This is a genomic window from Janthinobacterium sp. SUN211 (genome assembly GCF_030587315.1).
In the GTDB taxonomy this organism is placed as follows: domain Bacteria; phylum Pseudomonadota; class Gammaproteobacteria; order Burkholderiales; family Burkholderiaceae_D; genus Janthinobacterium; species Janthinobacterium kumbetense.
Genome location: NZ_JAPWIC010000003.1, coordinates 285,385 through 398,098, shown reverse-complemented (window position 1 = coordinate 398,098; position 112,714 = coordinate 285,385). Strand labels below are relative to the sequence as shown.

Here is a 112,714-nt window from a genome sequence, read left to right as displayed (position 1 = left end):
TTCAGCCGATAATAGTCGACATACGAGGGAATCTGGTAATTCGTCAGGCGCCCCGCATAAAAATCGGCTTTTTCGACGTCATCCTTGCGCGCGGCGTCGCGCAGCAGCAGGAAGGCATCGTCCTCGCTGCGCGTATCGGGCGCGGCAGGCGTTACGGTGGCGGACACCTGGGCCAGGGCGGCCAGGGGAGACAAGACCGATGCAACACACAGCATCGTGCCGGCAATCCATTTCAGTGGGGAAATCAATGTACGACTCTCAATCTTAACTTGATGGTGATATGAATAGCGACCCTAGAATAACATGCGATCCGGCTGCACGGCCACCCATTGCGCCACAGGAAAAAGCCGGCTTGCGCAAAGCCTTGCTGGCGGCCCGGCGCGCCCTGCCCGACGCCACGCGCGCGCAGTGGGATGCGGCCATCGCGCAGCGCCTGCTGGACTGGTGCGCGCAGGAAAACGTCGAGGAACTGGGCGTGTACTGGCCCCTGCATGGCGAGCCGGACTTGCACGGCGCGTATGCGCAGCTGGCCGCGCGCGGCGTGCAATTAAGCTTGCCGGTGGTGCTGGAAAAGCATGCACCGCTGGCGTTTTCCAGCTGGACGCCGGGAGAAGCGATGGTCAAGGATGGCATGGGCGTGGCCGTGCCCGCCGAATTGCGCCTGCGCCCGGCGCCCGCCACCCTGCTGGTGCCTTGCCTGGGTTTTAATGGGGAACGGTACCGGCTCGGCTATGGCGGCGGGTATTACGACCGCACCCTGGCGCAACTGCCCCGTCCGCGCACCGTGGGCATCGCCTATGCCTGCCTGGCGGCAAGCTTTCCCAACGGCGAATACGACATCGCCCTCGATCACATCGTGACCGAGGGCGATCTGCTCTGAAAGCACCTAACATAACCTACTGCGCGTCGCGATTTGCGGCCTCCGATGCTCACTGCCTCGGCGGCCCCGTGCTTAGCACAGCTCCGCTTCTCGGCCGCAACTCGCTGCCGCTCGCGACGGTTTTGTTAGGCGCTATAACTGCAAAGAATTACTTGACCAGACGCTGCCACAGTGCGGTCGTGGGCGCCGCCTGGTTCATGCTATAGAAATGCAAGCCTGGCGCGCCGCCTTCCAGCAGGCGTTCGCACAAGCCCGTCACCACGTCCAGGCCAAAAGCCTTGATGGACGCGCTGTCGTCGCCGAAGCTGGCCAGTTTCAGACGCACCCAGCGTGGAATTTCCGCGCCGCACATGTCCGAAAAGCGCATCAGCTGCGTGTAATTCGTGATCGGCATGATACCGGCCACGATGGGCACGTTGATGCCCATCTTCTGCGTCTGCTCGACAAACTGGAAATACGCGTCGGCATTGTAGAAGTACTGGGTGATGGCGGCATCGGCGCCGGCCTGCACCTTGCGCGCGAACGCGTTCAGGTCGTCCTGCGGCGAACGGGCTTGCGGGTGCACTTCCGGATAGGCAGCCACTTCGATATGGAAATGGTCGCCCGTCTCGGCGCGGATGAATTCCACCAGCTCGTTGGCGTAGCGGAACTCGCCCGAGGCACCATAGCCGCTCGGCAAGTCGCCGCGCAAGGCCACGATGCGGTTCACGCCGGCCGCCTTGAAGTCGGCCAACACGGCGCGGATCGATTCGCGCGAACCGCCCACGCAAGACAGATGGGGCGCGGCCTGTTCGCCGGCCGCCAGGATCTCGCGCACGGTGTCCAAGGTACCCTGCTGCGTCGTGCCGCCGGCGCCAAAGGTCACCGAGAAATACTTCGGATGCAATTCAGACAACTTGACGCGCGTGGCGCGCAGCTTTTCCGCCCCTTCCGGGGTTTTTGGCGGGAAAAACTCAATACTGAAGTTATGCTTTTCCATCGTCGTTGCTCAAAAGTAAGGTCGACAAGGCCCAGGAAATGATGCTGTACAGAATGGCACCGCCCACGGCAGACCAGAAACTGGCGACATGGAAACCAGCGATCATCTGCGCCACCAGCCAGAACATGAAGCCGTTGATGATCAAAATGAACAGGCCCAGCGACAAGAACGTCACGGGCAGGGTCAGCAGGATCAGCAAAGGACGGATCAGCGCATTGACCAGCCCCAGCACGGCAGCGGCCAGCAGCGCGGTCCAGCCGCTGCTCATCGTCACCGAGTGCATCAGATAAGGGACGGCAAACAGGGCCGCCGCATTGATAAACCAAATCAGTAGCAAGCGCATTTCTCTAGCCTGTCAAAAAAGAGGGCAAGCCGGCATAGCCGGCCTTTTCAAAGTACACCGATCAGTATTGTTGCCTCAGGAACCGTAGCGAGCGGATGCGCGGCGTGGCCGAGAAGCGCAACTGTGCTGTAGCACAGTGAGCATCGCCGGCCGCGCCCCGCGCCGCGCAGTAGGTTCATGAGGCAACCATCTTAGTAACGGTAGTGCTCTGGCTTGTATGGGCCTTCCGTGCGCACGCCGATGTAGTCGGCTTGCTCTTGCGTCAGTTCCGTCAGCTGCGCATTCAACTTTTTGAGTTGCAAACGAGCGACTTTTTCATCGAGGTGTTTCGGCAAGGTGTACACGCCGACCGGGTAGTTGGCCGTGTTCGCGTACAGCTCGATCTGGGCGATCGTCTGGTTGGCGAACGACGAGCTCATCACGTACGACGGGTGGCCCGTGCCGCAACCGAGGTTGACCAGGCGGCCTTCGGCCAGCAGGATGATGCGGCGGCCCGACGGGAAGATGATGTGGTCGACTTGCGGCTTGATGTTTTCCCACTCATATTGTTTCAACGAAGCAACGTCGATTTCATTGTCGAAGTGACCAATGTTGCAGACGATGGCCTGGTCTTTCATGCGCGTCAGGTGATCGTGCGTGAGGATATGATAGTTGCCGGTGCAGGTGACGAAAATGTCGCCGTGTTCGCAGGCGTAATCCATGGTCACGACGCGGTAGCCTTCCATCGCCGCCTGCAGTGCGCAGATCGGATCGACTTCCGTCACCCACACTTGCGCCGACAGGGCCCGCATGGCCTGGGCCGAACCTTTACCCACATCACCGTAACCGGCGATGACGGCCACTTTACCGGCGATCATCACGTCGGTGGCGCGCTTGATGCCGTCGACCAGCGATTCGCGGCAGCCATACAGATTGTCGAATTTCGATTTCGTGACGGAATCGTTCACGTTGATCGCAGGGAAAGCCAGCTTGCCTTCCTTGTGCATCTGGTACAAACGGTGCACGCCGGTGGTGGTTTCTTCCGTCACGCCGAGGATTTCCGGCAGGCGCTTCGAGTACCAGGTCGGGTCGGCCAGCAAGTGCTTCTTGATCGAGTTGAACAGGCAGATTTCTTCTTCCGAGCCTGGATTGGCCAGCACCGACAGGTCGGTTTCCGCGCGCACGCCCAGGTGCAGCAGCAGGGTCGCATCGCCGCCATCGTCGAGGATCATGTTCGAGTAGACGGCCTTGCCGTCCACGTTCGGCCATTCGAAGATGCGGTGCGTGTATTCCCAGTAATCGTCCAGCGACTCGCCCTTGACGGCGAACACAGGCGTGCCGGCAGCGGCGATGGCGGCGGCGGCATGATCTTGCGTGGAGTAAATGTTGCACGATGCCCAACGCACTTGCGCGCCCAGTGCTTCCAGGGTCTGGATCAGCACGGCGGTCTGGATGGTCATGTGGATGGAACCGGTGATGCGCGCGCCTTTCAGAGGCTGCGCTGCCGCGAATTCTTCGCGGATGGCCATCAGGCCAGGCATTTCCGTTTCAGCAATCTTGATTTCTTTGTCGCCCCATGCGGCCAAGGTGATATCGGCGATGGTGTAGTCGTGTTGCGATTTGAGTACGGCGTTCATCACGCCCTCCTTTCAGTTGTTGAAAAAGGTACGTGAGCGCAGTTGCAGGATATTCCGAGCCTGGCGAATTTCTTCGTCGCAACGCTCCTCGGACACGGGATTTTATCATTGTCAAGGCCGCCGCGCCAGCCTGTTTGCACGGCATTGCCACGTAACAACACATAAAAAAAGCGCCCGCGGCCAGCAGGCCGGGGCGCTTTTCTTGCAAGTCTGACTAGATTATTACTTCAGGCCGGCAGCGTCGCGCAGCAGGGCGACCTTGTCCGTGCGTTCCCACGTGAATTCCGGCTCTTCACGGCCGAAGTGGCCGTAGGCGGCGCTCTTCTGGTAGATCGGGCGCAACAGGTCGAGCATTTGCACGATGCCTTTTGGACGCAGATCAAAGTGCGCCAGCACCAGCTTGGCGATTTCCGCGTCGGGAATCACGCCCGTGCCTTCCGTGTACACGGTGATGTTGATCGGCTTGGCCACGCCGATGGCGTAGCTGACCTGCACCTGGCATTGGCGCGCCAGGCCGGCCGCGACGATGTTTTTCGCCACGTAGCGGGCCGCGTAGGCTGCCGAACGGTCGACTTTCGACGGGTCCTTGCCCGAGAATGCGCCGCCGCCGTGCGGGGCTGCGCCGCCGTAGGTGTCGACGATGATCTTGCGGCCGGTCAAGCCGCAATCGCCTTGCGGACCGCCGATGACGAAACGGCCCGTCGGGTTGACGAGGAATTTGGTCTCCGTCAGCCATTCGCGCGGCAGGATCGGCTTGATGATTTCTTCGATGACGGCTTCTTCGATCTGCTTGTGCGAGATTTCCGGCGCATGCTGGGTCGACAGCACGACCGTGTGCACGCCGACCGGGCGGCCATCGACGTAGCGCAGCGTGACTTGCGATTTCGCATCCGGGCGCAGCCATGGCAAACGGCCATCCTTGCGCAGCTGCGACTGGCGCTCGACCAGACGGTGCGCGTAGTGGATGGCGGCAGGCATCAGCTCGGCCGTTTCATCGCAGGCGTAACCGAACATCAAGCCCTGATCGCCAGCGCCTTGATCCAGGTCAATACCCGCACCTTCATCGACGCCTTGCGCGATGTCCGGCGATTGCTTGTCGTAGGCCACCAGCACGGCGCAACCCTTGTAGTCGATGCCGTATTCGGTGTTGTCGTAGCCGATGCGTTTGATGGTTTCGCGCGCAACTTGAATATAATCCACATTGGCGTGCGTGGTAATCTCGCCAGCCAGCACCACCAGACCGGTGTTGCACAGGGTTTCGGCAGCCACGCGGGCGGCTGGATCCTGGGTCAGGATGGCGTCAAGGATGGCGTCGGAAATTTGATCGGCAACCTTGTCGGGATGGCCTTCCGAAACGGATTCGGAAGTGAAGAGATAGTCGTTTGACATTGCAAGCTCCTGTTTACTATGTGAATGTTCTGTCGCAGTAAAGAGGATTTTGCCTGCGACGCTTTAGCGAGATTTATATTCCGCATCGCAAGTTGTCTATTAACTCAGCGGTTACTGCATACGTGGTATTTTACGCTTCTTAAAAAATTTTGGCACGGCAACACGCCATTCCTGGAAACAGCTTATACATGTTAGTCCCAATTTTCCGCTTCTTATCGATCTTTCCCCTGCCCGTCCTGCATGGCCTGGGCGCTGCGCTCGGCTGGGTAATTTACGCCATTTCCCCGTCCTACCGCCGCCGCATGCGCGAGAACATGCAAGGTGCGGGGTTTTCGCAACACTTGCACACGGCCGTGGCCGAAGCGGGCAAGAGCGTGCTGGAACTGCCCTTCATCTGGTGCGCGCCAGCCGAACGCGTGGCGCGCCATGCGACGGTGGAAAACTGGGAACTGGTGGAAAAAGCGCTGCAGCATGGCCGCGGCATCGTCTTCCTGACGCCGCACCTGGGCTGCTTTGAGATCGTCGCCCAGCAAATCGCGCTGCGCACGCCGCTCACCGTGATGTACCGCCCACCCAAGCGCGCCGCATTGAAGCCGCTGATCGAAGGCGCGCGCGCGCGCGAAAACCTGATGCTGGCGCCGGCCAATATGTCGGGCGTGCGCATCTTCGCCAAATGCCTGAAAAAAGGCCAACCCATCGGCCTGCTGCCCGACCAGGTGCCGCAGGAAGGCGAAGGCGTGTGGGCCGATTTCTTCGGCCGCCCCGCCTACACCATGACCCTGCCCGCCAAGCTGGCGCAGATGGGCGGTGCCGAAGTCATCATCACCTACGCGGAACGCCTGCCGGGCGGGCGCGGCTATGTCGTGCATTTCGTGCCCTTCACCGAGTCCCTCGACAGCACCTCGGCGGAACAGGCGCGCACCATCAATGCGGCCATGGAACAATTGATCGCGCGCAGCCCGTCGCAATACCTGTGGAGCTACAATCGCTATAAAGTGCCGCGCGGCGCGCCGCCGCCCACGCCCGCCGCGCCGGATGCCGCCGGGGAGCAGGCATGAGACTGCTGATCGCCTTCATGTGGCTGCTGCACTGGCTGCCCTTGCCCATCCTCGGCCGCTTCGGCGTGGCCGTCGGCAGCCTGCTGTTCATCGCCATGCCCACGCGGCGCAAGATTGCCCTGACGAATCTGCGCCTGTGCATGCCGGAATTGACGGAAGCCCAGCGCGTGGCGCTGGCGCGCCAGCATTTCCAGGCGTATTCGCGCAGCGTGTGGGAACGCAGCATCCTGTGGTGGTCGTCGGAAGCGCGCCTGAACCGCCTGATCAAAAAGGTGCCCGCCTTCCCCGGCCAGCAGATCGCGGCCAAGCCGACCATCCTGCTGTGCCCGCACTTTGTCTGCCTCGACGTGGCCGGCGCCGCCACGGCCATGGAAATTTCCGCCTCGTCGATGTATGTGCAGCAAAAGAACGCCGCCTTCGACCAGGCCTTGCGCAACGGCCGTTCGCGCTTCAAGCCGCCCAAGCTGTTTACACGCCAGGACGGCATCAAGACGATCCTGCGCGCGCTGCGCGACGGCTTGCCGTATTTCATGCTGCCGGACATGGATTTCGGCGAAAAGGATGCGGAATTCGTGCCCTTCTTCGGCGTGCCCGCCGCCACCCTGACGGCCACGGCGCGCCTGGCGCTGGCCGCCAAGGCGCAAGTCATTCCCGTCATCGCCACCTTCCTGCCCAATTACCAGGGCTGGCAAGTGACGTATTACCCGGCGTGGGACGATTATCCGGGCGACGACATCACTGCCGCCACGCGCCGCATGAACGAATTCATCGAAGAGCGCGTGCGCGAAGCGCCGGCCGAGTATTTCTGGACGCATAAACGCTTCAAGACGCGTCCGGAAGGCGAAGCGTCGTTCTATAACCAGTACAAGTGATACGGCAGACCATGAAACTCCAATTTACCAAAATGCATGGCGCCGGCAATGACTTCATCGTCATCGACGCCATCCATCAAGAGATCGACTTCACGCCGGCCCAGTGGCAGCGCCTGGCCGACCGCCGTTTCGGCATCGGCGCCGATCAGATCCTCGTGGTGGAAAAGCCGCGCCTGCCCGGCTGCGACTTCCGCTACCGCATCTATAACAACGACGGGGGCGAAGTCGAGCAATGCGGCAATGGCGCACGCGCCTTCGTCAAGTTCGTCAGCGAAAAAGGCTTGTCCGACAAGACCAGCATCCGCGTGGAAACCATGGCCGGCATCATCGCGCCGCGCCTGGAGATCGACGGCAGCATCACGGTCGACATGGGCGCGCCCGTGCTGGAGCCAAAGCTGGTGCCGTTCGATGCCAGCGGCCTGGACGGCATAGCGCAAGGCAAGGACACCGTGTGGCCGCTGGACCTGGCGCTGCCGGGCCAAACGTCGCCCGTGCTGCTGTCCGTCGTCTCGATGGGCAATCCGCACGCCGTGCAAGTGGTCGACGATGTCGATGCGCAAGACCTGGACACGACGGGCCCGCGCATCGAGCACCACCCGCGCTTTCCCCGCAGGGTCAACGCCGGCTACATGCAGATCGTCGACCGCCAGCACGTGAAACTGCGCGTGTTTGAACGGGGCGCGGGTGAAACCCTGGCGTGCGGCACGGGCGCCTGCGCCGCCGCCGTGGCCGGCATCTTGCGCGGCTTGCTCGATTCCCCCGTACGCATCAGCGCGCGCGGCGGCGAACTGTCGATCGCGTGGCAAGGCCCCGGCCATCCCGTCCTGATGACAGGCCCGGCCGTGACCGTGTTCGAAGGCACGATCGAGCTGTAAGCCAGTAAAAGTCAGGCCGCCAGGAACTGCTGTTCCTGCGCAACATCGAGTTCGGCCAGGTAGCACTTCAGGCGGTACAGGCGCTGCCGGTAATTGCCTTCCGGACCCGCCACGCCGCAATCGACGCGCTCGAACAGGCGCACCGCCTGGTCCAGCAGCTGGCGCTCCTGCGCCGTGCGGATCAATGCCAGGCGTCGCTTGCCGCGTCCATGCGTGGCGCTGATATCGATCAACAGACAATGCCCCTGGTCGGCCGCGTGTATATCGAGCAGCAATGCCTCGGCACGCGACAGATGAAAGCAGCGCGCCAGGGCCAGCCGCATCGCCAGCAAGGGGTGGCTCTGGCCCAATTGCCGTAAATGCCCATCGGCGTGCATGGCGGCGCACTGGCCCCATTCGCCGGGTTCGCCTTGCGGCGCGATCTTCGCCAGCGCCGCCTCCGCCTCACGGCTGCCTTGCGCCTGCGCCTGCAGCAGCCAGTACGCGGCCCGCACATCGTTGTTGACGCCGTCGCGGCGATTACGCCAGGCATGCATGCCGCACTCGAGCTGGGCCGGGCCATGCCCCAGGTCGGCGGCACGCTCCAGGCAGGAATGGGCTTCGACCACATTGCGCTGGGAAAATTCCGGTTTCGTATAGATGCGCGACAGCACGAACCAGGCTTCGGCCAATCCCTGCTCGCCAGCCTGCGTCAGCCAGCGCACGGCCCGCTTGAAATTGGCCGCGCCGTTGCGCGTGGCCAGCCGCTGGCCATGCGCATCCATGCGCGCATAGCCGAGCCCAAGCTCCAGCTGCGCCGTGCGGTCGCCGCCATGCGCGGCCAGCTCGCAACACTGCCAGCCCTCGGCATCGCCGCCTGGCGCCAGGGCTTGGGCGCAACGCGACAGCAGCAACACCTGCTGCGCATCGAGGGCGATCGTGCGCGCCCCGGCGGCCGCCTGGCGCTGCAGCAGCTCGCGCGCCAGCGGCAAGCCTTGCGACAAAAAGCCCGCATGGTTGCCCTGGCTCCAGGCCTGCTCCAGCCACGAGTACAGCGGCGCGTCGCCATCGAGAACTTGCTCGCCAGCAAGACTGCTGTTCGCCCCGGCAGCGGCAAGCGATCCTTCTTGCATGGACAGCAACCATTGCGCATCGGGCAAGCCGGCCCGCACGGCCGCGTCCAGCGCCACGCGCGCCTTGGCGCGCAAGGCTTCACAGTGGCTGGCGGCATTGCCCAACACCAGTTGCGCCAGCACCAGGCCCGCCTGCACCAGGCCCGCATCGAACGCCTGCGCGTAATAGGGAATCAGCGCCTTGGCTGCCGGCTGCGCCACTTCGAACGGCACATGCGTGCCAATCAGCAAGCACGCTTCCTCGCTATCTTCCTGGGCCGCCCGCGCCAGCCAGTGCAAGGCCGTGGGCAAGCTTTGCGGCACGCCCTGTCCAAACAGATACACCCGTCCCAACGCCAGCTGGCAAGCGACATCGCCCGCACGTGCGCCCTTGATCAATCCTAATGTTTCGCGATTTGCCATCGATTCTCGATATTGAGTCAATGATTCTAATAATAGTGAGCCGTCTCCAGGCCCATCAACGCAGGCCTTCCCTTAGTGTACCGTCCTTGTGTCACAAATCCGCCAAAGCGGCCTCAAGAACTTGATTCAACGCAACAATGTCCTGGCGCGGACATGCCAATATAGCAAGGCGCCGCTAGCGTGGCGGTGGGAGAACGCTGGCCCTCGGCGCGGGCTCGGCAGAAACCGCGCGTTACAAAAATACAACAGGGGCATGCAGATATGCCGCTTTTCACCAATCTTTTCACGCACATTTGACCAATCCCGCACGTCTTGCGCGCCGACGAATTAAGGTTCATTCATCGAAACGCGACAGTTAGCGCATTTCAATCTGCTCGGATCTCGGACGGAACTCACTTTTAATAGGGAATAAGACATGAAAAAATCACTCGTTGCCCTCGCACTCTTCGGCGCCTTTGCCGCAACCGCACAAGCGCAGTCGTCCGTCCAAATCTACGGCACGATCGATGCAGGCCTGGGCAAAGCGACGGGTTCGACCACCGCCGTCACCAAGCGCGACAACAACAAACTGGGCTTCAAGGGCACGGAAGATCTGGGCAATGGCTTGAAAGCTATTTTCCAACTGGAAATTCGCTATGAATCCGACACGGGCACGCTGGAAAGCAACTCCCGTCCGCTGTTCCAGGGTCAAAGCCGCGTCGGCCTGCAAGGCGACTTCGGTACCGTACGCCTGGGCCGTGGCCTGACCGCCTTCCAGGAATCGAGCACCGCGTTCGAACCATGGTCGGGCATGCCGACGCAAGCCGGTTTCCAGACCGACCTGACCGTGGCCGCCTACACCAGCGATCCACTGAGCGCGGATGGCAACTCGCGTAACCGCTTCTCGAACGCCGTATTCTACAACTCGCCAGTCATCAGCGGCTTCCAGTTCAACGCCACCGTGGCCGCCAAGGAAGCGAATAACAATACCGCCGTCCCAGCGCGTCCGCCGGTCAACCCAATAACGTTTGCCTCGGGTAACTATGCATTGCTGGGCAACGCGGTACCAGCATCGAATCCATACTCGATCTCGGCGACCTATACCAACGAGCAATTCGCCGCCATGGCCGCTTACGAACGCAATGGCGTGCAAGCCAAACTGTGGTCGGTTGCAGCATCGTTCAATCCGATCAAGGAATTGAAACTGATGGCGTCGTACCAGCATCAGGATGATGGCAACTTCAAGATCATCAACACCGATACCAAATCGTGGGTGCTGGGCGCCAACTATGACGTCGGCCCAGGCAAGATCCGCGCCGGTTACGGTCAAAAAACGCCAGATGGCGTCGTCAAGACCAAGCAAGCATCGCTGGGCTATGACTACAATCTGTCGAAACGCACCTACCTGTACGCGGATATTTCGAACAAGAAAGCAGCAGCTCCTAATAGCCTCAACTACACCGTTGCGAAAACCGTCAACTACATCGGCATCGGCGTACACCACAACTTCTAATGTTCGGCCGGTCACCCTTCACGGGTGATTGCTGAGCTAAGAATGCAAGGCGGCATGGGCAACCATGCCGCTTTTTTCATGCGCGCGCGGAAAATGCATAGCCGCCATCCCCTTTGCGCCTATGCCGCCGCACTCTCGGTTAGAATGAAGTGTTCAACTTTCACTGACAGATATTCTCAATGACCGCCACACTCGATTCCAGCACCGTCGCCCAGTACCTGAGCGAGCACCCGAATTTCTTCGAAGAGCATACCGCCCTGCTCGGTGAGGTCAAGCTGAGCAGCCCGCTGACGGGACGCACCATCTCGCTGCAGGAGCGGCAGATGGAAGTGATGCGCGACAAGTACAAGGCGCTGGAACTGCGCATGTCCAAGCTGCGCCGCCTGGCCGAGGAAAATGGCGACATCGCCAGCAAATTCCACGGCTGGAACCAGGCCATGCTGCAAGTGCGCAACGATGCGGACATGCCGCGCGTGCTGGTCGACGCCTTGCAAAGCAATTTCGACGTGCCCTGCGTCAGCCTGCGCCTGTGGCAAGTGTTGCCGGAACACGCCAACGGCTGGTTCACGGAAGATGTGACGGCCGACGTGCGCATGTTCGCCAACAGCCTGCAAGCGCCGTACTGCGGCAGCAACCGCGATTTCGAAGCCGTGCACTGGTTGCAGGCCGATAAGATCGAATCGACCGTCATGATCGCCCTGCGCGCGCCGAACACCACGGGCACCTTCGGCTTGCTGGTGCTCGGTTCGCCCGACAGCGAACGCTTTACCTCGAGCATGGGCACGGACTTCCTCGTGCATATCGGCGCCACGGCCAGCGCCGCCCTGGCCGCGCTGCGCGCCGGCACGCCTGCCTGAGCACGCCATGGAGGCACGCGGCAAGGCTGACTGGCTCGACGCCTATCTGGCGCAGCTGGCCACGCAGCGCAAGCTGTCGCCGCATACGCTGGACGCCTACGGGCGCGACTTGCGCACCTTGCTGGAACTGAGCGGCAATACGCCCTGGACGGCGCTGGCGCACAATGAAGTGCGCCGCTACACGGCCAAGCTGCATGCCGGCGGCCTCGACCCGCGTTCGATCGCCCGCAAGCTGTCGTCGTGGCGGGGCTTTTTCAACTGGCTCAGCGGGGAAACCCCGCTCGACGCCAATCCCGTCGACGGCATCCGCGCCCCCAAGCGGGCCAAGACCTTGCCAAAAGCCCTGTCGGTGGACGATGCCGTGCGCCTCGTGGCGCCCGCGCAACACCAGCAAGGCGCCGCGGAACCGGAACAGCTGTGCAACCGCGCCATGTTCGAACTGCTGTACTCGAGCGGCTTGCGCGTGTCCGAACTGACCAGCCTGGACACCCACTATTGCAAGGCCGACGGCGGCCAGCCCGCCTCGCTGGGCTGGCTCGACATGGCCAGCTTCGAAGTCATCGTCACGGGCAAGGGCAACAAGATGCGCAAGGTGCCCGTCGGCAAGGCGGCCCTCGTGGCCCTGACCGCCTGGCTGGGCGTGCGCCCGCCAGCCAAGGATGGCAGCGCTGCCTTGTTTTTAAGCACGCGCGGCACGCGCATCTCGCCCCGCGTGCTGCAGCTGCGCCTGAAGGCGCACGCGCTGGCGACGGACATTCCCGCCAACGTGCACCCGCACGTGCTGCGCCACTCGTTCGCTTCGCACGTGCTGCAATCGTCGGGCGACTTGCGCGCCGTGCAGGAAATGCTGGGCCATTCCAGCATCACCTCGACCCAGGTCTACACGGCCCTCGACTTCCAGCACCTGGCGCACGTGTACGACCAGGCGCACCCGCGCGCCAAGCTCAAGTAGGCAGCGGCGCCGGTGGGGCAGCCTGATCCATATCAAGCGGATGGGCGCGCATTTGCAAGCTTTTGCAAAATTCCGGCATAATCGTCCGCATTCTTCCGCTTGCGCGGCGGCACCACCGATTACAAGGCATCTCTCATGGCACTGATTCCAACCACCATCCTCACCGGTTTCCTGGGCGCAGGCAAAACCACCTTGCTCAACCGCATACTGCAGGAAGAGCACGGCATGCGCATCGCCGTGATCGAAAACGAGTTTGGCCAGGAAAACATCGATAACGAGATCCTGGTGCAGGATAGCAACGAACACATCATCGAGATGAACAACGGCTGCATCTGCTGCACCGTGCGGGGCGACCTGATCGTGGGCCTCACGGAACTGGCGCGCAAGCGCGACGCCGGTTTGCTGGCGTTCGACCGCGTCGTCATCGAAACGACGGGCCTGGCCAATCCCGGCCCCGTGGCGCAAACCTTCTTTGTCGACGAAGAAGTGGGCAGCCATTACATGCTCGACGCTATTATCACGGTAGTCGATGCCCGTCATGCCATGAAGCAACTGGATGAGTACGAGGAAGCCCAGCGGCAAGTGGGCTTTGCCGACAAGCTGCTGCTGTCGAAAACCGACCTCGTCAGTGAAGACGACGTGGCCATCCTGACGCGCCGCCTGAAACGCATCAACCCGCGCGCGCCCATCGCCAAGGTCGATTTCGGCCGCGCGCCGCTGGCCGAGGTGCTCGACATCCGCGGCTTCAACCTGAATGAAAAGCTGGAACTGGACCCGGATTTCCTGGCAACCGAAACGGCGCACGTCCACGACCACGACCATGCGCATGCGGAGGAGCACGGCCACGAGCACAAACACGAACACAGCGACGCCTGCGCCACCGATTGCGGCCATGCCGACCATCACCATGCGCAGCACAGCGACGATATCGCCGCCTTTGTTTTCAAGAGCACGCAACCGTTCGACAGCGCCAAGCTCGACGAGTTCCTCGGCGGCCTGGTGCAAGTGTATGGTCCGCGCATGCTGCGCTACAAGGGCGTGCTGCTGATGCAGGGCGCCGAGCGCAAGGTGGTCTTCCAGGGCGTGCACCAGCTGATGGGCAGCGACCTGGGCGCCAAATGGGGCGAAAATGAAGTGCGCGGCAGCAAAATGGTGTTTATTGGCAAGAATCTACCAAAAGACATTTTTATTCGCGGACTCGAACAATGTTTGGTATAAACTAGCCGGGTTTTGCAAAGTATCCGTTGCAAAGCAGAAACAAAAGGGAAAGTTAAGCACGCTTTCCCGCTGTCTGACACCCGTCTTGCTGGCATAAACCAACAAGTAGCCGTTTCTGATCGGCTAGTCAACAAATCGGGATGGCAATATAAAGCAAAGCGTGCCAAAATCAGCGACGAAAACGGCCCATGTCGTTCGCCTGTCATGAAATGCTGGCAAACTGCCGCTGGCCGCATGCCAGGTATGCAACCGATCCACCCAACACGCCTGTTGACGCGCGCATAGCGCGACTGGCATAGAGCGGTAAAAAGTTATCAACATGGCACCTTAGCCGGCCGGTAGTCCTGGCTTTCGCCGGCAAGCCAAGGTCGCACGCAGTACAGCGGGACAGCAATGCCAAGCGGAACCTGTACAGTTGCTCGGTATCGCCGCATCAACTGATCAATTTGAAAACTCTGTCGTATCGAAGGTAAGCGAAGTTATGACCAAAACTAATAAATCGACCCCGGCCGCCAACCAAGACATCCCTCTCATCAGCGAAGACCAAATTCGCGCCATGAGCGAAGATGACTACATGAATCCGGCACAACTGGCATTCTTCAAGGCGCGCCTGCAGCAGCTCGAAAAAGACTTGCTGAAAAACGCCGGCGAAACCACGGAACACTTGCGTGAAACCGTGCTCGTACCGGACCCTGCCGACCGCGCCACCATCGAGGAAGAGCATGCGCTGGAACTGCGCACGCGCGACCGCGAACGCAAATTGCTGAAGAAAGTGCAGCAATCGATCGCCAGCATCGACGCCGGCGACTATGGCTGGTGCGAAGAAACGGGCGAGCCTATCGGCATCCCGCGCCTGATCGCCCGTCCGACCGCCACCCTGTCGCTGGAAGCCCAGCAACGGCGCGAACTGAAGCAAAAGCTGTACGGCGACTGATCGCCCTCCCCTTGCGCGGCCGCCCCGGCGGCCCGCAATGGCGAATAAAAAAGCACACGACCTCCGGTTGCGTGCTTTTTTTTCGTCCCGCGCCGACTACACTGAAGCAAGCACGGCAGTGGAAAGTGCCGCTTGCAATTGCCTTTTCCATCCCCACTTTTGAGCCATGGGCGCGCAATCGCATGGCCTTGCACGCATCGGCACGAATCTTTTGAGGTCACTATGGAACAATTTCACGGCACCACCATCCTCTGCGTCCGGCGCGGCAAGCAAGTCGCCCTGGGCGGCGACGGCCAGGTAACGCTGGGCAACATCGTCATGAAGGGCACAGCCCGCAAAGTGCGTAAGTTGTATCAGGGCAAGGTCCTGGTCGGCTTTGCCGGCGGCACCGCCGACGCGTTCACCTTGCTCGACCGCTTCGAAGGCAAGCTGGAAAAACACCAGGGCAATCTGCTGCGCGCCTCCGTCGAACTGGCCAAGGACTGGCGCACCGACCGCGTGCTGCGCCGCCTGGAAGCGATGCTGCTGGTGGCCGACAGCGAATCGACGCTGGTCATCACGGGCAATGGCGACGTGCTGGAACCGGAAGACGGCATCGGCGCCATCGGCTCGGGCGGCACCTACGCCCAGTCCGCCGCCAAGGCCCTGCAGGAAAACACGGACCTCTCGCCGGCCGAGGTGGTCAAGAAATCGCTGACCATCGCCGCCGAGCTGTGCATTTACACGAATATGTCCCACATCATCGAGACCTTAGACTAAACCTAAGCGCGCCTGAGCAAAGAATAGAAAGCCAACTATGATCATGAACATGACCCCGTCGGAAATCGTCACCGAACTCGACAAGCACGTGGTGGGCCAGGCCAAGGCCAAACGCGCCGTCGCCATCGCCCTGCGTAACCGCTGGCGCCGCCAGCAGGTGGCCGAGCCCCTGCGCCATGAAATCACGCCCAAGAACATCCTCATGATCGGCCCCACGGGCGTCGGCAAGACGGAAATCGCGCGCCGCCTGGCCAAGCTGGCCGAGGCGCCGTTCATCAAGATCGAAGCGACCAAGTTCACGGAAGTGGGCTATGTGGGGCGCGACGTCGACACCATCATCCGCGACCTGATCGACATCGGCATCAAGCAGACGCGCGCGCTGGAAATGAAGAAGGTGCGCGCGCGCGCCGAAGATGCGGCCGAAGACCGCGTGATCGACATCCTCGTGCCGCCGGCGCGCGACTTCGGCTTTACGCCGAATACGGCGGCGGCCGTGGACACGGGCAGCGGCGACAGCACGCGCCAGACCTTCCGCAAGCGCTTGCGCCAGGGCGAGCTCGATGACAAGGAAATCGAGATCGAACTGGCCGAGGCGGGCCCGCAGATGGAAATCATGGCGCCGCCGGGCATGGAAGAAATGACGGAGCAGATCAAATCCATGTTCTCGGGCGTGGGCGGACAGCGCAAGAAGGCGCGCAAGGTCAAGATCCGCGAAGCGTTGAAACTGCTGGTCGAGGAAGAAGCGGCGAAGCTGCTCAACGAAGATGAGCTGAAACAGAAGGCCATCCAGAACGTCGAGCAGAACGGCATCGTCTTCCTCGATGAAATCGACAAGATCGCCTCGCGCTCGGAGTCCGGCGGCGCCGACGTCTCGCGCGCGGGCGTGCAGCGCGACCTGCTGCCGCTGGTCGAGGGCACCACCGTCAACACCAAGTACGGCATGATCCGCACGGACCACATCCTGTTCATCGCCTCGGGCGCGTTCCACCTGTCGAAACCGTCGGACCTGATCCCGGAACTGCAGGGGCGCTTCCCCATCCGCGTGGAACTGGAATCGCTGTCGATCTCGGACTTCGAACGCATCCTGACGAGTACGGACGCCTGCCTGACGATGCAGTACGAAGCCTTGCTGGCGACGGAAAACCTGAAGCTGCAATTTGCGCCGGAAGGCATCACGCGCCTGGCGGAAATCGCCTACTCGGTAAACGAGCGCACGGAAAACATCGGTGCGCGCCGCCTGCACACGGTGATGGAAAAACTGCTGGAAGAAGTGTCGTTTACAGCCAGCGAAGGCAGCAGCAGCACGGAAAACCTGCTGGTGATCGATGCCGCGTATGTCAACGAACGCCTGGAAGCGCTGTCGGTCAACGAAGACCTGTCGCGCTACGTGCTGTAATCAGGGAGGGGACCGATGGCAAACAAGGCATTGGCGACGCGGCAGAAAATGCAGTTCCGCGTCGAACCCTCGCAAAAACCGCGCAACCCCGTCGCCACTGCCGCCCTGCAGCGCGCCGCCGGGGCGCACGTCAAGACCGTGTCAGGCCAGCGCCAGCAGGAAAAACGGCTGCTGGCGAAATTGCTGTTGAAAGTCGAAATAGGCAAATAGGCCGCCCGCGGACACCCTTTTCATAGGGCGTCCGCCATCAGGCCACTCTCTGCCGCAGCAGCGTCCCCTTAGAAACGGTAGGACGCGCCCAGCGAAAACATATCGACCTTGGTCGTCTGCTTGCTGCTGTACTTGACCGGCACGCGGTCCCAGTCGAGGTGCAGCGCCCAGTTCTTGTTCAGCGCATACGCCGCGCCGATGCCATAGGTCAGGCCGATCTTGTCCTTCTTGTCCGAACCGCCGCCCAGATAATCGACCTTGCCCTGCGTGTAAGCCGCGCCCAGGCGGCCGCTCAGGGTGAACGCGTCAAACTGGTAGCCGAGCACGCCCTGCATGCCGAGGCCCGTGAACTTGCCGCGGCCCGCGCGCCGGCCGGCGCCCGTGTCGAAGCCGGACTTCACTTCGCCGCCCATATACCCCACCAGCTCAATCGAAGGCAGGGCCACGCCGCCCTGAAACGGCAGCGCGTCGAAACTGTAACCCACGTAGGCCTTGCCGTTGCGCTTGCTGCTTTTGTCGCAATCGTTTTGTCCCGGCACGCAGTCGAGGCCGGTACTGGCGCGAAAGCCATAGCTGGCGCCCATGTAGATGGGGCCCGGCGCAGGATCGGCTGCCGATGCATGCAAGGGAGCGATGGCGGCCAGCGCCAGCAGCGCTGCGGGGAAACGTAATTTGAAGGACATGAATAACCTCTACAAGTGGATGAGTTGCCTGGTTGTAGCGCGCCGTGCGAGCCACAAGCGGGAGTGTCATCTCTTTTGCCGTAAAGTACTATCACCTTGTGCAAAGTGCCATTAAGGGCTACATTCGGTACCGTTACCCGCTACCAAACTTATCAAAAAGGATATCCGTGAGTTCACCCGAACTGGTTTTGCGCGTGCTGCGCACGCAACTGCGCGCCGCCGGCATCACCTATAAAGTGCTGGCCGAACGCATCGGCATGAGCGAATCGAGCGTCAAGCGCATGTTTGGCCAGCACGACATGTCGCTGTCGCGCCTGGCCCTGATCTGCAAGGCCTCGGGCATCGCCATGGAAGACGTGCTGCGCGGCGCGGCCGACATCACGCCGCATGCCGACACGCTCACCCTGGTGCAGGAAAAGTCGCTGGTGGCGCATCCGCGCCTGCTGCTGGTGGCGATCTGCTGCCTGGGCCACTGGAGCCTGGAACAGGTGGTGGAAACGTATGCGCTGACGCAAGCCGAATGCATCGGCTGCCTGGCCGAGCTGGACCGGCTGGGCTTGATCGAGCTCAAGCCGTTGAACCGCTATAGCCTGCGCGTCTCGAACGCCTTCCACTGGCTGGCCGACGGCCCGGTGCAGCAGTACTTCCGCGAACACGTGGTGGCCGACTATTTCAGCGGGCATTTTGACGGTGCCGGCGAAACCCTGATGTGCATCCCGGCGCGCCTGTCGCTGTCGAGCGCGCAGGAGCTGGTGCAAAAGATCCGCCAGCTGGCCGAGGAACTGGCGCGCCTGCACCAGAACGACCGCCGCCTGGCCCCCGCCGAGCGCGACGGCTTTACCCTGCTGCTGGGCTTTCGCTCATGGGAATTTGCCGCCTTCACGGCCCTGCGCCGCAGTACGGCGTCCGCCGCGCCCTACCAGACCGGCCCCAGGAACAGGTAGAGCGTGCTCTCGCCGCCCTTCGATGCACCCGACGCCACGTACACGGGACCGAAGCGCGTATCGACGGAGATGAAGGCGCTGCTGGCCTGCGTGAATTTGGTGGATTTCCAGTGCTCGCTCTGATCGAAGCCGCCGCCCATTTCCAGCGAAAAGCCGGCCCGCACGGCGCCGCCCAGGGTGCTGGGCAGGGAGCCGATGCGGCGCGCCATCACGAAGCGCGCCAGGGCCACGCTGCGCCCCGTCACCGATTCGAACTGCGTGCCGGACAGGCGCAGGAAGCCGCCCAGGCTGAGTGGCGCCTCGCCCCGCTGCGCGCGCGCCCATTCGCCATACACATGGCCGGCCCAATTGCCGCGGCCAAAAGCCTTCAAGCCCGTGATGGCGGAGCGCCCCAGGCCCGTCTCGCCCGAACCCGTGGTCGAGGCGCGCGTCCAGGTGGCGTCAAACAGCACGCCGCGCGTGGGGAAACCGGGCGAATCGAGGGTATCGACGCGGAACTGGACGAACTGGTTGGTGCCCAGCGCCCGCTCCTGCGGGTAGGCCGGGTCGGCCGGGATGCTGACGCCGGCCTTGACTTCGCTGCGCGAGACGCCGAACTGCAGGTCGCCCCAGAAGCCGAACTGGCGTCCCAGCACCAGGCTGGCGCCCTGGCCGCTGTAAGCGACGCGCGCGCTGCGCCGTCCCTTGTCGAACAGGTCGACCGCCTGCGAGCTGTACTGGATCGACGGCGCGATATACCACGGGTTGCCGGCGCCCAGCGGCTGCCAGTACTGCACCCCGAAATTGCGCGTGGTGCCGATCTGCGCCATGCTGCGCAATTCGCCGCCCCAGCTGTTCAGATTCGAGCGCACATGCAGCAGCTTCAGGGCAAAGGTATTGCTGTCCCTGAAATCGCTGCCCACTTCCAGGCCCACGCGCAGGCGGCTGCTGGCCCACGGCGCTTCGACGGCCTTGATGGTGACGGCGCGCTGGTCGCCGGAATCGACCACTTCCGTCTCCACGCGCGCCACGTCGCCGCGGCCATACAGCTTGGCCGCCGCCTTGAGCACATCTTCCTGGCTGACGGACTGCCCTTCCACCAGGCCCGATTGCGCCTGCAGGATGCGCGGATTGATATCGCCCTCGCTCTCCACGGCCAGGCGCGTGAGCGGCAGGGCCACGTCCAGCAGGGCCGGCGCGGCCAGGCGCAGCTGCTCGCGCGCCGCATACTGTTCCGGCGGCAGGGCCAGCGGCGCCAGGCGGGCGGCCAGGGCCTGCGCCGCCTGCTCGCCGGCGCGCATGGCGCGCGCATAGTTTTCAAAGTCGAGGAAACTGACGCCCGTCAAATCCGGCGCCACCAGGATATCCTGCGGCTGCAGCTCCTTGAGCGAGCGCTGCACATTCTGTTCCGTGAGGATTTGCAGCATCTGCTGCGCCACGCCGATGGCGCTGCCCAGCTCTTTTTCCGGCGCCAGCGGCGTGCCCACGTTGACGGCGATGATGATGTCGGCGCCCATGGCGCGCGCCATGTCGACGGGCAGGTTGCGCACCAGGCCCCCATCGACCACCAGCCGGTTATTCACGCGTACGGGGGCAAACACGCCCGGCACGGCCAGCGAGGCGCGCATCGACAGGAACAGGGGTGTATCGACCAGTTCCACCAGTTCGCCATTGACCAGGTCCGACGCCACCGAGCGAAAAGGCAGCGGCAGCTGGCTGGCGGGGCGGTCGCGCATGCCGGCCGGCAGCAGCCGGTTCAAGGCCATTTCCAGCGCCGCATTGCTGGCCGCCGACGGCGGCGTGGAAATGCCGTTGCGGCTGGTGCCAAACTCGATGCGCGACGGCAGCAATAAATCTTCCTCGCGGCGGCGGAACGCCAGTTCGTCGCGCGGCGGCCGGTCGGCCACCACGCGCGCCCAGTTGGTCTCGCGCGCCATCTTTTCCAGGTCCGCCACGGAAGCGCCGGCCGCATACGCGCCGCCCACCACGCCGCCCATGCTGGTGCCGACCACCATGTCGATCGGCACATGCAGCTCCTGCAGCACTTTCAAGACGCCGATATGCGCCAGACCGCGCGCGCCGCCGCCCGACAGCACCAGGGCGATGCGCGGACGCGCCGCGACGGGTGCGGAAACGGCCGGCGTGGCAGCGGAGGTAGTGGGGGCGGCGGGAACGTCGGCGGCGACAGCCGGCGGCAAGGCGCACAGCGCCGCCACGCAGCCCGCCAGGACGGCACGAATCGAGAACATGAAGACTCCTGTGGCGATGGCGGCATGGCGCCATCGGCAAAATACGATAAAAACAGCGTTAATTCGGCGGCGGCACGCTGCTCACTTGCGGCGCCGGCATCATGGTCGCCGGCCGCTGCTGCTCCATCGGCAGCGGCGGCGGCACCAGGTTCGTGACCGGCGCAGGGGCCGCGGCCGGCGTCGGGGTGGCGGACACCTGCCCCGGCAAGGCCAGCGCCTTGTCGTCGGCCACCAGGTCGATGCGCTTGCTCACGCCGCCGTCGCGCAGCAGCACGTGGCGCGCATGCACTTCCAGCACCGTCACGCCGGCCACCACTTCGGCGCCTTCCGGCAAGGCCACGGAGGGCTTGCCGTCGGTCGAGATGATGGCCACGCTGCCACGGCCATTGCCGGCGGCCACCACGCCCTTGAGCTGGTAGTTGCTGGCCGTGGCCACGCTGACCTGGCCGCCGAACAGCGAGGCGCCCGCCTCCACGCTGGCATCCTGCACCACCGGATTGGGGGGCGGATTGATGGGGCGCTGCGGCGCCTTGAACAGCTGCATGGCCCAATAGGCCAGCGACACGGACAGCGCCACGACGGCGAGCAAACTTGTAACTTGAGGCAAACGCTTCATGGCTTCCTTGGATACTTATCTTACAAGCTGATTGATTTCGATAATCGGCATCAGCACGGCCAGCACGATCAGCAGCACCACCACGCCCATCGCCAGGATCAGGGCCGGTTCCAGCAGGCCGGCGATGGTGAGCGTGCGGCGTTCCAGGTCCTGCTCCTGCGCGCTGGCGGCGCGTTCCAGCATGGCCGGCAGCTCGCCCGTGATTTCGCCCGCGCGTATCATGTGGATCAGCATGGGCGGAAAATGCTTTTGCGCCGACAGCGCGCGCGCCAGGCTGACGCCCTCGCGCACGGCGCCGCTGGCGTCAGCCACCAGTTCCTGCATCGCCACGTTGGTGAGCGTGTCGCGGCTGGTGTCGAGCGCGCGCAGGATCGGCACGCCGGACCCCGTGGTGATGGCCAGGGTGCTGGCGAAGCGCGCCGTGTTCAGGCTGCGCTCGAATTTCCCATACAGGGGCGCCGTCAGCAGCCAGGTATGCCAGCGCCGCTTCAGGGCCGGCTGCTGCAGCGCGCGGCGCCAGGCGAACCAGGCGCCGGCCAGGATCACGGCCACGACGAGGCCATAGTTGCGCACGAAGTCCGACAGCGCCAGCATGATCACCGTCAGCATGGGCAGCTTCTGCTTGGTATTGGCGAATACGGAGACGATCTGCGGCACCACATAGGTGAGCAGGAAAATGACGATGGAAAACGCCACCACCGTGACGATGGCCGGATACGTGAATGCCAGCTTGACCTTCTGCACCAGCGCATTGCGCCGCTCGATATAGTCGGCCAGGCGCGAGAGCACGCGCGACAAATGGCCGATCTGCTCGCCCGACGCCACCAGCGCCCGGTAAATTTCCGCGAAATCGCGCGGATGGCGCGCCAGCACGTCGGAAAACGCGGCGCCGCCGATCACTTCCGAGCGGATCGAGGCGATCAAATCGCGCAGATACGGCCGCTCGGCCTGTTCCAGCAGCGCGGAAAACGCCTGCTCCAGCGGCAGGCCCGCTTCCAGCAAACTGGCCAGCTGGCGCGTAAACAGGGCCAGCTCGGTGCTCGACAGGCGCTCGCCGAAGCCGCGCCGTTTGGTCACGCCGGCGGCGTCGACCTGCGCGGCGATCGGCTCGACGGCCAGCGGTACCAGGCCTTGCACGCGCAACTCGGCGCGCGCGGAACGGGGACTGTCGGCATTGAGCACGCCCTTGCGGGTGGCGCCTTGCGCGTCGACGGCTTCATAGCGGAATGCGGGCATGGTGGCGGGCCTAGTCTTTGGTCACGCGCAGCAACTCGGCCTGCGTGGTGGTGCCGTCGCGCAGCCAGCGTTCGCCGTCGTCGCGCATGCTCGTCATGCCGTCCTGCAGGGCCACGGCGCGCACTTCCGCTTCCGAGGCGCGGTTGTGGATCTGCGCGCGGATCTGCTCCGTCGTGCGCAGCAGCTCGTACACGCCCACGCGGCCCTGGTAGCCCGTCTGGCCGCAATGCTCGCAGCCGACCGCCTGCCAGTACTGGCCGTCGAAGGTCTTGCAGGAACCGCACAGCTTGCGCACCAGGCGCTGCGCCAGCACGCCTAGGAGCGACGACGACAGCAGGAACGGCTCGATGCCCATGTCGAGCAGGCGCGTGACGGCTGCCGAGGCGTCGTTCGTATGCAGGGTCGCCAGCACCAGGTGACCCGTCAAGGATGCCTGCACGGCGATCTGCGCCGTTTCCAGGTCGCGGATCTCGCCGATCATGATCACATCTGGATCTTGCCGCAAAATCGCCCGCAGCGCCTTGGCAAATGTCATGTCGATGCGCGGATTGACCTGCGTCTGGCCGACGCCGGCCAGGTCGTACTCGATCGGGTCTTCCACCGTCAGGATGTTCGTCGTGGTGGCGTTGAGCATCGACAGCGCCGCGTACAGCGTCGTCGTCTTGCCCGAGCCGGTGGGGCCCGTGACCAGCACGATGCCGTGCGGCTGCGTGATCAGGCCGTCGAACTGTCCCAGCATGGGCGCGCTCATGCCCAGGTGCTGCAGGTCGAGGCGCCCCGCTTCCTTGTCCAGCAAACGCAGCACGGCCCGTTCGCCATGCCCGGTGGGCAGGGTCGAGACGCGCACGTCGACGGGCTTGCCGCCCACGCGCAGGGTGATGCGGCCGTCCTGCGGCAAGCGCTTTTCGGCGATGTCGAGCTGCGCCATGATCTTGATGCGCGAAATCAGCGAACCGTGGATGGCTTTCCTGGGACGCACGACGTCGCGCAGGCTGCCGTCGATGCGGAAGCGCACGACGGACGTCTGCTCGAACGGCTCGATGTGGATATCGGACGCGCCTTCGCGCAGCGCTTGCGTGAGCAAGGCGTTGATCATGCGGATGACGGGCGCGTCGTCGGACGATTCGAGCAAATCCTCGATAGCCGGCACGTCCTGCAGCAGTTTTGTCAAATCCAGGTCGGCGTCGAATTCATCGGCCATCTGCGACGCGTCGCCGCCGCCGCCCGCGTAGGCGCCGGCAATGGCCGCATCGAGGTCGCCGCGCGGCAGCACCGTCAGCTGGATCTGGCCGAAACGGCGCGACACTTCGGCAATCGCCGCCGGCGCCGTCGACGCGGCCACCAGCACCTCGACGGGGGCGCCGTCGACGGCGCCGGGCCGGGCCAGCAAGCCGAAATCGCGCGCGTAGGCGTAGGGAAGCAGATTACTCATGACTGTCCCATCACTTCTGTGGCTGCTGCGGCTGTTGCTGCGGTTGTTGCTGATATTGCTGCAACAGCGACTGCGGCGGCGTGGCCGCGTTGGCCGGCGCGCCTGGCGGCGGCGTCGGCGCCGGCGGCACGGGGCGCGTCACCATGCTGCCGCCCACCGGCTGGCCATCCTGCAGGGCCGGCAGCACGGGCGTGCCCAGGTCTTTCAGCATCAGATTGCCCGATGCCGGCACGGCGGCCGTCTCGGCCGAGCGCATGTAGTCGTAGCGGTCGGCCGCCAGGCTGCCGCTCTGCTCCTTGTTGCGCACGATGACGGGGCGCAGGAAGATCATCAGATTGGTTTTCTTGCGCTCGCGCGTCTGGTACTTGAACAGGTTGCCGATCAGGGGAATGTCGCCCAGGCCGCGTACTTTTTCCGCGTTGTCGCCCGTGCTGTCCTCGATCAGGCCGCCCAGGACGATGATCTGGCCATCGTCGGCCAGCACATTGTTTTCGATCACGCGGTTGTTGATGGTGATGCCGCTGACGGCCGTCGAGGTGGATTTGTCCACGCTCGACGTCTCGTGATAGATGCCCAGCTTGATCGTGCCGCCTTCGGAAATCTGCGGACGCACCTTCAGGGTCAGGCCCACTTCCTTGCGGTCGATGGTCTGGAACGGGTTCGTGTTGGTGCCGGCCGTGCTGGTGTACTGGCCCGTCAGGATAGGCACGTTCTGGCCCACCTTGATGGTCGCCAGCTCGTTGTCCAGGGTGATCAGGTTCGGCGTCGACAGGATGTTCGCATTGCCGTCCGATTCCAGCGCATGCGCCACGGCGCCCAGGCCCAGCGCGCCGTTGATCTGCTTGAAGATGCCCAGCGTCAGGCCGCCCGTCGGCAGCACCTTGCCGCCGCCCAGCGCCAGCTTGGCGATATTGTTGTCCGTGCCGCCGGCGAACGACTGCAGCGCGCCCACGCGGTAGCTGCTGCTGCTGTCGCCGGAAAGCCCCAGCCACTGCACGCCGAACTCGGAGGCCTTGGCCGACGTCACTTCGACGATCAGCGCCTCGATGTAGACCTGGGCGCGGCGCACGTCGAGCTGGTCGATCACGGCGCGCAGGTTGCGGTAGACGGCCTCGTTGCACGTCAGGATCAGGGTATTGGTGGAAGCGTCGGCCTGGATGAAGCCTGCCGCGCCGCCCGAGGACAGCTGCTGCGGCCCGTTGCTCAGCGAAGCACCGCCCGTGGTGCCGCTTTGCGTATTGCCGCCCAGGCCAGTGGTGTTCATGCCGCCGCCCTGGTTGTTCTGGTTATTCGTATTCAGGCTGTTGTTGCCCGGCTGCTGCGCCGAAGCGGCCGTGCCGTCCGACGTCACGACCGAGCGCAGGGTCTGCGCCAGCTTGGTGGCGTCCGCATTTTTGAGGTACACCACGTGCACGTTGCCCAGCTGCGTGGTCGGCTGGTCCAGCTTGGAAATGAGCGACTTGGCCAGGTTGGCGCGCGCCGCCGATGGCGCGCGCAGCACCAGCGAATTGGTGCGCGGGTCGGCCAGCACGGACACCTTGCCCGCGTCGGCCCCTGCGGCGCCGCCCGCATTGCCGCCTTCCATCAGTTTATTCACCATCGAGGCCAGGTCGGAAGCGATGGCATAGCGCACGGGGATCACGTCCAGGTCCGTCGAGGCGGGCACGTCGAGCGCGGCGATGATCTTCGCCAGGCGCTTGAGGTTATCCGCGTAATCGGTGATCACCAGCGAGTTGTTGCCCGGGTTGGCATTGATCGTGTTGTTCGGCGAAATCAAAGGGCGCAGCACGGCCAGCAGGTTGGCCGACGATTCGTAGTTCAGGTAAAACACCTGGGTGGCGATCTGGTCGCCCTTCACCTGGCTGCTGCCATTGCCCACCTGGGTCGGCACGGATTGCAGCTTGGCGTCCGCTTCCGGCACCACTTTCGCGTAGCCGTCGCCGGAAACCACCGCATAGCCCTGCAGGCGCAGGGCCGAGGCCAGCAGAGCGAAGGCTTGCGTCTTGCTGATCGATTTTTCCGACACCAGCGTGATCGTGCCCTTGACGCGCGGGTCGATGACGAAATTGATGTTGGTGTAATGGCCCACGGCCTTGATCACGGACTCGATGTCGGCGCCGACGAAATTGAGCGCCGCTTCATCGCCGGGCGCGGCCCAGACGGGAGCCGGCATGCCGGCCACGGAACAGCACAGCAAGGCGGCGGCCGACAGGCGGCGCAGCGAAAAGGAGAAGGTATGGGGGCTCACGGATGGTTTTTTCATTGTCTGAACTCTAAGGCGATGATGTTTTTTTCGCTATTGCTACGGCGCTGTCCCAGCAAATTCAACAAACTCGCCAAGGTCTCTTCATATCCTGCTGCGGCCTGGGCCTGGCCGGAAAACTGCATGCGCCCCTGTTGCAGGCTGCCGCTGCCGTCGAGCAGCAGCGGTCCCCTGATGGAGCGCAAGGTCAACGTCGCCTGCTGCCCCTGCCAATCGAAATCGAGCTCGTAACTGCCCAGCGGACGCAAGGACGACAGGCGCGACGCCATGTCCGTCATCTGCAGGGTCGTGCGGCCGATGGCGGAAAACTGCTGTTTTTCCAGCGCCAGCTGCAAGGTGCTCCACGACAGGCGCATGCTGCCCGTCGGCGCCACGGTATTCAGGGGCGCGCCCAGGCCGCCCAGGCCGTCGGCCGGCAGCAGCAGGGCCGCCGGGCTGACTTGCCAGTGCGACCACGAACCGCGCAAATTGACGGCCTGCGACAGCGCCTGCGCATTCTGCAATTCCACGTCCACCGATCCCCACAGCACGGATGGCGAAATGCGCCAGCTGAAGCGCCCCGGCAGCAGCGGCGTCACGGCGCCATTCGCGCTGGCCGCCCCGCCGACAAAGGCCGAGCCGCGCCACAGGGTACCTTGCGCGTCGCCCAAGGTCAAACGTCCGCCCGTCTGCTTTTCCACGAGACCGGCGACCCAGCCGGCCGGGAAAAACACCAGCAGGGTGACGCAGACGCTGACGATGATGGCCAGCAGCCAGCCTAGCAGGCGCATCATCGCGCCGCGCCCGGGCTCTGGTGCAGGGTCAGGCTGGCGTCGACCAGCCCCGCCTTGCCCTGCGCCGTGATCTTCGCTTCCTGCACCGCCACGCGGCCTTCGCGGCGCAAGCCGTCCAGCCACAGCATGACGCTGGCGAACGGCACGCCGTTCAGCTGCACGCGCGCGTACTCTCCCGTCAGCGACAGCGATTGCGGCGCCAGGCCGCGCGCCTTCAGGGACGCGTCGAGGCTGTCACGGCTCATGCTTGCCACCTGCACGGGCGCCTGGCGCGCCAGCTCGCCCGCTTCGCGTGCCAGCGCCTGCAACTGGGCCGCGTTCTGGCGCAGCTCGGGCAAGCTCTTTTGCAAGGCGATGCGGCCCGTCCAGGCCGGCTCGAAGAATACGGCGTAGACGAGGGCCAGCCCCGCCACCACGCCGCCGATGCTCAAGAGCTTGCGCTCCTGCGGCGTGCGCTCGGCCCAGAAGGCCTGCACGGCCTGCTGCTGCCCCGCCCAGGCGGCGCGCGCCTTGTTGACTGCTGCACTCATGTTTTTGCTCCCGTGGCCGGCGTGATCTTCCACACGCCCGGCGCCGTTTCATTCAAGGCCAGCTTGCGCGCGGCCAGGCCGTCGCGCACCTGCGCCTGGGCGCTGGCGTCGACCATGTCCGGTTTCAGCTTGACGATCAGGCTGCGCTCGCGGTATTCCAGCGAGGCCACCACGCCGCGCCCGGCCAGGCCGCCCAGCGCCTCGCCCAGCGCCGCGCTCATGCTGGTGAAGTCATCCATGCTCGCTTGGCCGCCCTGCAGGCGGGCGGCGGCGATATTGCGCCGCATCTGCTCCGCTTCCAGGCCATACACGGGCGTTTCGTTCGGATACGCGGCCTTGAAGGTTTGCTGCATCGAGGTGCGCACGGTGGCGGCCTCGCGCTTCAAGCGCATCCATTCGATATTCATGCCGGCCAGGTTGACGATCACGGCCAGCAGCGCCAGGCGCAGCGGCCAGCGCCAGCGGCGCCATTCGGTGGCCGAGCCCGTCGCCGTGCCCAGGGAAGCGGCCAGGTCCAGTCCCGCGCCTTTGGCGCCGGCGATCCAGTGCGCCCAGTGGTCCGGTTCCACCGTCACGCCGTCCATGCCGGCGGCCAGTTGTTGATATTGCGCAAGCTCGGCCTGCGCCACGTAGACCGTCAGGGGCACATCGCCGGCAAACGCGCGCGTCGTCAGCAAGGCCTGCTGCGGCTGGGCCGGCAACACCAGCCCCAGGCCCTCTTGCGGCGCCTGGCGCAAGGCCAGTTCCAGGCCATCGCCGCTGGCTTGCAGGGCAGCCGTCACGCTGCCCGGCTGCAAGGGCAGGCACAGCTGCGACGGCAGCAGCGCCACCTTGCGCGCACCCTGCGCCAGCAAGGCTTTCACGAGTACCTCGGCCCAGGCGCGCTGCGCCACGGCCACCGTGCGCATGCCGGCAGCGTCGGGCGCGCCGGCGGCCAGCAGGCAATCCTGGGTGTCGCCGAGAATGTGTTCTTCCACCAGGCCCGGCAAGGCCGCGCGCAAGCGGGCGCCGGCCAGCGGCGGCGTTTTCAGGCGCAGCAGGGTCACGTCGGCCGCCGCCAGCAGCAGCACCACCTGCTTCGCGCCGGCGATCAGCTGGCCCAGGCTGCCCAGCGGCGCGCTGCCCTGCTGCAACAGGGCGCCGCCGTCGCCGGCCAGCACGAAGGAGCAGGCCGGCGCGCTGTCGGTGGAGGCCTTGGCCGGGTGACGGATATACAATATTGTCAAAGTGACTCGCTTTCAGCTGTTAATTTTCCCGCAACCAGACCAGGCTGGTGGTGCGCTGCGGATCCGTTTTTCGATTGATGAGCGCCACGGCATCGAGCGCGGCACGGTCCAGCCGCACGCGGATGACGGTAAGGAAATAGCGGCTCTTCACATCGAGCTCCACGCCTTCAATCAGTTCAGCATTAATATTATTCTGGAAATTTAACTTATCGACAAACTTTTTGCGCGGATTGCTCAAAGTCAGGGCGCTGGCCTCGGACAGCGACATCATCGTCACGGCCGCCAGCACCTCGGCCGGGGCCGTGTTCACGTTGACCCCCGTGATTTCGGGCAAGATGATGACGACATCGCGCAGCTGCTCGATCATTTGCGGCGTATAGCCGGGCACGGCCAGCAAATCCTCGACTTGCGTGAACGCCACCGGCTCGCTGCTGCCGCCCGTGGCAGGCGTGGCAGCGGGCGTCTTGCCGTCGGTGCCGCTGGCGGTGCGCGGCTTCGGCCGCGCGCGCAGCACGGCATCGGCCGTCGCCTGCGCCAGGCCGCTGTCGAGCTTCATGTTGGACAATAAACGCTGGTAGGCCAGCACCTGCTTCGGATTGATGGTGCCCGTGGCGTCGACCAGGTTGGTGATATTGAAGCGCGCCTGCGCATCGAGCGCGCGGCCCGAGACGGTGGCGTCGAATTTTTCCGTGTCGACCTTTTCGCGGTCCACGTAATCGTCGAGCCGCGCTTCCTCGATGGGCGTGGCCCACACGCCGTCGGCCGCCGTCAGCATGGGATTGTCCTGGCGCAACCAGAAGCGGGCGAAGTCGACCATGCCGCGCATGGCCCACTGCGTCTGCAGGCGCAAACGCTGGTTTTCCATCGAGCGCACCTGCACCTGCTGCTGCCAGAACAGGCTGGCGACGACGGTGATGGCCAGCGCCGTCAGCAGCAAGGCCGTGATGACGGCCACGCCGCGCTGGCGCGAGGGGAACTTGAAGCGCGTCATCCCGGTCCCAATAAAAAGACTTTGGACAGGCCCGCGTCCTGGCCCGGCATTTGCAAGGTCACTTCCAGGCCCGGCACCTGGGTGGAGATGGTGGCGCCCGCCGTCAGCACGTTCCAGGCGCCATTGCTCCAGCCCCGCATGACCATGCTGTCGACACCCTGCATCAGGGCCACGTCGGCGCTGGAGGTATCGGTATCGTCGCGCGCCGCCTGCCACAGGGTGTCGAGCACGGCCAGGTCGCGCGTGCCGTTCGACTCGCGCCGCGTCAGCACGCCGCCGCGCAGCCGGTAAGTGACCACTTGCAACTGTTGCGGCTCCTGTTCCGAGGCGGCCAGGCGCACCAGGGTCAGGCGGTCGTTTTCCGCCGACAGGTTGATGCGGCCGTTCAGCAGGCTGTTGTTCAGCCCGGCGCCGGCCAGGTGGTCGCAATCGCTCTGCATCTGGGCAAACGCCAGCTGCATGCCGCGCGCCTGCTCCAGCTGGCTGGTCAGCACTTCGCGCGAGCGCATGATGCTGTCCAGGCCGCGCCAGCCCAGCACGGCCACCATGGCCAGGATGCCGATCGCCACGAGCAGCTCGATCAGGGTGAAACCCGCGGCAGGGACAGGACGGCGCAGCATCAGTCGTTAAAGGAAAGCAAGACCAGGCGCACGATGCGCCGGGCCGGGTACTGTGCGTCATACACGTTGACGCGCACTTGGCGGATGCGGGGATTCGGCGTGGCCACCACTTCCTCCTCGCAAATGAGTTTTAAATCGCCCTGCGGGCAGTCGACCGTGCGCTTGCCCGTCTGCGGAAAGGTTTTTGCCAGGCGCAGCCGCACCAAATGGTTTTCCGCCGACCAGGTGGCCATCATGGCGCTGCGCAAGCCGTCGCTGTTCTGCGTCAGGCTGCCGACGGCGCGCAAGGACGCGCCCAGGGCCGTGCCGACGATGACGAGGGCGACGAGGACTTCCAGCAAAGTGAAGCCGCGCTGACGGCCATGACGTGGGAGCCGCATCATTGCTCGACCGTGAAGTGGCCGATGCCGTCGGCGCGGATGGCCACGCTGCGCTCGCCGCTGGCCAGGGTCAGGACAAAAGGCTTGTCGACCGGTTCGCGGCCGAAGATGATGCGCAGCGGCTGGGCCACGCTGTTCGACGGCTGCACGCTGAGCAGCATGGGCGTGTTGGCAAACGCCCGCTCGCGCAGCAAATCGTCCTGCGTCACGGGTTGCCACAGCTTTTCATTGAGAACCAGGAAACGGTATTGATTTTCGTCAGCCTCGAACGCCACCTGCCGGCTGCGCACGATGGCTTCATCGCGCGCCAGCTGCAGCAGCAGGGCGATGCGTTCGGCTTCCTTTTGCAAGGCTTGCTGGCCATTCGGCATGGCGTTCAGCGACACCAGGCCCAGGGTCACGCCGATGATGACCATCACCACCAGCAATTCGATCAGCGTGAAGCCGCTGGCGCGTGGCCGGGGCGGTGCGCGACCGGTGGTCATGGCTGGCATGCAATGGAAAACTTACAGTTCCCAGGAACCGATATCGGCATCGTCGCCGCTACCGCCAGGCTGGCCGTCGGCGCCCAGCGAAATGATGTCGACTTCGCCTTTCACGCCCGGCGACAGGAACTGGTACGGGTTGCCCCATGGATCCTTCGGCATTTTTTCCAGGTAGCCGCCCGCTTTCCAGCCATTCGCGGCCGGTCCCGTGGTCGGTTTCTCGATCAGCGCCTGCAAGCCCTGTTCCGTGGTCGGGTAGCGCTGGTTATCCAGGCGATACAGTTTCAAGGCTTGCATCACGGTAGCGATATCGACTTTCGCCGCCGCCACTTTCGACTCGCCCGTGCGGGCGATCAGCTTGGGCACCACCAGCGACGCGAGGATACCCATGATCACCACCACGACCATGATTTCGATCAAAGTGAAGCCGCGCGCGCGGCGCTGGCGTATCGGATGGTTTGCTGCGTTTTGCATAAGAAAGAGAGAAGAAGGTGAGTAATGAGTGCAGAGTATAAAGCGGAAATATGACAAAGCCTGTCATATAGGGAAAAATTTGTGCGGGGGCTGTCAGGCCGGCAAGACCACTTCGCCGCAAACGGCGCAGCCGGGGTCGCGCGCGACGCGCATGCTGCTCCATTCCATGTGCAAGCCGTCGAGCAGCAGCAGCCGTCCGGCCAAGGACTCTCCCACGCCCATGATCAGTTTCAGCGCTTCGGCCGCCTGCATGGCGCCCACCACGCCCACCAGCGGCGCGAACACGCCCATGGTCGAGCACGCCTCGTCCGTGAACTGCTGTTCCTGCGGAAACAGGCAGGAATAGCACGGTTGCGTGCCCGTGCGCGGGTCGAACACGCTCACTTGCCCGTCGAAACGGATCACGGCGCCCGACACCAGCGGCACCCTGGCCGCCACGCAGGCGCGGTTCACGGCGTGGCGCGTGGCGAAGTTGTCGGTGCAGTCGAGCACCACCGTGGCGGAGCAGACCAGTTCGGCCAGGCGCGCGCCGTCGAGGCGCTCCTGCAAGGCGACGATATCGATCTCGGGATTGATCCCGGTCAAGGTTTCGCGCGCCGACAGCACTTTCGGCTGGCCCACGCGCTGCGTAGTGTGGGCGATCTGGCGCTGCAGATTGGTCAGGTCGACCGTGTCGTCATCGACCAGGGTCAGCTTGCCGACGCCGCTGGCGGCCAAATACATGGCCGCGGGCGAGCCGAGTCCGCCCGCGCCGATCACCAGCACATGCGCGTCCAGCAAGGCTTGCTGGCCTTCGATGCCGATCTGGTCCAGCAGGATGTGGCGCGAATAGCGCAGCAGCTGATTGTCGTTCATGGCGGCGACTACGGTTTTTGCACAGGAATCTTCTTGTCGTCCGCCTTGATGTCGGAAGCGATTTCCGGCTTGGCGCCGATCTTCTCCACCTTCGCATCGGCCTTGGCCAGCTGCACCGGCAAGCCCTGGAAGTGGTTCAAGGCTTGTTGCAGCTGGAAATCGTCCTTGGCGCCGTATTCGAGCGGCTTGCGCTTTTTCGCCGTGGCGATCAGGCGCTGCTCTTCTTCCAGCTGATCCTGCATGCCTTCCATCGTAGGCTTGGCCGCTTCCGGCTTGCCATCGTTGCTGCTCAAGTGTTTTTCCAGGTCCGCCTCGCGGATGCGCAGGCTGTTCCAGCCATCGCCTTCGGCCGTTTCATCGACCAGCAAGTCGGGCACGATGCCGCGCGCCTGGATGGCCCGGCCTTTCGGCGTGTAGTAGCGGGCCGTCGTCAGCTTGACGGCCGTGTCGGCCGTGATCTGGCGCAAGGTTTGCACGGACCCCTTGCCGAACGTCTGCGTGCCGATGACGGTGGCGCGCTGGTAATCCTGCAGGGCGCCGGCGACGATTTCCGAGGCGGACGCGGAACCGGCGTTGACCAGCACCACCAGCGGCACGGTTTTCAGCGCGGCCGGCAACTTGGCCAGCGGGTCGGCCCGGGCGCCGGGCGCCGCATAGAATTCGCGGCGGCCATAAAACACCTGTTTCGACTCGGGCAACTGGCCCTTGGTGGAAACGATCACGGAATTACCCGGAAGAAACGCTGTCGCCACGCCGATGGCGCCCGGCACGACGCCACCGGGATCGTTGCGCAAGTCCAGCACCAGGCCCTTGAGCTTGGGGTCTTGCGCATACAGCGCGTTGATCTTTTTGACCATGTCATCGACGGTCGGTTCCTGGAACTGGGCGATGCGCAGCCAGGCATAGCCGGGCGCGACCATCTTGGCCTTTACGCTTTGCACGCGGATTTCCTCGCGCACGATGGGGAAGACCAGCGGCTTGCTTTCGCCCTTGCGCGACATCGTCAGCACCAGCTTGGTGCCCGGCTGGCCGCGCATCTTCTTGATGACCTCTTCCAGCTGCAAGCCTTTCAGCGGAATGTTGTCGAGACGGGTGATCAGGTCGCCCGCCAGGATGCCAGCCTTGGCGGCAGGGCTGTCCTCGATGGGCGAGACGACTTTCACGTAGCCGTCTTCCATGCTCACTTCGATGCCGATGCCGACAAACTTGCCCTGCACGCTTTCGCGCATTTCCTTGAAAGCATTTTTATCCAGGTACACGGAGTGCGGGTCCAGGGATGACACCATGCCGGAAATGGCTTCCGTCAGCAGTTTCTTGTCTTCCACCTTCTCGACGTAATCGGACTTGATCAAGCCGAAGACGTCGGACAACTGGCGCAGCTCGTCGAGCGGCAGCGGGGCATTCGTGATTTTTTGCGCCACGGCCGGGAACTGCAGCGACATGCCGATGCCGGCCAGGACGCCCAGACCGATCAGGCCGATACTTTTGACTTTGATACCCATGTATTCTTCGCAATCTACAAATTCGCTGCCGCAGCAATGGTGGGAACTGAATTAAAACTTCACCCAGGTGGCGGGGTCGAAGGCGCGGCCCTGATGACGCAATTCAAAGTATAGCCCCGATTCCTCGTTGCCGCCGCTGTTGCCCGCGCTGGCAATGGCCTCGCCGCCCTTGACGGCATCGCCCACGCGTTTCAGCAGCGACTGGTTATTGCCATAAATACTCATGTACTGGCCGCCGTGGTCGACGATGATCAGATTGCCGAAACCGCGCAGCCAGTCGGAAAACACGACCCGGCCGCCGGCGATGGCGTGGATTTCGCTGCCTTCGCCCGTGCGGATGAACACGCCCTTCCAGCTGGGGCCGTCACCGCGCTTGCTGCCGAAGCGGGCGGCGATCTTGCCCGCCACGGGCGCGCGCAGCTGGCCTTTCATGCTGGCAAAGGCACCGGCAGGCGCGGCCGGGCCCAGGCTCGGGCGCTCCGGCTCAGGTTCCGGCTTGGGTTCCGGTTTCGGCGTCACCTTGGCCACTTGCGGCGGCTCGTCGTCGTCGATCGGTTCCAGTTTCACGGGCGGCGGTGGCGGCGTTTGCGGCTTGATCTTGCCCGATTTGTTTTGTTGTTCTTTCGCAAGACGTTCGCGCTCGGCCTGCGCCTGGGCGGCCTTGGCGCGCGCGGCCAGCAGGCGTTCGCGTTTTTCCGCCGCGATCTTGGAGTCGGCGGCCGCTTTCGCGGCGGCGCGTTGCTCGGCCAGCAATTGCTGGCGTTTCTTTTCGGCCGCGGCGGCGGCGGCTTGCTCTTCGATCAGTTTTGCCAGTTTGTCGACCAGGTTGCCCATGCGCTGTTCGTCGCGCTCGACATTGCCCACTTCCTTGCGCTGCGCCACCAGGCGCTGCGACAAGCTCGTCAGCAAGGCGGCGCGGCGTGCCTTCTCCTGCACCAGCAGGGCCTTCTGGTCGCGCTCTTCCTGCGCGATTTCTTCCAGTTCATCCTTGGCGTTCTGCACCTCCGCCTGGTTTTTCTCCACGGCAAGCAAGTTGGCGCGCAAGGCTTCCAGCAGGCGCGCCTGCGCCTGCGACACATAGGCCATCAGTTGCAAGTCGCGGTTGATGCGGTTCGGGTTATCGCCCGACAAGAGCAGCTTGATGCGGTCTTCGTTGCCGGCAACATATTGTTCACGCAGCAACTTCGACAGCTGCGTCTTCTGTTTTTCGACGGTGGCCGTCAATTGCTGGTGCTCTTGCCCCAGCGCATTGAGTTTCACGCCCGTCTCGCTTTGCTCCTGCGCCAGATCGCGCAAGGCGCGGTTGGCGTTGGAAATCGCCTCTTCCGACTCGGCCAGGGTATCGGCCGCGTCATCCTTGGCGCTTTCCGTGCGGCTGATGTCGCGCTTGAGCGCCGTCAGCTTTTGTTGCAATCCAGCACGTTGTGCTTCCGCGGCCGCCTTCTGCTTGCTGCGTTCGGTGGGCTTGGCGCCCTGCGCGGCACCGCTGGAAAGCAGCAGCGCCAGGCACAGCATGGCGCCGGCGCGCCACGCCGGCAGGGGTCGTTCAGCAGAGGGGGCGATGGCTGTGCCGCGGAAGAAAGACGACAAGTTACTTGGCCTTCCCTTGGTTCGCCACGGCAGCTTGCGCTGCCGCAATCGCTGCCGGGTCGCCCAGGTAGTAATGACGGATCGGTTTCAGGTCGGCGTCCAGTTCATACACGAGCGGCTGGCCGTTCGGGATGTTCAGGCCGACGATATCGCTGTCGCTGATGCCGTCGAGCATCTTGATCAGCGCGCGCAAGCTGTTGCCGTGGGCCGAAATGATGATTTTCTTGCCGGCGCGGATGGCCGGGGCGATTTCCTCGTCCCAGGCCGGCATCACGCGCGCCACGGTGTCTTTCAGGCATTCGGTCAGGGGAATCGATGCTTGCGGCAAGCCGGCGTAGCGCGGATCGTTGAACGAGGCGCGGTCATCGTTCGCTTCCAGCGGCGGCGGCGGGGTGTCGTAGCTGCGGCGCCATACCAATACTTGCTCGTCGCCATACTTGGCGGCTGTCTCGCCCTTGTCCAGGCCTTGCAGGGCGCCGTAGTGGCGCTCGTTCAAGCGCCAGTCGTTCTTGATCGGCAAATACATCATGTCCATCTCGTCGAGCGCCAGCCACAGGGTGCGGATGGCGCGCTTCAGGACGGAAGTGTAGGCCACGTCGAACGTAAAACCTTCCTGCTTGAGGATCTGGCCGGCGGCCTTGGCTTCGTTGACGCCCTTTTCCGTCAGATCGACGTCGGTCCAGCCGGTGAAGCGGTTATCGAGGTTCCAGGTGGACTCGCCGTGACGCATGAAAACGATTTTGTACATAGTTCTATCTTCTCAAGGGGTTCAAATCAAAAAAGCAAAACGTAAAAAGACCTCGTCCAGCTTCTATTTTATAATGCGCGGATTGACTTAAACCATTGGACCCTACGTGAAATTCATTATCGACCACATTTTTCTGTTTGCCATCGTCATTATTTCCGGCGGCGCCCTCCTCTGGCCACTGCTGTCGATGCGCGGCAAGCGCGCGACCGTGCTGGAAGTCACGCAACTGATCAACCGTGGCAAGACTGTCATCGTCGACGTGCGCAACGCGGAAGAATTCGCCACGGGCCACTTGCCTGACGCAAAAAATATTCCGCTGCCGGAACTGGCAAAACGCCTGGGCGAGCTGGAAAAATTCAAAACGCGCCCCATTGTAGTGGTTTGCCAGAAAGGTTCGCGTTCGGCAACCGCCGTCGGCCTGCTGGGCAAAGCCGGTTTCGCTGAGGCAACGAGCCTGGAAGGCGGCCTCGACGAATGGAAAAAGCAAGGTTTGCCATTGAAAACCTTGTCGCTGGCGAAATAAGCCGGCCTTAACTGAAGGAATCATCATGACCGTACCCGTTATTGTTTACAGCACCGCCGTGTGCCCGTATTGCGTGCGCGCCGAGCGCCTGTTGGAAGCCAAGGGCGTCGCCGTGCAAAAGATCCGCGTCGACCTCGACCCGGAAGAGCGCATCAAGATGATGGAACGCACGGGCCGCCGCACGGTGCCGCAGATCTATGTGGGCGATACCCACGTGGGCGGATTCGACGATTTGTATGCGCTCGATCAAGCTGGCAAGCTGGACCCCTTGTTAAATGGCACGGCAGCCTGATATAAAGCGGGTTCGAGAAATTGCTTGGTTTTTTGTCGTATTGTTTTGATACAATTGCCCTCGCACCTGATCTGGCCGCGCCTATCCGGCGCGGTTTGAATACCGCAAGCACCATATTTGAACGGTGTGCCGTTCTTGTCCTTTACAACGAAAGCGTTCCATGTCTGACGAAAATCTGCAACCAGTCTTCCAAATCCAACGCGTCTACCTGAAAGACATGTCGCTGGAACAACCAAATTCCCCAGCTATTTTCCTGGAACAAGAAGCACCAGCCATCGAAGTGGCACTGGACGTGGGCGCTGCGCCTCTGGCCGACGGCATCTTCGAAGCCACCGTGACCATCACCGTCACCGCCAAAGTCGGCGAAAAAGTCGCTTTCCTGGTTGAAGGCAAGCAAGCCGGTATCTTCGAAGCACGCAACATTCCTGCTGATCAACTCGATCCACTGCTGGGAATCGGCTGCCCGAACATCATCTACCCTTACCTGCGCGCCAACATCGCCGACGTGATCACCCGTGCCGGCTTCCCGCCAGTGCACCTGGCCGAGATCAACTTCGAAGTGTTCTACCAACAACGTCTGCAAGCTATTGCTGACGCCGCTGCAGCAGCGCCCGCAGCTAGCGAAACGCACTAAGCTCTTGCAAGACCCCGCCAGCCGTCAAGGCTGGCCTGACACGGCGGCCTGGCCGCCGTGTTTCGTTAAGGTTCAAAAATATCATGTTGAAAAGTGCGCTCTTGAGCAAGTTCCGCTGGATGGCCGGCGCCGTGCTGCTGCTGGCGACCGCCGCCAGCCACGCCGTCGATTTCAAAACGGTGGGCGCGGCTCCCGTGATCCTGTACGACGCGCCATCCGCCAAGGGCGGCAAGCTGTACGTGGCGCCACGCGGCATGCCGCTGGAAATCGTGCTCAGCTACGGCGAATGGGTCAAGGTACGCGACGCCAGCGGCGAAATGGCCTGGACGGAAGCCAAGGGCCTGTCCGCCAAGCGCAACGTCGTGGCGCGCGCCGCGAACCTCAAGGTTCGCGCCAGCCCCGACGACACCGCCTCCCCCATCATCCTCGTCGACAAGGGCGTGCTGCTGGAAATGAGCGAGCAGCCGAGCTCCAACTGGGTCAAGGTGCGCCACAAGGATGGCCAAAGCGGCTACGTCAAGACCAGCGAAGTGTGGGGCCTGTAAGCACCGCCAGATTCATCCGGGCAGCGGCCAGCCGCGCCGCGCCCCTCCCCCTGCCAGACTGAGGTCGCATGCAAGTTTCTCCCGATACATCTCCCGCCGCCACGGCGCTCCCCCGCAAGATCACCATCCTCGGCGCCGGCGCCTGGGGCACGGCCGTGGCCATGGCCCTGGCCGGCCGCCACGACGTGCTGCTGTGGGGCCGCAACGGCGACGCCATGGCCGCCATGGCCGCCAGCGGCGAAAACAGTTATCTGCCCGGCTTCCCCTTGCCGCCGCAACTGCGCATCAGCGCCGACTTCGACTCGGCCGTCGCGCATGCCGGTGACGAACACGGCATTTTGATCGCCGCCTGCCCCGTGGCGGGCTTGCGGCCCATGCTGCAGCAATTGAAAGACAAGGCCATCGGCAACCTAGTGTGGCTGTGCAAAGGCTTTGAAGGCGGCACGGGCTTGTTGCCGCACCAGATCGTGCAGGAAGTACTGGGCGACAATATCCCCGGCGGCGCCCTGTCCGGCCCCTCGTTCGCGCAGGAAGTGGCGCGCGGCTTGCCGTGCGCGCTGACCATCGCCTCGCACAGCGCGGCCTTGCGCGGCGCCGTCGTCTCGGCCTTGCATGGCGGCACCATCCGCGTGTATGCGAGCGACGACCTGGTGGGCGTGGAAGTGGGCGGCGCCGTCAAGAACGTGCTGGCGATCGCCACGGGCGTGGCCGACGGCCTGGGCCTGGGCTTGAATGCGCGCGCCGCGCTGATTACGCGGGGCCTGGCGGAAATCACGCGCCTGGGCACGGCCCTGGGTGGCCAGACGGAAACGTTCATGGGCTTGACGGGCATGGGCGACCTGATTCTGACGTGCACGGGCGACCTGTCGCGCAACCGCCGCGTCGGCTTGGGCCTGGCGCAAGGCAAGGCGCTCGATACCATCGTGGCCGAGCTGGGTCATGTGGCCGAAGGCGTGCCGTGCGCCAAGGCTGTGCGCGAACTGGCGCGCCGCATGGGCGTCGAGATGCCGATCACCAACGCGGTGGCCGGCGTGCTGTTCGATGGCGATTTGCCGCACGTGATGGTGCAGCAGCTGCTGTCGCGCGATCCGCGCGCCGAAGCGGCTTGAGCGCCAGAAAAAACCTAACGTCCCGCCTTGTGCATGAGTATGGTCAGTAATAACAGGCTGTCTTCGCACGCTTCCAGGGCGTGCGCCTGGCCGCCGAGCAGGTACAGCATCTGCCCCGGCCCCAGCAGGTGCACGCCGCCATGCGCCGTCACCGCCACCTGCCCTTGCAGGCACAGCAAGGTGATTTCGCCGAGCACATGATGCTCGGGCATGGTCTTGCCCTTGGGCATGCACATGCGGATCAGTTCCAGCTCATCCGTCTTGGCCAGCGCGATGGCGGAAAACTGCGACAGGTCGTCGCCGTCCCTGCGCAGCACCTCGATCACCTGTCCTGAACTTGCGTGTTCCAGTGCCATCATGTGCTCCTTCCGCAATTACTCGGTGACTTCCTCCGGCTCTTTCGCGCCGCGCATCCACTCGACCAGCGGCCACGCATCCTTCAAGCCTTCCGCCAGGGTCGGCAGCAGTTTCTCGGGTTCGTTCACGGGCAGCGGTATTTCGGTCCAGACAAAAAAGCTCTTCAGCTTGATGAATTCGATATGTTCGGCATCCGCCTCGAAGCCCTTGGGAGGGCGCTGCAGCTTGCCCTCGTTCTGGATGGTGCCGAAGCGGGCCTTCAAGCGCTTATTCTTCAGCACTTTGGAAAAACCTGGCGCGTCGTTGACCATGTGTTCGCGCAGCGCCTTCAGGCGGCCCGGCGGCGGCATGTATTCGCCGGCGCCGAACAGCAGGTTGCCCTGGCCATCGATCTGCAGGTAATACGTGGGACCGCCCGCCTTGCTGGGACGGCGCATGTCGTTCGGCGCGATGGCGGCCGAAAAGCGCGTCTTATACGGGCTTTTATCGTGCGCGAAACGCACGTCGCGGTTGATGCGGAACAAGGCCTTCTTCGGATTGCAGTACTTCACGGCCGGGTCGAACTTGCCGAGTTCAGCAATCAGTGACGTCACCAGTGCGAGAAATTCCTCGCGCAGGATGTCGTAGCGGGGCTTGTTCATGACAAACCAGGGACGGTTGTTGTTGTCGCTCAGTTCACGTAAAAATTGGGTCAAATCACGCACATGCATGTGTCAAATTCCGATCAGCAACTATTTGGAAAGCTCTTTCGGGAGGGGGCGCTTGCCCACCATCACGTCGAGCGCCGCTTCGCGATTCTTGCGCAGCACCGTCATTTTAGCTTTTCCGCCGGGCGGCAGTTGGGCGATCAGGTTCAGCATTTCCGTCGTGTCGCCCACGGGCTTGCCTTCCACCGTCAGCAGGATGTCGCCGGGCACGATGCCCGCCTTGTCGGCCGGGCCGTTGCGCACCACGCCGGCGATGATGGCGCCGCTGCTGCGCTGCAAGTTGAAGCTTTGCGCCAGCTCGGGCGTGATGTCCTGCGTTTCCACGCCGATCCAGCCGCGCACCACGTGGCCATCCTTGATGATGGCTTCCATCACGGTTTTCGCCGTCGAGACGGGAATGGCGAAGCCGATGCCGACGGAGCCGCCGCTTTGCGAGTAAATCGCCGTATTGATGCCGATCAAGTTGCCGCGCGTATCGACCAGGGCGCCGCCCGAATTGCCGAAGTTAATCGCCGCATCCGTCTGGATGAAATTTTCAAAGCTGTTGATGTGCAGGTTGTTGCGCCCCAGGGCGGAGATGATGCCCATGGTCACCGTCTGGCCCACGCCGAAGGGGTTGCCGATGGCCAGCACCACGTCGCCCACGCGCGCCAGTTCCGACTGGCCCAGCACGATGACGGGCAGCTTGTCGAGGTTGATCTTGATCACGGCCAGATCCGTTTCCGGGTCCAGGCCCACCACCTTGGCAGGCGCCTTGCGGCCATCCGTGAGCACGACTTCGATTTCGTCGGCGCCTTCGACCACGTGGTTGTTGGTCAGCACATAGCCTTCATGGCTGACGATGACGCCCGAACCGAGGCTGTTTTTCAAGTCGTCGTCATCCTCGCCGTCCGGGTCGCGGTCGCCGAAGAAACGTTTGAAGAAGGGATCGCGCGCCAGCGGATGGGCGCCGCGCTTGGGTACTTGCAGGGTGAGGATGTTGACGACGGCGGGCATGGCGCGCGCCGCCGCGTCGCGGTAGGAACCGGGCGCCAAGCTGCTGGACGCCGTTTCCACCACGGGCACCGGTTTGGCAGGAGAGCCCAGTTGCTGTACCCGGCTGGCCGGGCGCAGCGCGCCGTACACAAAGTACAGCGCCAACGCGATCGTCACGGTTTGCGCAAACAATAACCAGAATCGTCGCATAACACTCCACCCAGGTCAGCCGGCCGGTGCCGGAACGACTTATTTTGCCAGATTGTTGCTGTTGCGTGCGTTCTGCTGCAGGGAGTCGCGGATTTCACGCAGCAGCACGATGTCTTCCGGCGTGGCTGGTGCCGGCGCCGGCGCGACCGGTTCGCTGCGGCGGGCCTTGTTCATCAGGCGCACCATCTGGAAGATGATGAAAGCCAGAATGACGAAGTTGAGCAAAATGGTCAGAAAATTGCCGTAGGCCAGCACGGCGCCCGCCTTTTTCGCTTCCACCAGGGTCAGGGTCGTCGCCTGGCCATTCAGGGGCAGGTAGTAATTGGCGAAATCGAGGCCGCCGAAAATGCGGCCGATGGGCGGCATGATCACGTCTTGCACCAGGGAATCGACAATCTTGCCGAAGGCACCACCGATAATGACACCGACCGCCAGATCGACGACGTTACCCTTCATTGCAAATTCTTTAAATTCTTGCATCATTGCCATGAAATTTCTCCTTCGGATATGTATAAAAAACATGCCGATCATACTATTGATTCCCGGGCACACCAACTTGTGGTTGCCGGCGAGACCAATTCCGGCACAGCCGGGCGCATCTAGTTCGAAAGAACTAGCCACCTCCTGCAAAAGTATATAAATTATGGTACAAGCAACGTTTTTGTTTTATTCGTTGTTTGCTTCACTTATAATTTGCGGTTGCCAGAAGCGGCTTTTTCGCTTCCGGATAATCAACAAGAAACTGGCATGGGCTGCGCCATAGTCCGAAGTTCCGCAGGGATGTTGCCACTTTACCGTACAAAGATGCGGGTTGCGGCAATCAGTGGGAAAGAGCTTCGGCGACGGGTTTTTCGCGGCTGCCACTCATAATAAAGATTCGCATTTTGACTGATTGGGGTTTGCATGAGTAACGAAAAGCAGGTCGATTCAGGCCGTCGCGGCTTGCTCGTCGCCACGTGCGCGGCGGGCAGTGTAGTTGGATTGGCAACCGCGGGAGCCTTGGTAAGCACCTTCCAGCCGTCGGAGCGCGCGAAAGCGGCTGGCGCGCCGGTCGAAGTAGACATCACCACCTTGCAACCCGGCGAAATGCGCACCGTCGAATGGCGCGGCAAGCCGGTCTGGATCCTGAAGCGCACGCCGGAAATGATCGCGTCGCTCAAGCAAACCGATGGCAAGGTCGCCGATGCCAATTCCCAACGCAATCCCGCCGAATTCACGCCCGAATACTGCATGAACGAGGCGCGTTCCATCAAGCCTGAAATTCTCGTCGCCGTCGGCATCTGCACCCACCTGGGCTGCTCCCCTTCCTCGAAATTTACCCCCGGCCCGCAACCGTCGCTGCCCGATGACTGGGAAGGCGGCTTCCTGTGCCCTTGCCACGGCTCCACCTTCGACATGGCTGGCCGCGTGTTCAAGAACAAGCCGGCGCCGGACAACCTGCAAGTGCCGCGCCATATGTACCTGAGCGACACCAAATTGCTGATAGGTAAAGACGAGAAAGGCGAGGCTTGATCATGGCTGCTTTCAAAGAAACGAAATTCCCGGCGGATGCTCCCGTCGCCGAAAAAGCGCTGGGCTGGGTCGATGACCGCTTTCCCCTGACCAAGCTGTGGAACGATCAATGGGGCAAGTACTACGCCCCGAAAAACTTCAACTTCTGGTACATCTTCGGTTCGCTGGCCATGCTGGTGCTGGTACTGCAGATCGTCACCGGCATCTTCCTGACCATGCACTACAAACCGGATGCGGCCCTGGCCTTCAATTCCGTCGAGTACATCATGCGCGAAGTGCCGTGGGGCTGGCTGGTGCGCTACATGCACTCGACGGGCGCCTCGGCCTTCTTCATCATCGTCTACCTGCACATGACGCGCGGCCTGCTGTACGGCTCGTACCGCAAGCCACGTGAACTGATCTGGCTGTTCGGTTTCGCCATCTTCCTGTGCCTGATGGCCGAAGCGTTCTTCGGCTACCTGTTGCCATGGGGCCAGATGTCGTACTGGGGCGCACAAGTGATCGTCAACCTGTTTGGCGCCATCCCGCTGATCGGCCCTGACCTGTCGCTGTGGATCCGCGGCGACTACGTCGTTTCCGACGCAACCCTGAACCGCTTCTTCGCCTTCCACGTGATCGCCATCCCGCTGGTACTGCTGGGCCTGGTTGCAGCGCACTTGATCGCCCTGCACGAAGTCGGTTCGAGCAATCCGGACGGCATCGAAGTGAAGGAAAACCTGGGCGCCGACGGCCACCCGGTCGATTCGATTCCATCGCACCCGTACTACACCGTGCACGATTTGTTCGGCGTCTCGATCTTCCTCGTCATTTTCAGCGCCGTCGTCTTCTTCGCGCCGGAAATGGGCGGTTATTTCCTGGAATACAACAATTTCCTGCCGGGCGATTCGCTGAAGACCCCGCTGCACATCGCGCCAACCTGGTACTTCACGCCGTTCTACTCGGTGCTGCGCGCCACCACGGCCGACTTCATGTACGTGCTGATGGGTGTCGTGGCTGCCTACGTGGTGTTCATCTGGCTCAAGTCGCGCCTGTCGACGACGGTCAAGTCTGCCATCGCCGGCATCGCCATCGTCGCCATCATCGGCATGCTGCCGCAGGTGCTGGACGCGAAATTCTGGGGCGTGGTGTTCTTCGGCGGTTCCGTCGTGATCCTGGCGTTCCTGCCATGGCTCGACCATTCCCCCGTGAAATCGATCCGCTACCGTCCGAACTGGCACAAATATGTGTACGCCATCTTCGGCCTGTCGTTCCTGATCCTCGGCTACCTCGGGACCCAGGCGCCAACGGATACGAAGACCATCGTGTCGCAAGTGTGCACCCTGATTTACTTCAGCTTCTTCCTGTTGATGCCATGGTGGAGTGCAATGGGCAAGTTCAAGACCGTGCCGTCGCGTGTGACGTTTCACCCGCACTAAGCCGCTCTCACGCCACGCTCAAAGGACATACATCATATGAAGATTGCAAAAAAACTGCTCGCCATCCTGGCCCTCGTGCCCGCCATGGCTCTCGCCAGCGAAGGCGGCTTTCCGCTGGACAAGGCTCCTGACCGCCAGACCAACATGGCAGCGCTGCAACATGGCGCCAAATTGTTCGTCAATTATTGCCTGAATTGCCACGCCGCCGTGTCGATGCGCTACAACCGCCTGCGCGACCTGGGCTTGACGGAAGACCAGATCAAGCAGAATCTGTTGTTCTCCAGCGATAAAGTCGGCGACTTGATGACGACGAGCCTGGCACCGCAGGACGCCAAGGCCTTCTTTGGCGTCGTACCGCCGGATTTGTCGGTAATTTCGCGCGCGAAATCATCTTCCGCTGGCACAGGCGGCGACTACCTGTATACTTACCTGCGTACGTTCTATAAAGACGACACTCGTCCGACCGGCTGGAACAACATGGTCGTGCCGAATGTTGCCATGCCGCATGTATTATGGGAATTGCAAGGTGTCCAGTCTGCCAAGTTCGTGGAAGAGAATGATCCGCACGAAGCTGGCAAGAAGATCCACAAATTTGCCGGCTTCGAGCAGGTCAAGCCAGGTACGTTGAACAAGATCGAGTATGACAATGCGGTAGCCGACCTGGTCGGCTACATGGAGTGGATGGCCGAACCGGCACAGCAAACACGCAAGCGCCTGGGCGTGTGGGTGCTGCTGTTCCTGTCGGTCTTTGCTCTGCTGGCATGGCGCCTTAACGCGTCGTTCTGGAAGGAAGTCAAATAAGTGAGGCGCCGGCCATAGGCCGGTTTATGCCTGTTTCTGCGTTGTCCGCATGAGTGGACAAGCGACCTGGGGTGAGCCGTTCGCGGCTTCACCCCCTTTGTTTCTAAGGAACTATAAAAAATGATGGTTCTCTATTCGGGTACAACCTGCCCATTTTCGCAACGCTGCCGCCTGGTCCTGTTTGAAAAAGGCATGGACTTCGAAGTGCGCGACGTCGACCTGTTCAACAAACCGGAAGACATTTCGACCATGAATCCGTATGGCCAGGTGCCTATCCTGGTCGAACGCGAACTGATCCTGTATGAATCGAACATCATCAACGAGTACATCGATGAGCGCTTCCCGCATCCGCAACTGATGCCGGCCGATCCGCTGATGCGCGCCCGCGCGCGCCTGATGCTGTTCAATTTCGAAAAAGAACTGTTCGTGCACGTGCACGTGCTGGAAAGCGAACGCGCCAAGAGCAACGACAAGGCCCACGACAAGGCACGCGCGGAAATCCGCGACCGCCTGACGACCCTGGCGCCGCTGTTCCTGAAAAACAAGTACATGCTGGGCGACGAATTCTCGATGCTCGACGTGGCTGTCGCGCCGCTGCTGTGGCGCCTGGACCACTACGGCATCGAACTGTCGAAGACGGCCGCACCGCTGATGAAATACGCCGAACGCATCTTCTCGCGTCCTGCGTACATCGAAGCGCTGACCCCTTCCGAAAAGGTCATGCGCCGCTAAAGATAATCCCGGCAGGCCGCGCCTGCCGGGATATCTTGGGGCATATGTTAAAGTTGCTTTTTGCGCTGTCCCAGTCTTTTGAACTACCGGTGCGCCCGCCTCATGCTGACGGGGGCGCTCCCGCCTCACCGTGCCTACCATGTCTGAAATCTCAACCAAACCTTATATGCTGCGCGCCATCTACGAGTGGTGCACCGACAGCGGCTACACGCCTTATCTCGCGGTCAAAGTCGATTCGCGCACCACGGTACCGATGGAATACGTGAAAAAGGGCGAAATCGTGCTCAACATCAGCTTCGGCGCCACCAGCGGCCTGAAGATGGACAACGACGCCATCCGCTTCCACGCCCGCTTTGGCGGCGTCTCGCGCGAAATCTACGTGCCGGTCGACAACGTGATGGCCATCTACGCCAACGAAAACGGCCAGGGCATGGCCTTCGAGCCCGTGCTGGGCAACGATGATCCGGACGCGCAACCGACGGACAGCCCGGCCTCCGCCGACGTCCCGCCGCCCGTGCTCGCCCCCGCCGCCAGCGGTCCCACCCTGTCGTCCGTGCCGACCAGCTCCCCCGAACAACGCGACAGCGCCACGCCCGGCGACGACGAGCCACCAAAAAAAGGCGGCCGTCCGACCCTGACACGCATTAAATAGCGTATAATTCGCAACGCGCAGTTTTTGCCGACTTAGCTCATTTGGTAGAGCAGTTGATTTGTAATCATCAGGTGGCCAGTTCGAAACCGGCAGTCGGCACCAGAATTCGGCAGTAAATCAAAGGGTTACCCGCTTCGGCTGGTAGCCCTTTTTTCTTTTCCCACGCCTGCGGAAGCCATCCGGAACACTGGCACGCATCGTCATCCAGGCTGACGCATTGCTGCACCGCGCCATGACGTCCGGCACATTTAGGCGCAAGATGAGCACGTGCTTGCGCAAAGCAGGCTCCCGATGTCTGGCTTGCCTACCTGGGGAAATATCATGTCCGCACATACTTACAAGCTGATCGAACTGGTCGGCACGTCGACCGAGAGCAGCGATCAGGCGATACGCGATGCCATTGCCAAGGCAGCGCTGACGGTCAAGCACATGGACTGGTATGATGTGACCGATTCGCGCGGCCATATCGTCGATGGCAAGGTGGCGCACTTCCAGGTCACGCTCAAGGTCGGCTTCCGGCTCGAATAAGGGGATCGAGTAAAGGGATCGAGTAAAGCGAGCGGTGCGCTCAGCGCCGCCCGGCCGCTACCCGGCTCTCCAGCCACTCACGGCCGCCGGCCTCCAGCGCGGTCTCGATGACCTTGTCCGGCAAGCTGTAGACGGTCGCCCAGCTGGCGCGGCCATCCTGCGTGTTGGCTGGAAAACTGTGCGTTTCGATCGGCCAGTGATATTTGCGTTTCAAGGCCTTGACGATGGCGGCCAGCGAGACGCGGCCTTGCAGGGGTTCGGCGCCGGACTGGTCGCGGTTCGACAGCAGCACGGCCAGGACCTGGCCGCGGCCCGTGCGCGCGCCGGGGAAGGTGGGGGTTTTGTTTGCCATGGCCTATTTTACCGGGCAATGATCGGACGAGAGGCGATGTGCCGCACCTTTGATACGGCGCAAGCGCCGCAGCGGCGTTGCGTCCACGATGGGCATTTCGCCAGGCGTGCCGGCGCCCCTCCGGCAGCCTGGGCCTATCATCATGGGGCACAGGAGCCTATCATGCACAGCCTGAACATCCACGCCATGCAATGGCAACCCGTCGCCGATATTTCCGCCGTCAATCCGCTGCTGCCCGACGATCTCGCCTGCTTTCGCGAGCTGCGCGACGTGCTGCAACGCTACGGCGCGCTCGACCGCTTCGGCATTTCCCTGATCCACCGCCATTTCGACATCGCCGACGACGAAGAGCTGATGGAATACACGGATGCGGAAGCACGCATCTTGACGGTCAAACCTGTCAAGAAAAGCGACATCGACTGGAATCACACGACGATTACCAACTGGAAATTGACGGAAGGCGAGGAAGTGGCGCGCATCGGTTGCGGCTGCGCACGCAATTCGGGCGGCCACCTGGGCTATCACCGGGGCACCTGAGGCTGGCCGACGGCGCCCGCCAAGCGGCGTCGGCCTTTCTTACACTTCACTTCATCCAGCTCAGTCCGCTTTGTGCAAGCACTTGATTTCTTGTGATATTTTTGTGTGGCACGCAAGCTGCTTATCCCTGTCTACGAGATGAATCCAGGCAAGTCATTCTGGATTCTTTGTCCCCCGGATTTTCCGAGACTGACCACGACAAGAGGCTGCGATGAACGTTGATCACACACGAAGCAAGACCCTGGGCTGGCTGGGCGCACTGGCGGCGGCGAGCCTGCTGGCCAGCGGCCAGGCACAGGCCGGCGCGTACGGCCTGGCCGTCAATGAGTTGAACAATTTCCGCATCACCACCAGCGCCGGCGCGCTGTCGCTGGCCGGCGCCAACCGCAATGCCAGCGACAGCGCTTTTTTCGAAGGCGGCGTGGCCGTCAATCCGCGCGCCGTCAATACGGGCCCGGCCGCCAACGCCGACGTGCCGCAAGTGTGCTCGGGCGGCGGCTGCAGCGGCTTGCCGCAAAACCACTACGCCCCCAGCCCCAGTTCCACCCTGGAATTTGCCCGCGGCGATGCGCATGCCTTCGGCAACATGCTCAATGGCGGCGCCAGCGTGAGCGCCGTGGCGGAAGCACAGCGCAACACGATCGGCGCCGCCACGGCCACGGCCGGCGACACGCTGACCGGCTCCGTCAACCTGACCCTGTCGAGCGCCGGCTTCATCACCTTCAGCTTCATGGGACGGCGCGACCTGCGCACCAGCGTGACGACCATGGGCGACAAGTCGAACGTGTCGATCATGGATATCTTCAATATCTCGTGCAACAGTTCCAGCCCCGCCGGCTGCCTGTCGCACGCGAACGCCGATGGCGTGATCTTCCAGTTCGCGCCCGATGGCGATGCCAATAATGGCAGCGACATCAATGGCAACCATGGCGCCGGCAGCCTCGACCCGTTCAGCCTGAACATGACGGCCGGCACCAACGACCCCGCCACGGGGCGCGCCTTCACGAATGGCTTCGCGATGTTTTCCCTGACCTCGAATTTCGCCCTGCCGGCCGGCAGTTACACCCTGAATTTTTCCAAGTCCACGCGCACCGATATCGTCGTCATCGATCCGCCGCTTGCGGTACCGGAGCCGGGCACGCTGTTCCTGCTGGGCATGGGATTGGCGGCCCTGGCTTTTACGCGCCGCCGCCAGCCGCAATCATCCACAGCATGAAAAACACGCGGCGCCCGCCAAGGCGCCGCGTTTTCTGTGCCGCTCAAGACGTGTTAACCGAGCCGCGCCAGCGCCTGGCGCGCCAGCTGCAATTGCTGCAGATAATAGCGGTGCAGCATGGCCGGATCGCTCAAGTCGCGCCCCAGTACCAGGCGCAGCTCGCTGGCGGGGCAGTCGCCGGCCTGGGTTTCTACTGGGGTTTGCACCTGCGTCCCCAACTGACGCGCCAGCTGGCGCGCCGCCTGCTCCTGCGCGGGCCGGTACTCGACGCGCGTGCGCGCCACCTGGAAGCCGGTTTCATTGGCCAGGCGCACCACTTGCACGGGAGCGCCGGCCAGGCTGCGCGCCAAGGCGGCGGCCAGGCCAGGCACGCCGTTGCCATTCACAATTTCCAGGCGCGGGCGGGACGCGGCAGGAGCCGGCATGGACCGCCCGGCCGTGACAGCGGGCATGCTGCGCGCGGCGGCCGGCACGCGCAGCAAGCGGGCCATGCCGTCGCCTTGCGTGATCTCGATGCGGGCCATGGCGGGCGCATCCGGCAGCGGCGCGGCCGCGGGCACGCCCGGCGGCGGCGCCGCGTTGCGCAAGACGGCCATGTCGCTCCGTAAATCGTGTTCCTGCAGGCTCTGCGCCTGGCGCCGCATGACGGCCGCGCGCGCGTGCTGTCCCAGCCGTTCGAGCACTTGCGCCAGGTGCTGCCAGGCCAGCGCATTGAGCGGATCGAGCAGACACGCCTGCTCCAGCGCAGTCAACGCTTGCGCATCGCGCCCGCGCAAATAGTAGGCGCGACCGAGATTGCTGAACAGATACGCCTGTTGCGGCTGCGGCGCACCTGCTTCCTGCGTCAGGGCCAGCCACTGGGCGATCGCCGCATCGTGCTCGCCCCGCTGCGCGTGCAGCACGGCCAGGCCGTTGCGCGCATTCACATGGCGCGGCGCGGCGCGCAAGGCTTGCGCATAGGCCGCTTGCGCGGCCGGCAGGTCGCCCCGCTCGAAATGCTGGCGCCCCGCCGCATAGGCGGCATCGGCATCCGGCCACTGCGGCAACGGCGCGTGGGCCGGCGGCGTGGTACAGGCGGCCAAGCCCAGGCAGGCGCAGGCGGTGGCCAGGCGGGAAATCGTCAAGCGCATGGTAGCTCCTTTCAGCGGTTGGCCATGGCCGGCACGAGCACGCGATAGACTTCGATCACGGCCGGCCCCATGAGTACCAGCATGAGGGTGGGAAAGACGCAAAAGATCAGCGGGAACAGCAGTTTCAAGGCGATCTTCGCGGCAGCCTCCTCGGCCAGCAGGCTGCGCTTGCCACGCAGATTTTCCGAGTGCACGCGCAGCGAGTCGCCCATGCTGGTGCCGAAGCGTTCCGACTGGATCAGCATGGCGACGAGGGTGTCGACATCTTCCACGCCGCTGCGCAAGGCCAGGTTGCGCAGCGCCTTTTCCTTGGAAAAGCCGGCGCGCATTTCCATCAGCACCAGTTGCAATTCCTGCGCCAGCACCACGCTTTTGATGTGGATTTCGCCCGACACCTTCACTAGCGCGCGCTCCAGGCTCAGGCCCGCTTCCACGCACACGGTCAGCAAGTCGAGCGCGTCGGGGATGTTTTCAAAGATGTCGCGCTGGCGCCGCTTGGCCGTGCTGGCCAGCACCAGGTTGGGCAGGTAATAGCCGACGGTGGCGCTGACGCACAGCAGCAGCAATAGCACGCTGCGCAGCTGCGCCGCCATGGCGCTGGCCGCATACAGCCCCAGTACGGTGGGAAACAGCAGGGCCAGCACGGTCTTTGCCGCAAAGTACAGGGCCGGCGCGCTGGCCTGGCGCCAGCCCGCGTTCATGAAGCGCGTGCGCAGCGGCGAGCGCTCCCAGCCCTCTTCCGGCAGCGACAGCTTGCTGAACGGCTGCGCCACGCGCGCCACGCGCTCCACCCAGCCAGTATCGGCCACCGCCTCGCTGGCCGCCGGCGCCATGGCACCGAACAGGCGCTGGCGCAAGGCGCCGGGAAAGAAGATCAGCCACGCCAGCAGGGCCAGCGCCACCACCACGGCGAAGACGATCAACAGGAACAGCAGTTGCGGGCCAGTCATGGCATTTCCTCCGATTGATCGACTGACAAAACGTTCAGGGCTAGGCGTGTCGCCGAAGGCAGTACGACAGTACGACAAGGCGATGCAACAACGCCATGGACTTTTTTTCAGGCGATCTCTTAGATGCGGATGCGGATGACGTTGCGCATCCACACGACGCCCAGCGCCACCATGCCGGCCGCGTACCACAGCAGCTTGATGCCGCTGGGATCCGTCCACAGCAGGCTGATGTATTGCGGGTTGACCAGCGCCATCACGCCGATCATCACCACCGGCATCAGCCCCAGCACCCAGGCCGACATGCGCCCCTCGGCCGACAGCACGCGCACCTGCCCCAGCAGCTTCAGACGGGCGCGGATGATGCGCGCGATGCTGACCAGCACTTCGGCCAGATTGCCGCCCGATTCGCGCTGCACCAGCACGGCGATGACGAGGTAGCGCAAGTCCGTCAGCGGAATGCGCGCGGCCAGGTTTTGCAGCGCCTCGTTCATCGGCACGCCGTAATTGATCTCTTCGTGCGCCATCTTGAATTCGCCGCTGATCGGCTCATTGAGTTCATCGCCCACCATCTGCAGCACGTTCGAAAACGAGTGCCCGGCGCGCAGCGCGCGGGCCAGGAAATCGGCCGCTTCCGGCAATTGCGCCTCGATCTTTTTCAGCCGCGCCGCGCGCGCGCGCAGCACGGCCATGCACGGCCCGCCGCCCGCCACGCCCAGCAGCAGCAAGGCGCCCGGCAGCGGCATGGGCCAGATGGCCAGCCACAGCAGTGCCAGCAGCAGCAAGCCGCCCGCGCCGCCCAGGAACTGCGCCACCGACCAGGACAAGCCCGATTGCAGCAGCAGGTGGTCGAGCTTTGCCGCCTGCGGCAGGCGCCGCAGCCAGCGCTCCAGGCCAGGCGAACGCGCATAGCGGCGCTGCTTGAGGATGGAAACCCGCTCGCCGCCAGCCTCGCCGCGCGCCGCCATCAGCCGCAAGCGCCGGTTGATGCGCCGCGCCGCGCTGCCGTGCGTGCCCGCCCACCACAGCCAGGCGCCTTCCACCATCAGGATGCAGGCGGCGAACAGCAGCACGGCAAAGCCGTAGAAGACCAGGTCCATGATTCCTCCCCCTTACTCATAAATTCGATCCGGGTCGAACACCGTATCGGGCACCGGCGCGCCGAACATGCGCAAGCGTTCCGTGAAACGGGGCCGCACGCCGGTGGCGCAAAAGTGGCCCAGCACCTTGCCTGCGGCATCGACGCCCGTCTGCTCGAAGCGGAAGATTTCATGCATGGCGATGATGTCGCCCTCCATGCCCGTCACTTCCTGCAGGCTGACCAGCTTGCGCGCGCCGTCCGTCAGGCGCGACACTTGCATCACCACTGTCACGGCCGAACAGATCTGCTGGCGCGTGGCGCGCGGCGTCAGGTTCACGCTGGCCATGCCGACCATGTTTTCCAGCCGCGCCAGCGCGTCGCGCGCCGTGTTCGAGTGGATGGTCGCCAGCGAACCCTCATGCCCCGTGTTCATCGCCTGCAGCATGTCGAGCGCCTCGGCGCCGCGCACCTCGCCCAGGATGATGCGGTCGGGCCGCATGCGCAGCGCGTTGCGCACCAGCGCGCGCTGGCTCACTTCTCCCTTGCCCTCGATATTCGGCGGGCGCGTTTCCAGGCGCACCACGTGCGGCTGGCGCAGCGCCAGTTCGGCCGCATCCTCGATGGTGACGATGCGCTCGCTGCCAGGAATGAAGCCGGACAGCACGTTGAGCAAGGTCGTCTTGCCGCTGCCCGTGCCGCCCGAGATCAGGATGTTGACCTTGGCCTGCCCCAGCGCCTGCAGCACCTGCACCATGGGCGGCGTCAGGCTTTTATAGTCGAGCAGATTGGCGATGCTCAAAGGCTGCACGGCAAAGCGCCGGATCGACAGGATCGGGCCATCGACGGCCAGCGGCGGAATGATGGCGTTCACACGCGAGCCGTCCGGCAGGCGCGCGTCGACCATCGGGCTCGATTCGTCGACCCGCCGTCCCACGCGCGAGACGATCTTTTCGATGATCTTCATCAGGTGCGCATTGTCGTGGAAGGTCACGTCCGTCAACTGCAGCCGCCCGCCCCGCTCCACATACACCTTGTCGCAGGTGTTGACGAGGATATCGGACACGCTGGCATCGGCCAGCAACGGTTCCAGCGGGCCGAAGCCCAGCATCTCGTGCTGGATGTCGAGCACCAGGCTATGCCGCTCGTGCTGGTTCAGGACGATGCGCTCTTCCTCGATCACGCGCTGCACCAGCAGCGCCAGCTCGTGCTTGAACTGCTCGGCCGTCAGGCGTTTCAGGCGCTCCAGGTCGATACGGTCGAGTATCGTCTGGTGCATGGTCTTTTTCAGTTCCTGGTAGGCGTGCAGCGCCAGCGCCCCTTGTCCATTCGTGGCGGGGCGCACCGTTTCATTCGCCGCCAGGCGTTCGCGTAAAGTCATCTCGGCTCCCATGATGGCTCCCGGCGGGAGCCTTGACATCCATCCCCGTCCTAAGCCTCGCTGCGGCTGAACAGGCGGTCGAACAGGCCGCGGCTTTCCGTCACGCGGCGCGCCGTCACCAGTTCCACCAGTTCGGCCAGGCTGCGCGCCACGGCGCTGGTGCGCGACAGCTGCAGCAGCGGAATGCCCTGGTTGACGGAATCGGTGGCGGCGATGTAATCGTTGGGCACCGTGTGCACCACTTCCGCGCCCAGCGCCTGCTCCAGGTCCGCCAGGCGCAGGCGCCCGCCCTTTTCATAGCGGTTGACGATCAGGCGCAAGCGCTCGCCCGGATAGCCGAGCGAGCGGAAGATATCGAGCAGGCGGCGCCCGTCGCGGATGTCGGGCAAGGCCAGCTGCAGCACCGGATAGATGGCGTCGGCGTTGTCGAGCGCGCGCAGCGACAGCGCATCGATCTGGCGTCCCACGTCGAGCACGATGTAATCGTAGTGCTGGCGCGCCACGGCCAGGATGCGGTCCATGTGCTCGGGCTGCATGTCGACCTTGTGCGCCGGGTCGTCGGCCGCCGCCAGCACGCCGAAGTTCGGCGTGATGTGCACCAGGCACGAGGCGAGAAAGGCGCCGTCCATGCGCGCGATCTGCGCGCAGATGTCGGACAAGGTCATGGCCGGCTTCTGATCCGAGACATACAGGGTGGCGTCGCCGAACTGGCCGTGCAAGTCGATCAGCAGCACCTTGCAGCCGGCCAGGCTGGCCAGCGCGTAGGAAAAATTCGTCGAGAGGAAAGTGGCGCCGCTGCCGCCCTTGCACGAGATGAAGGCGAGCACTTTACCGTCGCGCATCTGCGTCACGCCGGCCTGGATATCGACCCGGTCCATCGCTTCGTGGAAGGCCTTGTGCACCAGCGGCAGCTGCAGCACTTCGCGCATGCCGGCGCGCATGGCGCGGATCAGCACATCCTGCTGCTGGCCGCGCGTGAGCAGCATCAGCACGGCCAGCGGATACTGGCGCGCCAGGCGCTCGAGCAGGTCGGCTTCGTCGGCATCGATGCCGCTGGCGTCGACGATCACCAGCTCGGGCGCTTCGGGCAGCATGCGCTCGACGGCGTCGCGCAAGCCGCTGCGCCGGTCCAGCAGCCGCAGCACGGGCATGCGGGCCGCGCCTTGCGCCGCGATTTCATCGTGCAGGCTGGCGTCGCGGGTAATCATCAAGGCTTTCATCCCCCCTCCTTCATTCAAGGCATTACATTCGGCTGCGCCGACGCACTGGCGCTCATGGACAAAAGCCGGGATTGTCCGCATAGCCCAGCGACTCGGCCACCGCCATGGTGGTCCCGCTGGGCAAACGTATGGCGCCTGCGCCGGAGGGGAACATCATCCCCAGCAACGGCAGGATGGGCCGGTACGGCACGCGCTCGCAGCGCGCGCCGACGCCGGGCTGGCACAGGCGCGCACGCACGAAGCGGATGCAGCTGGCGCCGTGCGGATCGTCCAGGCAATTGATGCGGTTGCGCTGCGGGCAACCCGGCAGCACCGTCACCGGCAGTGCCGCCAGCGCGGCGCCGCCACCGCTCTCCGACAAGTAATCGATGCGCACATGGGCGTCGCCGAGGCCACCGCCCAGCGGCAGCGTGCCCGGCGTGGCGCGCAGCACGGCGTGCGTGCGCACGGCTTGCAGGGCGCCGGCATCGCTGAAATCGGTGACGGCGGCCGCGCGCGCCGCGCGCCGGGTAATTTCATGCACCATGTTCCACATGTACACGGCGCGCGCCATTTCCAGCATGGCGAACAGGAACAGGAAGAACAGCAGCGCCAGCATGGCGAATTCGACGGCGAAGACGCCGCGCTGGCGCTGCCGGCGGAGGCGCGGGTTAATGGACATAGCGCAACGTCGCGTTGGCCCGCAGCGGGATCGGCGCCAGTTGCGGCAGCCACTTGCGGGTCAGCCCCGGCAGGAAATCGACCGGCATGTCGGCGGTGACCTTGATGCGCACCTGCAGCGGCGCCGTCGCATAGCTGCCGCAGGCGTAGGAATCGTCGGCATACACGCATTCCACGTTGACCCATGCGGGATTGATGCCCGGCCAGCTTTCCGTCATCGCCTCGGCCACCATCTCCCGGGCCAGCGCGGCGCCCTGGTTCGCCGCGTCGAACTTGCCCATCTGCGGCAGCGGCATGGTCGCCATGTAGCGCGCCGCATCGTGCGCGCTTTTTTGCAGGGCCGTGTACACCAGCAGCGCGCGGCCGAACAGCAGCACGAAGGGCAGCAGCGCCATGAAGAACAGCAGGATCAGCGCCAGCTCGATGGCGGCGACGCCGCCCTGGCGGCGCGCAGCGCGGCAAGGCGGCCTCATTGCAGCAGCTCCGCGGGGCCGGCCAGCGCGCCCTCGTCCACCAGTCCGGCAAATTCGGCGCTCAATACGCCATTGCTGGCCGGCGCCGTCATGAAGAAGCGGCCGATGCCGCGCACCCGCGCCAGCACGTCGCTGCCGGCCGGCACGGGGCAAGCCAGCAGGGGAATATGCAGCAGGCGGCGCTGCGCCACGCCCGTGTTGCTGGCCGGCGCCGTCTGGAAGCCCAGCGTCTGGTAGGGCGGCGTGGCTGGGTAGCCGGACTTCGCGGCCGGCGCGGCCGGACTGGCCGGATACAGCCTGGGCCAGTCGCTGGTGGCAAACGGCAGATAGCCGCCGGCCGGCTTCGGGTTGCTGTACCTGGCTGCCCTGGAAAACGACCACAGCGGTCCATAACTGCCGACGGCGGGCGGCGTCGCGTTCGATTCCGGATCGGCCACGGACAGCAGCGGATTGCCCGTGCTCAGGGCGCTCGGCGCGTCGGGCATGTTCATCATCCACCAGCTCGCGGCCGCATTCGGATAGGCGCGGATATTCGTGTCGGGCGGCGCCGTGACGGCATGGCAGCCGCTGCCCGCATGCTGGTTGAAACGCGCGTTGAAGGCCGTCCACAGCGCGGCGGGAAAAGGCCGGTGCACATGCACCTGGGCGCTGCCGATGCGCGGATACAGCACCGTGCCGCTGCAGACAAACGGCAGCACGCTCGCTTCGCCGACCTGCTGCGACGACCCCAGCACGCCCGGCTGGCCCAGCGGATTGAGCACGAAGTGTTCGGCCGCGGGGCCATGCGGATTGAGTTTTAACAGGTTATACGCCACGCCGCGGCGAAAGCCATATTCCAGCAACTCGACGGCCGGCAGCAGCGCCGCATTCGTGCGCGGGCTGGCCGCGCTGGCCGACAGCGCGCAGATGGCCAGCGGCGTCAGATACAAGCTGGTGCGCCCCGCCACGGCCCGCGCGCCCGTCTCCAGGCTGCGCAGCGCCGGCGACCAGGCACCGAGGAACGCCGTCGCCACCCGTCCCAGCGAGGGGGTACTGGCTTGCGTATCGACGCGCACGAACAGCGCCGTGGCGGCGTCGGGCACGGCGCCAGCCGCATGCCAGCCGCTGGCGGGCGCGTCGGGCGCGCTGGCGAAGCGGATGCTGGCGTCCGACAAAGCCGCGCCCTGCATGCGGCGGCGCCATGCGCTGCGGTCGGCCGCACTGCCCTTGGCTTTTTCCACGGCGACGAGCAAGCCCTCGGGCGTGCCCACCAGTTCCGCGGCCGCCGCCATCGCCGCATTGTCGGCCAGGTTCTGCAGTTCCGTCTTGCGGCCGATGACTTGCCCCACATCGAGCGCCAGGCCGACAAAGCCCAGCACCACGATGAGCAGGATGGAAAAGGCGATCAGCATCGCCCCGCGCTGGCCCTGGCGTCTATTTGCCACTGCCGCCTCCCAGCATGAATTGCACCGGCTGCGGCGCCTGGGCATTCGGTTCGGCGAACGAGGCGCGGTAGCGTTGCATGACGGCGTGCGCACTGGGTCCGTCGAGACCATCGGCCGGCGTGCGATTGACGGCAGCGGCCGGATCGCGCACCTGCTGCGCCATGGACAGGCGCACGGCGTCGCCGAAGCGCCGGTCCAGCTGCGGCGTGCTGCCGTGCGCGCAGGCGGCCAGCTGCAAGGCCAGGGCCAGGGCGGCGCAGCGCCGCAGCGACGTCAAGAGCGAGTTCGGCATGGCGTATCTCCCCGTCTCATTTCAACTCGAAACCGTTGGCCGCGCGCGGCGGCGGCACGGACGGCGGCGTGCCTTCCATCTTGCCGCCCAACATCAAGTCCATGCGCGAAGGCGGCGCCAGCTGCGCCGTCGGCAGCACGGCATCGGCCGGCAAGGGTTTGACCAGGTGCGCGGTAATGACGAACAGCAATTCCGTGCGGTCGTGCTGGAAATCCGTGCTGCGGAACAGCGCACCGAGGATGGGCACTTCGCTGAGCCAGGGCACGCCCGTGATGTTGCTCACCTGGTTATTCTTGATCAAGCCGCCGATGGCGTAGCTCTGGCCGTCGTACAGCTGCACCGTGGTCGAGGCGCGCCGCGTGGTGATGACGGGCAAGATCGAACGCCCGCTGACGCCGGCGGCGGAAATGCCCACGCCCTCGCGCGACAGTTCCGACACTTCCGGCGCCACCTTCAAATTGATGCGCCCGCCCGACAGCACGGTGGGCGTAAAGCGCAGGCCGACGCCGTATTCGCGCTCTTCCAGGGTGATCTTGTTGTTGTCCTGGCCGACGGGAATGAAGATCTTGCCGCCGGCCAGAAAACTGCCCTCTTGCCCGCTGATCGCCATCACCGTCGGTTCGGCCAGGATGCGCACCAGGCCATCCTGTTTCTGCGCCTCGATGGTCAGCTGCTGGCGGCCATTCGACTTGCGCACGTCGAGTAAACCATTGGCCGTGCCGCTGAGGAAGTTCGACAGCAAGGTGGTGGCCCAGCTGCCGGACGCGAGGCGCAGGGTGGCGCCCACTTCCAGCCGCTCCAGCAGGGACTTCGACACTTCGGCAATCTGCACGGCCAGCATCACCTGCTGCGGCGCACTGACGTCGAGCATGTTGATGATGCGGCTGTGCGCGCCGCCCGCGCCACTGGCGGGCGCCGTGGCGGCGGGCGGCATGGCGGCGCCATCGGCGGGCTTGGGCAGCGCCAGCGCGACCGTGGCGCGGCGCACGTAGGCGTGCGCCAGCTCGACGGCGCGCAGCACGGCGCCCGCATCTTGCACCGTGCCCGACAGCACCAGGGTGTCGGCCACGGCCGTGACGCGGATGGCTTTTTCTTCCGGCATCAGCGCCGCCAGGGTCGTTTGCAGGCCGGCCGGGTCCATGCTGACGCTGACATTCACCACGCTGCACACGCCGCTGCGGCCCTGGATGATCATATTCGTGCTGCCCACGTCGACGCCGACCACGTACAAGGTGTCGGGCGCGACCAGCATGGCTTGCACCACGGCCGGATTGCCGACGCTGCGCTGCTGCACCGCCTCGGGCAAGCGCAGCATGCTCGACTTGCCCACCTGCAGCTGCAAGTGGCCGGGCGAGGCCGCTTCGCCGCCGCAGCGCGGGCCAGGATCGGCCGCCGCGCCGGCAAGCGGCGACAGCAGGCAGAACAGTATCAGCAGGGCGCGGTTCATGAGCGTGTCCATGGTTGAGCAAGGCAAGGGCCAAAAGACTAAAAACATTCGCGCGACTGGCGCGTCCCGTCGATGACGCCGCTGCACAGGCGCTGCGGTTCCGGCGGCGCCTTCGCCACGCGCACGGGACGCGGCGCGGCGGCCAGCACGGGCGCGGCGGCAGGAGGGACCGGCTCGGCTTCATGCGGTCCGCCCAGCAGGGTCAGCTTGGTGGCGCCCGCCGTCACGCCCGGCTGCGGGTCGACCTGGTTGCGCAGCACCAGCGACAGGCTGCCCACGCTGCGCGCCAGGTCCAGGTTTTCCGCCTGTTCCGGCGTCACTTCCAGGGTCACGGCATTGACCACGCGCGGCTTGGTCTCGTCGCGCCCCACTTCCTGCGCCACGGCCAGCACGAGGATGCGTTCGAGCACGATCTTGGAAATGTTGCGGCTTTGCGGAAACGCGCGGTCGCCGGCATCCTGCTGGGTGCTCACGATGATGTCGACATAGTTGCCCGGCAAGGCGAAGCCGGCCACGCCGATCACATCGTTGACGCGCACGGTGATGGCGCGCCGCCCTTCCGTGATCAGGGCCGACAGGCCGCCCAGGGTGCCGGCCGGCGCCAGCTTGGCCTCGCTCAGGGGCTCACCGCGCAGCACGCTGGTTTTCAGCACCCGTCCCGCCAGTGTGGCCGGGTCTTGCAGCGCGCCCTGCGGCAAGCTTTCCGCCGGCCACTCGGCCAGGCGCAGCATTTCGGGCGTCAGGCGCTGGCCCAGGTTGACATCGCTGGCGGCCACGACGATCTTGCCCTTGCCGGCCGGCGTCTGGCGCAGCAGCCAGTGCGAGGCCAGCAGCACGGCCAGCAAGCCCAGCACGACCGCCAGGCCCATCATCAGGAGGGCGCGCCGGTTCTTCATGCGATGCGCTCGCACAGGCTGGCGGCCGGCATGTCGCAGCTGGCGAACAGGCTGCCCCAGGCCTGTTCCAGGGCGGCCACCGTCAGGCGCGCCTCGCTGCCGGCAAAGCCGGCGAAGTCGCCTATGCGCGCCAGCAATTCCTGCGGATAGCTGGCCAGCAAGGGCCGTCCCTGCGCGCCATGCAGCTGCAGCAGATGGTTCAGGACCTGCTCGTCGATGGCCATGCCCGCCAGCCGGCATTGCTGGCGGAACAGGGCGCGATAGGCGCTCTCGGTCAGCGGCCCCACCTGCACCTTGTAACCGATGCGGCGCAGCAAGGCGGCGTCAAACAGCTCGTCCGGCGGCACGTTCGTGGCCAGCACGAGGGCATTGTCGAACGGCACGCTGATCTGCACGCCGCCGGGCAAGCCCAGCTGGTCGCTGCCGCGCGCCAGCGGCTGCATCAGCCGCGTCAGCAGTTCTTGCGCCCCCAGGCGCTGGCGGCCCAGGTCGTCGATGATCAGCATGCCATTGTTGGCGCGCACATGGGGCGGCGCCTGGTAGCAGCCGCCGCTGGCGTCATGGCGCAGCTCCAGCATGCCGGCGTCGAGCTCGGCACCCACGTGGATCACGGGACGCTGGCACAGCACCCAGCGGATGTCCGTGCTGCGCCGCTCCAGCGCCTGGCGCGCATGGCTGACGTGCTGCGGCGCGGGCGGCAGGTGCTGGGCCGGATCGTACAACTGGATGATGTCCTGGCCGACGACGATGGCGTAGGGCACGGCGACCAGCCCGTGCAGCAATTGTCCCAGCTGCAGCGCCAGGGTCGACTTGCCGCTGCCGGGCGGGCCGTACAGCAGCAGCGAGCGCCCCGAATGCAGGGCCGCGCCGACCACGTCGAGCATGCCCGGTCCCGCATGGGCGCCCCCCAGCACGGCGGCCAGGTCGTCGCTGCCGACGCGCTGTTCCTGCGCCAGCCACGACTGGCGCGCCACCATGGCGCGGTACGCTTCCAGGGTGACGGGAGCGGCGCCGATATACGCGCAGCGCTCGAGGAAGGCGCTGGCGCGCTGCTTGCCGGCGCCCGTCAGCTGGTACTGCACGTCGATATCGGATTCGCCGCGCCAGGCCACTTCGGCCATCTGCTCCGTCACCATGAAATCGAGCACTTCGCGCAAAACATTGATCGACAGGCGCAAGCGCGTCGTCAGCGCGGACAGGTGCGTCTTGCCGCCCACAAACATCAGCTTGGCGATCAGCTCGACCACCAGCGGCCGCTCGAGTCCCGTTTCACGCAAGCTCTTCGGTTGCGGCGGCAGGGGCGGCATCAGGTTCGCGTCGGCAGGGCGCGGCGCACTCTCGGTGCTCAGGGAATAGTCGACCTCGGTCATGCTGCGTCTCCAAGCCGGTTAAGAGGGCATTCAACAGAATTCATTCTAGCGAGCGGAGACTGGCGCCCATTGATCAAGAGCAATGAATACCAATCAGAAATAATGACGCCCCTGCACCACCAGGCAGCCCAGGGCAATGGCCAGGCCGTACGGCATGTTGCCCACGCTGGCCTGGCTGCCGAGTGCAGTTGGCGCCAGGGGAATGCCGGCCATGCGCGCGATCATCGGCCACAGCAGCTGGCGCAGATTGCCCAGGCAGGCGCGCCACTTGCCCTGCCAGGTGATCATCAGCACGGCCATCACGCCGCCCAGGACGAACGTGGCGAAACAGATCTGCAGCACGGGCCAGGGGCCGGCAAAGGCGCCCGCCATGGCGATCAGCTTGACGTCGCCGGCGGCCATGCCGCGCAGCACATACAAGGGTAAAAAGAGGAAAAAACCCGTCGCCATGCCGCCCAGCCACACGGGCAGTACGCTGTGCGGCCACAGCCACAGGTGCAGGGCCAGGGCGGCGAGGATGCCGGACAACACCACACCGTTCGGTATCTTGCGGCGGATCAAATCACTGACGGCGGCCCCCGTCACGAAGCACAGCAACAGCAAATCGCACAAGGCGGTTGCAGGCATGGCACACCTCCCGAAAAAAAAACCCGCCACTGGCCGGCCAGCGGCGGGCACCCGCTTAGGGCGTCAACACCAGGTTCGACGAAATGTCGGTGAGGACGGCCAGCAAGTTGGTCTTGATCAGCAAGAAACCGGCCGTGATGGCGGTAGCCATCAAGGCCGCAATCAAGCCGTATTCGATTGCCGTAATGCCATCCTCATCCTTGACAAACTGCTGTACTGCCGACAGGAAGGTATGCATGACAAGCTCCCAAAAGTGAATCACAAGTCCCTGGCGCAATCGGGTGTGAAACATTGCCCATTCCTGCTAATATGTTTCCTGCCGTAAATTTCTGCGCCATTGCATTGACTATAAAGCGTCCACGTTTTGGCAAATTGACGCGCCACAAGTTTCCATATGGAAATTATCAAACCCTGTCGACATGTCGGCTGACGCAAACAAATGTTGCGATCTGGATTGAAAGCCTTCGTCAGGGCAAGTTTTTTGCAATGCAGTGCATGAATCTCATGTATTTACATGAAATATTGCATACGTTAATTGCCTATTAGGCAAAAAGACATTATCCTGCTTAGCTCTTCTTTGGAAAGGCCTCTCGCCCGGCGGTACAGAGCGTCATGCCACCAAATAAATCTTGGCTTCTTGTAGACGGACGCGAACATGCTCTTGCTTGATGCAATGCTGGTATGACGACACTTGTGTGACTACTTTCCAGAGATCGACAATGGATTCCCTACTGAAACACATGGTGGACATGACCGGGCACCGCGACCACACGATGCTCGACATCTCCGTGATCTCGGCGGTCCAGGAACTCGCTGCCGCATCGCAGACCCGTGTGCTGGCCCTGACCACCGTGCGGGGCCAGGTGTTCGTGCGGTCGCGGGCCATCATCGTGGCGGGCAGCGTGGCCCGCATGGAAGAGCATACCGATCCTACCCTGCCGGGCGAACCGCTGTCGGACTACCCGGCCCTGGCCGCCTGCATCAAGCGCCATGAAGCGAGCGCCGACACCCTGTGCGCCGACGGCCGACACCTGCTGTGGCTGCCCATCTGGATCGGCGACCAGGTCACCACCTGCCTGGAAATCACCAATCCCACGCCCTACACGGGCGCCACCATCCAGGTGATCGGCGGCATCGTCAGCGTGTACCGCAATTTCCAGAACCTGCTCGACTACAGCGAACGCGATTCGCTCACCGGCTTGTTGAATCGCAAGACCTTCGACGACCAGCTGGCAAAAATCCTGCAAAGCCGCGGCGAACCGGAAGCGGAAAAGCCGCGTCCCGTGGATGAAGAACGGCGTCACCATACGGATACGGAGCGGCAATGGCTGGCCGTGATCGACGTCGATCACTTCAAACTGGTCAACGATAAATTCGGCCACCTGTATGGCGATGAAGTGCTGATCCTGATCGCCAACCAGCTGCAATCGTCGTTCCGCTCGCAAGACCGCATCTTCCGTTTCGGCGGCGAGGAATTCGTCGTGCTGCTGCGCTCGATCACCCTGGAAAATGCGCAGAAAATCATCGACCGCTTCCGCACCAATGTCGAAGCGCACGACTTCCCGCAAGTGGGCAGGGTGACCGTCAGCGTGGGTTTCGTCAGCATCAACGCCTACGAGGCGCCCGTGATCATCCTCGGCCGCGCCGACCAGGCCCTGTATTACGCCAAGAGCCATGGCCGCAACCTGGCGTGCCACTATGACGAGCTGGTCGCCAAGGGCCTGTTAACTACCATTACCTCGAACGATACGGCGGAATTTTTCTAGGCATCCGCCAGCGATAAAAAGCGCATAGGATCGACCTGCCACTTGGCAGCCGACTCATGGCCGACGATCTTGTCGGCGCCGCCGAAGCCGAAGCCGCGCGACAGGTCGACCGTTTCCGGCTTGATGTAGGTCTTGCTCTTCGTACTGAAAAATACATTCACTTTCGGCGCCAGCAGATTGCTTTCGTGCGCCTCGATGACGACGGCCAGGCGGCCCGATTCCAGCATCACCATGGTGCCTACCGGATAGATACCCACGCAACGCATGAAATCCTGCGCGAACACGGGATTGAAGTGGAATTTGCTCCATTCATAGATCTTGCGCAAGGCTTCGGCCGCGGGAATGCCCTTGTGATAGCTGCGGTCCGACGTCAGCGCGTCATACACGTCGACGATGGCGGCCATCTGCGCCAGTTCGCTGATGGCGTCGCCGGCCAGCTGGTCCGGATAGCCGCTGCCGTCGCGCCGTTCGTGGTGGTGCAGGGCGATGTCGAGCGGTATCGCGCCCACCTCGGGCGACTGGCGCAGGATGTCGTAGCCGTCGCGCGGATGGCGCTTGATCAGGGCAAATTCTTCCGGCGTCAACGGACCGGGCTTGTTCAGCACGCTGTCGGGCACCAGGGCCTTGCCCGTGTCGTGCAGCAAGCCGCCAAGGCCCGCCTGGTGCGTGGTCGTGGCATCGATGCCGCGCGAGCGGCAAAACGCCACCAGCAGCGCGCACACGCTGACGGAATGCAAAAAGGTGTAATCATCCTTGGTCTTGATGCGCAACAAGCCGACGAGGGCGCCGGGATTGCGCAGGATCGATTCGGTGATGTCTTGCACCGTGTGCTGCACGCGGTCGAGCTCGACGGCCTTGCCCAGGCGCACATCGGCCATCACCGTGCGCACCAGGCTGGTCGCCTGCCGCCGCACCTGCGTGGCGCGCGCCAGTTCCATGCCCAGCGACACGCGCGTGACCACTTGCAGCGGCGCGGCGATCTGCACCAGTTCGCGCTCCGTCTCGGCGCGCGCCTGCGCCACGGTGGGCGCGTCCTGCACGTCGAGGCCCTTGCCGCTGTCGATCACCACATCGTGGATGCCGGCCTGCATGATCTTGCGGATTTCATCGTCGCTGCGCAACAGGAAACGGTTGCGCACGAATGGATGCGTCATCCAGTCGCAACTGAGGTCATGGATGTACATGCCCACTTTTAATTGAGACGAATCAACTTTCTTGAGCATGCTGTCATCCCACAAATACACGGCTGGAGCACCGAAGGCGCTAGAATGAGTATAACAAAATTGTTATTCTGCTGGCCGCGTTCGGCGCCGTGGCGCAACACCCGGTTTTTTCCGCTCAACGCACCGCTTCTGGGACCCATGGAACTGCGCCAATTACGCTACTTTGTTGCCATCGTCGACCACGGCTCGCTGTCGCGCGCAGCCCTGATCCTGCACGTGGCGCAGCCGGCCCTGACGCAGCAGCTGCGCCAGCTGGAAGAGGAACTGGGCGTGCAGCTGCTGCACCGCTCGGCGCAGGGCGTGCTCAGCACGGATGCGGGCAAGGTGTTTTACGAACATGCGCAAGCGATCCTGAAACAGGTGGCCGACGCCCGCTCGGCCGTCACGCAAAGCGCCACGCGGCCGTCCGGCAATGTCACCCTGGGCTTGCCGCACAGCATCTCCGGCGCCCTGGCCCTGCCCCTGCTGCTGGCCGCGCGCGAACGCTATCCCGAAATCACCCTGCAACTGACGGAAGAAATCACGGGCAACCTCAATGAACAGCTCAAATCGGGCCGCATCAACCTGGCCGTGCTGTTCGACGACGGCCAGCTGACGCCCTTTGCCTGCAGCCCGCTGGTGGAAGAGGAGATGCGTTTTATTTGCCGCAACGATTCGCCATTCGCGCCCGCCGGCCATGCCGTGTCGTTCCAGCAAGCCTTGAGCGCCACCCTGATCCTGCCGGGCCTGCAGCATGGCGTGCGCCCGCGCATCGACAGCCGCGCGCGCGAGCTGGGCCTGGAAACGGCGAACGTGATCGAGATCAACTCGATCGCCATCCTGAAATCGGCCATCCTGGCCGGCATGGGCGCCACCATCCTGCCGGCCGCCCCCCTGCTGGCCGAGCTCGACAGCGGCGCCATGCGCAGCTACGCCATCCACAGCCCCGTCCTGTCGCGCACGGTGGCCCTGTGCGCCTCGAAAAACATTCCCCTCACCAATGCGGGCAACGCCGTGAAAAACCTCGTGCTGCAAGTGGCCGCCGAACTGTGCGGCAGCGGGCGCTGGGTGGGGGCGCATGTGCTCGCGCCCATGGCATAAGTATTTCTTATACCCCCATCGGCAAAGCGTATTTGCCCCCTTTCCTGACTCGTTCTACACTGACCACATTAACTATTTTAAATTTAAAATAGTTATGTGCCGCCCACACGCGGCCATCCCGTCTGCACAGTGCGCGCCTTACCGGGCGCGTCCCTTGTACAGCCGATATCTGAAACACCCTTTTGGAGACAGCCATGTCCGTGACCACGGAAAACGGCTCCGCAGCGTTCGCTAGAAACGCCGGTGCCGCGCCATCTACGCCCCCCGACACTTCCCGTTTGACCACCGTCAGCCTCGACGACAAATACACGGCCACTTCCGGCGCCATCTTCCTGTCCGGCATCCAGGCCCTCGTGCGCCTGCCCATGATGCAGCGCTTGCGCGACCAGGCCGCCGGACTGAACACGGCCGGCTTCATTTCCGGCTACCGCGGTTCGCCCCTGGGCGGCCTCGATGAAAACCTGTGGAAAGCCAAGAAACAGCTGGAAGCGCACCACGTGCAGTTCGTGCCTGGCGTCAACGAAGACTTGGCCGCCACGGCCGTCTGGGGTTCGCAGCAAGTCGACCTGATCGGCCCGGCCAAGTATGACGGCGTATTCGCCATGTGGTACGGCAAGGGTCCGGGCGTGGACCGCTGCGGCGATGTCTTCAAGCACATGAACCATGCGGGAACGTCAAAACTGGGCGGCGTGCTGCTGGTGGCCGGCGACGACCATGGCGCGTATTCATCGACCCTGCCGCACCAGTCCGACCACCTGTTCTCCGCCTCGATGATCCCCGTCTTGTATCCGTGCAACGTGCAGGAATACCTGGACTTGGGCATCCACGGCTGGGCCATGTCGCGCTTTTCCGGCTGCACGGTAGCCTTCAAGGCGCTGGCCGACACGGTCGAATCGTCGGCCTCCATCGATGCCGACCCGTTCCGCGTGGAAGTCAAGATTCCGCAGGATTTCGTCATGCCAGAAGGCGGCCTGAACGCGCGCCTGTCGAGCATCCCGCTGGGCCAGCAGGCGCGCAACCAGGAAGCGCTGATGCAGGACTACAAGATCTATGCGGCCCTCGCCTACGCGCGCGAAAACAAGCTCAACCACACCACCATCGACAGCCCGAACGCCAAGCTGGGCATCATCGCGTCCGGCAAGTCCTACCTGGACGTGCTGGAAGCGCTGGAAGAACTGGGCATCGACGAGCAAATGGCGGCCGACGTCGGCATGCGATTGTTCAAGGTGGCCATGCCGTGGCCGCTGGAACCGGACAGCGTACGTGAGTTTGCGCAAGGTCTCGATGAAATTCTCGTGGTAGAAGAGAAGCGGCAAATCGTCGAATACCAGTTGAAAGAGCAACTCTACAACTGGCGCGACGACGTGCGCCCTAGAGTTATCGGCAAGTTCGACGAAAAAGGCGAATGGGTGGCGCCGCGCGGCGAATGGCTGCTGACGTCCAAGGCCGACTTTTCCGTCTCGCAAGTGGCGCGCGTCATCGCCAGCCGCATCGCGCGCCTGATTTCCGACCCCGTCACCTGCGACTTGATCAAGGCACGACTGAGTTTCCTCGACGCCAAGGACGCGGTCTTGAAAAAGGCCGTGAACACGCCGTTCCGTCCCGCCTTCTACTGCTCCGGCTGCCCACATAACACCTCGACCAAGGTGCCGGACGGCAGCCTGGCGCTGGCCGGCATCGGCTGCCACGTGATGGCCACCTCGATCTACCCGGAAATGAACAAGCTGACCACGCACATGGGCGGCGAAGGCGCGCCATGGATCGGCCAGGCCGCGTTTTCCGAATTGCCGCACGTGTTCCAGAACCTGGGCGACGGCACGTATTTCCACTCCGGCTACCTGGCCATCCGCGCCGCGCAGGCGGCCAAGGTGAACATCACCTACAAGATCCTCTACAACGACGCCGTCGCCATGACGGGCGGCCAGCCCGTGGACGGCCTCATCACCGTACCGATGATGGCGCAGCAAGTGGCGGCCGAAGGCATCGCCCGCATCGCCCTGGTCACGGAAGACTTGAGCCGCTACAGCGACCGCAGCAACTTGCCCGCCCACCTGACCTTGCACGACCGCAAGGACATGGATGCCGTGCAGCGCGAATTGCGCGAGGTGCAAGGCGTGTCCGTGCTGATCTACGACCAGACCTGCGCGGCCGAGAAGCGCCGGAGAAGGAAAAAAGGCGAGTATCCGGACGTGGCCAAACGCATGGTCATCAACGACGCCGTCTGCGAAGGCTGCGGCGATTGCGGCGTGCAGTCGAACTGCGTGTCGATCTTGCCGAAAGAGACGGAATTTGGCCGCAAGCGCACCATCGACCAATCCTCGTGCAACAAGGATTACTCGTGCGCCAAGGGTTTTTGCCCCAGCTTCGTCACCGTCGAGGGCGGCAACCTGAAAAAAACCAAGACGGGCGCGAGTAAAGCGGGCGAGACGGACCACTTCGGCCCGTTGCCGGAACCGGTCCTGCCCGGCTGCGACGCGCCGTACAATATCCTCATCAACGGCATCGGCGGCACGGGCGTCATCACCGTGGGCGCGCTGATGGGCATGGCGGCCCACCTGGAAGGCAAGGGCGCGTCCGTGCTGGACATGACGGGCATGTCGCAAAAGAACGGTTCCGTCACCTCGCACGTGAAAATCGCCCGCTCCCCGGCGCACATCCGCGCCCAGCGCATCGCCACGGGCGAAGCGGACCTGATCCTGGGCTGCGACATGCTGACGGCCGGCGCGCAGGATGCCGTGTCGAAAATGCGGCCGGGCAGAAGCCTGGCCGTCGTCAACCTGCACGAGCAGCCGCCAGGCACGTTTGCGCAGAATGCCGACTGGCAATATCCAACGGCGGAAGTGCGCCAGCTGATCGAGGAATCCGTGGGCGGCGCGGACGCGGCCGACTTCATCGACGCGACGAAACTGGCCACGGCGCTGATGGGCGATTCGATCGCCGCCAACCTGTTCATGCTCGGCTACGCGTGGCAAAAGGGCCGCATCCCGCTGACGGAAGCGGCCTTGCTGCGCGCCATCGAACTCAATGGCGTGGGCATCGAGTCGAACAAGAAAAGCTTCCTGTGGGGCCGCCGCGCCGCCGTCGACGTACGCCGTGTCACGCAGATCGCCACGCCGTCACAAGCGATCATCGTGCAAATGCCGCAAAGCCTCGATAGCGTCATCAAAAAACGCGTGGAGTTCCTCACGGCCTACCAGAATGCCCCGTATGCGGACGGTTACTTGACCTTGGTCAAACAGGTGCGCGACCGCGAAAACACCTTGGGACTGGGCCAAAAGCTGTCGACGGCTGTCGCCAAGAGCTATTTCAAGTTGCTGGCCTACAAGGATGAATACGAAGTGGCGCGTTTGTACACGGATGGCCGTTTCGTGGAGCAATTGCAACAGCAGTTCGAAGGCAATTTCTCCGTGAAATTCAACCTGGCGCCACCGCTGTTTGCGAAAAAGGATGCCAAGGGCCACCTCGTGAAAGCGGAGTTCGGTTCCTGGATATGGCGCGCCTTCAAGCTGCTGGCGAAAGCCAAGGGTCTGCGCGGCGGCACCTTCGACGTCTTCGGTTATACAGCCGAGCGCAAGATGGAACGCGCGCTGATCGTCGAATACCGCGAATTGCTGGCCGGCATGCTGGTCAACCTGACGGCGGACAACCTGGCCACTTGCGTGGAACTGGCGACCCTGCCCGAAAAAATCCGCGGCTTCGGCCACGTCAAGGAAGCGGCCGTCGCCACGTATCGCCAGGACAAGGCGAGATTGCTGGCCAAGCTGGCGGACGGCAGCAAGCACGCGGCGTAAGCCGGCCAGCGGGGCTTGAAATGAAAACGCAGAGCCGAGGCTCTGCGTTTTTTTTCATTCAGGGCAGCGCCCCACCGTCGCCCCCGGCAACAGCACCGGTTGCCAGATTTCCTGCAGCCGTTCCGGCGGCGTGCCGGCCAGCAGGGATTGCAGCATTTCCACCATCTTCGCGCCGGCGCGGCGCAGATCGGGCTGGTCGATGGTGGTGACGTTGATGCCGATCAAGGTGTCTTCCACATTGCCCCAGACGATGACGGAGATTTCCTTGCCGATCTCGATGCCCGCATCCATCAGCGCGCGCACCACGCCCACGCCGGACAAGTGATTGTCGACGATGACGGCCGTGGGACGGGGCGAGCAAGCCAGCAATTGCTGCATGGCCTGGTAACCGCTGCGGCGGTCGAAAGTATTGTCGAGCAAATAGTGGGGATCGACCGGCAAGCCCGCTTGCGCCATGCAGCGGATAAAGCTTTCCTTGCGCTCATAAGCAAAATGCAGCTCCAGCGGCGCACTCAGCAGCGCGATGCGCTGGTGGCCGTGCGCGGCCAGGAACGACACGGCCAGGTCGATGCCCGTGTCGTTGTCGTAATCGAAATACGCATACGGCGCGTCGATGCGCGTGCGGCCATTCGCGACAAAGGGAAAACCCACTTTCGTCAAATACGCGATGCGCTCGTCGACCACCTTGGTGCGGCCCACCACGAGGCCATCGACCTGGCGCCCGCGCACCATGGTTTCATATGACGGCTGTTCATTCTGCGGCGACACGGGGGCGATGATCAAGCTCATCTTCGACGCTTCGACGGCATCCGACATGCCATTCACCACGGAAAGAAAGACGCTGTCGCCCAGGTCGCTGGGCAGCAGCGGATAGATCATGCCCAGCACATTGGTGCGGCCGACGGCCAGGCTGCGCGCCAGCGGGTTGGGCCGGTAGCCGACTTTCTTGGCGGCGGCCAGGACGATTTCACGGGTGCGGGAATTGACTTCCGGATAGCCGTTCAACGCCCTGCTGACTGTCGTTTTCGACATGCCGAGGGCAATTGCGAGGCTCTTGAGATTCATGTTAACTACCTGTCTGTATGGCAAAAGAAACCAACTCTGACCGTCAATTATAGCCCAGAGCGCCAAACAGACCGCGCATTCGCGTGCGCAGACACGGTAGAAAAACAACAACACATTGACTACTTAAAAAGCAACGTTTTAAATGCGACCACTTTTTCCTCTTCCCGGCACGGCATCGGCGATGGCAGACAAACAAGGGCCACAGGCGACAGCGGGTACTCACTTTGACAAGTGTCTCGCCAGCGCCGGCATGCCGCTGCGGCAACACACAGCGCGCACGATAGCATTATCAAGAAAACATAATTCACTGGAACTGTGCGAGAATTTGTCCTACTCTTGATTCAGGTAAAGATTACCGCCTGGCATGTTCGGACGATGATGCCTGGCACAGCACATCGGTCCGGGCTTCCCCCATCCCTGCACGCCTGGACATACTCTCAAAGGTGAACAATGTGGTCACGCTAAGCTCCGTCAACAACTTGCAAGCCTCGCTGGCCACGGCGCAACGCCGGGTCGAACAAGGCCAGAACCAGGTACAGCGCGACAGCGAACAGCTGGCGCAAAGCCGCCAGTTGCTGGCGCGGGAACAGGAATCGCTGAGCCAGACGCAGCGCAGCAGCCAGCAAGCCCAGGCCGATGCCCCCACCGCCGTCAAGGCGCCGCAGCTGGACCAGGCGATCAAGGTGGCCGTGCCGCAACCAGCCATCCCCGCCGCGCCGAAAAGCACGCCCCAGCTGAACGGCTATGGCCAGACGGTGGGACGCCTGATCGACGTGACGGCGTAGGCGAGCCTACTTCGCCATTTCCTCTTCCAGCATCGCCAGCCACCATTTTTCGCCCTTCTTCGGCTGCGCCAGGTCGACCGCCTCGCCCATCTGCGGCGTGGCCAGGTTCACGCCCTGCTTGGCCGCCAACCCCGCGATGCGGTCGAACGGTTCATGCCAGGCGTGCAGCCCCAGGTCGAAGGTGCCGTTATGCACGGGCATCAGCCATTTGCCGCGCAAGTCCAGATGGGCTTGCAAGGTCTGTTCCGGCTGCATGTGCACGTCCGGCCACAGCTTGTCGTAGGCGCCCGTCTCGATCATGGTCACGTCGAACGGGCCGTACTTGTCGCCGATCTGCTTGAAACCGTCGAAATAGCCGGAGTCGCCGCTGAAAAACACGCGCACCTCGGGCGCGTCGATGACCCACGAGGCCCACAGGGTTTGATTGCCGTCAAACAAGCCGCGTCCCGAGAAATGCTGCGACGGCGTGGCCACCAGTTTCACACCGGCAATCGTCGTGCCTTGCCACCAGTCGAATTGCCGTACCTTATCCTTCGGCACGCCCCATGCCACCAGGGTATCGCCCACGCCCAGCGGCGTCACAAAGTGTTCCGTCTTGGCGGCCAGTTGCAGCACGGCAGCGTGGTCGAGGTGGTCGTAATGGTCGTGCGACAGGATGACGGCCTTGATCGGCGGCAAGTCAGCGATGCTGATGGGCGGCTGGTGGAAACGCTTCGGTCCCGCCCACTGCACCGGCGACGCGCGCTCGGAAAACACGGGGTCGGTGAGGAAGAATTCATTGTTCAGTTTCAGCAGCAGGGTCGAGTGGCCCAGGCGAAACAAGCTGTTGTCGGGCGCGGCCAGCAGTTGCGCCCGGCTCAAGGCTTGCACGGGTACGGCTGCGGCCGGCACGGTGCTGTCGGGCTTATCGAAGAAAAACGTCCACATCAGCTTGAGCGTTGCGGCCGTGCCCAGCTTGTGCATTTGCACGGGGTTGCGGAACTTGCCGTCGAGGCGTTGTGGCGATTCTATGGGCGCGGCAGGCGCGGCGCGCAAGGTGCAAGAACTCATGATGATCAGGACTCCCAAGGATAAGAGACGACGTGCGACTCGGTGCAAGTGCATATGCGGCCCGGCAAAGAATTAACAAGGTTTAAATTACACTACACAGTGTAGTTCCTATTTCTGGCAAAGTAAACCAAGAGGTGTAAAATATTGTTTTCAAAGGAGATTTCCCGCCATGGCCGCACCGCAACGCCTCACCGACCGCAAGCGCGTCGCCATCGTCGATGCCGCCATCGCCGAGTTCCGCGAGCACGGTTTTGATGCGACCAGCATGGACAAGATCGCCGCCACGGCCGCCGTATCCAAGCGCACCGTGTACAACCATTTCCCCAGCAAGGACGAGCTGTTTGCGGAAATCCTGCAGCGCATGTGGGAAAGCAGCATGGCCCAGCCCGCCGTGCCCTATGTTGCCGACCAACCCCTGCGGCCGCAAGTGCTGGCCCTGGTCGAGCAAAAGATGGACTTGCTGTGCGATCCGGCCTTCATCGACCTGGCGCGCGTGATCTTTGGCGAAACCATCCACTCGCCCGCGCGCGCGCAAGCGATGGTGACGCGCCTGAATGAAAAGGAAACGGGCTTGAATATCTGGATCCGCGCGGCGCAGCAGGACGGGCGCATCAAGGCGGGCGAGACGCTGGAAGTGGCGCACCTGCTGATGTCGCCCTTGAAAACCTTTGCCTTCTGGCCGCAGATCACCCTGGGCGAGCCTTTGCTGGGCCCGGCACGCCGGCGCGAAGTGACGGAACTGGCCGTCGATATCTTCCTGTGCTATTACGGCGTGGCAAAACAGACGGCATAAACGGGCGGCAAGTGGGCGGAAATGGTCTGCCAGTGTTCGCCCTCGTCGCCTGAAAACCAGGCGCCGCCCGTCGTCGACGCCATCAACAGACTGCGCCCATCGTCGGCCAGCGCCAGCCCGTGGCGGTAGATGAGGTCGTAGCAATGCTGCTGCGGCAAGCCCGCGCGCAAGACTTCGAAGGTTTTCCCACCATCGCGCGTGCGCGTCACGGCCAGCGCGCCATCGATGGGAATGCGCAGCACGTCCGCCTGCGCCGGCACGAACCAGGCCGTGTCGCCATCGCGCGGATGCACGGCCACGGCAAAGCCGAAATGCGCCAGCGGCGCCGCCGTCACCTCTTGCCAGTGCCAGCCGGCATCGTCCGAGCGCCAGATGCCGTTATGGTGCTGGCACCACAGCGCGTCGGGCGTACCGGCGCTGCGCACGATGCGGTGCGGATCTTGCACGGCTTCGTTTTCATCGAGTTCGGGCGGCATGTAATCGGCGCGCATGCCCGTCGCGCTCAAGGCCCAGCTGGCGCCGCCATCGACCGTTTGCCACACGCCGCCGCAGGACACGCCCACCAGCACCTTGGCGCTGTCGCGCGGGTCGACGCAAATGCTGTGGATGCCGGGCACGTCGTAACCGCCGCCAAACCACTGCGCCCGCTGCGGCACGTGCCACAGGGACTCGACCAGCTGCCAGCTGTCGCCGCGGTCGCTGGAACGGAACAGGCCGCCAGGCAGGGTACCCGCCCACAGCACGCCAGGCTGGTCCGCGCCGCCGGCCGCCAGCGACCAGATCTGCCGCAAGGTCCAGTCCACCGTATCGCTGCTGCCTTCCGGCTTGGCGGGATAGGCGGGCACGGCGACTTCTTTCCATTCGCCACTGCCCGCGTCGCGCCGGTGCAGCTTGGCGCCGAAGTGCCCCAGGTTCAGGGCCGCGTACAGGGTGCCGTCGCGGCCATCGTGCAGCAGCATGGAGACGGGATCGCCGGCAAACTGCACCAGCGCCAGCTGCCAGGCGCTGGCCGCATCGACATCGAACTGGAACAGGCCCTTGCGGGTGCCGAGATACGCGCGCTGCGGGACTGCTGTCATGGCGTCAACCTCCGGAAAGTGCCTGCAAGATATACACCTGGCTGTCGGGCCGCAAGGCGTCGTCGAGCACGCGCCGCTCGCGGCAGCGGGCGCCGTCAATGAAGATCACCACATTGGGGCGCAAGGCACCCTGCTCGTCGAGTACGTAGCCGCGCAGGCGCGGTTGCCGGGCAAACGCGGCATCGAGGGCGGCGCGCAGGCGTGGCACATCCACCTCCACGGCAGGAACGTCGAGGAAACGCGCCAGTTGTTGCGTAAAGTGCAAGTTCGCCATGCTGCCTTCGACATCATCGGCCTGGACTCATTCTAGTCCCCTTTGCGGCCAATACAATTAAAATAGAGGCAAGCACACAAGGAGGCCAGGCATGACGATTACCCCGGAAGAACTAGCGGTGCTGATGCAGGAAGTGGAAGTGGCCGATCCCATCGATTTTGCCGACTTGCCCTTCGACGAGCAGGAATTGCGCGGACTGATCGCCAATCACCTGTGCGAGATGGCCGACGCGATGGAAAGTTTCAGCCCGGAAGACCGCAACCTGGCCTTGCTGGCCGTGGCGGCCAAGCTGGTGCTGGAAAACCTCGTCTTGCACGTGCAGTTGCTGCGCCGCCACGGCTTGCCCGTCAGCGACAGCGTGGACGCGCTGCTGCAGCGCCTCAAGGGCGGCAAGCCGTCGTGAATTAATTGCCCGTGCGCACGGCGCGCGCCTGGATGGTGACATCGCTGTCCGCCACGGCCACGCAGGGCAGGATGTAGCCGTCGAGCCGTTCATCGGGGCTGATGCCGGGCCAGTCCACCGTGTAGCGTATCTTTCCTTCGGGCATGTGGCAGATGCACGTGCGGCAGGTGCCGTTGCGGCAGGAGCTGAGCAGGCGAATGCCGGCCAGTTCGGCGGCAGCCAGGATGGTGCTGCCCGCATCGGCCGGGAATTGCCAGCCTTGCGGGACGATCGTGATGGTAAAGGGAAGCGCGCTCATGCCTCCAGTTTAACAGTCCGGCAGCGCGGTCCAGCGACCGCCATCCGCATGGCTGCGCAGCACGGCTTCCGCAAAGGCCAGGCCGGCCACGCCATCGGTGACGGTGGGCAGCCAGCCCGCTTCCTCGGGCACGGGCAAGCCAGCTTGCAATGCGCGGATGCGCAAGGCCGCGTCCAGGTACAACTGGGCGAACGCTTCCAGATACCCTTCCGGATGGCCGGCCGGCACGCGCGTGGCGTGGCGCGCGGCGGCGCTGTCGACCCGGCCCGGGCGCAGCAGCTGGCGGTTGCCGCCCTGCGGCGTGAACCACAGCTCGTTCGGTTGTTCCTGATCAAAGTCCAGCTGCGCCTTGCTGCCGAACAGGCGCAGGCGCACCGTGTTTTCGCAACCGGTCGCCACCTGGCTGGCCCACAGGGTGCCTTTCGCCCCATTCGCGTAGCGCAACATCACCTGCACGTGGTCGTCCAGGGTGCGGTTCGGAACAAAGGTCGACAATTCCGCCAGCACCTGCTGCGGCGTCAAGCCGCTGACGAATTGCGCCAAATGATACGCGTGCAAGCCCACGTCGAGCAGCACACCGCCCGGCCCCGCCTTCTGCGGGTCGTTATGCCAGTTGCCCTCGTTCATGCCGCCCGCCGCGATGGCATCGGCCAGCCAATCCTGCGAATACTCCACCTGCACGAGGCGCAGCTCGCCGATGTCGCCCGCCTCGACCATGGCCCTGGCGTGGCGCAGCAGCGGGTAGCCGCTGTAGGTATGCGTGAGCGCAAACAGCAGGTTTTTCTGCTGCGCCAGCGCCGCCAGCGCCCGGCCCTCCACCAGCGAGATGCCCAGCGGCTTGTCGCAGATCACGTGGATGCCCGCTTCCAGGAAGGCCGTGGCGACGGGCGCATGTAAATGATTCGGCGTGACGATGGCGACGGCCTCGATGCCGTCCGCGCGCGCGGCTTCCGCCTGCGCCATGGCGCGGTAATCGCTGTAGCAACGCTCCGGCGCCAGGTGCAGCGCGGCGCCGCTGTCGCGCGCGCGCTGCGGGTCGGACGACAGGGCGCCCGCCACCAGCTCGTACTGGTCGTCGATGCGCGCCGCGATGCGGTGCACGGCGCCGATGAACGCGCCCTGCCCGCCCCCTACCATGCCCAATCGCAAGCGTCGCTGCATGTCGTCTCCCTATTTCAAGCCTAGCAAATGATGAATTTGATCCTGGTCAACCGCGCTGCCCGCGAAATCGTCGAACGCGTGCTGCGCCACGTGGATGATGTGTTCGCGGATGAAACGCGCCCCTTCGGCCGCACCATCCTCCGGGTGTTTCAGGCAGCATTCCCATTCCAGCACGGCCCAGCCGGGGAAATCGTACTGCGCCATCTTGGAAAAGATGGCCTTGAAATCGATCTGCCCGTCGCCCAGCGAGCGGAAGCGCCCGGCCCGGTCTTGCCAGTCGCCATAGCCGCCATACACGCCCTGGCGCCCGTTCGGCCGGAATTCCGCATCCTTGACGTGGAAGGCCTTGATGCGCGCATGATAAATGTCAATGAAGGCCAGGTAGTCGAGCTGCTGCAGCACGAAGTGGCTGGGGTCGTACAAGATCGATGCGCGCGGGTGGTCATCGACGGCGGCCAGGAAGCGCTCGAACGTCACGCCGTCGTGCAAGTCCTCGCCCGGATGCAATTCATAGCACAGGTCCACGCCGGCCGCGTCGAACGCGTCGAGGATGGGCAGCCAGCGTTTCGCCAATTCCGCGAACGCCGTTTCCACCAGGCCGGCGGGGCGCTGCGGCCACGGGTACAGATACGGCCAGGCCAGCGCGCCGGAAAACGTCACGTGCGCCGTCAAGCCCAGGCGCTGCGAGGCGCTGGCCGCCCACAGCAGCTGCTGCGTGGCCCAGGCCGTGCGGGCGGCGGGATCGCCGCGCACCTGTTCCGGCGCAAAGCCGTCGAACAGGGCGTCGTAGGCGGGATGCACGGCGATCAGCTGACCCTGCAAATGCGTCGACAATTCCGTCACCTGCAAGCCGTGGCGCGCCAGCAGGGCGACCACGTCGTCGCAATACTGCTGGCTGGCAGCCGCTTGTTCCAGATCAAACAATCGCGGCGCCGTCGGCAGCTGCAAGCCCTTGTAGCCCAGGCCGGCCGCCCATTGCGCCAGGTGCTCGAGCGAGTCGAACGGCGGCTCGTCGCCGAGAAACTGGGCCAGGAAGATGGCCGGGCCCTGGATGGTTTTCATGGGTATCCTTTGGCCCCCGGGAATCTGGCCCCGGGGGAGGTTCGGTTAAAAAGGCGAGTTCGGAAAGTAGAACTGCTTGGCGTTCTCGCGCGTGATCAGCACCGACGGGATGATCGTATTGGCCGGCAATTTATCACCTTTCAGGCGCGCTTCCGTCGTCAGCTTGATGGCGTCGTACATGAACTTGGGCGAGTACGACACGTCGGCCACGATCAGCGGGTCGGAACCATCCATGATCTTCTTCACGGCGCCCTTCGCGCCCGCGCCGCCGAACACTTGCTTGATGTCCGTGCGCTTCGCTTGCGCGATGGCCTTTTGCACGCCGATGGCCATGTCGTCATCGGCGGCCCAGACGGCGTCGATATGCTTGAAGCGGGTCAGGTAATCCTGCATGACCTTGAAGGCATCGTCGCGGTTCCAGTTGCCATACTTGGCGTCGAGCACCTTGATGTCGGGATGGCCCTTCATCACGGCGGAAAATGCGTCATAGCGCTCGTTGTCGAGCGTCGTCGGCATGCCGCGCAGCGCGACGATATTGCCCTTGCCATTCAAGCTTTTCGCCAGATATTCGGCCGGCAGCTTGCCGAAGGCCGTGTTGTCGCCCGCGATGTACGCATCCTGCGACTGCGTGTTCGTCAAGCCGCGGTCCACCACCGTCACATACACGCCCTTGTTTTTCACTTGCGCCACGGGCTGCGTCAGCGAGGCCGACTCGATGGGGAAGATGACCAGGGTGTTGATCTTGTTCACCGTCAACATGTCCTGCAGCTGGTTCGCCTGTTCGGGCGCCGTGGCGGCCGTCTTGACGATGATCTTCAGCCCCGGATGGGCTTTTTCCAGCTCCGCCTTGGCCTGGTTGGCCCACCACACGATGCCCGAGGTAAAGCTGTGCGTGGCCGTGGGAATGGCCACGCCCACCACCAGCTTTTCTGCCGCCTGCGCACTCGGCAACGCCCACGCCTGCATCACCAGCACTGCCATCCCTGCTACCCGTATAAAGCTCTTCATGCTGCTCTCCTCCAAGGTTGTGGGCGCCCGGTGGCCGCCCTTTCAGAACGCCGCTCTTGTTTTATTTGCGGCCCCGCTGCAGGAAGGCGACGGCGATGATCACCACGCCTTGCACTGCGGCATTCAGGTAGACACTGATGATGCTGGTCAAATTCAGGATGTTGCTGATCACGGATAATAAAATCGCGCCAATGACGGTGCCGACGATGCGCCCCTCGCCCCCCTTCAGGGCCGTGCCGCCCACGACGACGGCGGCGATGGCTTCCAGTTCCCACAGCAAGCCCGTCGTGGGCGTGGCCGAGCCCAGGCGCGGCACGTACAGCACGGTGGCGATGCCCACGCACACGCCCAGCAGCATGTAGGTGGCGATCTTCACCTTGTCGACGTTGATGGCTGCATAGCGCGCCACTTGCTCGTTGGAACCAATCGCCTGCACATGGCGGCCAAACGTCGTGCGGTTGAGGATGATGGCGCCGGCCGCCGCGACGAAGAGGAAAATCCAGATGGGGATAGGCGCGCCCAGCACGCTCGTGTAGTAGACGGGGCTGTACAACTCGGACAGGGTGGCGTCCAGGGTCAGCGCGCCGCCATCGGCCAGGTACGTCAAGACGGCGCGGAAGATGCCCAAGGTGCCCAGAGTAACGATGAACGGTTCGATATTGCCCTTGCTAATTAACAAGCCATGCATCAGGCCAAAGCCGGCGCCCAGGATCAATGCCATGGCGATGCCCAGCACCAGCATGGTGATGGGCGCCAGGTCGCCGCCCGCCCCTTGCGCCAGCGCATTCATGAAATAAATCATGCAGCCGGCGATCAGGGCCGCCATGGAACCGACGGACAGATCGATGCCACCGGAAATGATGACGAAGGTCATGCCGACGGCGATGATGCCGATAAAAGCCGTGCGCGTGAGCACGTTCATCAGGTTGTCCAGGGTGGCGAAGTCGCCATTGAGCAAGGTGCCCGCGATGCACAGGGCTAACAGGCCCAGCACGGGGCCGAAGCCCTTGATGCGCGCGCCCAGTCTGGCGATGCTGGCGCCCGGGGCGCCGGTGGAGACAGTGGTGTCAGTGCGTGCCGGTTGCATGGGCAATCAACTCCTCTTCGGTCAGGTGGTCAGCAGACAGGGTGGCTTGCAAGGTGCCGGCGCGCATCACGGCGACCCGGTGGCACAGGCCGATCAATTCGATCAGTTCGGATGAAATCACGATCACGGCACGCCCTTCGGCGGCCAGGCGGTGGATCAAAAAGTAAATGTCGCGCTTGGCGCCCACGTCCACGCCGCGGCTCGGCTCATCGAGCACGACGACACGGGGGTCCGAATGCAGGTATTTCGCCAGCGCCAGCTTTTGCTGGTTGCCGCCCGACAGCATGCGCGCGCGGCTGTCCAGGTCGCCCGTGCGGATATTGAAGTCCAGCACCGCCTTGGCCAGCGCCGCTTTCTCGCCTGCCACATCCAGCCACGGCCGCGCATAGCGCTCCATCGTCATCAGGGTGAGGTTTTCGCGCAAGCCCAGGTTCACATGTAGACCTTTTCCCTTGCGGTCTTCGCTCAAATACGTCATGCCATGCTGCATGGCCTGTTTGGGCGTGCGGATGTCCACGGGCTGGCCATTGAGATGGATCAACCCCGCGCTGCGCGGACGCAAGCCCAGCAGCGCCTCGAACGATTCCGTGCGCCCCGCGCCCACCAGGCCCGCAAAGCCCAACACTTCGCCGGCCCGCACCTCGAAGGACAAGTCCCTGGACCAACCCGGCACCGTCAGCCCCTCGACTTTCAGCAACACAGGAGCTTCTTTCGCCAGCGCCACTTTCGCGGGGAACATGTCCGACAATTCGCGCCCCACCATCAGGTTCGCCATCTGCTGGCGCGTCAGGCTGGCCGTCGGTTCGCGCGTGACGAAACGCCCGTCGCGCATGACGATGACCTCGTCCGTGTTGCGCTCCACTTCATCGAGCTTGTGGGAAATGTACAAAATCGTCACGCCGTCCGCTTTCAGCTGCGCCATCACGGCGAATAGGCGCTGGGTTTCCGACGACGTCAGGGTGGCCGTCGGTTCATCCATGATCAGGAAGCGGGCGCGGCGCGACAGGGCCTTGGCGATTTCCACAAGTTGCTTTTCAGCCACAATCAAATCGCGGATTTTCGTCTCGGGCGACACGTCCAGGCCCACCTGTTTCAAATAGCGCGACGCTTCTTCGCGCATGGCGCGCTCGTCGAGCAGCCAGCCGCGCGTCTGCTCGTGGCCGAGGAACATGTTTTGCGCCACCGTCAGGTGCTCGGCCAGGTTGAATTCCTGGTGGATCAGCACGATGCCGGCCGATTCCGCCGCGCGCGAACTGGCAAAGCGCCGGGGCTGGCCATCGATCAGCAGCTGCCCTTCGCTCACCGCCTCGTAGCCGGCGAGGATTTTCATCAGGGTCGACTTGCCGGCGCCATTTTCGCCCAGCAAGCCATACACGCGCCCCGGCGCCAGGTTGAAACTGACGCCATGCAAGACGCGCACGGGGCCGAAATCCTTGCACACCCCCTCGAAACCGACGGCAACGCTCACTATGCACTCCCTCGCAAGACCAAGTTATGGTTAAGCAACACGCCCGGCACCTGTGCCGCCGGGTCCGCCAAGCGCTGCAGCAACAGTCTCGCCGCCGTCTCGCCCAGCTGGCGCATCGGTTGCGCGATGGTGGTGAGGCCCGGATCGATCTGCGCGGCGATGGCGATATCGTCGAAGCCGATCACGGCCACGTCTTCCGGCACGCGCTTCTTCAACTGGCGCAGCGCGCTCAGCACGCCGATGGCCAGGGTGTCGGAGACGGCAAAGATGGCCGTGGGCGCATCCGGCCCCGCCATCATCCGCAAGGTGGCGGCCGTGCCCGCTTCATAGTCGAGGCTTTGCACCGTGTGCACCCACTGCGGCTGCACGGGCAGGCCGGCCCCCGCCAGGGTGTCCAGATAGCCTTGCTGGCGTTGCCGCGCGTACAGATAGCGTTCATCCGAGTTGATCAGGCCGATGCGCGTATGGCCGCGCGCCAGCAGATGCGCGACGGCGTCGGAGGCGGCCCGGTGGTTGTCGATGCCGACATAGGGCACGGCCACGGCAGGGTCGAATTCGCAGCAGGCCACCCACGGCAGGCTGACGGATTCATGCGACAAGGCATGCTGTACCGTGTCCGGATCGAGGCAGATGGCGCCGTCGGCGCGGTGCATGCGCAGCAAGTCGAAATACGAGCGCTCGCGGCCCGCGTCGGCGCCCGTGTCGCACAGCAACACGAAATAGCCGTGTTCGCGCGCCACCGTATCGATGCCGCGCACGATCTGCGCATAAAACGGGTTGCCCACGTCGGGCACCATGGTCAGCAGCATGCGGCTCTCGGCCGTGCGCAGGCTGCGCGCCAGATGGTTCATGCGGTAGCCCAGGGCCGCCACGGAAGCGAGCACCTTGTCGCGCGTGGGCGCCCGCACCCCCGCCTGCTCGTTCATCACGCGCGACACGGTGGCCACCGACACGCCCGCATGCGCGGCGACGGCGCTGATGGAGACGGTTTCTGTCGGCAAAGGTGATGGAACGGCTGGCGGCATGAAGGTGCTCAATAAAATGTAATCGATTACATTTATAGGCCAGTCGCGCGCGCGATGCAAACATTATCGATGCTGCGATGCGCAAAAAAGAGGCAGGAATGCGGCAGGAATGCGGCAGGGAAAAGGCAAAAACGGCCCTGCGCGGGCCGTCGGATACAGCTATTTCTGGGCTTGCAAGGCGCTTTGCTGCACGGCAAAACCGGCGCGCACGGCGGACAGGGCCGCCACCCACAGGATCAGGCCGGCACCGAGACAGCCGATGGGGTGCATGGGCCCATGGCGCACGGTCAGCGGATAGCCGATGGCCCACACGCACAGGGCCATGCCGATGGCCACGTGGCGGCGCGCCTTGAACAGCCAGGCCAGCGGGAAGAAATGCAGGCCCACGATCAAAATGACGGCGGGAATGAACCACGCCTGCAAGCCCATGTTTTTCAGGACGTTGCCGACGATGAAGATGGCAATCCATTGCCCGGCGTTCACGATATTGAACAGCCGCCCCACGCGTTTCGCTTCCGGCGATTGCTCCGCCGCCGCATGTGCGGCGCGGTGGCGCCGGAACTGGCGCCACGCCAGCATGAACAGCAAGACGGTGACGCCGGCAACCGGCAGCAGCCTGAACGGATGCGCGCCATACGTCTGCACGCACCAGGCGGCCACCCACAGGCCGCCAAACAGGGAAAAGAACATGGCGCCGATGGCGCTACGGGCCAGCGCGGCGGCGGGGTCGGGTTGCGGCAGGGTCATGGCATGGTCTCTCGGCAAGTAAAAATGCTTACTTCATCATCGCACAAAACGTCTCGGGATTGCCGTCAAGAATGACGCCGCTGGGCCAGCGGTGGCTGCGCTGCTGGGCGCGCAGCAGGGACGCGGCCAGGGCCGAGTCGCCATCGACGGCGTACACGAAGACGGGCATGTTCAGGCTGGCGGCATCAGCCAGCAGATTCGGATTGGCGTCCAGGCTGCGCGCATCCACATGCACGCCGGTGGGCATGCCGATCTGTTGCTGCACGCGCTGCAGCCACGGCTTGTCCAGCTTGGGCGGGCGGGCATTTTTCGCGATATAGCGGCTGACCCGGTTGGCGCCGGCCGCCTGCGCATTGCGCGCGTCAAACACGAGCAGGCCCAGGTAACCCTGCGGATCGGCGCGGCGCGCGCACGCCAGGTTGTTCGGCACGCCCGACGTCAAAAACCAGTTGCCGTGCTTGATGTTCGCGCGCAACTGTCCCACCAGGGTGGCGATCGGCGCGCACGACGACACCACATCCTTGATTTCCGCATTCAGGGTCTTGGCCGGGAAAGCCGTCGCCAGGTCGGCGACATCGGTGACGAACGGCGGCGTTTCCGGCGTGGCCACGCCGCGGTTCTTCATGCTGGCGGCGCGCCAGTCGTCGGCCGTCAATTGTTTCACGGTGCGGGGCGAGCCCGTGTCGACGACCCTTCCCGTCAGCAAGTCGTGGTGCACCACCCAGCTGCCGTCGCCCAGCAGCTGCAAATCCGTCTCGACGCCGTCCCAGGTGCCGAAATACGTGTTGCGCAGCGCGCTCAGCGAGTTTTCCGGCGCATTGCCGGCGCCGCGGTGCGCATGCATCTTCATGCCCAAGCAATCGGCTTGCGCGACCGTGCTGGCCATGGAGAGCAGCAAGGCCAGCGCGGCCGCCTTATTTTTGTTGCGGGTGATAGCCATAGTGAATTCCCTGCAAAACATGGATGCGGATCGCTTCGTTGACGGGGTAGCTGTAGCCCTGCCCCACCGCCACGACGTGCGTGATATTGGCCAGGATGGCCTTGCCGGCGAGATTCCAGCGCGTGCTGTCTGGCTCGCCCTGGCGCGTCCAGTCCAGCATTTGCCGGAACAGCTCGCTACGCGTGACGTTGTTGTCCAGCACCGACAGCATGCCCCAGGTACCCGCAAAGGCCGTCGCCAGCACGCCCGTGGCGATCCAGGCGGAGCGCCGGCTCAGCTGTCCATCGGCGCCCGCCTGCTCGCCACGGCGCATGGCCAGCAGCAATAATACGACGGTCGCGATCAGATACAGCAATTTGGAAAAGTGGCCGATGGCGCCCAGCAGCGAGAAGAACAGGGCCACGGGCGGCACGATGGCGGCGCGCGCCGCTTCCTTGCCTTCGTGGAAGAACCTGCCGCCCGCTTCAAAATCCGTGCGGCTGGCACGGTATTCCACCAGTTTTTCCGCCGTCTGGCGATCCAGGAACTGGTCGAACAGGCGGCCGAACTCGGCCGGACTCGCATACGCGGCCTGCACCGTGGCGCTGGCCGGCAATTTCAACGCTTCGCGCAATTCCGCCTGCACGCCGGGGCGCGCGACAAAAGCGGCAAACGGCAAGCCCGGCGGGATGCGCTCGCCGCGCACGGAGACGCCCTTGCTGGCCGCCTCGGCCGCGTAACGGCGCTTGACGGCGGCGCGGAAGCCCAGCTCATCGTCGGTACGCCAGTTGGCGGGCACGGGCACTTTCTTGCGTACATTGTTGACGACGGCAGCCTGGCGCCGCATCGGCACCGAATGCGGCTGCCAGCCACGCCGCGACAGGCTGCTCACGTATTCCTGCCACGACGATTGCTGCTTGGCGCGCAAGCCGGCATCGCTGTCGGGGATGATGCCCGCATACAATTCCCACTTGCCGGCCAGCTCGCGCATGGCCTCTTGATATTTGTCATAGTAGCCGGACGGGCCGCCTGCCACCTGGCGCACGTTGGCGCGCACCAGCTGCTCCTTGGCCGGTCCCATGCGCTCGTCAAGATGCCGCACCGAGACGGCCAGGAAGGGGAACAGGGCCAGGAAGGATTTCCCCTCCGGCTTGGCGAACAGGGTGGGATCGTCAACCAGGCCCTGCAGCTGCAAGCTGCCGCCTACCAGCGAACGCTGCAGCAGGGTGGTGTTGAAGGCCATGCGGCGAAATTCCGCGTCGCGCGTATTGACCAGCACATTCACCGTGGTTTTCAGCACGCCGAAGACGACGCCGGCCGTCACCACGCAGCAGACGAGGATCTTGGTCCAGCCCGGCCCGCTGCCATTGTTCTTCAGCCGGCGGCGCCACATCAGCTGCAGCACCACCAGCGCGGCGGCGATGCCCGACAGGCTGCGGCCATAGAATTCCACCCCTTCCACGTCTTCCGGCTTGACGTTGCCCCCCACCACGTCGAGCAGGCGGGCATTGAAGCCCAGCTCGAAGCACAGATACATAATGGTGAGGACGATCAGGATCAAGGTCTGCCGGATTTGCAGACTGCGCAAGCTGGCGGCCATCCTATTTCCTCAAATCGATGACGACGGGCTTGATTTCTTCCGTCTGGAAACTCATGGCGGCCGGCACGCGCGAAGCGCTGTCGCCGGCACGCGCGGCCGGAGCTGCCGCTGCCGGGGCGCCAGGCACGGTGCGGGCTGGCGCGGGCGCTTCCTGCGCCACCTGGCGGCGGTTCCGGCCGGTGGCGCGCGTGGCAGGCTTGGTGGCGGCTGCCGGTGCGGCGGCCGGAGCGGCGGGAATCACGCGCCCGCTGTCGCTGCCCGGCACGGTAGCGATGACGGGGCCGGCGGCGCGCAAGGCGTCGTCGGCAAACGGCTGCGCGCGCGTATCGACGCCGGGCGGCACGGGCACGCTGGCGTTGAGCAGCCGGCTGTCCGTGTAAATCATGCGCGCCAGGCGGTTGTAATTGGGGAAGTCGATATTGAGCGATTTGCCATCGGCCGCCAGTTCCACGCGGGGGCGGTCGTTGCAATTGCCGACCGTCCACTGCAGCACGTCCGTACCCTGGAACGCCAGCACTTCATAGCGGTAGGCGCAGCCGCGCTCCTGGGTTTCGACGATCACCACGGTGCGCTCGCCCACGTTTTCCACGCGCGCCACGCGGGCCGTGATGGCCTTGTCCAGCGGCACGACGCGGAACGCCTGCGACAGCTTGATCGAATACTTGCCCTTCGGATCCTTGCGCAACGTGCCTTCCGTGCCATCGCGCAAGCGGAAGGTGGAAATCGGCGTGCCGAACAGCTCGGCCGTATCGAGGCCCATCAACACGCCGCCACGGCCATTCGGCGTCATGGCGCAGCCCGTCAACAGGACGCCGGCGGCCAGGCCCATGGCCAGTTTGCGCCAGTGCGCAGATGCAAAATTCTTATACGTTGCCATACTTGATAACTTTCTCTTATTTCGGGGTCAGGGATTGATCACGGCCAGCGGATTGCCCGGGCCTGGCGGCGGCAAGACTTTCTGGCGGTTGCGCGACAACACAGTGAAGGCGCCCAGGGTGTCCGGTCCGGCGACGATTTCCAGCTGCTCGCGCTGCAGCCAGGTGCGGATTTCCGCCTCCGTGGCCTCGGCGCGGAACAGCACGCGCGTGCGCACGCCCGACTCGACGCCGCTGCCCTGTGGAGCACCGTTGCGGAATTCCGCATTGCCGACGACGGCGCCCTCTTTCGGCAGGAACAGCCACGCCGACTGCACCACCATCACGCTGGCGGCCACGGCCGTGACAAGTTTGAGCCAGCGGCTGGAATTTGCCGCCTGCATTGGCACCTTCACCGGTGGCGAAGTAGCATCGGCCGAAGCGATCTGCAACTGCTGCAGCCCTTGGCGCAGCAATTGCCGGTAGGCCACGCGGCCATCCTTGCCCAGCTCGCTCGACAAAGGCGTGCCCGTCAAGGCGTAATCGTCGCCCGGCAAGGCCACGCGGGCGATCACGCCCGGTGCGGCGGCAGCCCCATTGGCGCGGCCATGCAGCTCCAGCCAGCGCGCCGCCTGCAGGCGCTCCTGGCTGAACACGCCCAGGCAGGCGCCCAGGTCCGTCACGGCCAGGATCACCGGCATGTCGCACAACACCAGGCCCGCGCGCGGGTCGGCGGGCGCGTCGCGCTCCTCGACCACGAGGCCGCAGGCGTCCGCATACGACGTGTCCGGCGTGACGAGCCAGCCGCGCCAGCGCTGCTGCGCGCCGTCCCAGGCATCGAGCAGCACGGCGCCGAAGCCGGGGCGGCGCGCCAGCAGGTGGATCTGTCCGCCCGCGATGGGCCGCCCGGCCAGCGGCGCCGCGTCGCTGCGGCGCGCGAAGCGCTGCATCACGTGTTCCGGCACGGCGATGCCGCGCCAATCGGGGGTGGCGCCCGCCACCTCGTCGTCCAGCACGTCGATGGAAGACGGGGGCGACGGCAAGCGCGCGGCAACGATGGCCAGGGTGGGCGTCAATGCATTCATGCCGGTGGCCTTTCATCCGGGTTCGAGGGAGGGGACGCGGGGTCCAGGTGCAGGGATAACGCGGCCACGCACAAGATATCCAAAACTATTTGCGCCGCCTGCATGTCGCGCGCGGCCAGGGTATCGCCCACGCGCAGCTTGAGCAGGCTCAAGACCCAGCTGCCCAGCAAGGTGGCGCGGTGGGCCGGCTCGACCACCTGGCGCCCCGCGCTGGCAAGCTCGCCCTTCTGCCTGTGGACCAGGCCCAGCTTGCCGCCGTGGTAGTGCGCGGAGGCAATCTGCTCGGCCAATTCCTTGACGGGCATGCCGCCGCAGCCGCAATGGCGCAGCAGCAAGATCAAGTCGCGGGGCAAGGTCGTAATGAAACTGTCGGCCGCCTCGCGCACTTGCTGTGGCGTAAGCTGGTAGTCGCGCAGCGGCTCCGCATAGGCGTCGGGCGCGCGCAGCTCGCAGCCCTCTTGCGCATCCGCATCGTCGTCACGCTGCTTGCGCAGCTGGTCGATGATGAAGCGCTTGAAGTACAAAAACAGGGCGCCGACGTGGTGGGGCGCCGCGTCGCTGTCGCTGTGCAAGACTTTTTCGATGAAGAACTGGTGGCGCAGATCGGCCAGGGAATCGCCCAGCGACGCCGCCTCGCGCGGGCGGCACGGGGTCAGCGCGGCGATGACGCGCTGGTAAAACTCGCCCAGTTCGCCTTGTGTCAGCTGCGGGCGGCGGGTCCAGAAAGCATGAATCCGTTCAAATTGTTCCGATTGCACAGCCGGTCCGATCGTGTGTTGGGCGCCACGCGCCACTGGCCGGCGGCGACGCGCACCGGCAAACAAGCAATACGCTGGCCAGACAAGAGAAACTTGTCAGTAAGGTAAAATGCATTTAAGCAATTTTCTCATATCACCGTCAAAATCGCTAACTTTTGTTACTTTCACGACAATTCCCGAGACGCCGATGTATCGCCTGATTCCCCTGTTTTTCAGCCTCATCTTTTTACTCTGCGGTAACGGCGTGCAAGCGGCCACGGGGAATGTCGGCAGCGGTCCCGGCAAGCGCATCGCGCTGGTGATCGGCAACGCGGCCTATCCGCAGCCCCTGTTAAATCCCGTGAATGACGCGCGCGCCATGGCCGAACGCCTGCGCCGCCTGGGCTTTGAAGTGCTGCTGCGCACGGACATCAATGCGGCGCAGCTGCAAAAGGCATCGGCCGAGTTTTCCACGCAGGCGCGCGGCGCCGATATCGCTCTCGTGTTTTACGCGGGCCACGGCGCGCAGGCGGGCGAAGCCAATTATGTGCTGCCGCTGGGCGCCAACATGAATGCGCTCAGCGCTACCACGATTGCCGCGCAGGGCGTGTCCGTTTCCAGCCTGGCGGGCGACTTGCAGCGCACGGGCGCGCGCGGCGCCGTGCTGATCCTTGACGCTTGCCGCCAGGAATATACGCGCGGCGGCGCGGTGGTGGTTCCCGGCGGCAATGCGGCCAGCCACGGCTTTGCCGATACGGCCGCGCCACGGGGCGTGGTGATCGCCTATTCGGCCGGTCCCGGCGCCCTGGCCCGCGATTTCTGGTCGCCCGATTCGCGCAACAGCCCCTACACGAGCGCCCTGCTCGACGCGCTGGACGCTCCCGGCTTGCCCATGGGCGACGTGTTTTCGCAGGTGGCGGCACGCGTCGCGGCCATGACGCACGACGTGCAAAAGCCCCGCGTGTCGTTCGGCGAAACGTCGGCGCGCCTGGTGCTGAACATGGGCAGCGGCAAGGGTGTCAGCCAGGCAACACCGGGCGTGCTGGCCTCGGGCAACAGCGGCATGCGCGCGCCAGCGCCAGCCATGGAAAAGCCGGCCGCACCGGGCGTCAAGGTGTGGCCAGGCAACGTATTGCAAGACATCAACTATGAAATCCGCATGCAGATCGCGGCCCGTCCGTTTCCCCGCCAGCAGCTGGAAAAGCGCGCACGGGGCGGCGACCTGGTGGCGCTGACGGCCCTTGGCTATGGCATCGGCGGCGGCGACGCGGGTGTCAAACAGCCGAAGGCGGGCATGCAGTGGCTGGAAAAGGCGGCCGCGAAAGACTTTCCGATTGCCCAGACCTATCTGGCCGAATTGCTGATGGTCAAGGGCGACCCCGCCTCGCTGAAACGGGCGGGCGCGCTGCTGGACGCCGCCTCGCAGGCGGGCTACACGGCCGCCCATGCGTATAAATTCGACCTGGCGCGGCGCACGGGCGCGCCGCCGCAGGATGCGGCCCGGCATTTGCAGGACGCGTTCATGGGCTTGATGAAGGATTACCAGGGCGCCGCCAAAGACCTGATGCAGCCGCCCAAAAAATAATTTCAAATAATTTTGGATTTCCCTGAACTGCCCCCGTTATCCGTGGGTACATGCAATACAGCATGACAGTGACCAGGGAAATCCCATGCAAGCATCCAGCCCAGCAGCAATCACCACCGGCCAACGGGGCCGCATCCTCGCCTACCAAGCCAGCGGACAAGGTTCCGTCAGCGTGGCCGGCATTCAACATGCCTTCGACGTCGCCACCCACTGGCGCTCCGACGTGGCGCCCGCCATCAACGCCGTCGTCGACGTGCGCTTCAACGAGTCAGGCGGCCTCGACACGGTCAGCGCCGTGGCGACGCAGCAACTGGCGCAGGAAGAGATGGCCGGCGCGGCGAAACTGGCGCGCGACAAGGGCCAGCAGTTGTGGGGCCAGGCCGTCTCGGCGCTGGGCATCAAGGTGCTGGCCAGCCTGGGCGTGCTGATCGCCGGCGCCTTTGTCTTCAACACCATCGGCATCCGTTTGTTCGCCTCCGTGTCGCGCACTTACTGGCAGTTGCTGGGCCTGTCCGCCGACAGCCTGGAAAGCTTTGCCCGCGATGGCGGCGGCGGTTTTACCTCGGCGCAATTTTTCTTCCTGCTGGCCATTGCCGCCTGCTGCGCCACCATGGCCAGCAATCACCCGAAAGCGGCGCTGGGCAAGTGCGCGCCGCTGCTGTTCATCGTCATCCACAGCAGTTTGCTGTTCATCAAGATCAAGGGCGCCGTCAGTGACGCGGGCAACGCCATGAGCGGCATCATGGGCAGCCGCGCGGCCCGCATGGCCGAGCAGATGGCCAGCGAAATGCTGGGCCAGGTGTGGCAAGGGCTCTCGTTCGGCATCGGCTTTTATCTCGTGCTGGCCGCCAGCATTGTCCTGGCCGCGTACGGCTATGGCGAATACAAGCGCAAAACCGTCGGCTAAGTCACCTCTTACACACCCATACTGAAGGAAATACCATGAACCGCACTTTCCCCGCCCTGCTCGCCATCGCCGTGATCCTGTCCGCCTGCGGCAAGACAGATAACGCCACACCAGCCACTTCCGCCCCTGTCGCCGCGAATGTCGCGGACCTGGCCGCCAAGGCGCAAGTGAAGGCGGCGGCCGCCAGCCTGCCGCAAGCGGACGCTGCCACCCCAGCGTCCAGCTATGTCGACATCACCAGCGGCAACCAGTTGATGTACAGCTACATCGCCCTGTCCGGCGTGCCGCCCGACTACGCGGCCGTGGCGCAGCGCATCTCGCGCGAATATGCGGGCAGCAACGATGCCTTCCGCAAGCAGGAAGTGCTCGACGCCCTGAAACCGCAGATCGACGCCAAGGTCAGCGAAGCGAAAACCCGGCGCTACCTGCGCTACCAGATCAATGGCCAGGGCGCGCTGTCGCCGTACGCCATGGACAAGGCCGCCTTCCCGGCCAAGTTCGCCGACGCGGGCACGTATTACTACATGTACGACAACGGCGATTACAAGCTGGCGTTCACGAATGGCGATGGCTATTCGCTGCTGAAGGTGGACCAGGACGCGGCGCGCAAGATCGAGGCGGCGCGCAGCGGCTACAAGGACTTCGCCATCGTCGTGTACGCCTACGCCCAGGAAGCGGACATGGCCAGCAACCAGGTCAAGGCGCAGATCGTCAAGGTGGCGATCAAGCTGAACGGGGAAGAAATTCCCGTCAACCAGGCGCAGTAGAACGGGCTCGGTTACACTGTTCGCCACATTGCATCGGGATAGCGACATGGGCGAACAGACACTGGCGGAACAACATCTGGCAAACGGGCAACGGCTGCAACAGGCGGGCAAGCTGATCGAAGCGATCAACGCCTACCAGGCCGCCTACAAGCAAGACCCGGCCCTGGCCGAAGCGCAGCATTTCCAGGGCCTGGCCATGCTGGAACTGGGCCAGGGCGCCATCGGCCTGGGCCTGTTAAAACTGTCGCTCAAGCAACAGCCCGACAACGCCCTGTTCCACTACAACCTGGGCAACGTGCTGCGCGGCACGGATAGCGAGGCGGCGCTGGCCAGCTACGCCACGGCGGCGCGGCTGGCGCCGCACGAGCACGATTTCGCCATCAGCCATGCGGAATTGCTGATGGGAAAACAGCGTCTGCTGGAGACCATCGCCGAACTGGAGCGGGCCCACGCCCTGCGTCCGCAGCGTTGGCAAACCCTGCAGGGCCTGGCCGAGCTGTATTACCGCACGGGACAGCAGGAACTGGCGCTGGCCCGCTACGCGCAAGGCCTGGCGCTGCATCCGGCGCTGGCGCAAACGTGCTGCATCGGCTTTGCCAGCCCGCAAGCGGAACAGGCAGCAACATTGACGCCGCTCAATGTCGCGGACACCCTGCACGATTTTATCCGCGAAACGGACTTGCACATCCTCGACGATTTCCTGCCCGACCCGGCCGCCTGGCGCGCGCAGGCGCTGGCGTTGCCGTTCGAGCAGCAGCGCTATGCGGGACAAAACTATCCGGGCAGCCAGACGGCGGGCCAGCCCAGCCAGGCCATCATGGAGCGCATCGCCACGGCCCTGGGCCGCCCCATCCGTTTCATTTCGCCCGACAATGGCTCGTACCGCCTCAGCTATGCGGACGCCATGGCGCGCACGGATATCCACGTGGACAATGAGACGGGCAACAATTTCAATTTCTATGCGGGCGTGCTGTATCTGAACCCGCCCGAGCAATGCCAGGGCGGCACCACGTTCTGGCGCCACCAGCCCAGCGGCTGGTACCGGAGACTGCCCGAGGCGGACGTCAAGGCGGGCGGCTACGCCAGCTTCAAGGATTTCCAGAAACGCTGGCTGCCGAACAGTAAAGTACAGAAATTCAACGACTTACAGGAACAACGCGACAGTTGGCAAGCCCTGCTGGAAGTGCCCATGCGCCACAACCGCCTGATCGTCTACAAGGGCCATTACTTTCACTCGATCAGCAATGTGTTTGGCGACACGCCGGAGAATGGGCGGCTGGTGCAGCTGTTTTTCTTTGAAGTGCCCGACTAGTACATATCCTGTGCCGTGGCGCGCACAGCTTTCAATAACATGTCCGCGCCCGGCGACAACAGATGATCCTGCTGGCGGATGATGCCGAACGCATCCATCTTGCACGGCAGCTCGATGGGTAAAATGCTCAGCACGTTCAACGATTCGTAGTAGTGCGCCACTTCCGTCGGCATCACGTGCAGCGAGTCCGTTTGCTGCAGCAAGGACGTGATCAACAGCAAGGCCGTCGTATCGACCACGTCGACGGGCGGCTCCAGGCCCGCGCGGCGGAACATCATGTCGAAGCGGTGGCGCAGGATGCTGCCTTGCGGCGGCAAGATCCACGGCTGGCCCGCCAAGTCCTTCAACTGCAGATTCTTGCGCGACAGCAAAGGGTGGCCATTGCGCGCCACGGCGCTGGCCGGCTCTTCCGTCAATTCCTCGTAGATGAGACCGGCGCTGCTTTCCTTTTCCAGGATGCGCCCGATCATGAAGTCCAGGGTGCCATGCTGCAGCATGTCCATCAGGGTATTGCTGTGCTCCAGGTGCACGCCGATGCGCATCAAGGGCGCCTGCTGCTTGATGCGGGCAATCGCCCGCGGCAGCAAGGCCATGGCCGGCGTCATGATGACGCCCACTTCCACCTGGCCCGTCAGGCCCGACTTCAGGGCGACGATGTCGTCATGCGCCAGCGACAGGCTCGTCAAGGCCATGCGCGCGTGGCGTATCATCGTTTCGCCGTAGATGGTCGGCTCCATGCCGCGCGGCAGCCTGTCGAACAGGCGCACGTCCAGCATCTCTTCCAGGTCCTTGATTTGCTTGGACGCGGCCGGCTGCGTCATGTGCAATTCTTCCGCCGCGCGGTGGATGTTGCGCTGCTCGTCAAGGGCGATCAACAGCAGCAATTGCCGCGTCTTCAGGCGGGCTCGCAAGAACCAGTTGGGGTTGAGGGTATCCATGAATAAATCATATCATGATCGATATCGCTTCTAACTCAATATCGATGTTATAGATATCGGTGTGTCTCCTTTTTGTGCGTAGTCAACGAGCGTTCAGGATGCCTTGCAGGCGGCGCTGGGGTTGGCCGCCGGACCGGCCGTTTGCGGGATGAAGTCGATGGTGCCGTCCGGCTTGTATTTCAGTTCTTCCACGGCCACGGAGCGCCGGTATTCTCCGCCGCCGGGCAATTTGTCGTTGTGATAGAAGATGTACGACTTGCCGTTGAATTCGATGATGGCCTGGTGAATGGTTTTTACGATGGCATTCTTGTCCATGATGGTGCCGCGGAAATGCCATGGCCCTGTCGGCGTCGGCCCCGTCGAATACGCCGTTTCCTCGGGGAAGTTGCGCGAGTACGATAAATAATACGTGCCCGCATGCTTGTGCATATACGCCGCTTCCGTGAACGCATCCATGCCGAAGGTCAATATCGGGCCGTCGAGCTCCGTCATATTCGCCTTCAGCTTGGCGTACTTCAAGACCGTGTTGCCCCAGTAGATGTAGGCTTGGCCATCCGTGTCGATGAAGACGGCCGGATCGATGTCGTCCCACGGGATCGCCGTCTGCTTCGTCATGTCGTTCGTGATCAGGGCGCTGCCGCGCGCATCGACGAACGGTCCGGTAGGGCTGTCGGACACGGCCACGCCGATGGCCTTGCCTGGGATGCTCTTGTGGTCGACGGTCGAATAGAAATAGTACTTGCCGTCGCGCTTGACGATGTCGCCGGCCCACGCATCCTTGCCGGCCCAGGCAAAAGTGGAAAAGCGCACCGGCGAGCCGTGATCCGTCCAGTTCGCCATGTCGCACGAGGAATACACGCGCCATTCATGCATCCGGTAATCCGTGTCCGTGGCGCTCGCTTCATCGTGGCCGACGTACAGGTACACCCTGCCATTGTCGACCAGCGCGGCCGGATCGCCCGTATAGATATCTTTCACGATGGGATTGGCTGCCTGCGCGCCGAATGGGGCGCAGGCGAGCGCCGCCGCCATGCCGATGGCTGCGGCAAGTTTTTTCTGTTTCAACATTGATTAACTCCCGTTGGTATTTTTCTGGCCCATGGCCATCAGTCTTTGCACGACGCAAAAGACGAACAGCAAGCCGCCGATGACGATCTTGGTCCACCACGAGCTGAGCGTGCCGTCGAAGGCGATCAAGGTCTGGATGGTGCCCAGCACCAGCACGCCCGACAGCGCGCCCGCCACGTAGCCGTAGCCGCCGCTGAGCAGGGTGCCGCCGATGACGACGGCGGCAATCGCGTCCAGCTCCGTGCCTTGCGCATGCAAGCCATAGCCGGACAACATGTAGAACGAAAACAGCACGCCGCCCAGCGAGGCGCAAAAGCCGCTGAACGCATAAATGAAGACCTTGGTGCGGCCCACGGGCAGCCCCATCATCAACGCCGACTGTTCATTGCCGCCGATCGCATACACGGCGCGGCCGAATGGCGTGGCGTGCGCCAGCCAGATGGCCAGCAGTAAGGTCGCCACGGCGATCACGACGCCGGGCGACACGAAGCCACCCAGGAATCCCAGCTGGGTCTGCGACATGGCCACGAACAGCGGGTCGGCTATGGTGATGGAATTGATGCTGATCAAATAGCACAGGCCCCGCGCCAGAAACATGCCGGCCAGGGTGACGATGAACGGCTGCAATTTGAAATAATGGATCAGCGCGCCCATGCTGGCGCCAAATACCGTGCCCAGCGCCAGCACGGTGACGATCACCAGAGTTGGCGGCCAGTGCGCCACGTTGAGCAGCCAGGCGGCGATCATGGTCGACAGGGCCAGCACGGAACCGACGGACAGATCGATGCCGCCGGAAACGATGACGAAGGTCATGCCGACGGCGATCACCAGCAAAAAGGCGTTATCGATCAACAGGTTAAAGATCACTTGCGTCGACAGCAGGCCCGGATAGGCGGCGCCGCCCAGGCCCAGCATCACCACCAGCAGCAGGACCGTGACGAGCGAAGTGAAATACGGGGTGTGCAGCAAACCCTTCATGCTTTTCTCCGATGCAGCAATTGCTTGAATTCCGACGATTGCGACAGGCAGACGAGGAAGACGACGACCGACTTGACGACCATGTTCACTTCGGGCGGCACGCCCAGCGAATAGATGGTGTAGGTCAAAGTCTGGATGATGAGCGCGCCGATCATGCTGCCGACCAAGCTGAACTTGCCGCCAGCCAGCGAGGTGCCGCCCAGGGTGACGGCCAGGATGGCATCGAGTTCCAGCATCAGGCCCGCATTGTTCGCGTCGGCACTCTTGATGTTCGAGCTGATCATCAGCCCCGACAAGCCCGCGCAGGCGGCGCAAAAGACGTAGACGAAGAAGATCAGGGTCGCCGTCTTGATGCCGGCCAGGCGCGCGGCGACGGGGTTGATGCCGACGGCCTGGATGAACAGGCCCAGGGCCGTCTTGCGCATCAGCACGGCCGTGATGAGGAACACCAACGCCACGAGGAACAGCGAGAACGGCAAGCCGAACAAATAACCGCTGCCGATGAAGAAGAACGGTTGATAGTAGACGGTGACGATCTGTCCATCCGTCAACAATTGCGCCAGGCCACGCCCCGCCACCATCAGGATCAGGGTGGCGACGATGGGCTGCAAGCCCAGGCCCGCCACCAGCACGCCGTTCCAGGCGCCGCACAGCAGGGCCGCGCCCAGGGCCGCCGCCAGGGCCCAGCCCATGGGAATGTTGCTCACATAGGTCGGCACGCCATTGTCCATCACCATGGTGCCACCGATCAGCATGGCGGCCACGGTGCCGGACAGGGCCACGACGGCGCCCACGGAAATATCGATGCCGCGCGTGGCAATGACGAGGGTCATGCCCAGGGCCGCCAGCATCAGGGGAGCCGCGCGGTTGACGATGTCGATCACGCTGCCGTACAAATGACCGTCACGAATTTCCAGATGGAAAAATCCGGGGATGGCGAAGAAGTCGACCAGCAGCAGCAAGCACAGCGCGGCCAGGGGCCGGCTCAGGGGGTGGTGTAAAACGGTATGCAAGGCGGACGTACCCATAGTGGAAGCCGCACGCGCCAGCGGCGCGCTCGATGGCGTGGATAAACTCATGTGGCGTCTCCGGCAATCACTTGCAGCACGGAACTATCGTCCAGCTCGCCACGCGCATAGTCGCCGCAGGCCTTGCGGTCGCGCATGACGAGAATGCGGTCGCTGCAGCGCAACACTTCCGGCAATTCGGACGAAATGAACAGGATGGCCATGCCCTTGCGGCAGAGTTTACCGACATAGCTCATGATTTCCTGCTTGGCGCGCACGTCGATGCCGCGCGTCGGCTCGTCTAAAATCAGCATGGCCGGCGACGTCACCAGCCAGCGCGCCAGCAAGGCCTTCTGTTGATTCCCGCCCGACAGGCTGCCGATGGGCGTCTCGATGCTGGCCGTCTTGATGCCCAGCGCCTTCACATATTCGTCGGCCAGCGCCTGCTGGCGTTTGAACGGGATGGCGCGCAGCAAGCCCGTGCGGGCTTGCAAGGCCAATATGATGTTTTCGCGCACGGACAGCGACAGGATCGCGCCCTCGTGCTTGCGGTCTTCCGAGCAAAAGCCGATATCGCGGGCAATCGCGTCGCGCGGCACGTGGAACTGGCGCGGCTTGCCTTGCATGGTGATGCTGCCGGAATCGGCCTTGTCGGCGCCAAACAGCAGGCGCGCCAGTTCTGTGCGGCCGGAACCGAGCAAGCCGGCCAGGCCCAGCAATTCACCCTGGCGGATATGGAAATCCATGGGCAGCAAGGCGCCCTTGCGGCCCAGTCCCGTCGCTTCCAGCACGGCGGGACCGAAACTGGCGGCGCCCGCTTCTTGCGCCAGATCAAGCTCTTGCGCCTGCGTGTCGGCCGCCACGCCGATCATCTTGTTCACCAGCGCCAGGCGCGACAGCTCGCTGCACGCATATTCTCCTTCGCGCTCGCCGTTGCGCATGACGGTGATGCGATCGGAAATGGCGTAGGTCTGGTCGAGAAAGTGGGTCACGAAAAGTATCGCCATGCCCTGCTCGCGCAGGCGGCGCAGCACGGAAAACAGCAGATTGACTTCCGCCTCGTCCAGGCTGGACGTGGGTTCGTCAAGGATCAGCACGCGGGCCGAAATGTTCAGCGCGCGCGAAATGGCCACCATTTGCTGGATGGCCAGCGGAAAGCTGGACAGTTGCGCCGTGACATCGATATCGATCTGCAATTGCTGCAGCAAGGCACGCGCCTGTTGCTGCATGGAACGCCAGTCGATGGGGCCAAAGCGGCCGCCGAAGCGGCGCGGATAGCGGCCGATAAAAATGTTTTCCGCCACCGACAGGTTCGGGCACAGATTGACTTCCTGGTACACCGTGCTGATGCCCAGCAACTGCGCATCCGATGTGGAGGCGGGGGCGATGGGCGTGCCGTCGAGCAAAATCTGGCCGCTGTCGGGCGTATAGACGCCCGTCAGCACCTTGATCAGGGTCGACTTCCCGGCGCCGTTTTGCCCCATCAGGGTGTGCACTTCACCCGGATACAGGCGCAGGGCAACATCGCTGAGGGCTTTGACGCCGGGAAAGGACTTGCTGATGCCGCGCAACTCCAGCAAGGGAGCTGGCGCGGCAGTGTGATGCGCTTGCGTCTTCATCATGCGGCAAGCTTAGTATTTACGGTTCGGGAATTCCTTGGCGGCCACCTCGGCAGGGAACACGCCTTCCACCGTCGTGATGCGCACTGGCACGGGCTTGCCGGCCACCACGTCGCGGGCGATGGACATCAATTGCGGACCCAGCAGCGGGCTGCACTCGACGGTCACGTTCAGCTTGCCGGCGATCATGGCCTCGAACGCGCCTTTGACGCCATCGATGGAGATGATGATGATGTCCTTGCCCGGTTTCATGCCCGCTTCTTCGATGGCCTGGATGGCGCCGATGGCCATGTCGTCATTGTGCGCATACAGCACGTTGATCTTCTTGCCTTCAGCCTTGAGGAATGCTTCCATCACTTCCTTGCCCTTGGCGCGTGTAAAGTCGCCCGTTTGCGAACGGATGATCTTCATCTTCGGATTCTTGCCCACCACTTCCAGGAAGCCCGCCTTGCGGTCGATGGCCGGTGCGGAGCCGACCGTGCCCTGCAGTTCGACGATGTTCAGCGTCGCATCCGGGGTTTTCTTGGCGTGTTCGAGCAGCCATTGGCCCGCGCGGCGGCCCTCTTCCACGAAGTCGGAACCGATGAAGGTCACGTACAGCGATTTGTCGGCCACGTTGACGGCGCGGTCCGTCAAGATGACGGGAATCTTCGCGGCCTTGGCTTCGCGCAAGACGGTATCCCAGCCCGATTCGACGACGGGCGAGAAGGCGATCACGTCGACTTTTTGCGCGATGAACGAACGCAGCGCCTTGACCTGGTTTTCCTGCTTTTGCTGGGCATCGGCAAATTTCAGGGTGACGCCATCTTTCTTGGCGGCATCCTTGATGGAGACGGTATTGGCGGTGCGCCATTCGCTTTCGGCGCCCACCTGCGAAAAGCCCATGACGAGGGGCTTGGCGGCGAAGGCGGAAGAAGTAGCCAAGGTGGTGGCAGAAGCGGCCAGCAGCATGGCGCTGGCGAGGAGTGTGCGGCGTGTCAATGTCATTCTTGTCTCCAGTTTTTTTTGGAATACCATCACAGCCGGATGCCGGATGGGCGGTTTTTTATGAACCCATGGTAGGAGAAAGCAACATAGCCATCCAATCAATTCTTTTTCGCTTGCGATACCGATTTGCGTATCGGTAGAACGAGCCGGGTCCTTCTTCCCTCAGCGCAACAGGCGCAGCCCGTACAGGCCGCCCGCCACGGAATCCTTGTCGGCGACAAATTTCACGCTGAGTTTGCCGTTGCCAGCCGCCACCAGGGCCTGGGGAATGGCGATATCGAGCGTGTGCAGTTCCTGCGGCGCATCGGCCGCCACGGCGACCGTTTGCAGTTTCGTGCCGTTGAGAAAGACGTCAAATACGCGGCCCGCATCGAGGGTGGACAGGGTCAGGCGCAGGGTTTTCGCTTCGCCTTGCGGGTCGCTCAGTTCATAGCTGAACCAGCCCGTCGCATGGCGCCAGTGCCGGCCCTTGTTGACGCCGTTTTCTCCCCCTTCCGCCTGGAAGTTGTGGTCGGATTCCGGCTGCTGTTGTCCCGGCGCCACCTGGTCGATGGTGAGCGCGTCGAGCGCCAGGCGCTCGGATTCCGCCTGGCGCGTGCTTTCCTGCAGTTGCGCCAGCCTGGCCGGCGTGGATACGGGCCAGTACAGCATGTAGCGAGAGTCATGCAGGCGGAAGAAGGGAATCAGCCGCAAGGTGGCCGCATCCTTGCCCTGGATCAAGCCGGGCGCCGTAAACGTCAGCGGCTGGCCCTTCACGGGACGGATTCTCCGCATGAAATCCTGCTCGTTGCTGACGAACAGCGGTGACGATTCCAGCGGACACACTTGCCCCTGGGCGATATGCCCCATGCGCGTGTCGTCGGCAAAATAGTTCAGTTGTTCATGGGCGAACGGCTGCGTCTTGGCGGCCAGCACGATGGGACCATGCAGCACGGCATAGTAATTCGACTGGTCCGGCATCTGTTCCAGGCGCGTCGTCATCGGCAGCACGACATCGACGCTGTCGCCCGACTTCCAGGCGCGCGTGATGGTCACGTACTCGCCCGGCACGCTATTCACGCGCAGCGCCTTGCCGTTGAGTTTGACGCGCAGCTTGCCCTTGGCTACCCACTGCGGGTAGCGAATCTTCAGGCTGAACGTTTTACTTCCTTGCACCGTGATGCGCGTCGTGTCACGGTCGGGGAACCGGGTCGACTGGACGATCTTGACGCCCTGCTCTTTCCAGTCCAGGGTGGACGCCATGAACAGGTTCACGTACAGGGCGTCGCCCTCATGCGCGTAGATGAACTCGCCATACTTGGCCTGGCTTTCGATGCCGGAACCCACGCAGCACCACATGCCCTTGTCCACTTGCGAATACACGCGGTAGTGGTTCGGGCGCATGGGCGTAAAGTAGACAAAGCCGCCCGTGCCGGGGCGCTGCGATGACAAGATGTGGTTGTACAGGGCGCGCTCGTAGTAATCCGCGTAGCGCACCTGCTCGTCGCGCTGGAACAGCTGTTCCGTCAGCTTGAGCATATTGTAGGTATTGCACGTTTCCGGCCCCTCGACTTCCTCCACCATCGAGGAAAAGTCGTGCTCGTCGTGGAAATGTTCCTTGACGCTGTTGCCGCCGATGGCCACCGTGCGCTTGTCGTGCACGGTTTGCCAAAAGAATTGCGCCGCCTGCTGCCAGTCGCGCCGGCCCGTCAATGCGCCGATGCGCTCGAAGCCGATCACCTTCGGGATTTGCGTATTCGCATGCAAGCCCGTCAATTTGTCCTGTTGCGCCACCAGCGGTTGCAATATGGCCTGGTGCGAAAAGCGCACGGCCAGGTCCAGGTAGCGCTGCTCGCCCGTCATGGCGTAGACGTCGGCCAGCACTTCATTCATGCCGCCGTGCTCGGCGCGCAGCATCGCTTGCATCTGCGCATCCGTGAGCGAGGCCGACAGTTTCACGGCCCAGTCCGACAAGGCGATCAGCATGGTTTTTGCTTGCTCGCTGCCCGCCTGCTGATACGCGTCGCGCAAGCCGGCAAACACCTTGTGCAGGTTGTACCACGGCACCCAGCGCCCATTGACGGAAAAGGTGTCGGCCTGCATGTCTCCCTTGGCGATGGCTTGCCAGGCGGCGTTGCCGTCGGGAATGCCGCCCAGGTAGCCGTTGCCGTTGGCATCCTGGCATTGCTTCAGCTCCGCCAGCACGTAATCGAGTCGTTCGCGCGCCTGCGCATCGCCCGTGGACGCCACCATCAGCGCCAGCGCGGACAGGTAATGCCCGCCCAGGTGGCCGTCCAGGCCCGTCGATTCCCAGTTGCCATAGCTGGACTGCACCTGCGGCAAGCCCGCCTCGCGGCGGAACGGCGCCAGCAATTTGTCCGGCTCGAAGGCCAGCAGGTAGTGCAAGTCCGTCGTCTGCGCATCGAGAAACGGTCCCGCCCCCAGGCGCACGGACGAGAGGGGAAACAGCTCCGCTGCCTGCAGGACAGGCGTGGCCAGGCCGCCGGCGGCCAGCGCCAGCGTCAACACGGTTCTTTTCACGATGCGTCCTTACGGTTTGGCGGCCGGCAACTGGCGGCTGCGATAGCGGTTCAAGTCGCGGGGATCGACTTGCGGCCAGCCGTCCTTGTCCCACGTCATGGGCAGGATCTTGAGCTTCTGCAAGTAATTGTCCGCCGTTTCATACGCGTGCAGCACCAGGTAATCCTTGCCGTCAAACGTGTAGGCGCTGTTGTGGCCCAGGCCTTGCCAATCCTTGTCGCCTTTCAGTAGCACCGTGCCGCCGCCCTGCGCCATGTCGCGGCCATCCCTGTCCAGGTAAGGGCCCGTCACGCTGGTCGAGCGGCCCACGGCCAGGTGATACGTGCTTTTTTCCTTCTGGCAGCACAAGCCCCACGAGACGAACAAGAAGTAATCGTTGCCGCGCTGGAAGATGAACGGCGCTTCAATTTCCTCGGGTGCGGGCTTGAATTCGCCGGCCCTTGGCGGCAGCGGTGCGCGGCGCGCCAACGAGTGCCACTCTTGCGGTTCCGCAATACGGGTCCAGTCGGGCGTCAATTTCACCAGCTTGATGCCGTTCCAGAACGAGCCGAAGGACATCCACGGCGTGCCGTGCTTGTCCGTGATGATGTTCGAATCGATGGCGTTCCACTCGTCGCGCTCGGGCACGGATTGCAGCAGCATGCCCTGGTCCACCCAGCGGTAATCGGGCGAACGGGGATTCAAGGTGGTGTTGACGGTCACGCCGATGCCCGACGTATTCTTGCCGAAGCCGGACACCGAGTAGTACAGGTAATATTTTCCGTCATGAAATTGCACGTCGGGCGCCCAGATATGGTCGTCAAACGATGGCGCGGCCGTCCTGGCCCAGGTCGGCTGGCCCGCGAAGACGCGCCCTTCCGGTTGCCAGTCGACCATGTTTGTCGAGCTGTAAAAGGTGATGCCGGGACCCGTGCTGTACAGATAATAGGTGTCGCCTTCCTTGGCCATCACGGGGTCGTGCACGCTGACCTGGGCCGCGTGCGCGGCAGCCATGATCGCCAGGGTGCTCAGGATGGCGGCCATGCCGCGCGTCAACATGTGCATCGTCTTCTCCAAAATGGTCAGCCGGCCCATCATGCGGGCCGGCTTGATGAATGACAAGGGGTGGCAGGCTAGTCGACCGCCACCACGACGACGGCCTTGGCGGGCACCGACACGGTCAGCTTGCCGCCTTGCGCCTTGGCATTAAACGCCACGGGCTGCACGGCTTGCGGTTGCGCAAAGCTGTTGACGGCGTCCATCTTGCCGGCGGTCAGCACGCGGCCAGTCACGGCTGTCACTTTTTGCCCCGCCAGCGCCACGCTCACGTCGACGGCCTTGTGCGGATTCGTGTTGACCAGGGACAAGTACACCTTGCCATCCTTGGCGCGCGCGGCCGAGGCGCTCACTTCAGGAATGCTGACCTTGCCCAGGCTGTACTTGCCATTGCCGCTGATGGCGACCGGCAAGGCCGTGGCGTCCTGGAACGGCACGTACATTTCAAACGCGTGATACGTGGGCGTGAGGAAATATTTATCCTTGTCCGTGATGATCATCGCCTGCAGCACATTGACCATTTGCGCGATATTCGTCATGCGCACCCGGTCCGCATGGGCGTGGAAAATGTTGAAATTCAAGGCGGCGACGAGGGCATCACGCAAGCTGTTTTGCTGGAACAGGAAACCCGTGTTGGTGCCCGGCTCGACGTCGTACCAGGTGCCCCATTCATCGACGTACAAGCCCGTCTTTTTCGAGGGATCGTTCTTGTCGATGGCGGCAAGATTGTTCTTGATCAAGCTATCGATGCGCAGGGTGCGGCTCAAGGTGGAAATCCATTCGTTTTCGCCAAAGCCCGTGGCCGCGCCCTTCTTTTCCCACACGCCGGTCGGCACCGTGTAGTAGTGGAAACTGATGGCGTCCATCATGTTCGGCTTGATTTCGTGGCTCAGGGTGCTGGACCAGCTGATGTCGTCGTCATTGCCGCCGCTGGCGATGAATTTCGGGCGCGCGCTTTCCGGCGTCTTCATGAAGGTGTGATAGTGCTTGTACAGGTCGGCGTAGTACTGCGGGCGCATATTGCCGCCGCAACCCCAGGCTTCGTTGCCGATGCCAAAGTAATCGACTTTATACGGCTGTGCGCGGCCATTCTTGCGGCGCAGTTCGGCCAGGGTGGACTTGCTGTCCGACGTCATGTATTCCAGCCATTCGGACATTTCCTGCGGCGTACCGGAACCGAGGTTGCCGTTGATATAGGTCTGTGCGCCCAGCAACTCGGCCAGGTCGAAGAATTCGTGCGTGCCGACGGCGTTCGACTCTTCCACGCCGCCCCAGTTGGTGTTGACCTTGGTCGGACGCTGGGCGCGCGCGCCGATGCCATCCTTCCAGTGGTATTCATCGGCAAAGCAGCCGCCCGGCCAGCGCACCAGGGGCACGTGCAACTGCTTCAGCGCGCCCAGCACGTCGTTGCGCCAGCCTTTGGTATTCGGAATGGACGATTCCGGCCCCACCCACATGCCTTCATAGATGCCCGTGCCCAAGTGTTCGGCGAACTGGCCGTAGATGTTTTTATTGATCACGGAACCAGGCTTGGCCACGTCGATGGTGACGCTGACGGGCGCGGCAAAGGCGCTGCCGACGGCCATGGCCAGGCTGAGGGCCACGATGCTGGTGTTGATACATTTCATGCTGTCTCCTGTTTTTAAGTGAAAAGCAAGGGCCGGGATCAACCCGGCAATGGATGTGGCGATGCCTCTCCTGCCGCAGGGTTGGGGCGGCAAGAGCGGTATTTCAAAGGAGGGGGATGGCTGCGGGCAAACCCGCGGCCGACAAAACGCCCAGGGCTAGGCGCCTTGCCGAAGACAGTACGAAAGTACGGCTAGGCAAGGCAACAACGCCCTGGACGTTTTGTCAGACCCAGCCGGCGTCGACGATGAATTCTTGGGAGGAGCACATCGCGCCATCGTCCGATGCGAGGAACAGCACCATGGCGGCAATGTCCTGTGGCATCAGCTTGCTTGGCAAGCATTGGCTTTTCTTGATTTCCACTTCCGCTGCCTCGTCGACCCACAGGTCGATCTGGCGCTGCGTCATGACCCAGCCGGGCGTCACCGTGTTGACGCGGATATTGTGCGCGCCGTAATCGCGCGCCAGGCCCCGCGTGAGGCCCACGACGGCCGCCTTGGTGGTGGCATACACGGGGTAGCCGCCCGACTTCATGTGCCACGAAATCGAGCTGACGTTGATGATGGAACCGCCACCCTTGCGCTTCATGCCCTCGAAAACGGCCTGGCACGTGAAGAACATGGGACGTTGATTAATCGCAATACGCTCGTTCCAGTATTCCAGGGTGACATCCTGCGCCTGGTGGCGCTGGTCGTTGGCGGCATTGTTGACGAGGATATCGAAGTCGCCCAGTTGATCGGCCAGTTCGGCCATGACAGCTTGCAGGGAGGCAATATCCGTGATGTCGCAATGGCGGAACACGGGTGCCGTCCAGCCCGCTTCAGCCAGTCGGCGGCACAGGGCCTCGCTCGCTTCCACGGCGATATCGACAAACGCCACCACGGCGCCCTGGGCGGCAAATTCCGCCACCAGGGATTCGCCGATGCCGCTGCCGCCACCCGTGATGAACACGCGCTTGCCCTGCAAGCTGCCATATTTCGCCAATTGCTTCATCTTGTCTCCACCTGTTTATTTTTTATGTACAACGTGCAACGCAAGCTGGCGCGGCAAGGCCATCGGCCCCGCCGCGCAGCAGGTTTTTACTCCTTGCCGAGAACGCCATCCTTGCGGCGCCAGATCCCCAGCGGATTATCGTCGCGCAGCGACTCCGGCAGCAAGTCCTGCAGCAGGTTCTGGTACGACACAGGGCGCAGGAAGCGGTTGATGGCCGCCGTGCCGACGGAGGTGCTGCGGCCGTCCGACGTGGCCGGGAACGGGCCGCCGTGCACCATGGCCGTCGACACTTCCACGCCCGTCGGGAAACCGTTGGCCAGGATGCGGCCCACGCGGCGTTCCAGCACGGGCAGCAAGCGGCGCGCGTCCGCCAGGTCGCCCGCATCCATCTGCAGGGTGGCCGTCAACTGGCCTTCCAGGCTTTCCGTAATCGCCAGCAATTGTTCCATGTCGCGGCAAGCCACCAGCAGCGAGGCGGGGCCGAAGACTTCGTCGCGCAAGTCGTGTTTGGCCAGGAAAGCCTCGCCCGACGTGACGAACAGGGCGGCGGCGCCCTTGCCCTCTTCTCCCGTATTCTGCACCAGCGGCGTCACGTCCGCGTGCTGCGCCAGGGCGGCGACGCCCTTGGCATAGCTGCTGGCGATGCCGGCCGTCAACATGGTGGCGGCCGGCGCGGGCGCCAGCGCTTCGGCGGCAGCGGCGGCAAAGGCCGTAAAGTCGGCGCCTTCCAAGCCCAGCACGAGGCCGGGATTGGTGCAGAACTGGCCCACGCCCATCGTCAGCGAGGCGGCAAAACCGCCGGCGATCGCCGCGCCACGGGCGGCCAAGGCTTGCGGCAGCACAAACACGGGGTTGATGCTGCTCATCTCCGCGTAGACAGGAATCGGTTGCGGACGCTCGGCCGCCACCTTCATCAGGGCGATGCCGCCCGAACGCGAGCCCGTGAAACCGACGGCCTGGATGGCCGGATGGGCGACCAACGCCTGGCCGATGCCATTGCCCGTGCCCGTCAGCAAGGCAAATACGCCGGCCGGCAGCTTGCAGATGGCAATCGCCTTGACGATGGCGCGCGCCACCAGTTCCGACGTGCCCGGATGGGCCGAATGGGCTTTCAGGACGACGGGGCAGCCGGCCGCCAGGGCCGAGGCCGTGTCGCCGCCAGCCACGGAAAAGGCCAGCGGGAAGTTACTGGCCGCAAACACGGCAACGGGACCCAGGCCGATCATGCGCAAGCGCAAGTCAGGACGGGGCGGCACGCGATCCGGCAGCGGGCTGTCGATGCGCGCATCCGTCCAGGAACCCTCGCGCAGCAAGCCGGCGAACAGTTTCAACTGGCCCACCGTGCGGCCGCGTTCGCCTTCCAGGCGCGCGCGCGGCAAGCCGCTTTCCGTCATGGCGCGCACGATCAAGTCGTCGCCCAGTTCGCCGATTTGCGCGGCGATGGTGTCCAGGAAGTCGGCGCGCTCCGCATCCGTGGTGGCGCGGAACGGATCGAACGCGGCTTGCGCCAGACGGCATGCTTCGTCGATTTGCGCTACGTCAACCATGTGGAAGGCGGGCGCGATGTGCGCGCGCGCGGCCGGGTCCCACGCTTCGAAGGAGCCGCCATTGCCCTTGACGGCCACGCCGCCGATCCATGCATCACCGGTGATATTCAAACTCATAATGTGCTCACTTTCGCAAATTCGGTTGGGAAGACGTCGAGGCGGTTGCGCAAGGCAGGGCCAAAGGCCGGCGCTTCGATTTCAAAGGTTTCGCCCGGCGCCACGCTCACGCCATCGGCAAAGCTCAGGGTGGCCGTGCCAAAGAAATGCACGTGCACGTCGCCAGGGCGCTTGAACAGCGGATACTTGAAGTGATGGTGTTCCAGGTTGGCAATCGTGTGCGACATATTCTCTTCGCCGCTGACGAAGGCCTTTTCCCAGCGCACATTGCCCGCCGCGTCCAGCACGCGCGAAGTACCGGCGATGTGCGCGGGCAATTCACCCACCAGCAGGGCCGGGCCCACGCTGCAGGCGCGCAGCTTCGAGTGGGCCAGGTACAGATAGTTCTGGCGCTCCGTCACGTGGTCCGAGAATTCATTGCCGATGGCGTAGCCGACCCGGTAGGGCTGGCCATCGTCGCCGATCACGTACAGGCCGGCGATTTCCGGCTCTTCGCCGCCATCGAGGGCAAAGTCCGGCATGCGCAGCGGCTGGCCGCCCGCGCGCACGATGGAGCCGTCGCCCTTGTAGAACCATTCCGGCTGCGCGCCGGCCGTGCCAGCGGCTGGCTTGCCGCCTTCCACGCCCAGGCGGAACATTTTCATGGAGTCGCTCAGCGATTCCGCGTCGCCGCCGATCTTCTTGTGCATGGCGTCGCGCGCGCCGGCGCTGCCCAGGTGGGTCAGGCCCGTGCCCGTCACGTAGCAATGCGCCTCGTCCGCATGGTCGAGCGGTGGCAGTACGCGTCCGGCAGCGGCCACGTCCGCATAGGAATGCGTGGCGTTGCCGACGGTGGCGTTCACCAGCTCCGCCAGATTGACACGCTTGCGGATGGCGTCTTGCGCCAGCGCATATGTCGTGTTGTAGCCTTCGATGACGCGGATCACGTCGTCTTGCAGCAGGCCGACGAGGCGGCCGCCGTGTTCATTCGTAAATTGCAGCAACAGCATGGAATTCTCCGCTTAATGTGAATGGCGCGGCACGGCGGAACCGCGATTGCCGACCAGGAAGTCGAAATCGCAGCCTTCGTCGGCCTGCAACACGTGTTCGATGTACAGTTGCTGGTAGCCGCTCTTCGGTCCGGGCGCGCTGCCCAGTTCGCGGGCCGCCAGGCGCTCGGCGATTTCCGCGTCGCTGATGTCGATGTTCAGGCTGCCGTTGTGGCAATCGAGGGCGATCATGTCGCCATCGCGCACGATGCCCAGCGGGCCGCCCGCCATGGCTTCCGGCGCCACGTGCAAGACCACGGTGCCATAGGCCGTGCCGCTCATGCGCGCATCCGAGATGCGCACCATATCGGTGATGCCTTGCGCCAGCAGTTTCGGCGGCAAGCCCATGTTGCCCACTTCGGCCATGCCCGGATAGCCTTTCGGGCCGCAGTTCTTCATGACCAGCACAGAATCGGCATCGACGTCGAGATCCGGATCAAGGATGCGCGATTTATAGTGTTCGAAATCCTCGAACACGACGGCCTTGCCACGGTGCTGCATCAAATGCGGCGAAGCGGCCGACGGTTTCAAGACGGCGCCGCGCGGCGCCAGGTTGCCGCGCAGCACGCAGATGCCGCCATCGGCCAGCAGCGGGTTGTCCAGGGTGCGCACCACTTCATCGTTGTAGATCGGTGCTTCGACGCAGTTGTCCCACAGCGACTTGCCGTTGACGGTCAGCGCATTCTTGTGCGGCAACAAGTCGCCCTCGCCCAGGCGGCGTATGACGGCCGGCAAGCCGCCCGCATAGTAAAACTCTTCCATCAGGAAACGGCCCGACGGCAGCAAGTCGACGATGGTCGGCGTGCCGCGCCCTACACGGGTCCAGTCTTCCAGCTCCAGGGGCACGCCGATGCGGCCGGCAATCGCCTTCAGGTGGATCACGGCGTTGGTCGAACCGCCGATGGCGGCGTTGACCTTGATGGCGTTTTCAAACGCTTCGCGCGTCAGCACTTTCGACAGGCGCAAGTCTTCGTGCACCATTTCGACGATGCGGATGCCCGACATGTGCGCCAGCACATAGCGGCGCGAATCGACGGCGGGGATGGCGGCATTGTGCGGCAGCGACGTGCCCAGCGCTTCAGCCATGCTGGCCATCGTCGAGGCCGTACCCATGGTGTTGCAGGTACCGGCCGAGCGCGACATGCCCGATTCGGCCGACATGAACTGGTGCAAGGTGATGGAACCGGCCTTCATCTGCTCGTGCAACTGCCATACGGCCGTGCCGGAACCGATGTCCTTGCCATTCAACTTGCCGTTCAGCATGGGGCCGCCGCTGACGACGATGGTGGGGATGTCGACGCTGGCCGCACCCATCAGCAGCGCCGGCGTCGTCTTGTCGCAGCCGACCAGCAGCACGACGGCGTCCATCGGGTTGCCGCGGATCGATTCTTCCACGTCCATCGAGGCCAGGTTGCGCGTCAGCATGGCCGTCGGGCGCAGATTCGATTCGCCGTTCGAGAAGACGGGGAATTCCACGGGAAAACCACCCGCTTCCAGGATGCCGCGCTTGACGTGTTCGGCCAACTGGCGGAAATGCGCGTTGCAGGGAGTCAGTTCGGACCAGGTATTGCAGATGCCGATGATGGGCTTGCCGTGAAACTCGTGGTCAGGTATGCCCTGGTTTTTCATCCAGCTGCGGTACATGAAGCCGTTCTTGTCCTGCGAGCCGAACCACTCGGCAGAGCGCAGGGCAACCTTCTTTTTTGTCTCAGACATGCCATTCTCCTGGTTGTGCTATGCCGGATCTAATGTCGTCGGCCCGGGCAGCGATGTTGGAATACTAAAGAATCCTGCCATGCCTTTCCAATCAATTTTTAATGCGTTCCGATATCGAAAACGGTATCAGCATGCCGTAATGAAAACGCCCTGCGGGCGCGTGGCGGCAGGGCGTGGGCTGTTTTCGCAGGGGTACTTACCCGGCGGAAAAGCGGTACACGGTGTGCGTCCGATATTCCTCGCCCGGACGCAAGATGCTGTTCGGGAAGTGGGACTGATTCGGCGAATCCGGGAAATGCTGGGTTTCCAGGCATAGCGCGCTGCGGTAGCCGTTGGCGCGCAGCTTGCCGGGCTGGCTGCCGTCGAGGAAATTGCCGGAATAGAACTGGACACCGGGCTCCTGCGTGTACACCTGCATCACCCGCCCCGACACGGGATCGCGTACGGTGGCGGCCAGGCTGAGCAGCTGACCGGGCTGTTGATTCAGCACAAAGTTGTGATCGTAGCCACGGCCGATGCGGATCTGTTCGTGCGGCAAGGCTATGCTGTCGCCGATGACGGTGCTCTGGCGCAAGTCGAACGGCGTGCCGGACACGTCCGCAAGTTCGCCCGTGGGAATCGAACCCGCGTCCACGGGCAGATAGCGATCCGCATTGATCATCACCTCGTGGCCGAGGATATCGCCCTGCCCCGCCAGATTGAAATAGCTGTGATTCGTCAAGTTGACGGGCGTGGCCTGGTCCGTCACGGCGTGGTAGCGCAGGCTCAGGGCGTTGTCGTTGTCCAGTTCGTACACGACGGTCACGTCCAGCTTGCCCGGATAGCCATCTTCGCCGTGCGGGCTGCTGCGCGTGAACGTGACGCCGGCGGCATCGTCCCGGGTGAACGGCTCGGCCTGCCACATGACCTGGTGAAAGCCTTGGTTGCCGCCATGCAAGTGATTCGGTGCATTGTTGACGGCCAGCTGGTAATCCTTGCCGTCGAGGCTGAAACGCCCCTCGGCAATGCGGTTGCCGAAACGCCCGATGACGGCGCCCAGGAAAGCGCCATTGGCCAGATAGGGTTCGAGGCGCTCGAAACCAAGCACCACATCGGCCAACGTGCCGTCGCGGTCCGGCACGTGGACTTCGCTGATAATGGCGCCAAAGTCGAGCACCTTGACTTGCATGCCCTGGCGGTTCGTCAGGGTAAACACGGTGACGTGCTGGCCACCGGGCAGGATGCCGAACGGCGCTTGCGTCACTGAAACAGAATCAACTGGGGTCATGGCGTCGGGTCCAGGTTTTACAGGGTCGATGAGCGGCCAAACACGGGCATGCCTTGCGCATCCCAGCGCAGCGGTTTGACGAATGTGTGGCGATCCGGGTTCCACAGCGGGTCGCCGACGATTTCCGTGTAGGTGCGGGCATGGTACACCAGCAATACCCCGTCGCCGTCGTCGGCCGTCGTGAAGCTGTTGTGGCCGGGGCCGTAGATGCCGTGCTCGTAGCAGGTGGCAAACACGGGCTCGGGCGACTTGCTCCACGAGAACGGGTCAAGCAAATCGGCGGACGCGTCGGCCCACAGCAAGCCCATCGCATAATTTTCATCGGTGGCGCTGGCCGAATAGCTGATGAAGATCTTGCCATTGCGTTTCAGCACG

General features: G+C 63.8%; 112 protein-coding genes, 1 tRNA gene and 1 riboswitch (2 of these 114 running past the window's edge). Of the genes, 37 read left to right on the top strand and 76 right to left on the bottom strand.

The window, feature by feature from the left end; genetic code table 11:
* Positions 1–215, bottom strand: partial view of a lytic transglycosylase domain-containing protein gene (locus O3301_RS13085; RefSeq protein WP_305056572.1) — the 5' portion only. It extends 1,741 nt beyond the left edge of the window; the window shows 215 of its 1,956 coding nt (coding positions 1–215); it begins with the start codon at positions 213–215; its stop codon lies off the left edge, out of view.
* Between the two features lie 137 nt (positions 216–352).
* Here O3301_RS13085 and O3301_RS13080 point away from each other — a divergent pair, with 137 nt between their 5' ends.
* Entirely contained in the window at positions 353–880 is a 528-nt protein-coding gene (locus O3301_RS13080) for a 5-formyltetrahydrofolate cyclo-ligase (protein ID WP_305056571.1), read from the top strand.
* A 148-nt stretch (positions 881–1,028) separates the two neighbouring features.
* Here the strand turns inward: O3301_RS13080 and metF are convergent, their stop codons facing one another.
* The 4 genes from metF to metK form a co-directional block, all read right to left on the bottom strand.
* A complete protein-coding gene (gene metF / locus O3301_RS13075; RefSeq protein WP_034783533.1) occupies positions 1,029–1,859 on the bottom strand; it encodes a methylenetetrahydrofolate reductase [NAD(P)H] in 831 nt (276 codons plus the stop codon).
* Positions 1,846–2,202: a phage holin family protein gene (locus tag O3301_RS13070; RefSeq protein ID WP_099665786.1), complete on the bottom strand. Its 357-nt coding sequence runs from the start codon at positions 2,200–2,202 to the stop codon at positions 1,846–1,848. Before O3301_RS13070 ends, metF begins: the two co-directional genes overlap by 14 nt.
* A gap of 191 nt (positions 2,203–2,393) precedes the next feature.
* A complete protein-coding gene (gene ahcY / locus O3301_RS13065) occupies positions 2,394–3,818 on the bottom strand; it encodes an adenosylhomocysteinase (RefSeq protein WP_070258574.1) in 1,425 nt (474 codons plus the stop codon).
* A 27-nt stretch (positions 3,819–3,845) separates the two neighbouring features.
* A riboswitch (S-adenosyl-L-homocysteine riboswitch) is annotated at positions 3,846–3,914 on the bottom strand.
* A gap of 126 nt (positions 3,915–4,040) precedes the next feature.
* A complete protein-coding gene (metK, locus tag O3301_RS13060; protein ID WP_034783537.1) occupies positions 4,041–5,207 on the bottom strand; it encodes a methionine adenosyltransferase in 1,167 nt (388 codons plus the stop codon).
* 188 nt (positions 5,208–5,395) lie between these two features.
* Between metK and O3301_RS13055 the strand changes: the two genes are divergently transcribed.
* The 3 genes from O3301_RS13055 to dapF are packed head-to-tail and all read left to right on the top strand — an operon-like array spanning position 5,396 to position 8,012.
* Positions 5,396–6,265, top strand: a complete 870-nt coding sequence (locus O3301_RS13055) for a lysophospholipid acyltransferase family protein (RefSeq protein WP_289918508.1) — start codon at positions 5,396–5,398, stop codon at positions 6,263–6,265.
* A complete protein-coding gene (locus O3301_RS13050; protein ID WP_305056570.1) occupies positions 6,262–7,137 on the top strand; it encodes a lipid A biosynthesis acyltransferase in 876 nt (291 codons plus the stop codon). The genes O3301_RS13055 and O3301_RS13050 overlap by 4 nt, the downstream gene beginning before the upstream one ends.
* 11 nt (positions 7,138–7,148) lie before the next feature.
* Positions 7,149–8,012 (top strand): diaminopimelate epimerase, encoded by an 864-nt coding sequence (gene dapF, locus O3301_RS13045; protein WP_305056569.1) that lies wholly within the window; start codon positions 7,149–7,151, stop codon positions 8,010–8,012.
* Positions 8,013–8,023: 11 nt separating this feature from the next.
* On the opposite strand, the gene O3301_RS13040 is transcribed toward dapF, so the two are convergent.
* A complete protein-coding gene (locus O3301_RS13040; RefSeq protein WP_305056568.1) occupies positions 8,024–9,526 on the bottom strand; it encodes a hypothetical protein in 1,503 nt (500 codons plus the stop codon).
* A 415-nt stretch (positions 9,527–9,941) separates the two neighbouring features.
* On the opposite strand from O3301_RS13040, the gene O3301_RS13035 reads away from it, so the two are divergent.
* The 8 genes from O3301_RS13035 to O3301_RS13000 all read left to right on the top strand — a co-directional run bounded on the left by O3301_RS13035 (position 9,942) and on the right by O3301_RS13000 (position 17,344).
* On the top strand, positions 9,942–11,018 hold the full coding sequence (locus tag O3301_RS13035) for a porin (protein ID WP_289918514.1): 1,077 nt from the start codon (positions 9,942–9,944) through the stop codon (positions 11,016–11,018).
* Positions 11,019–11,197: 179 nt separating this feature from the next.
* Entirely contained in the window at positions 11,198–11,875 is a 678-nt protein-coding gene (locus O3301_RS13030) for a DUF484 family protein (RefSeq protein ID WP_305056567.1), read from the top strand.
* A gap of 7 nt (positions 11,876–11,882) precedes the next feature.
* Positions 11,883–12,827 carry a tyrosine recombinase XerC gene (locus O3301_RS13025; RefSeq protein ID WP_305056566.1) on the top strand — a complete coding sequence of 315 codons (945 nt, stop codon included), beginning with the start codon at positions 11,883–11,885 and terminating at the stop codon, positions 12,825–12,827.
* A gap of 135 nt (positions 12,828–12,962) precedes the next feature.
* Positions 12,963–14,045, top strand: coding sequence for a GTP-binding protein (locus tag O3301_RS13020; protein WP_289912444.1), 1,083 nt, complete (start codon positions 12,963–12,965; stop codon positions 14,043–14,045).
* Between the two features lie 481 nt (positions 14,046–14,526).
* Complete coding sequence (dksA, locus tag O3301_RS13015) at positions 14,527–14,979, top strand: RNA polymerase-binding protein DksA (RefSeq protein ID WP_034753066.1); 453 nt, start codon at positions 14,527–14,529, stop codon at positions 14,977–14,979.
* Positions 14,980–15,201: 222 nt separating this feature from the next.
* Positions 15,202–15,738: an ATP-dependent protease subunit HslV gene (gene hslV / locus O3301_RS13010; RefSeq protein WP_010394217.1), complete on the top strand. Its 537-nt coding sequence runs from the start codon at positions 15,202–15,204 to the stop codon at positions 15,736–15,738.
* Between the two features lie 43 nt (positions 15,739–15,781).
* Positions 15,782–17,134 carry an ATP-dependent protease ATPase subunit HslU gene (gene hslU, locus O3301_RS13005; protein ID WP_285817091.1) on the top strand — a complete coding sequence of 451 codons (1,353 nt, stop codon included), beginning with the start codon at positions 15,782–15,784 and terminating at the stop codon, positions 17,132–17,134.
* Between the two features lie 15 nt (positions 17,135–17,149).
* On the top strand, positions 17,150–17,344 hold the full coding sequence (locus O3301_RS13000; RefSeq protein WP_289905853.1) for a hypothetical protein: 195 nt from the start codon (positions 17,150–17,152) through the stop codon (positions 17,342–17,344).
* A gap of 68 nt (positions 17,345–17,412) precedes the next feature.
* Here the strand turns inward: O3301_RS13000 and O3301_RS12995 are convergent, their stop codons facing one another.
* Positions 17,413–18,027 (bottom strand): outer membrane protein, encoded by a 615-nt coding sequence (locus O3301_RS12995; protein WP_099665796.1) that lies wholly within the window; start codon positions 18,025–18,027, stop codon positions 17,413–17,415.
* A 167-nt stretch (positions 18,028–18,194) separates the two neighbouring features.
* Between O3301_RS12995 and O3301_RS12990 the strand changes: the two genes are divergently transcribed.
* Positions 18,195–18,971, top strand: coding sequence for a helix-turn-helix transcriptional regulator (locus tag O3301_RS12990; protein ID WP_180278646.1), 777 nt, complete (start codon positions 18,195–18,197; stop codon positions 18,969–18,971).
* On the opposite strand, the gene O3301_RS12985 is transcribed toward O3301_RS12990, so the two are convergent.
* The 17 genes from O3301_RS12985 to gpmA form a co-directional block, all read right to left on the bottom strand.
* The gene (locus O3301_RS12985) at positions 18,944–21,199 is read right to left on the bottom strand and encodes a patatin-like phospholipase family protein (RefSeq protein WP_305056565.1); all 2,256 of its coding nucleotides are present in this window, start codon (positions 21,197–21,199) and stop codon (positions 18,944–18,946) included. The two genes, O3301_RS12990 and O3301_RS12985, sit on opposite strands and share 28 nt — an antisense overlap.
* 58 nt (positions 21,200–21,257) lie before the next feature.
* On the bottom strand, positions 21,258–21,815 hold the full coding sequence (locus O3301_RS12980) for a type II secretion system protein N (protein ID WP_305056564.1): 558 nt from the start codon (positions 21,813–21,815) through the stop codon (positions 21,258–21,260).
* A 15-nt stretch (positions 21,816–21,830) separates the two neighbouring features.
* A complete protein-coding gene (gene gspF, locus O3301_RS12975; RefSeq protein WP_099665799.1) occupies positions 21,831–23,051 on the bottom strand; it encodes a type II secretion system inner membrane protein GspF in 1,221 nt (406 codons plus the stop codon).
* 10 nt (positions 23,052–23,061) lie between these two features.
* Positions 23,062–24,483, bottom strand: coding sequence for a type II secretion system ATPase GspE (gspE, locus tag O3301_RS12970; protein ID WP_077398708.1), 1,422 nt, complete (start codon positions 24,481–24,483; stop codon positions 23,062–23,064).
* A gap of 10 nt (positions 24,484–24,493) precedes the next feature.
* Entirely contained in the window at positions 24,494–26,746 is a 2,253-nt protein-coding gene (gene gspD, locus O3301_RS12965; RefSeq protein WP_305056563.1) for a type II secretion system secretin GspD, read from the bottom strand.
* Positions 26,743–27,519: a type II secretion system protein N gene (gene gspN, locus O3301_RS12960; RefSeq protein WP_305056562.1), complete on the bottom strand. Its 777-nt coding sequence runs from the start codon at positions 27,517–27,519 to the stop codon at positions 26,743–26,745. Before gspN ends, gspD begins: the two co-directional genes overlap by 4 nt.
* Positions 27,516–28,049, bottom strand: a complete 534-nt coding sequence (gene gspM, locus O3301_RS12955) for a type II secretion system protein GspM (RefSeq protein WP_251349449.1) — start codon at positions 28,047–28,049, stop codon at positions 27,516–27,518. The genes gspN and gspM overlap by 4 nt, the downstream gene beginning before the upstream one ends.
* Positions 28,046–29,275: a type II secretion system protein GspL gene (gene gspL / locus O3301_RS12950; protein ID WP_305056561.1), complete on the bottom strand. Its 1,230-nt coding sequence runs from the start codon at positions 29,273–29,275 to the stop codon at positions 28,046–28,048. The genes gspM and gspL overlap by 4 nt, the downstream gene beginning before the upstream one ends.
* Before the next feature lie 19 nt (positions 29,276–29,294).
* Positions 29,295–30,266, bottom strand: a complete 972-nt coding sequence (gene gspK / locus O3301_RS12945; protein WP_305056560.1) for a type II secretion system minor pseudopilin GspK — start codon at positions 30,264–30,266, stop codon at positions 29,295–29,297.
* Entirely contained in the window at positions 30,263–30,886 is a 624-nt protein-coding gene (locus O3301_RS12940) for a type II secretion system protein J (protein ID WP_099665805.1), read from the bottom strand. Before O3301_RS12940 ends, gspK begins: the two co-directional genes overlap by 4 nt.
* Positions 30,886–31,269 carry a type II secretion system minor pseudopilin GspI gene (gene gspI, locus O3301_RS12935; RefSeq protein WP_034783570.1) on the bottom strand — a complete coding sequence of 128 codons (384 nt, stop codon included), beginning with the start codon at positions 31,267–31,269 and terminating at the stop codon, positions 30,886–30,888. The genes O3301_RS12940 and gspI overlap by 1 nt, the downstream gene beginning before the upstream one ends.
* The gene (locus O3301_RS12930; protein ID WP_051959291.1) at positions 31,266–31,760 is read right to left on the bottom strand and encodes a GspH/FimT family pseudopilin; all 495 of its coding nucleotides are present in this window, start codon (positions 31,758–31,760) and stop codon (positions 31,266–31,268) included. The genes gspI and O3301_RS12930 overlap by 4 nt, the downstream gene beginning before the upstream one ends.
* A gap of 12 nt (positions 31,761–31,772) precedes the next feature.
* Positions 31,773–32,225, bottom strand: coding sequence for a type II secretion system major pseudopilin GspG (gspG, locus tag O3301_RS12925; RefSeq protein ID WP_035823835.1), 453 nt, complete (start codon positions 32,223–32,225; stop codon positions 31,773–31,775).
* Positions 32,226–32,318: 93 nt separating this feature from the next.
* Positions 32,319–33,080 carry a molybdopterin-synthase adenylyltransferase MoeB gene (locus O3301_RS12920; protein WP_289899572.1) on the bottom strand — a complete coding sequence of 254 codons (762 nt, stop codon included), beginning with the start codon at positions 33,078–33,080 and terminating at the stop codon, positions 32,319–32,321.
* An 8-nt stretch (positions 33,081–33,088) separates the two neighbouring features.
* Entirely contained in the window at positions 33,089–34,582 is a 1,494-nt protein-coding gene (locus tag O3301_RS12915; RefSeq protein ID WP_077398692.1) for a S41 family peptidase, read from the bottom strand.
* A 51-nt stretch (positions 34,583–34,633) separates the two neighbouring features.
* Positions 34,634–36,097 carry a murein hydrolase activator EnvC gene (locus O3301_RS12910; RefSeq protein WP_305056736.1) on the bottom strand — a complete coding sequence of 488 codons (1,464 nt, stop codon included), beginning with the start codon at positions 36,095–36,097 and terminating at the stop codon, positions 34,634–34,636.
* Between the two features lie 76 nt (positions 36,098–36,173).
* Positions 36,174–36,920, bottom strand: a complete 747-nt coding sequence (gene gpmA / locus O3301_RS12905; RefSeq protein WP_176381555.1) for a 2,3-diphosphoglycerate-dependent phosphoglycerate mutase — start codon at positions 36,918–36,920, stop codon at positions 36,174–36,176.
* 106 nt (positions 36,921–37,026) lie between these two features.
* On the opposite strand from gpmA, the gene O3301_RS12900 reads away from it, so the two are divergent.
* From O3301_RS12900 to O3301_RS12880, 5 genes are all read left to right on the top strand, one after another.
* The gene (locus O3301_RS12900) at positions 37,027–37,443 is read left to right on the top strand and encodes a rhodanese-like domain-containing protein (protein ID WP_099665809.1); all 417 of its coding nucleotides are present in this window, start codon (positions 37,027–37,029) and stop codon (positions 37,441–37,443) included.
* A gap of 25 nt (positions 37,444–37,468) precedes the next feature.
* Positions 37,469–37,735 (top strand): glutaredoxin 3, encoded by a 267-nt coding sequence (grxC, locus tag O3301_RS12895; protein WP_070220900.1) that lies wholly within the window; start codon positions 37,469–37,471, stop codon positions 37,733–37,735.
* Positions 37,736–37,895: 160 nt separating this feature from the next.
* Positions 37,896–38,369 carry a protein-export chaperone SecB gene (secB, locus tag O3301_RS12890; protein WP_034783580.1) on the top strand — a complete coding sequence of 158 codons (474 nt, stop codon included), beginning with the start codon at positions 37,896–37,898 and terminating at the stop codon, positions 38,367–38,369.
* 83 nt (positions 38,370–38,452) lie between these two features.
* A complete protein-coding gene (locus O3301_RS12885; protein ID WP_099665810.1) occupies positions 38,453–38,914 on the top strand; it encodes an SH3 domain-containing protein in 462 nt (153 codons plus the stop codon).
* A 68-nt stretch (positions 38,915–38,982) separates the two neighbouring features.
* Complete coding sequence (locus O3301_RS12880; protein ID WP_305056559.1) at positions 38,983–40,023, top strand: NAD(P)H-dependent glycerol-3-phosphate dehydrogenase; 1,041 nt, start codon at positions 38,983–38,985, stop codon at positions 40,021–40,023.
* Positions 40,024–40,037: 14 nt separating this feature from the next.
* On the opposite strand, the gene O3301_RS12875 is transcribed toward O3301_RS12880, so the two are convergent.
* The 4 genes from O3301_RS12875 to mscL are packed head-to-tail and all read right to left on the bottom strand — an operon-like array spanning position 40,038 to position 42,761.
* A complete protein-coding gene (locus O3301_RS12875) occupies positions 40,038–40,382 on the bottom strand; it encodes a hypothetical protein (protein ID WP_305056558.1) in 345 nt (114 codons plus the stop codon).
* 15 nt (positions 40,383–40,397) lie between these two features.
* Positions 40,398–41,090, bottom strand: coding sequence for a DUF2461 domain-containing protein (locus tag O3301_RS12870; RefSeq protein WP_305056557.1), 693 nt, complete (start codon positions 41,088–41,090; stop codon positions 40,398–40,400).
* A 21-nt stretch (positions 41,091–41,111) separates the two neighbouring features.
* A complete protein-coding gene (locus O3301_RS12865; protein WP_251349458.1) occupies positions 41,112–42,272 on the bottom strand; it encodes a Do family serine endopeptidase in 1,161 nt (386 codons plus the stop codon).
* A 39-nt stretch (positions 42,273–42,311) separates the two neighbouring features.
* The gene (gene mscL, locus O3301_RS12860) at positions 42,312–42,761 is read right to left on the bottom strand and encodes a large conductance mechanosensitive channel protein MscL (protein ID WP_077398674.1); all 450 of its coding nucleotides are present in this window, start codon (positions 42,759–42,761) and stop codon (positions 42,312–42,314) included.
* Positions 42,762–43,175: 414 nt separating this feature from the next.
* Between mscL and petA the strand changes: the two genes are divergently transcribed.
* From petA to O3301_RS12825, 7 genes are all read left to right on the top strand, one after another.
* Positions 43,176–43,784 carry a ubiquinol-cytochrome c reductase iron-sulfur subunit gene (gene petA / locus O3301_RS12855; RefSeq protein WP_034783594.1) on the top strand — a complete coding sequence of 203 codons (609 nt, stop codon included), beginning with the start codon at positions 43,176–43,178 and terminating at the stop codon, positions 43,782–43,784.
* Between the two features lie 2 nt (positions 43,785–43,786).
* Positions 43,787–45,199, top strand: coding sequence for a cytochrome bc complex cytochrome b subunit (locus O3301_RS12850; RefSeq protein WP_099668284.1), 1,413 nt, complete (start codon positions 43,787–43,789; stop codon positions 45,197–45,199).
* A gap of 36 nt (positions 45,200–45,235) precedes the next feature.
* Positions 45,236–46,000 (top strand): cytochrome c1, encoded by a 765-nt coding sequence (locus O3301_RS12845; protein ID WP_305056556.1) that lies wholly within the window; start codon positions 45,236–45,238, stop codon positions 45,998–46,000.
* A gap of 120 nt (positions 46,001–46,120) precedes the next feature.
* Positions 46,121–46,732 (top strand): glutathione S-transferase N-terminal domain-containing protein, encoded by a 612-nt coding sequence (locus O3301_RS12840; protein WP_010394154.1) that lies wholly within the window; start codon positions 46,121–46,123, stop codon positions 46,730–46,732.
* Between the two features lie 139 nt (positions 46,733–46,871).
* Positions 46,872–47,384 carry a ClpXP protease specificity-enhancing factor gene (locus O3301_RS12835; RefSeq protein WP_099665815.1) on the top strand — a complete coding sequence of 171 codons (513 nt, stop codon included), beginning with the start codon at positions 46,872–46,874 and terminating at the stop codon, positions 47,382–47,384.
* 26 nt (positions 47,385–47,410) lie between these two features.
* A tRNA-Thr gene (locus O3301_RS12830) sits at positions 47,411–47,486 on the top strand.
* A 219-nt stretch (positions 47,487–47,705) separates the two neighbouring features.
* The gene (locus O3301_RS12825) at positions 47,706–47,912 is read left to right on the top strand and encodes a dodecin (RefSeq protein WP_305056555.1); all 207 of its coding nucleotides are present in this window, start codon (positions 47,706–47,708) and stop codon (positions 47,910–47,912) included.
* Positions 47,913–47,952: 40 nt separating this feature from the next.
* On the opposite strand, the gene O3301_RS12820 is transcribed toward O3301_RS12825, so the two are convergent.
* A complete protein-coding gene (locus tag O3301_RS12820) occupies positions 47,953–48,264 on the bottom strand; it encodes a hypothetical protein (protein WP_305056554.1) in 312 nt (103 codons plus the stop codon).
* A gap of 162 nt (positions 48,265–48,426) precedes the next feature.
* On the opposite strand from O3301_RS12820, the gene O3301_RS12815 reads away from it, so the two are divergent.
* Together O3301_RS12815 and O3301_RS12810 are read left to right on the top strand one after the other, a co-directional pair.
* A complete protein-coding gene (locus O3301_RS12815; RefSeq protein ID WP_099665817.1) occupies positions 48,427–48,801 on the top strand; it encodes a hypothetical protein in 375 nt (124 codons plus the stop codon).
* 211 nt (positions 48,802–49,012) lie between these two features.
* Positions 49,013–50,017, top strand: a complete 1,005-nt coding sequence (locus O3301_RS12810; protein ID WP_305056553.1) for a PEP-CTERM sorting domain-containing protein — start codon at positions 49,013–49,015, stop codon at positions 50,015–50,017.
* 53 nt (positions 50,018–50,070) lie between these two features.
* On the opposite strand, the gene O3301_RS12805 is transcribed toward O3301_RS12810, so the two are convergent.
* The 14 genes from O3301_RS12805 to O3301_RS12740 all read right to left on the bottom strand — a co-directional run bounded on the left by O3301_RS12805 (position 50,071) and on the right by O3301_RS12740 (position 63,200).
* The gene (locus tag O3301_RS12805) at positions 50,071–51,147 is read right to left on the bottom strand and encodes a LytR C-terminal domain-containing protein (protein ID WP_305056552.1); all 1,077 of its coding nucleotides are present in this window, start codon (positions 51,145–51,147) and stop codon (positions 50,071–50,073) included.
* A gap of 11 nt (positions 51,148–51,158) precedes the next feature.
* Entirely contained in the window at positions 51,159–52,097 is a 939-nt protein-coding gene (locus tag O3301_RS12800; RefSeq protein WP_251349463.1) for a type II secretion system F family protein, read from the bottom strand.
* A gap of 119 nt (positions 52,098–52,216) precedes the next feature.
* Positions 52,217–53,194 (bottom strand): type II secretion system F family protein, encoded by a 978-nt coding sequence (locus O3301_RS12795; protein ID WP_305056551.1) that lies wholly within the window; start codon positions 53,192–53,194, stop codon positions 52,217–52,219.
* Between the two features lie 12 nt (positions 53,195–53,206).
* Positions 53,207–54,553, bottom strand: coding sequence for a CpaF family protein (locus tag O3301_RS12790; protein WP_099668285.1), 1,347 nt, complete (start codon positions 54,551–54,553; stop codon positions 53,207–53,209).
* Between the two features lie 50 nt (positions 54,554–54,603).
* Positions 54,604–55,773 (bottom strand): AAA family ATPase, encoded by a 1,170-nt coding sequence (locus O3301_RS12785; RefSeq protein ID WP_077398652.1) that lies wholly within the window; start codon positions 55,771–55,773, stop codon positions 54,604–54,606.
* A 52-nt stretch (positions 55,774–55,825) separates the two neighbouring features.
* Complete coding sequence (locus O3301_RS12780; protein ID WP_305056550.1) at positions 55,826–56,434, bottom strand: TadE/TadG family type IV pilus assembly protein; 609 nt, start codon at positions 56,432–56,434, stop codon at positions 55,826–55,828.
* A complete protein-coding gene (locus tag O3301_RS12775; RefSeq protein ID WP_305056549.1) occupies positions 56,424–56,906 on the bottom strand; it encodes a TadE/TadG family type IV pilus assembly protein in 483 nt (160 codons plus the stop codon). Before O3301_RS12775 ends, O3301_RS12780 begins: the two co-directional genes overlap by 11 nt.
* On the bottom strand, positions 56,903–58,330 hold the full coding sequence (locus tag O3301_RS12770; protein WP_305056548.1) for a pilus assembly protein TadG-related protein: 1,428 nt from the start codon (positions 58,328–58,330) through the stop codon (positions 56,903–56,905). The genes O3301_RS12775 and O3301_RS12770 overlap by 4 nt, the downstream gene beginning before the upstream one ends.
* Complete coding sequence (locus O3301_RS12765; RefSeq protein WP_305056547.1) at positions 58,320–58,622, bottom strand: hypothetical protein; 303 nt, start codon at positions 58,620–58,622, stop codon at positions 58,320–58,322. The genes O3301_RS12770 and O3301_RS12765 overlap by 11 nt, the downstream gene beginning before the upstream one ends.
* 16 nt (positions 58,623–58,638) lie before the next feature.
* Positions 58,639–60,069: a type II and III secretion system protein family protein gene (locus tag O3301_RS12760; protein WP_289918547.1), complete on the bottom strand. Its 1,431-nt coding sequence runs from the start codon at positions 60,067–60,069 to the stop codon at positions 58,639–58,641.
* Positions 60,070–60,107: 38 nt separating this feature from the next.
* On the bottom strand, positions 60,108–60,965 hold the full coding sequence (cpaB, locus tag O3301_RS12755; protein ID WP_251349469.1) for a Flp pilus assembly protein CpaB: 858 nt from the start codon (positions 60,963–60,965) through the stop codon (positions 60,108–60,110).
* The gene (locus O3301_RS12750) at positions 60,962–62,335 is read right to left on the bottom strand and encodes an ATP-binding protein (RefSeq protein ID WP_305056546.1); all 1,374 of its coding nucleotides are present in this window, start codon (positions 62,333–62,335) and stop codon (positions 60,962–60,964) included. The genes cpaB and O3301_RS12750 overlap by 4 nt, the downstream gene beginning before the upstream one ends.
* A 93-nt stretch (positions 62,336–62,428) precedes the next feature.
* Complete coding sequence (locus O3301_RS12745) at positions 62,429–62,962, bottom strand: prepilin peptidase (RefSeq protein WP_305056545.1); 534 nt, start codon at positions 62,960–62,962, stop codon at positions 62,429–62,431.
* Positions 62,963–63,017: 55 nt separating this feature from the next.
* The gene (locus tag O3301_RS12740; protein WP_034752975.1) at positions 63,018–63,200 is read right to left on the bottom strand and encodes a Flp family type IVb pilin; all 183 of its coding nucleotides are present in this window, start codon (positions 63,198–63,200) and stop codon (positions 63,018–63,020) included.
* A 481-nt stretch (positions 63,201–63,681) separates the two neighbouring features.
* On the opposite strand from O3301_RS12740, the gene O3301_RS12735 reads away from it, so the two are divergent.
* Entirely contained in the window at positions 63,682–64,728 is a 1,047-nt protein-coding gene (locus O3301_RS12735) for a GGDEF domain-containing protein (protein WP_099665830.1), read from the top strand.
* On the opposite strand, the gene O3301_RS12730 is transcribed toward O3301_RS12735, so the two are convergent.
* Positions 64,725–65,951, bottom strand: coding sequence for an HD-GYP domain-containing protein (locus tag O3301_RS12730; RefSeq protein ID WP_289912466.1), 1,227 nt, complete (start codon positions 65,949–65,951; stop codon positions 64,725–64,727). The two genes, O3301_RS12735 and O3301_RS12730, sit on opposite strands and share 4 nt — an antisense overlap.
* Positions 65,952–66,089: 138 nt before the next feature.
* Between O3301_RS12730 and O3301_RS12725 the strand changes: the two genes are divergently transcribed.
* A complete protein-coding gene (locus O3301_RS12725; RefSeq protein ID WP_289905880.1) occupies positions 66,090–67,031 on the top strand; it encodes a LysR substrate-binding domain-containing protein in 942 nt (313 codons plus the stop codon).
* Positions 67,032–67,225: 194 nt separating this feature from the next.
* A complete protein-coding gene (locus O3301_RS12720; RefSeq protein WP_305056544.1) occupies positions 67,226–70,822 on the top strand; it encodes an indolepyruvate ferredoxin oxidoreductase family protein in 3,597 nt (1,198 codons plus the stop codon).
* Positions 70,823–70,876: 54 nt separating this feature from the next.
* On the opposite strand, the gene O3301_RS12715 is transcribed toward O3301_RS12720, so the two are convergent.
* Positions 70,877–71,887, bottom strand: a complete 1,011-nt coding sequence (locus O3301_RS12715; protein WP_077398629.1) for a substrate-binding domain-containing protein — start codon at positions 71,885–71,887, stop codon at positions 70,877–70,879.
* A gap of 452 nt (positions 71,888–72,339) precedes the next feature.
* Here O3301_RS12715 and O3301_RS12710 point away from each other — a divergent pair, with 452 nt between their 5' ends.
* The gene (locus O3301_RS12710; protein WP_305056543.1) at positions 72,340–72,672 is read left to right on the top strand and encodes a hypothetical protein; all 333 of its coding nucleotides are present in this window, start codon (positions 72,340–72,342) and stop codon (positions 72,670–72,672) included.
* A 6-nt stretch (positions 72,673–72,678) separates the two neighbouring features.
* Here the strand turns inward: O3301_RS12710 and O3301_RS12705 are convergent, their stop codons facing one another.
* Positions 72,679–73,722 carry an MBL fold metallo-hydrolase gene (locus O3301_RS12705; protein WP_305056542.1) on the bottom strand — a complete coding sequence of 348 codons (1,044 nt, stop codon included), beginning with the start codon at positions 73,720–73,722 and terminating at the stop codon, positions 72,679–72,681.
* Between the two features lie 169 nt (positions 73,723–73,891).
* Here O3301_RS12705 and O3301_RS12700 point away from each other — a divergent pair, with 169 nt between their 5' ends.
* Positions 73,892–74,515 (top strand): TetR/AcrR family transcriptional regulator, encoded by a 624-nt coding sequence (locus O3301_RS12700; RefSeq protein WP_099665834.1) that lies wholly within the window; start codon positions 73,892–73,894, stop codon positions 74,513–74,515.
* On the opposite strand, the gene O3301_RS12695 is transcribed toward O3301_RS12700, so the two are convergent.
* Both O3301_RS12695 and O3301_RS12690 read right to left on the bottom strand, forming a co-directional pair.
* Positions 74,488–75,594, bottom strand: a complete 1,107-nt coding sequence (locus tag O3301_RS12695) for an exo-alpha-sialidase (protein ID WP_305056541.1) — start codon at positions 75,592–75,594, stop codon at positions 74,488–74,490. The genes O3301_RS12700 and O3301_RS12695 overlap by 28 nt on opposite strands.
* A gap of 4 nt (positions 75,595–75,598) precedes the next feature.
* On the bottom strand, positions 75,599–75,868 hold the full coding sequence (locus O3301_RS12690; protein ID WP_305056540.1) for a MoaD/ThiS family protein: 270 nt from the start codon (positions 75,866–75,868) through the stop codon (positions 75,599–75,601).
* A 91-nt stretch (positions 75,869–75,959) separates the two neighbouring features.
* On the opposite strand from O3301_RS12690, the gene O3301_RS12685 reads away from it, so the two are divergent.
* Positions 75,960–76,271: a hypothetical protein gene (locus O3301_RS12685; protein ID WP_070258491.1), complete on the top strand. Its 312-nt coding sequence runs from the start codon at positions 75,960–75,962 to the stop codon at positions 76,269–76,271.
* A 1-nt stretch (position 76,272) separates the two neighbouring features.
* Here O3301_RS12685 and O3301_RS12680 read toward each other — a convergent pair whose 3' ends face one another.
* From O3301_RS12680 to O3301_RS12620, 13 genes are all read right to left on the bottom strand, one after another.
* On the bottom strand, positions 76,273–76,569 hold the full coding sequence (locus O3301_RS12680) for a 2Fe-2S iron-sulfur cluster-binding protein (protein ID WP_305056539.1): 297 nt from the start codon (positions 76,567–76,569) through the stop codon (positions 76,273–76,275).
* A gap of 9 nt (positions 76,570–76,578) precedes the next feature.
* Positions 76,579–77,730, bottom strand: coding sequence for a Gfo/Idh/MocA family protein (locus tag O3301_RS12675; protein ID WP_305056538.1), 1,152 nt, complete (start codon positions 77,728–77,730; stop codon positions 76,579–76,581).
* A gap of 9 nt (positions 77,731–77,739) precedes the next feature.
* On the bottom strand, positions 77,740–78,792 hold the full coding sequence (locus tag O3301_RS12670; protein ID WP_305056537.1) for a sugar phosphate isomerase/epimerase: 1,053 nt from the start codon (positions 78,790–78,792) through the stop codon (positions 77,740–77,742).
* A 45-nt stretch (positions 78,793–78,837) separates the two neighbouring features.
* Entirely contained in the window at positions 78,838–79,773 is a 936-nt protein-coding gene (locus O3301_RS12665) for a substrate-binding domain-containing protein (RefSeq protein ID WP_226941190.1), read from the bottom strand.
* Positions 79,774–79,861: 88 nt separating this feature from the next.
* Positions 79,862–80,887, bottom strand: coding sequence for an ABC transporter permease (locus O3301_RS12660; RefSeq protein ID WP_289905891.1), 1,026 nt, complete (start codon positions 80,885–80,887; stop codon positions 79,862–79,864).
* A complete protein-coding gene (locus O3301_RS12655; RefSeq protein WP_305056536.1) occupies positions 80,868–82,355 on the bottom strand; it encodes a sugar ABC transporter ATP-binding protein in 1,488 nt (495 codons plus the stop codon). Before O3301_RS12655 ends, O3301_RS12660 begins: the two co-directional genes overlap by 20 nt.
* On the bottom strand, positions 82,355–83,380 hold the full coding sequence (locus O3301_RS12650; protein WP_305056535.1) for a LacI family DNA-binding transcriptional regulator: 1,026 nt from the start codon (positions 83,378–83,380) through the stop codon (positions 82,355–82,357). Before O3301_RS12650 ends, O3301_RS12655 begins: the two co-directional genes overlap by 1 nt.
* Positions 83,381–83,539: 159 nt before the next feature.
* Positions 83,540–84,127 (bottom strand): hypothetical protein, encoded by a 588-nt coding sequence (locus tag O3301_RS12645; RefSeq protein ID WP_305056534.1) that lies wholly within the window; start codon positions 84,125–84,127, stop codon positions 83,540–83,542.
* Positions 84,128–84,155: 28 nt separating this feature from the next.
* Entirely contained in the window at positions 84,156–85,067 is a 912-nt protein-coding gene (locus O3301_RS12640) for a glycerophosphodiester phosphodiesterase family protein (protein WP_305056533.1), read from the bottom strand.
* Positions 85,042–86,646, bottom strand: a complete 1,605-nt coding sequence (locus O3301_RS12635; RefSeq protein WP_305056532.1) for a hypothetical protein — start codon at positions 86,644–86,646, stop codon at positions 85,042–85,044. Before O3301_RS12635 ends, O3301_RS12640 begins: the two co-directional genes overlap by 26 nt.
* A 1-nt stretch (position 86,647) precedes the next feature.
* On the bottom strand, positions 86,648–87,523 hold the full coding sequence (locus O3301_RS12630) for a hypothetical protein (RefSeq protein ID WP_305056531.1): 876 nt from the start codon (positions 87,521–87,523) through the stop codon (positions 86,648–86,650).
* Between the two features lie 27 nt (positions 87,524–87,550).
* On the bottom strand, positions 87,551–88,585 hold the full coding sequence (locus tag O3301_RS12625; RefSeq protein WP_305056530.1) for a hypothetical protein: 1,035 nt from the start codon (positions 88,583–88,585) through the stop codon (positions 87,551–87,553).
* Positions 88,582–89,343, bottom strand: coding sequence for a hypothetical protein (locus tag O3301_RS12620; RefSeq protein ID WP_305056529.1), 762 nt, complete (start codon positions 89,341–89,343; stop codon positions 88,582–88,584). Before O3301_RS12620 ends, O3301_RS12625 begins: the two co-directional genes overlap by 4 nt.
* A gap of 187 nt (positions 89,344–89,530) precedes the next feature.
* Here O3301_RS12620 and O3301_RS12615 point away from each other — a divergent pair, with 187 nt between their 5' ends.
* The 4 genes from O3301_RS12615 to O3301_RS12600 all read left to right on the top strand — a co-directional run bounded on the left by O3301_RS12615 (position 89,531) and on the right by O3301_RS12600 (position 93,893).
* Complete coding sequence (locus tag O3301_RS12615; protein WP_305056528.1) at positions 89,531–90,907, top strand: caspase family protein; 1,377 nt, start codon at positions 89,531–89,533, stop codon at positions 90,905–90,907.
* Positions 90,908–90,992: 85 nt separating this feature from the next.
* Complete coding sequence (locus tag O3301_RS12610; RefSeq protein ID WP_305056527.1) at positions 90,993–91,814, top strand: hypothetical protein; 822 nt, start codon at positions 90,993–90,995, stop codon at positions 91,812–91,814.
* A gap of 35 nt (positions 91,815–91,849) precedes the next feature.
* Positions 91,850–92,581 carry a hypothetical protein gene (locus tag O3301_RS12605; protein WP_305056526.1) on the top strand — a complete coding sequence of 244 codons (732 nt, stop codon included), beginning with the start codon at positions 91,850–91,852 and terminating at the stop codon, positions 92,579–92,581.
* A gap of 46 nt (positions 92,582–92,627) precedes the next feature.
* Positions 92,628–93,893, top strand: a complete 1,266-nt coding sequence (locus tag O3301_RS12600) for a DUF6445 family protein (RefSeq protein ID WP_305056525.1) — start codon at positions 92,628–92,630, stop codon at positions 93,891–93,893.
* On the opposite strand, the gene O3301_RS12595 is transcribed toward O3301_RS12600, so the two are convergent.
* The 15 genes from O3301_RS12595 to O3301_RS12525 form a co-directional block, all read right to left on the bottom strand.
* Positions 93,890–94,831 carry a LysR family transcriptional regulator gene (locus O3301_RS12595; RefSeq protein ID WP_305056524.1) on the bottom strand — a complete coding sequence of 314 codons (942 nt, stop codon included), beginning with the start codon at positions 94,829–94,831 and terminating at the stop codon, positions 93,890–93,892. The genes O3301_RS12600 and O3301_RS12595 overlap by 4 nt on opposite strands.
* Positions 94,832–94,924: 93 nt before the next feature.
* Positions 94,925–95,899 (bottom strand): glycoside hydrolase family 43 protein, encoded by a 975-nt coding sequence (locus tag O3301_RS12590; RefSeq protein WP_305056523.1) that lies wholly within the window; start codon positions 95,897–95,899, stop codon positions 94,925–94,927.
* A gap of 3 nt (positions 95,900–95,902) precedes the next feature.
* Entirely contained in the window at positions 95,903–96,877 is a 975-nt protein-coding gene (gene yjfF, locus O3301_RS12585) for a galactofuranose ABC transporter, permease protein YjfF (RefSeq protein ID WP_305056522.1), read from the bottom strand.
* Positions 96,874–97,905, bottom strand: a complete 1,032-nt coding sequence (locus O3301_RS12580; RefSeq protein WP_289906101.1) for an ABC transporter permease — start codon at positions 97,903–97,905, stop codon at positions 96,874–96,876. The genes yjfF and O3301_RS12580 overlap by 4 nt, the downstream gene beginning before the upstream one ends.
* Positions 97,906–97,952: 47 nt before the next feature.
* Positions 97,953–99,506 (bottom strand): sugar ABC transporter ATP-binding protein, encoded by a 1,554-nt coding sequence (locus O3301_RS12575; RefSeq protein WP_305056521.1) that lies wholly within the window; start codon positions 99,504–99,506, stop codon positions 97,953–97,955.
* Positions 99,507–99,515: 9 nt separating this feature from the next.
* Entirely contained in the window at positions 99,516–100,490 is a 975-nt protein-coding gene (locus O3301_RS12570; RefSeq protein WP_305056520.1) for an ABC transporter substrate-binding protein, read from the bottom strand.
* Positions 100,491–100,652: 162 nt separating this feature from the next.
* Positions 100,653–103,010: a glycoside hydrolase family 127 protein gene (locus O3301_RS12565; protein WP_305056519.1), complete on the bottom strand. Its 2,358-nt coding sequence runs from the start codon at positions 103,008–103,010 to the stop codon at positions 100,653–100,655.
* A gap of 9 nt (positions 103,011–103,019) precedes the next feature.
* A complete protein-coding gene (locus O3301_RS12560; protein ID WP_305056518.1) occupies positions 103,020–104,054 on the bottom strand; it encodes an arabinan endo-1,5-alpha-L-arabinosidase in 1,035 nt (344 codons plus the stop codon).
* Between the two features lie 68 nt (positions 104,055–104,122).
* Positions 104,123–105,673 carry an alpha-N-arabinofuranosidase gene (locus O3301_RS12555; protein ID WP_305056517.1) on the bottom strand — a complete coding sequence of 517 codons (1,551 nt, stop codon included), beginning with the start codon at positions 105,671–105,673 and terminating at the stop codon, positions 104,123–104,125.
* A 223-nt stretch (positions 105,674–105,896) separates the two neighbouring features.
* On the bottom strand, positions 105,897–106,664 hold the full coding sequence (locus O3301_RS12550) for an SDR family NAD(P)-dependent oxidoreductase (RefSeq protein WP_099665858.1): 768 nt from the start codon (positions 106,662–106,664) through the stop codon (positions 105,897–105,899).
* An 86-nt stretch (positions 106,665–106,750) separates the two neighbouring features.
* Positions 106,751–108,328 (bottom strand): aldehyde dehydrogenase (NADP(+)), encoded by a 1,578-nt coding sequence (locus O3301_RS12545; RefSeq protein WP_369812193.1) that lies wholly within the window; start codon positions 108,326–108,328, stop codon positions 106,751–106,753.
* The gene (gene araD1 / locus O3301_RS12540; protein WP_289918619.1) at positions 108,325–109,317 is read right to left on the bottom strand and encodes an AraD1 family protein; all 993 of its coding nucleotides are present in this window, start codon (positions 109,315–109,317) and stop codon (positions 108,325–108,327) included. Before araD1 ends, O3301_RS12545 begins: the two co-directional genes overlap by 4 nt.
* A gap of 12 nt (positions 109,318–109,329) precedes the next feature.
* Positions 109,330–111,072, bottom strand: a complete 1,743-nt coding sequence (locus O3301_RS12535) for an IlvD/Edd family dehydratase (RefSeq protein ID WP_099665860.1) — start codon at positions 111,070–111,072, stop codon at positions 109,330–109,332.
* Between the two features lie 196 nt (positions 111,073–111,268).
* Entirely contained in the window at positions 111,269–112,339 is a 1,071-nt protein-coding gene (locus O3301_RS12530; protein WP_305056516.1) for an aldose epimerase family protein, read from the bottom strand.
* A 17-nt stretch (positions 112,340–112,356) separates the two neighbouring features.
* A protein-coding gene (locus tag O3301_RS12525) for a glycoside hydrolase family 43 protein (protein WP_289912499.1) crosses the window boundary here: on the bottom strand, positions 112,357–112,714 show its end. It continues 590 nt past the right edge of the window; only the last 358 of its 948 coding nucleotides appear in the window; its start codon lies beyond the right edge, outside the window; the stop codon is at positions 112,357–112,359.

Excerpts from the sequence above, each read along its gene's own strand:
- O3301_RS12785 (WP_077398652.1), bottom strand. The coding sequence starts at position 55,773 with ATGAAAGCCTTGATGATTACCCGCGACGCCAGCCTGCACGATGAAATC.
- O3301_RS12915 (WP_077398692.1), bottom strand. The coding sequence starts at position 34,582 with ATGGGTATCAAAGTCAAAAGTATCGGCCTGATCGGTCTGGGCGTCCTG.
- O3301_RS13070 (WP_099665786.1), bottom strand. The coding sequence starts at position 2,202 with ATGCGCTTGCTACTGATTTGGTTTATCAATGCGGCGGCCCTGTTTGCC.
- O3301_RS12870 (WP_305056557.1), bottom strand. The coding sequence starts at position 41,090 with ATGCATGTGCGTGATTTGACCCAATTTTTACGTGAACTGAGCGACAAC.
- O3301_RS12800 (WP_251349463.1), bottom strand. The coding sequence starts at position 52,097 with ATGACTGGCCCGCAACTGCTGTTCCTGTTGATCGTCTTCGCCGTGGTG.
- O3301_RS12705 (WP_305056542.1), bottom strand. The coding sequence starts at position 73,722 with ATGAGTTCTTGCACCTTGCGCGCCGCGCCTGCCGCGCCCATAGAATCG.
- O3301_RS12670 (WP_305056537.1), bottom strand. The coding sequence starts at position 78,792 with ATGAAAACCATCCAGGGCCCGGCCATCTTCCTGGCCCAGTTTCTCGGC.
- gspF (WP_099665799.1), bottom strand. The coding sequence starts at position 23,051 with ATGCCCGCATTCCGCTATGAAGCCGTCGACGCGCAAGGCGCCACCCGC.
- O3301_RS12725 (WP_289905880.1), top strand. The coding sequence starts at position 66,090 with ATGGAACTGCGCCAATTACGCTACTTTGTTGCCATCGTCGACCACGGC.
- O3301_RS12865 (WP_251349458.1), bottom strand. The coding sequence starts at position 42,272 with ATGCGACGATTCTGGTTATTGTTTGCGCAAACCGTGACGATCGCGTTG.
- O3301_RS13055 (WP_289918508.1), top strand. The coding sequence starts at position 5,396 with ATGTTAGTCCCAATTTTCCGCTTCTTATCGATCTTTCCCCTGCCCGTC.
- gspG (WP_035823835.1), bottom strand. The coding sequence starts at position 32,225 with ATGCAAAACGCAGCAAACCATCCGATACGCCAGCGCCGCGCGCGCGGC.
- O3301_RS12805 (WP_305056552.1), bottom strand. The coding sequence starts at position 51,147 with ATGCGCTTGACGATTTCCCGCCTGGCCACCGCCTGCGCCTGCCTGGGC.
- O3301_RS12550 (WP_099665858.1), bottom strand. The coding sequence starts at position 106,664 with ATGAAGCAATTGGCGAAATATGGCAGCTTGCAGGGCAAGCGCGTGTTC.
- O3301_RS12700 (WP_099665834.1), top strand. The coding sequence starts at position 73,892 with ATGGCCGCACCGCAACGCCTCACCGACCGCAAGCGCGTCGCCATCGTC.
- O3301_RS12640 (WP_305056533.1), bottom strand. The coding sequence starts at position 85,067 with ATGGCTATCACCCGCAACAAAAATAAGGCGGCCGCGCTGGCCTTGCTG.
- gspK (WP_305056560.1), bottom strand. The coding sequence starts at position 30,266 with ATGACGCGCTTCAAGTTCCCCTCGCGCCAGCGCGGCGTGGCCGTCATC.
- O3301_RS12605 (WP_305056526.1), top strand. The coding sequence starts at position 91,850 with ATGAACCGCACTTTCCCCGCCCTGCTCGCCATCGCCGTGATCCTGTCC.
- O3301_RS12545 (WP_369812193.1), bottom strand. The coding sequence starts at position 108,328 with ATGAGTTTGAATATCACCGGTGATGCATGGATCGGCGGCGTGGCCGTC.
- O3301_RS12930 (WP_051959291.1), bottom strand. The coding sequence starts at position 31,760 with ATGCCAGCCATGACCACCGGTCGCGCACCGCCCCGGCCACGCGCCAGC.
- O3301_RS12555 (WP_305056517.1), bottom strand. The coding sequence starts at position 105,673 with ATGAAATGTATCAACACCAGCATCGTGGCCCTCAGCCTGGCCATGGCC.
- gspN (WP_305056562.1), bottom strand. The coding sequence starts at position 27,519 with ATGATGCGCCTGCTAGGCTGGCTGCTGGCCATCATCGTCAGCGTCTGC.
- O3301_RS12980 (WP_305056564.1), bottom strand. The coding sequence starts at position 21,815 with ATGAAGCGTTTGCCTCAAGTTACAAGTTTGCTCGCCGTCGTGGCGCTG.
- mscL (WP_077398674.1), bottom strand. The coding sequence starts at position 42,761 with ATGGCAATGATGCAAGAATTTAAAGAATTTGCAATGAAGGGTAACGTC.
- O3301_RS13020 (WP_289912444.1), top strand. The coding sequence starts at position 12,963 with ATGGCACTGATTCCAACCACCATCCTCACCGGTTTCCTGGGCGCAGGC.
- O3301_RS12530 (WP_305056516.1), bottom strand. The coding sequence starts at position 112,339 with ATGACCCCAGTTGATTCTGTTTCAGTGACGCAAGCGCCGTTCGGCATC.
- O3301_RS12570 (WP_305056520.1), bottom strand. The coding sequence starts at position 100,490 with ATGACATTGACACGCCGCACACTCCTCGCCAGCGCCATGCTGCTGGCC.
- gspI (WP_034783570.1), bottom strand. The coding sequence starts at position 31,269 with ATGATGCGGCTCCCACGTCATGGCCGTCAGCGCGGCTTCACTTTGCTG.
- O3301_RS12875 (WP_305056558.1), bottom strand. The coding sequence starts at position 40,382 with ATGATGGCACTGGAACACGCAAGTTCAGGACAGGTGATCGAGGTGCTG.
- O3301_RS12610 (WP_305056527.1), top strand. The coding sequence starts at position 90,993 with ATGCAAGCATCCAGCCCAGCAGCAATCACCACCGGCCAACGGGGCCGC.
- O3301_RS12575 (WP_305056521.1), bottom strand. The coding sequence starts at position 99,506 with ATGATGAAGACGCAAGCGCATCACACTGCCGCGCCAGCTCCCTTGCTG.
- O3301_RS12675 (WP_305056538.1), bottom strand. The coding sequence starts at position 77,730 with ATGCAGCGACGCTTGCGATTGGGCATGGTAGGGGGCGGGCAGGGCGCG.
- O3301_RS12560 (WP_305056518.1), bottom strand. The coding sequence starts at position 104,054 with ATGCACATGTTGACGCGCGGCATGGCCGCCATCCTGAGCACCCTGGCG.
- O3301_RS12825 (WP_305056555.1), top strand. The coding sequence starts at position 47,706 with ATGTCCGCACATACTTACAAGCTGATCGAACTGGTCGGCACGTCGACC.
- O3301_RS12750 (WP_305056546.1), bottom strand. The coding sequence starts at position 62,335 with ATGACCGAGGTCGACTATTCCCTGAGCACCGAGAGTGCGCCGCGCCCT.
- O3301_RS12730 (WP_289912466.1), bottom strand. The coding sequence starts at position 65,951 with ATGCTCAAGAAAGTTGATTCGTCTCAATTAAAAGTGGGCATGTACATC.
- O3301_RS12625 (WP_305056530.1), bottom strand. The coding sequence starts at position 88,585 with ATGAATGCATTGACGCCCACCCTGGCCATCGTTGCCGCGCGCTTGCCG.
- O3301_RS12635 (WP_305056532.1), bottom strand. The coding sequence starts at position 86,646 with ATGGCCGCCAGCTTGCGCAGTCTGCAAATCCGGCAGACCTTGATCCTG.
- O3301_RS12910 (WP_305056736.1), bottom strand. The coding sequence starts at position 36,097 with ATGCTGTGCCTGGCGCTGCTGCTTTCCAGCGGTGCCGCGCAGGGCGCC.
- O3301_RS12535 (WP_099665860.1), bottom strand. The coding sequence starts at position 111,072 with ATGTCTGAGACAAAAAAGAAGGTTGCCCTGCGCTCTGCCGAGTGGTTC.
- gpmA (WP_176381555.1), bottom strand. The coding sequence starts at position 36,920 with ATGTACAAAATCGTTTTCATGCGTCACGGCGAGTCCACCTGGAACCTC.
- O3301_RS12795 (WP_305056551.1), bottom strand. The coding sequence starts at position 53,194 with ATGGACCTGGTCTTCTACGGCTTTGCCGTGCTGCTGTTCGCCGCCTGC.
- O3301_RS12940 (WP_099665805.1), bottom strand. The coding sequence starts at position 30,886 with ATGCTGCGCCGTCCTGTCCCTGCCGCGGGTTTCACCCTGATCGAGCTG.
- hslV (WP_010394217.1), top strand. The coding sequence starts at position 15,202 with ATGGAACAATTTCACGGCACCACCATCCTCTGCGTCCGGCGCGGCAAG.
- gspD (WP_305056563.1), bottom strand. The coding sequence starts at position 26,746 with ATGAAAAAACCATCCGTGAGCCCCCATACCTTCTCCTTTTCGCTGCGC.
- petA (WP_034783594.1), top strand. The coding sequence starts at position 43,176 with ATGAGTAACGAAAAGCAGGTCGATTCAGGCCGTCGCGGCTTGCTCGTC.
- O3301_RS12630 (WP_305056531.1), bottom strand. The coding sequence starts at position 87,523 with ATGGCAACGTATAAGAATTTTGCATCTGCGCACTGGCGCAAACTGGCC.
- O3301_RS12720 (WP_305056544.1), top strand. The coding sequence starts at position 67,226 with ATGTCCGTGACCACGGAAAACGGCTCCGCAGCGTTCGCTAGAAACGCC.
- O3301_RS12815 (WP_099665817.1), top strand. The coding sequence starts at position 48,427 with ATGCACAGCCTGAACATCCACGCCATGCAATGGCAACCCGTCGCCGAT.
- O3301_RS12810 (WP_305056553.1), top strand. The coding sequence starts at position 49,013 with ATGAACGTTGATCACACACGAAGCAAGACCCTGGGCTGGCTGGGCGCA.
- dksA (WP_034753066.1), top strand. The coding sequence starts at position 14,527 with ATGACCAAAACTAATAAATCGACCCCGGCCGCCAACCAAGACATCCCT.
- grxC (WP_070220900.1), top strand. The coding sequence starts at position 37,469 with ATGACCGTACCCGTTATTGTTTACAGCACCGCCGTGTGCCCGTATTGC.
- O3301_RS12735 (WP_099665830.1), top strand. The coding sequence starts at position 63,682 with ATGGATTCCCTACTGAAACACATGGTGGACATGACCGGGCACCGCGAC.
- O3301_RS12680 (WP_305056539.1), bottom strand. The coding sequence starts at position 76,569 with ATGAGCGCGCTTCCCTTTACCATCACGATCGTCCCGCAAGGCTGGCAA.
- O3301_RS12820 (WP_305056554.1), bottom strand. The coding sequence starts at position 48,264 with ATGGCAAACAAAACCCCCACCTTCCCCGGCGCGCGCACGGGCCGCGGC.
- O3301_RS12595 (WP_305056524.1), bottom strand. The coding sequence starts at position 94,831 with ATGGATACCCTCAACCCCAACTGGTTCTTGCGAGCCCGCCTGAAGACG.
- O3301_RS13030 (WP_305056567.1), top strand. The coding sequence starts at position 11,198 with ATGACCGCCACACTCGATTCCAGCACCGTCGCCCAGTACCTGAGCGAG.
- O3301_RS12775 (WP_305056549.1), bottom strand. The coding sequence starts at position 56,906 with ATGAGGCCGCCTTGCCGCGCTGCGCGCCGCCAGGGCGGCGTCGCCGCC.
- O3301_RS12715 (WP_077398629.1), bottom strand. The coding sequence starts at position 71,887 with ATGAATCTCAAGAGCCTCGCAATTGCCCTCGGCATGTCGAAAACGACA.
- metF (WP_034783533.1), bottom strand. The coding sequence starts at position 1,859 with ATGGAAAAGCATAACTTCAGTATTGAGTTTTTCCCGCCAAAAACCCCG.
- O3301_RS12780 (WP_305056550.1), bottom strand. The coding sequence starts at position 56,434 with ATGTCCATTAACCCGCGCCTCCGCCGGCAGCGCCAGCGCGGCGTCTTC.
- gspM (WP_251349449.1), bottom strand. The coding sequence starts at position 28,049 with ATGAGTGCAGCAGTCAACAAGGCGCGCGCCGCCTGGGCGGGGCAGCAG.
- hslU (WP_285817091.1), top strand. The coding sequence starts at position 15,782 with ATGAACATGACCCCGTCGGAAATCGTCACCGAACTCGACAAGCACGTG.
- O3301_RS12590 (WP_305056523.1), bottom strand. The coding sequence starts at position 95,899 with ATGTTGAAACAGAAAAAACTTGCCGCAGCCATCGGCATGGCGGCGGCG.
- O3301_RS12985 (WP_305056565.1), bottom strand. The coding sequence starts at position 21,199 with ATGTTCTCGATTCGTGCCGTCCTGGCGGGCTGCGTGGCGGCGCTGTGC.
- O3301_RS12600 (WP_305056525.1), top strand. The coding sequence starts at position 92,628 with ATGGGCGAACAGACACTGGCGGAACAACATCTGGCAAACGGGCAACGG.
- metK (WP_034783537.1), bottom strand. The coding sequence starts at position 5,207 with ATGTCAAACGACTATCTCTTCACTTCCGAATCCGTTTCGGAAGGCCAT.
- O3301_RS12765 (WP_305056547.1), bottom strand. The coding sequence starts at position 58,622 with ATGCCGAACTCGCTCTTGACGTCGCTGCGGCGCTGCGCCGCCCTGGCC.
- cpaB (WP_251349469.1), bottom strand. The coding sequence starts at position 60,965 with ATGAAGAACCGGCGCGCCCTCCTGATGATGGGCCTGGCGGTCGTGCTG.
- secB (WP_034783580.1), top strand. The coding sequence starts at position 37,896 with ATGTCTGACGAAAATCTGCAACCAGTCTTCCAAATCCAACGCGTCTAC.
- O3301_RS12580 (WP_289906101.1), bottom strand. The coding sequence starts at position 97,905 with ATGGGTACGTCCGCCTTGCATACCGTTTTACACCACCCCCTGAGCCGG.
- O3301_RS12840 (WP_010394154.1), top strand. The coding sequence starts at position 46,121 with ATGATGGTTCTCTATTCGGGTACAACCTGCCCATTTTCGCAACGCTGC.
- O3301_RS12845 (WP_305056556.1), top strand. The coding sequence starts at position 45,236 with ATGAAGATTGCAAAAAAACTGCTCGCCATCCTGGCCCTCGTGCCCGCC.
- O3301_RS12650 (WP_305056535.1), bottom strand. The coding sequence starts at position 83,380 with ATGCCGCCAGCCGTTCCATCACCTTTGCCGACAGAAACCGTCTCCATC.
- O3301_RS12615 (WP_305056528.1), top strand. The coding sequence starts at position 89,531 with ATGTATCGCCTGATTCCCCTGTTTTTCAGCCTCATCTTTTTACTCTGC.
- O3301_RS12740 (WP_034752975.1), bottom strand. The coding sequence starts at position 63,200 with ATGCATACCTTCCTGTCGGCAGTACAGCAGTTTGTCAAGGATGAGGAT.
- O3301_RS12790 (WP_099668285.1), bottom strand. The coding sequence starts at position 54,553 with ATGACTTTACGCGAACGCCTGGCGGCGAATGAAACGGTGCGCCCCGCC.
- O3301_RS12760 (WP_289918547.1), bottom strand. The coding sequence starts at position 60,069 with ATGAACCGCGCCCTGCTGATACTGTTCTGCCTGCTGTCGCCGCTTGCC.
- gspE (WP_077398708.1), bottom strand. The coding sequence starts at position 24,483 with ATGAGTAATCTGCTTCCCTACGCCTACGCGCGCGATTTCGGCTTGCTG.
- O3301_RS12685 (WP_070258491.1), top strand. The coding sequence starts at position 75,960 with ATGACGATTACCCCGGAAGAACTAGCGGTGCTGATGCAGGAAGTGGAA.
- O3301_RS12885 (WP_099665810.1), top strand. The coding sequence starts at position 38,453 with ATGTTGAAAAGTGCGCTCTTGAGCAAGTTCCGCTGGATGGCCGGCGCC.
- araD1 (WP_289918619.1), bottom strand. The coding sequence starts at position 109,317 with ATGCTGTTGCTGCAATTTACGAATGAACACGGCGGCCGCCTCGTCGGC.
- O3301_RS12690 (WP_305056540.1), bottom strand. The coding sequence starts at position 75,868 with ATGGCGAACTTGCACTTTACGCAACAACTGGCGCGTTTCCTCGACGTT.
- O3301_RS12920 (WP_289899572.1), bottom strand. The coding sequence starts at position 33,080 with ATGAACGACAATCAGCTGCTGCGCTATTCGCGCCACATCCTGCTGGAC.
- O3301_RS12745 (WP_305056545.1), bottom strand. The coding sequence starts at position 62,962 with ATGCCTGCAACCGCCTTGTGCGATTTGCTGTTGCTGTGCTTCGTGACG.
- O3301_RS12850 (WP_099668284.1), top strand. The coding sequence starts at position 43,787 with ATGGCTGCTTTCAAAGAAACGAAATTCCCGGCGGATGCTCCCGTCGCC.
- O3301_RS12660 (WP_289905891.1), bottom strand. The coding sequence starts at position 80,887 with ATGCAACCGGCACGCACTGACACCACTGTCTCCACCGGCGCCCCGGGC.
- O3301_RS12665 (WP_226941190.1), bottom strand. The coding sequence starts at position 79,773 with ATGGCAGTGCTGGTGATGCAGGCGTGGGCGTTGCCGAGTGCGCAGGCG.
- O3301_RS12695 (WP_305056541.1), bottom strand. The coding sequence starts at position 75,594 with ATGACAGCAGTCCCGCAGCGCGCGTATCTCGGCACCCGCAAGGGCCTG.
- O3301_RS13035 (WP_289918514.1), top strand. The coding sequence starts at position 9,942 with ATGAAAAAATCACTCGTTGCCCTCGCACTCTTCGGCGCCTTTGCCGCA.
- yjfF (WP_305056522.1), bottom strand. The coding sequence starts at position 96,877 with ATGAAGGGTTTGCTGCACACCCCGTATTTCACTTCGCTCGTCACGGTC.
- O3301_RS13025 (WP_305056566.1), top strand. The coding sequence starts at position 11,883 with ATGGAGGCACGCGGCAAGGCTGACTGGCTCGACGCCTATCTGGCGCAG.
- O3301_RS13000 (WP_289905853.1), top strand. The coding sequence starts at position 17,150 with ATGGCAAACAAGGCATTGGCGACGCGGCAGAAAATGCAGTTCCGCGTC.
- O3301_RS13050 (WP_305056570.1), top strand. The coding sequence starts at position 6,262 with ATGAGACTGCTGATCGCCTTCATGTGGCTGCTGCACTGGCTGCCCTTG.
- O3301_RS12835 (WP_099665815.1), top strand. The coding sequence starts at position 46,872 with ATGTCTGAAATCTCAACCAAACCTTATATGCTGCGCGCCATCTACGAG.
- O3301_RS13040 (WP_305056568.1), bottom strand. The coding sequence starts at position 9,526 with ATGGCAAATCGCGAAACATTAGGATTGATCAAGGGCGCACGTGCGGGC.
- O3301_RS12995 (WP_099665796.1), bottom strand. The coding sequence starts at position 18,027 with ATGTCCTTCAAATTACGTTTCCCCGCAGCGCTGCTGGCGCTGGCCGCC.
- O3301_RS12880 (WP_305056559.1), top strand. The coding sequence starts at position 38,983 with ATGCAAGTTTCTCCCGATACATCTCCCGCCGCCACGGCGCTCCCCCGC.
- ahcY (WP_070258574.1), bottom strand. The coding sequence starts at position 3,818 with ATGAACGCCGTACTCAAATCGCAACACGACTACACCATCGCCGATATC.
- dapF (WP_305056569.1), top strand. The coding sequence starts at position 7,149 with ATGAAACTCCAATTTACCAAAATGCATGGCGCCGGCAATGACTTCATC.
- O3301_RS12645 (WP_305056534.1), bottom strand. The coding sequence starts at position 84,127 with ATGACCCTGCCGCAACCCGACCCCGCCGCCGCGCTGGCCCGTAGCGCC.